Source organism: Bradyrhizobium sp. cf659 (genome assembly GCF_900113725.1).
Taxonomy (GTDB): Bacteria; Pseudomonadota; Alphaproteobacteria; order Rhizobiales; family Xanthobacteraceae; genus Bradyrhizobium.
Genome location: NZ_FOQJ01000005.1, coordinates 1 through 111663, shown reverse-complemented (window position 1 = coordinate 111663; position 111663 = coordinate 1). Strand labels below are relative to the sequence as shown.

The 111663-nt window shown below is 65.7% G+C and carries 108 protein-coding genes and 1 tRNA gene (1 of these 109 only partly in view); 63 read left to right on the top strand and 46 right to left on the bottom strand.

What is annotated here, in order from left to right; translation table 11 throughout:
* The 4 genes from BM118_RS22550 to BM118_RS22535 form a co-directional block, all read right to left on the bottom strand.
* Positions 1–1413: the 5' portion of a PEP/pyruvate-binding domain-containing protein gene (locus tag BM118_RS22550; RefSeq protein WP_092187692.1), read on the bottom strand. It extends 204 nt beyond the left edge of the window; the window shows 1413 of its 1617 coding nt (coding positions 1–1413); its start codon is at positions 1411–1413; its stop codon lies beyond the left edge, outside the window.
* A gap of 11 nt (positions 1414–1424) precedes the next feature.
* Entirely contained in the window at positions 1425–3353 is a 1929-nt protein-coding gene (locus tag BM118_RS22545) for a hypothetical protein (protein WP_092187691.1), read from the bottom strand.
* Positions 3354–3435: 82 nt separating this feature from the next.
* Positions 3436–4632: an acetate/propionate family kinase gene (locus BM118_RS22540; RefSeq protein ID WP_092187690.1), complete on the bottom strand. Its 1197-nt coding sequence runs from the start codon at positions 4630–4632 to the stop codon at positions 3436–3438.
* 4 nt (positions 4633–4636) lie between these two features.
* Positions 4637–7024 carry a phosphoketolase family protein gene (locus tag BM118_RS22535; RefSeq protein ID WP_177234577.1) on the bottom strand — a complete coding sequence of 796 codons (2388 nt, stop codon included), beginning with the start codon at positions 7022–7024 and terminating at the stop codon, positions 4637–4639.
* Between the two features lie 210 nt (positions 7025–7234).
* Here BM118_RS22535 and BM118_RS22530 point away from each other — a divergent pair, with 210 nt between their 5' ends.
* The 4 genes from BM118_RS22530 to BM118_RS22515 all read left to right on the top strand — a co-directional run bounded on the left by BM118_RS22530 (position 7235) and on the right by BM118_RS22515 (position 11601).
* Positions 7235–8398, top strand: coding sequence for a PA0069 family radical SAM protein (locus BM118_RS22530; protein WP_092187688.1), 1164 nt, complete (start codon positions 7235–7237; stop codon positions 8396–8398).
* A gap of 24 nt (positions 8399–8422) precedes the next feature.
* Positions 8423–8878, top strand: coding sequence for a VOC family protein (locus tag BM118_RS22525; RefSeq protein WP_092187687.1), 456 nt, complete (start codon positions 8423–8425; stop codon positions 8876–8878).
* Positions 8879–8960: 82 nt separating this feature from the next.
* Complete coding sequence (locus tag BM118_RS22520; RefSeq protein ID WP_092187975.1) at positions 8961–9821, top strand: ribonuclease HII; 861 nt, start codon at positions 8961–8963, stop codon at positions 9819–9821.
* Between the two features lie 271 nt (positions 9822–10092).
* Complete coding sequence (locus tag BM118_RS22515) at positions 10093–11601, top strand: glycosyltransferase family 39 protein (RefSeq protein WP_092187686.1); 1509 nt, start codon at positions 10093–10095, stop codon at positions 11599–11601.
* A gap of 117 nt (positions 11602–11718) precedes the next feature.
* Here BM118_RS22515 and BM118_RS22510 read toward each other — a convergent pair whose 3' ends face one another.
* A complete protein-coding gene (locus BM118_RS22510) occupies positions 11719–12534 on the bottom strand; it encodes a uracil-DNA glycosylase (protein ID WP_092187685.1) in 816 nt (271 codons plus the stop codon).
* Between the two features lie 136 nt (positions 12535–12670).
* Between BM118_RS22510 and BM118_RS22505 the strand changes: the two genes are divergently transcribed.
* From BM118_RS22505 to BM118_RS22495, 3 genes are all read left to right on the top strand, one after another.
* Positions 12671–14332, top strand: a complete 1662-nt coding sequence (locus BM118_RS22505; protein WP_092187684.1) for an electron transfer flavoprotein-ubiquinone oxidoreductase — start codon at positions 12671–12673, stop codon at positions 14330–14332.
* A gap of 297 nt (positions 14333–14629) precedes the next feature.
* Positions 14630–16426 carry a tetratricopeptide repeat protein gene (locus BM118_RS22500; RefSeq protein WP_092187683.1) on the top strand — a complete coding sequence of 599 codons (1797 nt, stop codon included), beginning with the start codon at positions 14630–14632 and terminating at the stop codon, positions 16424–16426.
* Between the two features lie 19 nt (positions 16427–16445).
* On the top strand, positions 16446–17339 hold the full coding sequence (locus tag BM118_RS22495; protein ID WP_092187682.1) for a 4-(cytidine 5'-diphospho)-2-C-methyl-D-erythritol kinase: 894 nt from the start codon (positions 16446–16448) through the stop codon (positions 17337–17339).
* A gap of 107 nt (positions 17340–17446) precedes the next feature.
* Here the strand turns inward: BM118_RS22495 and BM118_RS22490 are convergent, their stop codons facing one another.
* From BM118_RS22490 to BM118_RS22470, 5 genes are all read right to left on the bottom strand, one after another.
* Entirely contained in the window at positions 17447–18325 is an 879-nt protein-coding gene (locus BM118_RS22490; protein ID WP_092187681.1) for an alpha/beta fold hydrolase, read from the bottom strand.
* Positions 18318–18950 (bottom strand): LysE family translocator, encoded by a 633-nt coding sequence (locus BM118_RS22485; protein WP_092187680.1) that lies wholly within the window; start codon positions 18948–18950, stop codon positions 18318–18320. The genes BM118_RS22490 and BM118_RS22485 overlap by 8 nt, the downstream gene beginning before the upstream one ends.
* A gap of 44 nt (positions 18951–18994) precedes the next feature.
* Entirely contained in the window at positions 18995–20257 is a 1263-nt protein-coding gene (fabF, locus tag BM118_RS22480) for a beta-ketoacyl-ACP synthase II (protein WP_092187679.1), read from the bottom strand.
* A gap of 1 nt (position 20258) precedes the next feature.
* Positions 20259–20774, bottom strand: coding sequence for a winged helix-turn-helix transcriptional regulator (locus tag BM118_RS22475; protein WP_092187678.1), 516 nt, complete (start codon positions 20772–20774; stop codon positions 20259–20261).
* Positions 20775–21210: 436 nt separating this feature from the next.
* Positions 21211–22218, bottom strand: a complete 1008-nt coding sequence (locus BM118_RS22470) for a polyprenyl synthetase family protein (protein WP_028175606.1) — start codon at positions 22216–22218, stop codon at positions 21211–21213.
* A gap of 132 nt (positions 22219–22350) precedes the next feature.
* Here BM118_RS22470 and BM118_RS22465 point away from each other — a divergent pair, with 132 nt between their 5' ends.
* From BM118_RS22465 to glyS, 6 genes are all read left to right on the top strand, one after another.
* On the top strand, positions 22351–22578 hold the full coding sequence (locus BM118_RS22465) for a putative signal transducing protein (RefSeq protein WP_092187677.1): 228 nt from the start codon (positions 22351–22353) through the stop codon (positions 22576–22578).
* Positions 22571–23332, top strand: a complete 762-nt coding sequence (locus tag BM118_RS22460) for a tRNA1(Val) (adenine(37)-N6)-methyltransferase (RefSeq protein WP_092187676.1) — start codon at positions 22571–22573, stop codon at positions 23330–23332. Before BM118_RS22465 ends, BM118_RS22460 begins: the two co-directional genes overlap by 8 nt.
* Positions 23333–23547: 215 nt before the next feature.
* Positions 23548–24456, top strand: coding sequence for a S49 family peptidase (locus tag BM118_RS22455; protein ID WP_092187675.1), 909 nt, complete (start codon positions 23548–23550; stop codon positions 24454–24456).
* 105 nt (positions 24457–24561) lie between these two features.
* Positions 24562–24753, top strand: coding sequence for a hypothetical protein (locus tag BM118_RS22450; protein ID WP_027543611.1), 192 nt, complete (start codon positions 24562–24564; stop codon positions 24751–24753).
* Between the two features lie 188 nt (positions 24754–24941).
* Positions 24942–25877 carry a glycine--tRNA ligase subunit alpha gene (locus BM118_RS22445; RefSeq protein ID WP_092187674.1) on the top strand — a complete coding sequence of 312 codons (936 nt, stop codon included), beginning with the start codon at positions 24942–24944 and terminating at the stop codon, positions 25875–25877.
* Positions 25877–27976: a glycine--tRNA ligase subunit beta gene (glyS, locus tag BM118_RS22440; RefSeq protein WP_092187673.1), complete on the top strand. Its 2100-nt coding sequence runs from the start codon at positions 25877–25879 to the stop codon at positions 27974–27976. Before BM118_RS22445 ends, glyS begins: the two co-directional genes overlap by 1 nt.
* 324 nt (positions 27977–28300) lie before the next feature.
* Here glyS and BM118_RS22435 read toward each other — a convergent pair whose 3' ends face one another.
* Positions 28301–28654, bottom strand: coding sequence for a DUF1236 domain-containing protein (locus BM118_RS22435; protein ID WP_177234576.1), 354 nt, complete (start codon positions 28652–28654; stop codon positions 28301–28303).
* 224 nt (positions 28655–28878) lie between these two features.
* Here BM118_RS22435 and BM118_RS22430 point away from each other — a divergent pair, with 224 nt between their 5' ends.
* From BM118_RS22430 to BM118_RS22420, 3 genes are all read left to right on the top strand, one after another.
* A complete protein-coding gene (locus BM118_RS22430) occupies positions 28879–29034 on the top strand; it encodes a DUF3096 domain-containing protein (RefSeq protein ID WP_074077234.1) in 156 nt (51 codons plus the stop codon).
* A 96-nt stretch (positions 29035–29130) separates the two neighbouring features.
* Complete coding sequence (ppdK, locus tag BM118_RS22425; RefSeq protein WP_177234575.1) at positions 29131–32082, top strand: pyruvate, phosphate dikinase; 2952 nt, start codon at positions 29131–29133, stop codon at positions 32080–32082.
* 786 nt (positions 32083–32868) lie between these two features.
* Positions 32869–34323: a cell wall hydrolase gene (locus BM118_RS22420; protein WP_177234574.1), complete on the top strand. Its 1455-nt coding sequence runs from the start codon at positions 32869–32871 to the stop codon at positions 34321–34323.
* A 160-nt stretch (positions 34324–34483) separates the two neighbouring features.
* Here BM118_RS22420 and nadC read toward each other — a convergent pair whose 3' ends face one another.
* From nadC to nadA, 3 genes are all read right to left on the bottom strand, one after another.
* A complete protein-coding gene (nadC, locus tag BM118_RS22415; RefSeq protein WP_092187974.1) occupies positions 34484–35362 on the bottom strand; it encodes a carboxylating nicotinate-nucleotide diphosphorylase in 879 nt (292 codons plus the stop codon).
* A gap of 11 nt (positions 35363–35373) precedes the next feature.
* Entirely contained in the window at positions 35374–36981 is a 1608-nt protein-coding gene (locus BM118_RS22410; RefSeq protein ID WP_177234573.1) for an L-aspartate oxidase, read from the bottom strand.
* Positions 36982–37144: 163 nt separating this feature from the next.
* Positions 37145–38263, bottom strand: a complete 1119-nt coding sequence (gene nadA / locus BM118_RS22405) for a quinolinate synthase NadA (RefSeq protein WP_092187668.1) — start codon at positions 38261–38263, stop codon at positions 37145–37147.
* 342 nt (positions 38264–38605) lie between these two features.
* Between nadA and BM118_RS22400 the strand changes: the two genes are divergently transcribed.
* The 7 genes from BM118_RS22400 to BM118_RS22370 all read left to right on the top strand — a co-directional run bounded on the left by BM118_RS22400 (position 38606) and on the right by BM118_RS22370 (position 48264).
* Positions 38606–39856, top strand: coding sequence for an MFS transporter (locus tag BM118_RS22400; protein ID WP_177234572.1), 1251 nt, complete (start codon positions 38606–38608; stop codon positions 39854–39856).
* A gap of 207 nt (positions 39857–40063) precedes the next feature.
* The gene (gene acuI, locus BM118_RS22395; protein WP_092187666.1) at positions 40064–41050 is read left to right on the top strand and encodes an acrylyl-CoA reductase (NADPH); all 987 of its coding nucleotides are present in this window, start codon (positions 40064–40066) and stop codon (positions 41048–41050) included.
* A 112-nt stretch (positions 41051–41162) separates the two neighbouring features.
* Positions 41163–41762 (top strand): hypothetical protein, encoded by a 600-nt coding sequence (locus tag BM118_RS22390; RefSeq protein WP_092187973.1) that lies wholly within the window; start codon positions 41163–41165, stop codon positions 41760–41762.
* A 163-nt stretch (positions 41763–41925) separates the two neighbouring features.
* Positions 41926–42159: a DUF6894 family protein gene (locus BM118_RS22385; RefSeq protein ID WP_092187665.1), complete on the top strand. Its 234-nt coding sequence runs from the start codon at positions 41926–41928 to the stop codon at positions 42157–42159.
* A 233-nt stretch (positions 42160–42392) separates the two neighbouring features.
* Positions 42393–44135 (top strand): methyl-accepting chemotaxis protein, encoded by a 1743-nt coding sequence (locus BM118_RS22380; RefSeq protein ID WP_177234571.1) that lies wholly within the window; start codon positions 42393–42395, stop codon positions 44133–44135.
* Positions 44136–44332: 197 nt separating this feature from the next.
* Positions 44333–46303, top strand: coding sequence for a methyl-accepting chemotaxis protein (locus BM118_RS22375; protein ID WP_092187663.1), 1971 nt, complete (start codon positions 44333–44335; stop codon positions 46301–46303).
* Between the two features lie 272 nt (positions 46304–46575).
* Positions 46576–48264, top strand: a complete 1689-nt coding sequence (locus BM118_RS22370) for a methyl-accepting chemotaxis protein (protein ID WP_177234570.1) — start codon at positions 46576–46578, stop codon at positions 48262–48264.
* A gap of 66 nt (positions 48265–48330) precedes the next feature.
* On the opposite strand, the gene BM118_RS22365 is transcribed toward BM118_RS22370, so the two are convergent.
* From BM118_RS22365 to ygfZ, 6 genes are all read right to left on the bottom strand, one after another.
* Positions 48331–51027: a DUF2339 domain-containing protein gene (locus tag BM118_RS22365; RefSeq protein WP_092187661.1), complete on the bottom strand. Its 2697-nt coding sequence runs from the start codon at positions 51025–51027 to the stop codon at positions 48331–48333.
* 54 nt (positions 51028–51081) lie between these two features.
* Positions 51082–52050, bottom strand: coding sequence for an NUDIX hydrolase (locus BM118_RS22360; protein WP_177234569.1), 969 nt, complete (start codon positions 52048–52050; stop codon positions 51082–51084).
* Between the two features lie 148 nt (positions 52051–52198).
* Positions 52199–52705, bottom strand: a complete 507-nt coding sequence (locus BM118_RS22355) for a tyrosine phosphatase family protein (protein ID WP_092187659.1) — start codon at positions 52703–52705, stop codon at positions 52199–52201.
* Positions 52706–52849: 144 nt separating this feature from the next.
* Positions 52850–53464: a YfbR-like 5'-deoxynucleotidase gene (locus tag BM118_RS22350; protein WP_092187658.1), complete on the bottom strand. Its 615-nt coding sequence runs from the start codon at positions 53462–53464 to the stop codon at positions 52850–52852.
* Complete coding sequence (locus BM118_RS22345) at positions 53461–54087, bottom strand: DNA-3-methyladenine glycosylase I (RefSeq protein WP_092187657.1); 627 nt, start codon at positions 54085–54087, stop codon at positions 53461–53463. Before BM118_RS22345 ends, BM118_RS22350 begins: the two co-directional genes overlap by 4 nt.
* A complete protein-coding gene (gene ygfZ / locus BM118_RS22340) occupies positions 54084–54965 on the bottom strand; it encodes a CAF17-like 4Fe-4S cluster assembly/insertion protein YgfZ (protein WP_092187656.1) in 882 nt (293 codons plus the stop codon). Before ygfZ ends, BM118_RS22345 begins: the two co-directional genes overlap by 4 nt.
* Before the next feature lie 101 nt (positions 54966–55066).
* Between ygfZ and BM118_RS22335 the strand changes: the two genes are divergently transcribed.
* The 5 genes from BM118_RS22335 to BM118_RS22315 all read left to right on the top strand — a co-directional run bounded on the left by BM118_RS22335 (position 55067) and on the right by BM118_RS22315 (position 59190).
* The gene (locus tag BM118_RS22335; RefSeq protein ID WP_092187655.1) at positions 55067–56401 is read left to right on the top strand and encodes a dihydroorotase; all 1335 of its coding nucleotides are present in this window, start codon (positions 55067–55069) and stop codon (positions 56399–56401) included.
* A 166-nt stretch (positions 56402–56567) separates the two neighbouring features.
* Complete coding sequence (locus BM118_RS22330) at positions 56568–57437, top strand: sulfurtransferase (protein WP_092187654.1); 870 nt, start codon at positions 56568–56570, stop codon at positions 57435–57437.
* Positions 57438–57544: 107 nt separating this feature from the next.
* A complete protein-coding gene (locus tag BM118_RS22325) occupies positions 57545–58234 on the top strand; it encodes an RNA polymerase sigma factor (protein ID WP_092187653.1) in 690 nt (229 codons plus the stop codon).
* Positions 58235–58325: 91 nt separating this feature from the next.
* Positions 58326–58859 carry a DUF4142 domain-containing protein gene (locus BM118_RS22320; protein WP_092187652.1) on the top strand — a complete coding sequence of 178 codons (534 nt, stop codon included), beginning with the start codon at positions 58326–58328 and terminating at the stop codon, positions 58857–58859.
* A gap of 10 nt (positions 58860–58869) precedes the next feature.
* Positions 58870–59190 (top strand): cupredoxin domain-containing protein, encoded by a 321-nt coding sequence (locus BM118_RS22315; RefSeq protein WP_441299761.1) that lies wholly within the window; start codon positions 58870–58872, stop codon positions 59188–59190.
* A gap of 165 nt (positions 59191–59355) precedes the next feature.
* On the opposite strand, the gene BM118_RS22310 is transcribed toward BM118_RS22315, so the two are convergent.
* From BM118_RS22310 to BM118_RS22295, 4 genes are all read right to left on the bottom strand, one after another.
* Positions 59356–59622 carry a hypothetical protein gene (locus tag BM118_RS22310; protein WP_008135624.1) on the bottom strand — a complete coding sequence of 89 codons (267 nt, stop codon included), beginning with the start codon at positions 59620–59622 and terminating at the stop codon, positions 59356–59358.
* A gap of 250 nt (positions 59623–59872) precedes the next feature.
* Positions 59873–60250, bottom strand: coding sequence for a TIGR02301 family protein (locus tag BM118_RS22305; protein WP_092187651.1), 378 nt, complete (start codon positions 60248–60250; stop codon positions 59873–59875).
* Between the two features lie 46 nt (positions 60251–60296).
* On the bottom strand, positions 60297–60731 hold the full coding sequence (locus tag BM118_RS22300; RefSeq protein ID WP_092187650.1) for an NUDIX hydrolase: 435 nt from the start codon (positions 60729–60731) through the stop codon (positions 60297–60299).
* A gap of 18 nt (positions 60732–60749) precedes the next feature.
* Positions 60750–61250, bottom strand: coding sequence for a hypothetical protein (locus BM118_RS22295; protein WP_092187649.1), 501 nt, complete (start codon positions 61248–61250; stop codon positions 60750–60752).
* Positions 61251–61313: 63 nt separating this feature from the next.
* Here BM118_RS22295 and BM118_RS22290 point away from each other — a divergent pair, with 63 nt between their 5' ends.
* Positions 61314–62078, top strand: a complete 765-nt coding sequence (locus BM118_RS22290; RefSeq protein ID WP_092187648.1) for an SOS response-associated peptidase — start codon at positions 61314–61316, stop codon at positions 62076–62078.
* Between the two features lie 170 nt (positions 62079–62248).
* Here the strand turns inward: BM118_RS22290 and BM118_RS22285 are convergent, their stop codons facing one another.
* The 6 genes from BM118_RS22285 to BM118_RS22260 all read right to left on the bottom strand — a co-directional run bounded on the left by BM118_RS22285 (position 62249) and on the right by BM118_RS22260 (position 68454).
* Complete coding sequence (locus BM118_RS22285; protein WP_092187647.1) at positions 62249–63442, bottom strand: CaiB/BaiF CoA transferase family protein; 1194 nt, start codon at positions 63440–63442, stop codon at positions 62249–62251.
* A gap of 36 nt (positions 63443–63478) precedes the next feature.
* The gene (locus BM118_RS22280) at positions 63479–64408 is read right to left on the bottom strand and encodes a glycine/sarcosine/betaine reductase selenoprotein B family protein (RefSeq protein WP_092187646.1); all 930 of its coding nucleotides are present in this window, start codon (positions 64406–64408) and stop codon (positions 63479–63481) included.
* 317 nt (positions 64409–64725) lie between these two features.
* Complete coding sequence (locus BM118_RS22275) at positions 64726–65307, bottom strand: NUDIX hydrolase (protein ID WP_092187645.1); 582 nt, start codon at positions 65305–65307, stop codon at positions 64726–64728.
* Positions 65308–65521: 214 nt separating this feature from the next.
* On the bottom strand, positions 65522–65962 hold the full coding sequence (locus BM118_RS22270; protein WP_092187644.1) for a GNAT family acetyltransferase: 441 nt from the start codon (positions 65960–65962) through the stop codon (positions 65522–65524).
* A complete protein-coding gene (locus tag BM118_RS22265; protein WP_092187643.1) occupies positions 65959–67386 on the bottom strand; it encodes an FAD-binding oxidoreductase in 1428 nt (475 codons plus the stop codon). Before BM118_RS22265 ends, BM118_RS22270 begins: the two co-directional genes overlap by 4 nt.
* A gap of 78 nt (positions 67387–67464) precedes the next feature.
* A complete protein-coding gene (locus BM118_RS22260; protein WP_092187642.1) occupies positions 67465–68454 on the bottom strand; it encodes an L-threonylcarbamoyladenylate synthase in 990 nt (329 codons plus the stop codon).
* Positions 68455–68522: 68 nt separating this feature from the next.
* Here BM118_RS22260 and BM118_RS22255 point away from each other — a divergent pair.
* Both BM118_RS22255 and BM118_RS22250 read left to right on the top strand, forming a co-directional pair.
* Positions 68523–68599: transfer RNA gene (locus BM118_RS22255), tRNA-Pro, on the top strand.
* Between the two features lie 309 nt (positions 68600–68908).
* On the top strand, positions 68909–69154 hold the full coding sequence (locus tag BM118_RS22250) for a hypothetical protein (protein ID WP_092187641.1): 246 nt from the start codon (positions 68909–68911) through the stop codon (positions 69152–69154).
* A 9-nt stretch (positions 69155–69163) separates the two neighbouring features.
* Here BM118_RS22250 and BM118_RS22245 read toward each other — a convergent pair whose 3' ends face one another.
* Both BM118_RS22245 and BM118_RS22240 read right to left on the bottom strand, forming a co-directional pair.
* Entirely contained in the window at positions 69164–69490 is a 327-nt protein-coding gene (locus BM118_RS22245) for a hypothetical protein (RefSeq protein WP_092187640.1), read from the bottom strand.
* A gap of 203 nt (positions 69491–69693) precedes the next feature.
* Positions 69694–69918 carry a hypothetical protein gene (locus BM118_RS22240; RefSeq protein ID WP_011085360.1) on the bottom strand — a complete coding sequence of 75 codons (225 nt, stop codon included), beginning with the start codon at positions 69916–69918 and terminating at the stop codon, positions 69694–69696.
* A gap of 249 nt (positions 69919–70167) precedes the next feature.
* Between BM118_RS22240 and BM118_RS22235 the strand changes: the two genes are divergently transcribed.
* From BM118_RS22235 to BM118_RS22200, 5 genes are all read left to right on the top strand, one after another.
* Positions 70168–71127: an N-carbamoyl-D-amino-acid hydrolase gene (locus BM118_RS22235; RefSeq protein ID WP_092187971.1), complete on the top strand. Its 960-nt coding sequence runs from the start codon at positions 70168–70170 to the stop codon at positions 71125–71127.
* A gap of 1904 nt (positions 71128–73031) precedes the next feature.
* Positions 73032–73586 (top strand): TetR/AcrR family transcriptional regulator, encoded by a 555-nt coding sequence (locus tag BM118_RS22215; RefSeq protein WP_244550200.1) that lies wholly within the window; start codon positions 73032–73034, stop codon positions 73584–73586.
* Between the two features lie 51 nt (positions 73587–73637).
* Entirely contained in the window at positions 73638–74831 is a 1194-nt protein-coding gene (locus BM118_RS22210) for an MFS transporter (protein ID WP_092187970.1), read from the top strand.
* Positions 74832–74954: 123 nt separating this feature from the next.
* Positions 74955–75374 (top strand): DUF4118 domain-containing protein, encoded by a 420-nt coding sequence (locus BM118_RS22205; protein WP_092187637.1) that lies wholly within the window; start codon positions 74955–74957, stop codon positions 75372–75374.
* A 138-nt stretch (positions 75375–75512) separates the two neighbouring features.
* Entirely contained in the window at positions 75513–75722 is a 210-nt protein-coding gene (locus BM118_RS22200) for a hypothetical protein (protein ID WP_092187636.1), read from the top strand.
* Between the two features lie 257 nt (positions 75723–75979).
* On the opposite strand, the gene BM118_RS22195 is transcribed toward BM118_RS22200, so the two are convergent.
* The gene (locus BM118_RS22195) at positions 75980–76957 is read right to left on the bottom strand and encodes a LysR family transcriptional regulator (protein WP_092187635.1); all 978 of its coding nucleotides are present in this window, start codon (positions 76955–76957) and stop codon (positions 75980–75982) included.
* Between the two features lie 119 nt (positions 76958–77076).
* On the opposite strand from BM118_RS22195, the gene BM118_RS22190 reads away from it, so the two are divergent.
* The 10 genes from BM118_RS22190 to BM118_RS22145 all read left to right on the top strand — a co-directional run bounded on the left by BM118_RS22190 (position 77077) and on the right by BM118_RS22145 (position 88523).
* Positions 77077–78114 carry a class 1 fructose-bisphosphatase gene (locus tag BM118_RS22190; RefSeq protein WP_092187969.1) on the top strand — a complete coding sequence of 346 codons (1038 nt, stop codon included), beginning with the start codon at positions 77077–77079 and terminating at the stop codon, positions 78112–78114.
* 12 nt (positions 78115–78126) lie between these two features.
* The gene (locus tag BM118_RS22185; protein WP_092187634.1) at positions 78127–79002 is read left to right on the top strand and encodes a phosphoribulokinase; all 876 of its coding nucleotides are present in this window, start codon (positions 78127–78129) and stop codon (positions 79000–79002) included.
* 16 nt (positions 79003–79018) lie between these two features.
* Entirely contained in the window at positions 79019–81037 is a 2019-nt protein-coding gene (gene tkt, locus BM118_RS22180; RefSeq protein ID WP_092187633.1) for a transketolase, read from the top strand.
* Positions 81038–81049: 12 nt separating this feature from the next.
* Positions 81050–82135: a class II fructose-bisphosphate aldolase gene (fba, locus tag BM118_RS22175; protein ID WP_092187632.1), complete on the top strand. Its 1086-nt coding sequence runs from the start codon at positions 81050–81052 to the stop codon at positions 82133–82135.
* Between the two features lie 31 nt (positions 82136–82166).
* Positions 82167–83627, top strand: a complete 1461-nt coding sequence (locus BM118_RS22170) for a form I ribulose bisphosphate carboxylase large subunit (RefSeq protein ID WP_092187631.1) — start codon at positions 82167–82169, stop codon at positions 83625–83627.
* An 11-nt stretch (positions 83628–83638) separates the two neighbouring features.
* Positions 83639–84046: a ribulose bisphosphate carboxylase small subunit gene (locus BM118_RS22165; RefSeq protein WP_092187630.1), complete on the top strand. Its 408-nt coding sequence runs from the start codon at positions 83639–83641 to the stop codon at positions 84044–84046.
* A 98-nt stretch (positions 84047–84144) separates the two neighbouring features.
* On the top strand, positions 84145–85077 hold the full coding sequence (gene cbbX / locus BM118_RS22160) for a CbbX protein (protein ID WP_177234568.1): 933 nt from the start codon (positions 84145–84147) through the stop codon (positions 85075–85077).
* The gene (gene rpe, locus BM118_RS22155) at positions 85074–85811 is read left to right on the top strand and encodes a ribulose-phosphate 3-epimerase (protein ID WP_092187628.1); all 738 of its coding nucleotides are present in this window, start codon (positions 85074–85076) and stop codon (positions 85809–85811) included. Before cbbX ends, rpe begins: the two co-directional genes overlap by 4 nt.
* Positions 85812–86072: 261 nt before the next feature.
* Entirely contained in the window at positions 86073–87923 is a 1851-nt protein-coding gene (locus BM118_RS22150) for a putative bifunctional diguanylate cyclase/phosphodiesterase (protein ID WP_244550199.1), read from the top strand.
* Between the two features lie 387 nt (positions 87924–88310).
* Positions 88311–88523: a hypothetical protein gene (locus tag BM118_RS22145; RefSeq protein WP_092187626.1), complete on the top strand. Its 213-nt coding sequence runs from the start codon at positions 88311–88313 to the stop codon at positions 88521–88523.
* A gap of 19 nt (positions 88524–88542) precedes the next feature.
* Here the strand turns inward: BM118_RS22145 and BM118_RS22140 are convergent, their stop codons facing one another.
* Positions 88543–89379, bottom strand: coding sequence for a universal stress protein (locus BM118_RS22140; RefSeq protein ID WP_092187625.1), 837 nt, complete (start codon positions 89377–89379; stop codon positions 88543–88545).
* Positions 89380–89552: 173 nt separating this feature from the next.
* Here BM118_RS22140 and ftsH point away from each other — a divergent pair, with 173 nt between their 5' ends.
* The 3 genes from ftsH to BM118_RS22125 all read left to right on the top strand — a co-directional run bounded on the left by ftsH (position 89553) and on the right by BM118_RS22125 (position 93718).
* Positions 89553–91394, top strand: a complete 1842-nt coding sequence (gene ftsH, locus BM118_RS22135) for an ATP-dependent zinc metalloprotease FtsH (RefSeq protein ID WP_092187624.1) — start codon at positions 89553–89555, stop codon at positions 91392–91394.
* Between the two features lie 150 nt (positions 91395–91544).
* Positions 91545–93086: a Do family serine endopeptidase gene (locus BM118_RS22130; RefSeq protein ID WP_177234567.1), complete on the top strand. Its 1542-nt coding sequence runs from the start codon at positions 91545–91547 to the stop codon at positions 93084–93086.
* Between the two features lie 269 nt (positions 93087–93355).
* Positions 93356–93718: a hypothetical protein gene (locus tag BM118_RS22125; RefSeq protein WP_092187968.1), complete on the top strand. Its 363-nt coding sequence runs from the start codon at positions 93356–93358 to the stop codon at positions 93716–93718.
* A 12-nt stretch (positions 93719–93730) separates the two neighbouring features.
* Here the strand turns inward: BM118_RS22125 and BM118_RS22120 are convergent, their stop codons facing one another.
* Entirely contained in the window at positions 93731–94042 is a 312-nt protein-coding gene (locus BM118_RS22120) for a DUF6496 domain-containing protein (protein WP_092187622.1), read from the bottom strand.
* A 5-nt stretch (positions 94043–94047) separates the two neighbouring features.
* Positions 94048–94242: a DUF3072 domain-containing protein gene (locus BM118_RS22115; protein ID WP_092187621.1), complete on the bottom strand. Its 195-nt coding sequence runs from the start codon at positions 94240–94242 to the stop codon at positions 94048–94050.
* A 114-nt stretch (positions 94243–94356) separates the two neighbouring features.
* Between BM118_RS22115 and BM118_RS41580 the strand changes: the two genes are divergently transcribed.
* Entirely contained in the window at positions 94357–94578 is a 222-nt protein-coding gene (locus BM118_RS41580) for a hypothetical protein (RefSeq protein WP_177234566.1), read from the top strand.
* 18 nt (positions 94579–94596) lie between these two features.
* Positions 94597–94806 (top strand): hypothetical protein, encoded by a 210-nt coding sequence (locus BM118_RS41575; protein WP_177234565.1) that lies wholly within the window; start codon positions 94597–94599, stop codon positions 94804–94806.
* Positions 94807–94901: 95 nt separating this feature from the next.
* Here BM118_RS41575 and BM118_RS22105 read toward each other — a convergent pair whose 3' ends face one another.
* On the bottom strand, positions 94902–95141 hold the full coding sequence (locus tag BM118_RS22105; protein ID WP_092187619.1) for a hypothetical protein: 240 nt from the start codon (positions 95139–95141) through the stop codon (positions 94902–94904).
* A gap of 95 nt (positions 95142–95236) precedes the next feature.
* The gene (locus BM118_RS22100) at positions 95237–95506 is read right to left on the bottom strand and encodes a hypothetical protein (protein WP_092187967.1); all 270 of its coding nucleotides are present in this window, start codon (positions 95504–95506) and stop codon (positions 95237–95239) included.
* Here BM118_RS22100 and BM118_RS42375 point away from each other — a divergent pair.
* Positions 95439–95867 (top strand): hypothetical protein, encoded by a 429-nt coding sequence (locus BM118_RS42375; protein ID WP_244550196.1) that lies wholly within the window; start codon positions 95439–95441, stop codon positions 95865–95867. The genes BM118_RS22100 and BM118_RS42375 overlap by 68 nt on opposite strands.
* Here the strand turns inward: BM118_RS42375 and BM118_RS22090 are convergent.
* From BM118_RS22090 to BM118_RS22080, 3 genes are all read right to left on the bottom strand, one after another.
* On the bottom strand, positions 95864–97357 hold the full coding sequence (locus tag BM118_RS22090) for an HWE histidine kinase domain-containing protein (RefSeq protein WP_092187618.1): 1494 nt from the start codon (positions 97355–97357) through the stop codon (positions 95864–95866). The two genes, BM118_RS42375 and BM118_RS22090, sit on opposite strands and share 4 nt — an antisense overlap.
* A gap of 13 nt (positions 97358–97370) precedes the next feature.
* Entirely contained in the window at positions 97371–103658 is a 6288-nt protein-coding gene (locus BM118_RS22085; RefSeq protein ID WP_092187617.1) for a HAMP domain-containing protein, read from the bottom strand.
* 270 nt (positions 103659–103928) lie between these two features.
* Positions 103929–104438, bottom strand: a complete 510-nt coding sequence (locus BM118_RS22080; RefSeq protein ID WP_092187616.1) for a DUF4142 domain-containing protein — start codon at positions 104436–104438, stop codon at positions 103929–103931.
* A 95-nt stretch (positions 104439–104533) separates the two neighbouring features.
* On the opposite strand from BM118_RS22080, the gene BM118_RS22075 reads away from it, so the two are divergent.
* From BM118_RS22075 to BM118_RS22070, 3 genes are all read left to right on the top strand, one after another.
* On the top strand, positions 104534–104728 hold the full coding sequence (locus tag BM118_RS22075) for a hypothetical protein (protein WP_092187615.1): 195 nt from the start codon (positions 104534–104536) through the stop codon (positions 104726–104728).
* 118 nt (positions 104729–104846) lie between these two features.
* Complete coding sequence (locus BM118_RS42580; protein ID WP_283806375.1) at positions 104847–104978, top strand: hypothetical protein; 132 nt, start codon at positions 104847–104849, stop codon at positions 104976–104978.
* Between the two features lie 96 nt (positions 104979–105074).
* Entirely contained in the window at positions 105075–105281 is a 207-nt protein-coding gene (locus BM118_RS22070) for a hypothetical protein (RefSeq protein ID WP_092187614.1), read from the top strand.
* A gap of 143 nt (positions 105282–105424) precedes the next feature.
* Here the strand turns inward: BM118_RS22070 and BM118_RS22065 are convergent, their stop codons facing one another.
* Complete coding sequence (locus BM118_RS22065) at positions 105425–105685, bottom strand: hypothetical protein (RefSeq protein WP_177234564.1); 261 nt, start codon at positions 105683–105685, stop codon at positions 105425–105427.
* Between the two features lie 172 nt (positions 105686–105857).
* Here BM118_RS22065 and BM118_RS41565 point away from each other — a divergent pair, with 172 nt between their 5' ends.
* Both BM118_RS41565 and BM118_RS22055 read left to right on the top strand, forming a co-directional pair.
* Positions 105858–106016, top strand: a complete 159-nt coding sequence (locus tag BM118_RS41565) for a hypothetical protein (protein WP_177234563.1) — start codon at positions 105858–105860, stop codon at positions 106014–106016.
* Complete coding sequence (locus BM118_RS22055; protein WP_092187612.1) at positions 106000–106191, top strand: hypothetical protein; 192 nt, start codon at positions 106000–106002, stop codon at positions 106189–106191. The genes BM118_RS41565 and BM118_RS22055 overlap by 17 nt, the downstream gene beginning before the upstream one ends.
* A gap of 12 nt (positions 106192–106203) precedes the next feature.
* Here BM118_RS22055 and BM118_RS22050 read toward each other — a convergent pair whose 3' ends face one another.
* The 3 genes from BM118_RS22050 to BM118_RS22040 form a co-directional block, all read right to left on the bottom strand.
* Positions 106204–106647 carry a DUF3147 family protein gene (locus BM118_RS22050; RefSeq protein ID WP_092187611.1) on the bottom strand — a complete coding sequence of 148 codons (444 nt, stop codon included), beginning with the start codon at positions 106645–106647 and terminating at the stop codon, positions 106204–106206.
* Between the two features lie 131 nt (positions 106648–106778).
* Positions 106779–107006 (bottom strand): hypothetical protein, encoded by a 228-nt coding sequence (locus BM118_RS22045; protein WP_092187610.1) that lies wholly within the window; start codon positions 107004–107006, stop codon positions 106779–106781.
* Positions 107007–107014: 8 nt separating this feature from the next.
* The gene (locus BM118_RS22040; protein ID WP_092187609.1) at positions 107015–107413 is read right to left on the bottom strand and encodes a thiamine pyrophosphate-binding protein; all 399 of its coding nucleotides are present in this window, start codon (positions 107411–107413) and stop codon (positions 107015–107017) included.
* Between the two features lie 143 nt (positions 107414–107556).
* Here BM118_RS22040 and BM118_RS22035 point away from each other — a divergent pair, with 143 nt between their 5' ends.
* Both BM118_RS22035 and BM118_RS41560 read left to right on the top strand, forming a co-directional pair.
* Positions 107557–107931: a PRC-barrel domain-containing protein gene (locus BM118_RS22035; RefSeq protein WP_092187608.1), complete on the top strand. Its 375-nt coding sequence runs from the start codon at positions 107557–107559 to the stop codon at positions 107929–107931.
* A 22-nt stretch (positions 107932–107953) separates the two neighbouring features.
* Entirely contained in the window at positions 107954–108112 is a 159-nt protein-coding gene (locus BM118_RS41560; protein ID WP_177234562.1) for a hypothetical protein, read from the top strand.
* 122 nt (positions 108113–108234) lie between these two features.
* Here BM118_RS41560 and BM118_RS22030 read toward each other — a convergent pair whose 3' ends face one another.
* On the bottom strand, positions 108235–108699 hold the full coding sequence (locus BM118_RS22030; protein ID WP_092187607.1) for a winged helix-turn-helix transcriptional regulator: 465 nt from the start codon (positions 108697–108699) through the stop codon (positions 108235–108237).
* Positions 108700–108859: 160 nt separating this feature from the next.
* Between BM118_RS22030 and BM118_RS22025 the strand changes: the two genes are divergently transcribed.
* The 4 genes from BM118_RS22025 to BM118_RS22010 form a co-directional block, all read left to right on the top strand.
* Positions 108860–109597 carry an SDR family oxidoreductase gene (locus BM118_RS22025; RefSeq protein WP_092187606.1) on the top strand — a complete coding sequence of 246 codons (738 nt, stop codon included), beginning with the start codon at positions 108860–108862 and terminating at the stop codon, positions 109595–109597.
* A 62-nt stretch (positions 109598–109659) separates the two neighbouring features.
* Positions 109660–110661 (top strand): NAD(P)H-dependent flavin oxidoreductase, encoded by a 1002-nt coding sequence (locus BM118_RS22020; RefSeq protein ID WP_092187605.1) that lies wholly within the window; start codon positions 109660–109662, stop codon positions 110659–110661.
* Positions 110662–110770: 109 nt separating this feature from the next.
* Positions 110771–111190, top strand: a complete 420-nt coding sequence (locus tag BM118_RS22015) for a hypothetical protein (protein ID WP_092187604.1) — start codon at positions 110771–110773, stop codon at positions 111188–111190.
* A gap of 248 nt (positions 111191–111438) precedes the next feature.
* Positions 111439–111663: DUF4372 domain-containing protein (locus BM118_RS22010; protein WP_143099468.1), on the top strand; the 225-nt coding region annotated here is incomplete at its 3' end.

The following is a 111663-nucleotide window of genomic DNA, read 5'->3' as shown; positions in this document are numbered from 1 at the left end:
ATCGATCTTCAGCGCGTGACAGCCGACCACGCAGGGCTTGCCCATCTGCCGCGCCACCAGCGCCGCATGCGAGGTGCGCGCGCCGACCGCCGTGACGATGCCGGCCGCCACCGCGAAGCCCGCGACGTCTGCGGTGCTGGTATCGGGACGCAGCAGGATGACCGGATCGCCGCTGGCTGACAGGCGCTGGGCGCTTTCGGCGTCGAAGACCGCGCGGCCGACGCCGATGCCCCCGGACGCGCCGATGCCGATCGCCGCCGGCTCGTCCGCGCCGACCAGCGCGGTCGCGGCGAGCGAGGCGAGGTCGATCCCGGCGATCCGCTCCAGTGCCTCGCCCTGCGTGATCAGCCCCTCATGCACGAGGTCGATCGCGATCCTGACCGCCGCACGCGGCGTTCGCTTGGCCGTGCGCGTCTGGAGGATCCACAGCCTGCCATCCTCGACGGTGAACTCGACGTCCTGCACGTCGCAAAATTCACGCTCGAGCCGCTTCAGGATATCGCCAAGCTCGGCTTCGATCCGCGGCAGTGCGCGCACGATCGCATCCTCCGCGTCGGGGCTGCGGCGCCCGGACACGACGTCCTCGCCCTGCGCATCGAGCACGAGATCGATCATCGGGCGCGGTGCGCCGGTCGAAGGGTCGCGCGAGAAAGCGACGCCGGCACCCGATGCCAGCCCGCCATTGCCGAACACCATCGCCTGTACCGTGACGGCTGTGCCCTTGAGCCCTTCGAGTTGCTGGAGTTTCCGATAGGTCTTCGCCCGCTCGCTCGTCCAGGACCGGTAGACGGCTTGCGCCGCGGCCTCGAGCTGCGCGACCGCATCCTCGAGCCAGCCATCGGCGTGATCCTCGACCAGCGTCTGTTCGTCGCCGGCAAGCCGCTCCAGCGCTTCGCTGTCGAGCGCGCGATCGTTCTCGGCACCTTCGGCTTCGACCAGTTCGGAGATGCGGGCCGCGAATGCTGCGGCATCCAGCCCGAGCACCGTCTCGCCAAAACTCTCCAGGAAGCGCCGCCGGCAGTCCCAGGCGAGCCGCGGCCGGCCGGTCGCACGGATCAGGCCGTGCACGGCATCCGACGTGCAGCCGACATTGAGGACGGTGTCGAGCATGCCCGGCATCGATCGGGCGGCACCCGAGCGCACCGAGACCAGCAGCGGCAGCCGCCGGTCGCCGAAGCGCCTTCCGGTCGCGCTCTCCAGGAAGGCAATTCCTTCCTTGAGCCCGTCGCTCAGATGACGCTCCGCATGCGCGTGCCCTGCGATGATGTCGGCGCAGAGCTTGACCGGCAGCACGAAGGCCGGCGGCACCGGCAGGCCCAGCGCCGCCATCCGGGCGAGGTTGGCGGCCTTGGCGCCGATCTCCTCGGCGGGATGCAATTCGGTCGCCTCGGCGCCGATACGCACGATATGCATGGTGGTTTCCCCTAGGCTGCGAGATCGATCATGATGTGCCGCCGCAACAGATGTCCGAAGCCGGCAAAACGGTCGGTGGCGCGCTCGATGGCGCGGGCAAGCTCGAGCACCGAGAGCGAGGTCGCGACGTCGAAGCCGCCGCCGAAGACCAGCGCGGTCGTCGCGCGCTCGTGGCCGTCCGCGGCATGTTCGGCATCGATCAGACGGGTCACGGCGGACAGCGCATCCTCGGAATCCGCGCGCCGCCCTTCCGGCACGTCGGTGGCCGCCGCGACGCCGCTGGCCGCGACCTCGGTCGCGGTCATCGCCACCGCACAGAGTTCGGCGAGCGCGGCCAGCAGCGACGGATCGGTCCGCTCCGGCATCAGCGAGGCGATGAAGGCCGCCTGCTCCAGTTCGTCGACGGCCTCTTCGGCGCGATCGATCAATTGGGCGATCGTTGGCCGGGCGTTGAGCCGGTCGACCTCCTTGCGCGTCTCCAGCGCAATGCGATCGGCCTTCTGCTCGATCGCGCCGCAGCGTTCCGCCAGCAGCTTGCGGTCGGCCGGCTGGCCGGCCCGAAGCGCTGCGAGATGGCGAGAGATCGCCGCGACGAGATCATGAGCAAGCCCGATCTGGCGCAGCACCGCGGCGAGCAGGGTGCCGTCGACGCGCTCCAGATGCCGCACCAGGTCGGCTTCGATCTGGTCGCGGACCGTCCTGACGGAGCGACCTGCGAGCAGCGCCTCGGTGGAGGCGCGCAGCGCCGCCTTGAGGAAATCGATCGCGGCGGCGCGGCCGAGCGCCTGGTCGAGCCGCTCGCCGAAGCCGATGCGCGCGGGGGCCGCGTTGCGCACCGCCGACCCCAGGAGCTCGTTGCCGCCGAGTTCGAGAAAGCCGCGATGGCCGATCCGCGCTCGCGCCGCCCATTCGAGGATTCGCGTGGCGTCGTCCTTGGCAACCCAGGTCCGCAGCAGCTTGCGCGCCTTGTTCCAGTCGATCAGAAACACCAGCGCGGCGCCCACGGCTGCGAGGAATTCGTTGCGATCCACGGCGTGACCCGGCTGATACTGGCCGGTGACGAGATAGAATGAATTGTCTTCGCCAAGGCCTGCGGCGGTGTGACGGTCGAGCCCGCTCCAGCTCGCCTCGAACTTGTCGAACAGCGAGATGAAGAATTTTGCCCGCGCCAGGTGCACGTCGGTGTAGGTGACGGTGACCGCGTTCTTCTTGACCGCGATCACCACGACATGGGCGTCCGTGGTGCCGATGTCGTTCTGGATCAGCAGCCGGCCGCCCGAGCGGGTCGCCATGGTGTCGAGGCCGGGGTGGTTGAACTTCAGCCTGCGCGTCTGGTTCAGGCCCTTCATGAAGGCCTCCACCGCGCCGCGATCTTCGCCGTGCAGGCCGAACACATGGGCACCGTCGAGCGTTTCCTCCGAACAGTTCGCCGCAAGCTTGTTCAGCGCCTTGTGCAGATCCATCACCAGCCGATGCAGGCTGTCGCCGGCCGCCTCGGCAACGCCGGTCAGACGGGCAATGCGTGCGAGATCGATCTCGTTGGTGGCATCGAGCAGGCCCGCGCTCCGGACGGCCGTCAGCCGCGCGTTCGCCTTGTCGCCGTCTGACGCTGCGCCGGCGCTGACGGCGCGGATCATGGCCGCGGCGTCGTCCTGGATCTCCTTCATCAGCTTGGCGAGGTTCGGCGCCGCGAGCCGGGACGGTCCGACCAGATGGGCGCCGCCGATCAGCGTTGCGATCGCGGCCGGTGCAATGCCGGCGGCGTGACTCTCGACCGCAAGCTCGCTGGCGGGGCGATCGGGGTCCTGCGCATGCCGGGCCGCCGCCTGGAGCGCGCTCATCCGCACCTTGATGCGGTCATTGGCGGCAAGCCCTTCCGCCACCAGCGCGGGCAACAGGATGTCGCCCTGTCCGAGTTCTTCGATGATCTGGGTTTTCATGGTCTGTCCGCACAACGATTGATGCCGTCCTTATGCCGCGAAGTTGCGACGGCCTCATTGCGTCAGATCATTCATAAAACCGTCACGCAGCGTGTCGTTCGCGCAGCAGCGCGGCGCAATGGCGCGCGATCGTGATCTCTTCGTTGGTGGGAATGATGAAAATATCCACCGCACTGTCGGCGCTGCCGATCCGTTCGCGCGCCGCGGCGTTCGCCGCTGCATCGATGCGCACGCCGAGCCAGGCGAGGCGCTCGCCGATCGCGCTGCGGATCTCGCCGGCATGCTCGCCGATGCCGCCGGTGAAGACCAGGCAGTCCAGCCCGCCGAGCGTGGTCGCCATCATCGCGATCTCCTGCGCCGCACGGAAGACGAAGAGATCGACCGCCTCCCGCGCTGCAGCCTCGCGGCTTGCGAGCAGCGTGCGCATGTCTGCGGAGAGGCCGGAAACGCCGCGCAGGCCTGACTCGTGATAGAGCAGGTGCTGGACATCCTCGACGGACATCCTCTCGTGCTGTTGCAGATAGAGCAGCACGCCGGGGTCGATCGCGCCGCTTCGCGTGCCCATCACGAGGCCGTCGAGCGGCGTCAGTCCCATCGTGGTGTCGACGCTGCGGCCGTTGCGGAGTGCGCAGAGGCTTGCGCCATTGCCGAGATGCGCGATGACGGTGCGCCTCGCAACGAGCTGCGGCGCGATTCCCGCGAGACGGCCCGCGACATATTCGAACGACAGCCCGTGAAAGCCGTAGCGCCGGATGCCCCGCTGTTCATAGCGCCTCGGAATCGCGAAGCGGCTCGCAGGCGGTGCAAGTCCGTGATGGAAGGCGGTGTCGAAGCAAGCGATCTGGGTCAGCGCGGGACGGATCGCGGAGAGGGTGCGGATTGGCGCGAGGCAGCGCGGCTGGTGCAGCGGGGCCAGCGGCGTCAGCGCCTCCAGCTTCGCGTAGACATTATCGGTCAATTCGACCGGACCTGAATGATCCGGCCCGCCGTGAACGATGCGGTGGCCGGCCGCGCGCAAGCTGTCTTGTCCGAACCGGTCGTCGATGAAGGCGAGCACCTCGGCGAACAGATGACCGCCGTCGGCATCGGTCTCGTCCCGCCGCGTCTCGAACAGATCTTCGCCCGCAGGGCCCTTCACGACGAGCCGTGGCCTGGCCTCGTGCTCGTCGAGCAGGCCCTTGCAGAGCAGCTCAGGCTCGGCCGCCGAGATATCGAACAGGCCGAACTTGATGCTCGACGAGCCCGAGTTGAGGACGAGAACCGCCTCGAACGCCGGCATGGCGTCAGCCCGGCCTGCCCGGCCAGACCCAGTCGCGGATCTCAGGCATGTCCTCGCCGTGCTCGCGCACGTAACGTGAGTGTTCGATCAGCTTGTCGCGGAGTTGCTGCTTCGCCGGCGCGGCCCTGGTCGCAAGTCCCGGCACGCGTTCGATCGCCTCGATCGCGAGGTGGTAGCGGTCGAGCTCGTTGAGCACGACCATGTCGAACGGCGTCGTCGTGGTGCCTTCCTCGGCGAAGCCGCGCACATGCAGGCCGGCATGGTTGGTGCGGTTATAGGTCAGCCGGTGGATCAGATGGGGATAGCCGTGATAGGCGAAGATCACCGGCTTGTCGCGCGTGAACAGGCCGTCGAAGTCGCGGTCGGAAAGTCCGTGCGGGTGCTGGTCCTGCGGCTGCAGCGTCATCAGGTCGACGACGTTGACGACGCGGATCTTCAGATCCGGCAGCGCCTTGCGCAGGAGGTCGACGGCGGCAAGCGTCTCCAATGTCGGCACGTCGCCGGCACAGGCCATCACCAGATCGGGCTCCTCGCCCGCGTCTTCCGTGCCCGCCCAGGCCCAGATGCCGATGCCGGCATCGCAATGCGTGGCGGCGTCCTGCATCGACAGCCATTGCGGCGCCGGCTGCTTGCCGGCGACGATCACGTTGATGCGGTTGTACGTTCGCAGGCAGTGATCGGCGATCCACAGCAGCGTGTTGGCATCCGGCGGGAAGTAGATGCGGACGATGTCGGCCTTCTTGTTGGCGACGAGGTCGACGAAGCCGGGATCCTGGTGGCTGAAGCCGTTATGGTCCTGGCGCCAGACATGCGAGGTCAACAGATAATTGAGCGAGGCGATCGGACGCCGCCACGGCAGGTGCCGCGTCACCTTCAGCCATTTGGCGTGCTGGTTGAACATGGAATCCACGATGTGGATGAAGGCCTCGTAGCAGGAGAAGAAACCATGGCGACCGGTGAGCAGATAGCCTTCGAGCCAGCCCTGGCAGAGATGCTCGCTCAACACCTCCATCACGCGGCCGTCCTGGGCGAGATGGACATCGTAGGATTCGATCGGTTCCATCCAGACCCGTTCGGTCGCCTCGAACACTGCGTCGAGACGATTTGACGCCGTCTCGTCCGGACCCATGATGCGGAAATTGCGCTCTTGCGCATTGAGCCGGATGACGTCGCGCAAGAATTTGCCGAGCTCGCGCGTCGCTTCTCCCGTGACGGCGCCGGGTTGCGGCACGTCGACGGCGAAGCTGCGGAAGTCCGGCAGCTTCAGCTCCTTCTTCAGCACCCCGCCATTGGCATGCGGATTGGCGCCCATGCGGCGAGTGCCCTTGGGCGCCAGCGCCTGGAGCTCGGGGATGAGCGCGCCGCTCGCGTCGAACAGTTTTTCCGGCTCGTAGCTGCGCATCCAGTCTTCGAGCACCTTCAGATGCGCCGGGTTCTCGCGGCAGCTTGCGACCGGCACCTGATGCGCGCGCCAAAAACCTTCGACCTTCTTGCCGTCGACTTCCTTCGGGCCGGTCCAGCCCTTCGGGCTGCGCAGCACGATCATCGGCCAGCGCGGCCGCTCGACGCTCGTACGCCCGTCGCGGGCGTGCTGCTGGATCGAGCGGATGCTGGCGAATGCGACGTCGAGCGCGTCCGCCATGATCCGGTGCATCAATTTGGGATCGTCGCCCTCGACGAACAGCGGCTCATGGCCGAACCCGCGGAACAGATCGCGGATCTCGCTATCAGGCATCCGCCCGAGCACGGTCGGATTGGCAATCTTGTAGCCGTTGAGGTGCAGGATCGGCAGCACCGCGCCGTCATGGGCGGGGTTCAGGAACTTGTTGGAGTGCCAGGAGGCCGCGAGCGGGCCGGTCTCGGCCTCGCCGTCGCCGACGACGCAGGCGACGATCAGGTCGGGATTGTCCAGCGCCGCGCCATAGGCATGCACCAGCGCGTAGCCGAGCTCGCCGCCTTCATGGATCGAGCCCGGCGTCTCCGGCGCGGCGTGGCTCGGAATGCCGCCGGGGAAGGAGAACTGCCTGAACAGCTTGCGCAATCCGTCCTTATCGCGCGCGATGTCGGGATAGATCTCGCTGTAGCTGCCCTCGAGATAGGTGTTGGCGACCATGCCCGGCCCGCCATGACCGGGACCGCAGACATAGAGCACGTTGAGATCAAGCGCGCGGATGACGCGGTTGAGATGGGCGTAGATGAAGTTCAAGCCGGGCGTCGTGCCCCAATGGCCGAGCAAACGCGGCTTGATGTGCTCGGGCCGCAACGGCTCGCGCAGCAGGGGGTTGTCGAGCAGGTAGATCTGCCCGACGGAGAGGTAGTTGGCGGCGCGCCAGTAGCGATCGAGGAGATCGAGGTCACTGCTCGCGGCGGCCGATTGTTGTTGATTTGTCATGTTCCTGCCGACCTTCACCCGGGATCGTCACCAACTGAGTTCCAGCGCGATCGATCCTTGGCGGCATCAAACGAGATGGTGGTGACAGCGGTGTTGCGTGAGGTCAAAGGCGGGCGCCCGAAGTTTGGGCGGCTCTACTGTGCATGGGGTTGTTTTCACGTTTTTCGTTCTTGTTCTTGATTTGTTCTTTCGGCGTGCTATCTTGGCTTCATGAGTCCAGCATCCTCTCATGCTCTCAAGCACCCGCCGGTCACGGCGCCCTCCGAGCCGGCGGGTGCGCCTTCTGATTTCCCCGAGCTCGCTGTCGCCATCGACAAGCAGCGCAGGCGAGGGCGGGGCGCGCAGTCCAACGCCAGCGGCCGCTATGAAGCCGAGGCGCGCGTCGCCTTCGACGACGGCTGGCAGAGCCTGGAAGAGCTGCCGCCATTCAAGACCACGGTCGCGGTCGACACCTCGCGCAAGGTGATCACCCGCAACGATTCCCCCGATATCGGCTTCGACCGCTCGATCAATCCCTATCGCGGCTGCGAGCATGGCTGTGTCTACTGCTTCGCGCGGCCGACCCATGCCTATCTCGGCCTGTCGCCGGGGCTCGACTTCGAGTCAAAACTGTTCGTCAAGCCGGAGGCCCCGGCGCTGCTCGAGAAGGAGCTCGCGGCAACAGGCTATGAGCCACGGATGATCGCGATCGGCACCAACACCGATCCCTATCAGCCGATCGAGCGCGAGCGCAAAATCATGCGCGGCATCCTTGAGGTGCTGGAGCGCGCCGGTCATCCCGTTGGCATCGTCACCAAATCGGCGCTGGTGGCGCGTGACATCGACATTCTCTCGCGCATGGCCAAGCGCAACCTCGCCAAGGTCGCGATCTCGGTGACCTCGCTCGATCCGAAGCTGGCGCGCACCATGGAGCCGCGCGCCTCGACGCCGCCGAAGCGGCTGGAGGCGCTGAAGCAGCTCTCCGACGCCGGCATTCCCACCACCGTGATGGTCGCGCCCGTGATCCCCGCGCTGAACGATTCCGAGATCGAGCGTATTCTCGATGCGGCCGCCCATGCCGGCGTCAAGGAAGCCTCCTACGTGCTGCTGCGGCTGCCGCTGGAGGTGCGCGATCTCTTCCGCGAATGGCTGATGGCGAACTATCCGGACCGCTATCGCCACGTCTTCACCCTGATCCGCGACATGCGCGGCGGGCGCGATTACGACGCGAAATGGGGCGAGCGCATGAAGGGCACCGGCCCGATGGCCTGGACCATCGGCCGCCGCTTCGAGATCGCCTGCGACAGGCTCGGGCTCAACAAGCGTCGCGCAAGATTGACGATGGATCACTTTGCGCGGCCGAAGCGGAACGGCGATCAGCTCAGCCTGTTCTAGGAGCCGGGGCGAACGAGGTGTGTCATGCGTAAGGAACTGCCGCCCCCGGTGCCGCGGCTCACCGTCATCACGCTCGGCGTGAGCGACATCCGCGCCAGCATCGCGTTCTATGATTCCCTTGGCTTTTCGCGCCGGCTGAAGGCGACCGGCGAGGCCGTTGCCTTCTACGATACCGGCGGTCCGGTGCTTGCCCTGTTTCACTGGGATCAGCTCGCGGCCGACGCGGCCTTGCCGGACCAACCGAGGCCGACGACCTTCCGCGGCATCACGCTCGCCTGGAACTGCCGCGCGCGTGAGGAGGTCGATGCGGTGCTGGCTTTCGCCGTCAGCAAGGGAGCAAGCCTGCTGAAGGCTGCGTGCGAGACCGATTACGGCGGCTATTGCGGCTATTTTGCCGATCCCGACGGCCATGTCTGGGAGGCCGTGGTCGCGCCCGGCATCGAGGTCGGCGAGGACCGGCGGGTGCATCTGGCGGAGTAGGGCCGCCGGCCTGAATAACATAACGGGAATTGCGAGGGGTTCCCGGTTGCGCTGGGCAGGCCGCTTGCGCACGATCCCGGCCATGATTCGGGACAAGTCCGCCAAGACGTCGGCCAAAGCTGCGCCCAAGAAGGACGCTGCGAACAAGGCAGCACCTGCAAAGGCTGGAAAGGCCTCGGCAGCCAAGCCTTCGATCGGCAAGGGCACGGGCGCGAAAGGCGTCATCGCCGTCGCACCGCCGAGCTTCCGCCGCGAGCGCGCGCTGATCAAGCGCGGCATCTGGCCGGTCGCGGGCTGCGACGAGGCCGGCCGCGGGCCGCTCGCGGGTCCCGTGGTCGCGGCCGCAGTGATTCTCAACCCCGACCGCATTCCGCGCGGCATCGACGATTCCAAGCGCCTGACGGCGGAGCAGCGCGAGAAGCTGTTCGACAAGATCTGCGCCACAGCGCAGGTCTCGGTCGCGGTCGCCTCGCCCGCGCGGATCGATCGCGACAACATCCTGCGCGCCTCGCTGTGGGCGCTGAAGCGTGCCGTGGTGGCGCTGCCCGAGCAGCCCCGCCACGTCTTCGTCGACGGCCGCGACCGGCTCGATACGGCATGCGACTGCGAGGCCGTGATCGGTGGCGACGGCATCGTCCTGTCGATCGCGGCGGCCTCGATCGTCGCCAAGGTGACGCGCGACCGGCTGATGTGCGCGCTGGCGCAGGACTGCCCGGGCTACGGCTTCGAGCAGCACAAGGGCTACGCCGTCCCCGAGCATCTCGACGCGCTGAACCGCCTCGGCCCCACCGTCCACCACCGCAGCTTCTTCGCCCCGGTCGCCGCCGCCCGCGCCAAGCACATGCCCTGGACGGTGGCGCCGGTGCAGGACTTGTTCTCCGTCACCGAGGTCGAGGTGCAGGTGGAAGCGAGCGTCGAGGTCGACGCGTCGGCAGGCCTCTAGAACCCATCTTTCATCGCAGGCGCTTCGCCTCTCCCCGCGTGCGGGGAGAGGCCGGAATTCAAGCGCAGCTTGAATTCCGGGTGAGGGGGAGCCTCCGCGAGTCCATCTCTCACGATGATTGCGGAGGCAGCCCCTCACCCCGACCCTCTCCCCGTAAGAACGGGGAGAGGGAGACCAGACTCAGTTGCCACGACGCGCAGCGCGCTTTATCAAAACACTCGTGAGCGAATAGGGCCGGCTGGACGGGTTGGCTGCATCTTTCGGGCGTTGCATGCGGTTTACCTCCCTGGTCATCGAGCTCATTCGCGCCCGGCCGCGGCTGATCGTGTGGATCGTCGTGCTGCTCCAGGCGGCGATGTGGCTGTTCGTGGCGCTGGTGTTCTATCGCAGCCCGCCCGGCACCCTTGCGACCCTCTTGGCCTTCGGCAGGGAATACCAGGTCGGCACCGATCTCGGCCCGCCGCTGCCGGTCTGGCTCGCCGACATCGCCTATCGCGCCGCGGGCGGCCACATGTTCGGCGTCTATGTCCTCGCGCAGCTCTGCGAGATCGCGACCTTCGTCGCGCTCTATCACCTCTCCCGTGCCGTGGTCGGCTCGCAGCAGGCGGTGCTGGCCGTGCTGCTGACGATGACGGCGCTGGCCTTCTCCTCGCCCGCGCTCGATTTCGGCCCGCTGGTGCTGGCGCGGCCGCTGTGGGCGCTGCTGCTGCTGCATTCCTGGCAGATCATCGGCCAGCGCCGCGGCAACGCCTGGTTCGCCTGGTCGATCGAGGCCGGCCTCTTGCTGCTGACGACGCCCGCGGCGGTCTTCCTGCTCCTGCTGCTCGTCGTCTTCGCGGTCGCGACCGCCGGCGGCCGCCGCACGCTGCGCGCGCTCGATCCGCTGTTCGCGCTAATCGTCGTCGCCGCGCTGGCGCTGCCCTATGCGGTCTGGCTGATGCGCGCCGAGACGCTGGTCCTGCCGGCCTTGCCTGAGGTCGCCGAGCTGAGTGCCCGCGCGATTCATGCGGCCTGGCTGCTCGGCGGGCTCGTGCTCGGGGCCGCGGCGATCCCGGCGCTGACCTTCCTCAACAGCGGCCTGTTCGTCGCCAAGGGCGAGGAGGCGCCGATCATCTACCGTCCGCCGGTCGAGCCGCTCGCACGCAACTTCGTCTATTTCTTCGCGCTGGCGCCTGCACTCGGCGCGGTGCTGATCTCCGGCCTGTTCGGGCTCGAGTCCGTCGTCGGCGGTGCCGGCGTCGTGCTGGTGATGTCAGGGCTCGCCGTGGTCGTGGGGGCCGGCGACCTCATCGCGATGCGCCGCGCGCGGATGCTGCGGATGGTGTGGGCCGCCGCCGTCGTGGCGCCCGCCGCCGGCGTCGTGCTCGCCGTCCTGCTCCTGCCCTGGACCGGCGCCAATGAGATCGCGACCTCGATGCCGGCGCGCGCGATCTCGGATTTCTTCGACGACAGCTTTGCCCGCCGCACCAACCATCGCCTGCGCGCGGTGGCCGGCGAGACCCAGCTTGCGAGCCTGATCGCGCTGCATTCCGGCCGCCCGCATCTGTTCATCGATGCCGAGCCCGCGCGCACGCCGTGGATCAATCAGGCCAGGTTCAACGAGACCGGCGGCGTCGTGGTCTGGCGCGCCTCCGACACCGCGGGCACGCCGCCGCCGGACATCCTCAAACGCTTTCCCGGCATCGTGCCGGAAGTGCCGCGCGCCTTCGAATGGCTGGTGACCGGCCGCCAGCAGCTGCTGCGCATCGGCTGGGCCATCGTGCGGCCGAAGGGGACGTGATGTCATTCCGGGGCGCGGCAAGGCCGCGAGCCCGGAATCCATTCATCCACCAACTCTGCCGCTCGATGGATTCCGGGCTCTCGCTTCGCGAGCCCCGGAATGACGACGCGTATGCGGTTACAACGCGCCTTGCCCCAGCACCTTCGCGATCGCCCGCAGATCCTGCCAGGCCAGCCGCTTGTAGGACGGCGAGCGGAGCAGATAGGCCGGATGAAACGTCGGCAGCGCGCGGATGGTGCGCCCACCGGTCTCGTAATCGAACCAGCGCCCGCGGGTGCGCATGATGCCTTCGCGCGTTCCGAGCAGCGTCTGCGTCGAGGGATTGCCGAGCGTCACCAGCACGTCGGGGTTCACCAGCTCGATCTGGCGCTGGATGAAGGGCAGGCACACTTGCGTCTCCTGCGGCGTCGGCGTGCGGTTGCCGGGCGGCCGCCACGGAATCACGTTGGCGATGTAGGCGGTGGTGCGGTTGAGCCCGATCGCGCCGATCATGAGGTCGAGCAGCTTGCCGCTGCGGCCGACGAAGGGCAGTCCCTCGATGTCCTCGTCGCGGCCCGGCGCCTCGCCGACGAACATGATGCGCGCCTGCGGATTGCCGTCGGCGAACACCAGCCTTGTTGCGGTGTGCTTCAGTGCGCAGCCCTCGAAGCCCTGCATCAACTCACGCAAGGCTTCCAGCGTCGGTGCGGTGCGCGCAGCCTCGCGGGCCGAGGCGATCGCGACGTCGGGGGCGGGTGCGGCCTCGCCGCGGATCACCGCGGGCGCGGCGGCCGGCCGCGGCGCCTCGACCGGCGCTGCTGCGCGCGGGACCGGAGGCGGGGCGTCCATTTCCGCCAGGCGGTCTATCGGCTCCTCCGCGAGCGCGCAGTCGACGCCGGCCTCCAGATAGAAGGCGAGAAGCTCTCGGACGGTGGGGGTGGGTTCGGGGATCATGGGAAAGTCAGACTTTTTATATCAGTTTGGGGCGCCTTGCATCCCACCGGAACGCATTTCCGTGGTTGTCCTACCCGGAAAAATCGGAAACAAGAGGGCGCAAACGACCGAGGACCGTCTCAAGGGCTGAGATCAGATGAGCACCGAAGAACTTCCCCCGCGCGAATCCATGGAATTCGACGTCGTCATCGTCGGCGCCGGCCCCTCGGGCCTGTCGGCCGCGATCCGGCTGAAGCAGCTCAACGCCGATCTCAACGTCGTCGTGGTGGAGAAGGGCTCCGAGGTCGGTGCGCATATTCTCTCCGGCGCCGTGATCGACCCGGCCGGGCTCGACAAGCTCGTTCCCGACTGGCGCGAGGATTCCGACTGTCCGCTGAAGACGCAGGTCAAGGACGACCGCTTCTACTGGATGACGGGCGGCGGCGCGATCAAGCTGCCGAACTTCATGATGCCGCCGCTGATGGACAACCATCACTGCTACATCGGCTCGCTCGGCAATGTCTGCCGCTGGCTGGCGCGCAAGGCCGAGGCGCTCGGCGTCGAGATCTATCCGGGCTTCGCCGCGGCCGAGGTGCTCTATGACGAGGAGGGCAAGGTCAGGGGCATCGCCACGGGCGACATGGGCATCGGCCGCGACGGCAAGCCGAAGGACTCCTTTACGCGTGGCATGGAACTGCTCGGCAAGTACACGCTGTTCGCCGAAGGCGCCCGCGGCAGCCTGACCAAGCAGCTCATTGCGAAGTTCGCGCTCGACTCCAAGAGCGAGCCGACGAAGTTCGGTATCGGCCTCAAGGAAGTCTGGCAGATCGATCCCGCCAAGCACCAGAAGGGCATGATCCAGCATTCGTTCGGCTGGCCGCTCGACCTGAAGACCGGTGGTGGTTCGTTCCTCTATCACTACGACGACAATCTCGTCGCCGTCGGCTTCGTCGTGCATCTGAACTACGACGATCCCTATTTGTCGCCGTTCGACGAGTTCCAGCGCTTCAAGACCCATCCGTCGATCCGCGGCACCTTCGAAGGCGCCAAGCGGCTCGCCTATGGCGCGCGCGCCATCACCGAGGGCGGCTATCAGTCGGTGCCGAAACTGAGTTTCCCCGGCGGCGCGCTGATCGGCTGCGCGGCCGGCTTCGTCAACGTCCCGCGCATCAAGGGCGTGCACAATGCGATGGGCACCGGCATGCTCGCCGCCGAGCATGTCGCAGCGGCGCTTGCGGCCGATCGTGCCAATGACGAGATCGTCGAGTACGAGAACGCGTGGCGTTCCTCCTCCGTGGGCAAGGACCTCTTTCTGGTCCGCAACGTCAAGCCGCTGTGGTCGAAGTTCGGCACCGTGCTCGGCGTCGCGCTCGGTGGCTTCGACATGTGGTGCAACACGCTGTTCGGCGCCTCGCTGTTCGGTACCCAGTCGCATTCCAAGCCCGATCGCGCGACGCTCGATCCGGCCAAGATCCACGCGCCGAAGAACTACCCGAAGCCGGACGGCAAGATCTCGTTCGACAAGCTGTCGTCGGTATTCCTGTCCAACACCAATCATGAGGAAGACCAGCCGGTCCATCTCAGGGTTGCCGACATGAACCTCCAGAAGACCTCCGAGCACGACGTGTTCGCCGGTCCCTCGAATCGCTATTGCCCCGCCGGCGTCTACGAATGGGTCGAGGAGGGCGCGGGCCCGCGCTACCAGATCAACGCCCAGAACTGCGTCCACTGCAAAACCTGCGACGTGAAGGACCCCAACGGCAACATCACCTGGGTTCCCCCGGAGGGCGGTGGCGGCCCGAACTACGAGGCGATGTAAGAGCGGACCAATCGGCGCGATCAGGTCGCAAAGGGTGATCTGGCGCACGTTCGCGTGAGAACCGGGCCGCGGCCACCTGTCGCGGTCACGATAAGGCCATAGTGGCGGCGTCTTGGGGCGCTCTTGTCCGATTTGGGGCGTTCGGAGGCAATCGCCCGGTCCGAATCCTTGCGGTAAACCGCCAAAAGCGGCATTGTCCGACCCGACGGTTCCGGGTCCCGATGCCACCGGCCGCGTTTGCATGCGAGACGGCTTTCTGCTGCAAACCCAGGCACTACCAACTCAAGGCGAGCCCTGATGTTCTCAAATCGTTTCAACCGCTGGACTGTTGCCGCCATCGCCCTGATGGGCACAGCGATCGCGACGGTCCCCGGCAGGGTCCTGGCGCAGACGCCGGATCATCCGTCCGATACGGCGGCGCAGTTTCCGACCCGGAACGATCTGAAGTCGCTCACGACCTCCGGCAGCTATCTCGCCGCCCGCCACGCCAGCGTCGAGCGCGACGCGGCCTCGGCCGCCGCCTTCTACCGCTCGGCGCTCCGCACCGATCCGAAGAACAATGAGCTGCTTGACCGTGCCTTCATCTCCTCGGTCGCCGACGGCGACATCGACGAAGCGGTCAAGCTCGCCGAGCGCATCCTCACCATCGACAAGACCAACCGCGTCGCGCGCCTCGTCGTCGGCGTGCATGATCTGAAGCTGAAGAAGTACGCGACCGCGCAGACCAACATCAACCAGTCGATCCGCGGCCCCATCACCGATCTCGTCGCCACGCTGCTGTCGGGCTGGGCGGCCTATGGCGCCGGCGATTCCAAGGGTGCTGTCGCCACCATCGACAAGCTGGCCGGCCCGGAATGGTATCCGCTGTTCAAGGATCTCCACGCCGGCATGATCCTCGAGCTCGCCGGCAAGGAGAAGGACGCCGGCACGCGCTTCGAGCGCGCCTACAAGCTCGACGATTCCATGCTGCGCATCACCGAGGCCTATGCGCGCTGGCTGTCGCGCAACAAGGATTCCGCTGCCGCGACCACCGTCTACCAGGCCTTCGACAAGAAGCTCGCCCGCCATCCGCTGATCGTGGAAGGCCTGCGCGACACCAAGGCCGGCAAGAAGCTGCCGCCGCTGGTCGATTCCGCGCAGGCCGGCGCTGCCGAAGCGCTCTACGGCATCGGCGCGACGCTGACCCGCCGCGGCGGCGAGGATCTGGCGCTGGTCTATCTCCAGCTCTCGCTCTACCTCCAGCCGACTCATCCGCTGGCGCTGCTCTCGCTCGCCGATCTCTATGAATCGGTGAAGCGGCCGCAGATGGCGATCAAGGTCTATGAGCGCGTGCCGTCGACCTCGCCGCTGAAGCGCAACGCGCAGATCCAGCTCGCCATTGATCTGGATTCCGCCGACCGCACCGACGAGGCGATCAAGATCCTCAAGGGCGTCACCACTGAGGATTCCAAGGATCTCGAAGCCATCATGGCGCTCGGCAACATCGAGCGCGGCCGCAAGAAGTTCGGCGACTGCGGCGCGACCTATTCGCAGGGCGTCGACGTGCTGCCGGCCGGCAACGACAAGGCCAACAGCGTCTGGTACTATTATCGCGGCATCTGCGAGGAGCGCTCCAAGCAGTGGGGCAAGGCCGAAGCCGACATGAAGAAGGCGCTCGAGCTGCAGCCCGACCAGCCGCATGTCCTCAACTATCTCGGCTATTCCTGGATCGACCAGGGCGTGAATCTCGACGAAGGCATGAAGATGATCAAGCGCGCCGTCGAGCAGCGTCCCGACGACGGCTACATCGTCGATTCCCTTGGCTGGGCCTACTACCGCATCGGCAACTACGAAGAGGCGGTGAAGAACCTCGAGCGCGCGATCGATCTCAAGCCCGAGGATCCCACCATCAACGATCACCTTGGCGATGCCTATTGGCGCGTCGGCCGCACGCTGGAAGCCAAATTCCAGTGGTCGCACGCCCGCGATCTCAAGCCCGAGCCGGATGAGCTTCCGAAGATCGAGGCCAAGATCGCCAACGGCCTGACCGAGGACAATTCGAACTCTTCGGCCGCGCAGGCGGAGAAGAAGAAGGACGACGGCAAGGGCGGCTAAGCTGAGTGAAGTTGGGGGCATGTCGCCGATGCCGGCGTTGATTGAAGAGGGGCGCGCGAAGGTCAATCTGAGCCTTCGCGTGGTTGGCCGTCGTGCCGACGGTTATCATGATCTCGAAAGCGTGGTCGCCTTCGCCGACTGCGCCGACCAGCTCACGCTGGAGCCGGGTGGCGAGCTCAAGCTCGCCACCACCGGGCCGCTGGCCGCAGCGTGCGGCGATACCGCCGACAATCTCGTGTTCAAGGCGGCCAAGCTTCTGGCCGAGGCCGTGCCGAACCTGAAGCTGGGCGCCTTTGCGCTCGACAAGGTGCTGCCCGTCGCGGCCGGCATCGGCGGCGGCTCGGCGGATGCAGCGGCAGCGCTGCGGCTGCTGGCGCGGCTCAACAACCTGTCGCTCGATGATCCCCGCCTCCAGAAGGTCGCGCTCGCAACCGGCGCCGACGTGCCGGTGTGCCTGCTCTCGCGCGCCTGCGACATGACCGGCGTCGGCGAGCAGCTGCTGCCGCTCGCGCTGCCGAGCATGCCCTGCGTGATGGTCAATCCGCGCGTGCCGGTGGCGACCAAGGACGTGTTCCAGGCGCTGGGCCTGCGCAACGGCGAGCTGCTGGTCGGCGCCACCTCCGTCCTCGAAGCTCCGGCCTGGCCGGAGGAGGGCGCCTCGATCGCCGACTGGGTCGAGGTTCTCGAAACCGTCGCCAACGACCTCGAAGCCCCCGCGATGCGCATCGAGCCTGTTATCGGCGAGGTGCTGGAGGCGCTCCGTGACTCCGCCGGCGTCAAGCTCGCCCGCATGTCCGGCTCGGGGGCGACCTGCTTTGCGATCTATGGCGCGCCAGCCGAGGCCCATGCTGCCGCGGAAAAGATCCGGCGCGATCACCCCGGCTGGTGGGTGCATGCGGGCACGTTGAGCTAGGTATTTCCCCGAAGGTGGGGTCGTAGCCCGGATGAGCGAAGCGATATCCGGGACCCTCCTCGCCGCTTCCCGCATGTCGCTACGCTCATGCGGGCTACGAGGTTGGGCTAGCCGCTGCTTTCGTCCGCGAGCCCGAGAAACGTTCGGATCTCACCCAGCACCTCTTGCGGCTTGTCATGCTGCAGCCAGTGCCCCGCGCCGGCGATCGTCTCGATGCGCGCCTGCGGGAAGTAGCGCGCCAGGCCTGCCGCTCTGGATCCGCCGAGAAAGCTTTCGGCGGCATTCAGCAGCAATGTCGGGCAGGCGATGCGCGACCAGAGCTCGACGTGATCGTCCGGCCAGAGCCGGTGCGGCGCGGAGGCGCGCTGGTAGGGATCGAACTTCCAGCTATAGGTACCGTCCTCGTTCTGCCGCGCGCCGTGCGTTGCCAGATGCAGCGCGAGGTCGCGGGACAGCCGCTTGTTGTGAAGCACCATCTGCGCGGCGGCATCCGCGAGGGTCGAATAGCGGCGCGGCGTGCGGTCGTGCAGCTTGTCGAGCTGGCCGACCCATTTGCCGATGCGCTCATGCGCCGGCGGCTTTGGTGTATCCGGCAGCATGGTCACGCCGTCGAGCACGACCAGCTTCGTGACCTGCTCGGGGAATGACCCCGAAAAGATCAGGCTCACCATGCCGCCCATCGAATGGCCGATGAGAGCCACTTGAGGCGCTGCGACGCTGCGGACGAGCTGGGCGAGATCGTACACATATTCCGTCAGCGCGTAGCTGCCGCCCTTGGTCCAGTCGGAATCGCCGTGGCCGCGCAGGTCGGGCGCCAGCACGTGAAAATGCGGTTGCAGCGATCGGGCGATGACGTCCCAGCTGCGGCAATGATCGCGGCCGCCGTGGACCAGGATGAGGGGCGGCGCGCCCGCGTTGCCCCAATCGACATAATGCAGCCGCAGGCCGTGCGACTCGTAGAAGCGGCTTTGCGGGGCGCTAGCCATTTGCCGGCCGCCGCGCCAGCGCGAGCGAGAGACCGAGGCCCGCGATGAAGACGCCGGAGCCCTGGGTGAGACGCCGCATCAGATGCGGCCGCCCGATCAGTTGCGTGCGCGTCGCGGAGGCCATCAGCACCACGGCGACATCGGCGAGCGTGTTCAGCGTCACCGAGATCGCGCCGAGCATAATGAATTGCAGCGTGGGGTTCGATCCCATGGGATCGAGGAATTGCGGAATGAAGGCGAGGAAGAACGCGGCGGTCTTCGGGTTCAGCGCCTCGACCAGCACGCCGTCGCGGAACGCGCGCTTGTCGCCGACGGCTTCGCTGTCAAGCGACAGCGCGCGGCCGGCGCTACGAAAAGTCTTGATGCCGAGCCAGACCAGATAGAGCGCGCCGACGAATTTGACGGCGGCAAACAGCTCGGCGCTGGCGAGAATGATGGCGGAGATACCGAGACTGCCCGCCACGACATGAACCAGCCCGCCCAGCGCCGTGCCCGCGGTCGAGGCAAAGCCGCTGCCGCGCCCCTCGGACAAGGTCCGCGCCGCGACGTAGAAGATGCCGGGGCCGGGAATGGCGGCAATGAGACATGCCGCGGCAAGGAACAGCCAGAAATTGGTGTCAGTCATCCTGCTTTCGTAGCGATGCCCGGCGCGATTGCAAGGCTTGTCGTTTAGTCCACCCGGCGGAAGATCACGCTGGCATTCACCCCGCCGAAGCCAAATCCGTTGGAGATGGCGTGCCGTATCTGCATCGGCCGCGCCGCGCCCGAGACGATGTCGATGCCATCAGCGCTGGGATCGGGGTTCTCGAAATTGAGCGTCGGCGGCGCGACCTGGTCGCGCAAGGCGAGGACGGTGAAGATCGCCTCGAGCCCGCCGGCGGCGCCGAGCAGATGGCCGGTGGCCGATTTGGTCGCGCTCACCGCGATGCTGCGGCTGCGGCCGAACAGCGCGCCGATCGCGCCAAGCTCGCTTTCGTCACCGGCCGGCGTCGACGTCGCGTGCGCGTTCAAATGCTGCAATTCGCCGGGCGCAAGCCGCGCCTGCCGCAGCGCGATCTCCATGGCGCGGCGCGCGCCGTCGCCATCGGGCGGCCCCGACGTCATGTGGTAGGCGTCCGCCGTCGTGCCGTATCCGACGATCTCCGCGATCGGCGTGGCGCCGCGCGCCAGCGCATGCTCGAGCGCCTCGACCACCAGGATGCCGGCGCCTTCGCCCATGACGAAGCCGTCGCGGTCGCGATCGAACGGGCGCGAGGCGCGCCTCGGCTCCTCGTTGAAGGAGCTCGACAGTGCGCGCGCCGCCGCGAAGCCGCCGAGGCTGACGATATCGATGCAGGCCTCGGCGCCGCCGCAGATCGCAACATCGGCCTCGCCGGCGCGGATCATGCGCGCGGCATCGCCGATCGCCTGAACGCTGGCAGCACAGGCTGTGACCGGCGTTCCCAGCGGTCCCTTGTAGCCGTATTTGATCGAGACGTGGCCGGCGGCGAGATTGGCGAGAAACGAGGGGATCGTGAATGGCGAGAGACGGCGCACGCCGCGCTGCTCGGTGATGCGCACCGCCTCCGCCATCGCCGGAAAGCCGCCGACGCCGGAGCCGATGATGGTTGCGGTCCGTTCCAGCGCGGCCGCGTCCTGCGGCGTCCATTTGGCCTGCGCGACCGCTTCCGCGGTGGCGAGCAGTGCGAACAGGATGAAGCGGTCCATCTTGCGCTGGTCTTTTGGCGCGGCGGCCTGCGCCGGGTCGAAGCCGCCTTCGGCATCATCGGCCTTGTCGGGTACGAGGCCGGCAATGCGCGCGGGCAGCGCCTGCGACCATTCGGGCAGGGGACGCAACCCGCTTTGACCGGCGAGCAGCCGGCGCCAGGACAGTTCGACACCGCAGGCGAGCGGCGATACCGCGCCCATTCCCGTCACGACGATACGACGCATGTCAGTCTCCGGCCGGCGCAACGGCCGGGTTCATGGCCTTGAGCGACGCGAGCCGCGCGCGCATCCCGCGGCTGGCGCGCGGCCCCGCGATGACGACCGCATTGTCGAGCGTGATCGGCTGCATGTCGGCGGCATCGACCACGACCGGATCGAACGGACGACGATCGGCCCGGTTCGCCAGCAGAATGGCTTCGCCCTTCGGCGCGAGATGCCTGTTGCCCCAGGCGAGCAGCGCCGCGACCACGGGGAAGAAATCCCGCGCCTTGTCCGTCAGCACATATTCGTAACGCGGCGGCCGTTCATGATAGCGGCGGCGGACGAACATGCCTGACGCGGTGAGATGGGCCAGGCGCCGCGACAGGATGTTCGGTGCGATCCCGAGATTCTGCGAAAACTCGTCGAAGCGCGTCGCGCCCTGGAACGCGTCCCGCAGGATCAAAATGCTCCACCATTCGCCGACCGTCTCCACGGCGCGGCCGACCGGGCATTCCAGGATGGAGGCGGATTTGGGCTGCATGGCGGGAGGATAGGAGAGTGACTTGCAAAATGCAAGTAACCAGGAGAGCAGCTTCATCGCGCGAGCGGACGAGTTGCGGGACTGCGAAACCGTCTCTGTGATTTGAAATGCGAGTTGGCGAGCGGTGCCTGCGCACCTTGCTCCGTCATTGCGAGCGCAGCGAAGCAATCCAGGCTGCTTCCGCGGAGGGACTCTGGATTGCTTCGCTGCGCTCGCAATGACGATGTGGGAGCAGGGGTGACGCTACTTCATCGGCGTCGTCCCGGCCTAGTGCGCAATTGCGCACGGGGGGCCGGGACCCATAACCACGACCGATTCTTGTGGCGCACGATCGTGGCCATAGCGCGCCCGGACAACGCTGACCGGGGTAATGGGTCCCGGCCTTCGCCGGGACGACACTGAAGGGTGTGGCTGGCAGTGCGCCGAAACGCGAGACCTAATGCGATCGCGCCAGACAGAACGCCACGACCTGCTCCAGCGCGCTCTTCATCGGCGAGGACGGGAACAGTGCCAGCGCATCCACCGCCATGGCGCCGTAATGCTGGGCGCGGCTCAGCGTGTCCTCGAGCGCGCGGTGCTTGTTCATCAGGCCGATGGCGTGATCGAGATCGCTGTCGCCGATCTCGCCGCGCTCGAGCGCCTTGATCCAGAAGGCACGCTCGGTGTCGTTGCCGCGGCGGAAGGCGAGCACGACCGGCAGCGTGATTTTGCCTTCGCGGAAATCGTCGCCGGTGTTCTTGCCGAGCTTTGCGCTCTTGCCGCCATAATCGAGCACGTCGTCGACGAGCTGGAAGGCGATGCCGAGATTCATGCCGACCGAGCGGCAGGCGGTCTGCTCCGCCTTGGGGCGGTTCGCGATCACGGGGCCGACTTCGCAGGCGGCGGCGAACAGCTCGGCGGTCTTGCCGCGGATCACGGCGAGATATTCGTCCTCGGTGGTCGCGGTGTTCTTGGCAGCCGCAAGCTGCATCACCTCGCCTTCGGCGATGGTGGCGGCGGCCGCCGAAAGAATGTCCAGCGCGCGGAGCGAGCCGACCTCGACCATCATCCGGAACGCCTGGCCGAGCAGGAAGTCGCCGACCAGCACGCTCGCCTCGTTGCCCCAGAGCATGCGCGCCGACAGCTTGCCGCGGCGCATCTCGCTCTCGTCCACGACGTCGTCATGGAGCAGGGTGGCGGTGTGCATGAACTCGACGGAGGCCGCGAGCTTGATGTGGCCGTCGCCGGTGTAACCGGCAAGATTGGCCATGGCGAGCGTCAGCATTGGCCGCAGGCGCTTGCCCCCGGAGGAGATCAGATGGTTGGCGACCTCCGGGATCATGGTCACGTCGGAGCCGGTGCGCGACAGGATCGTGGCGTTGACGCGCTCCATGTCTCCGGCGACAAGGGCAACCAGCTCTTCGATCGACGCGCCGGGAGTTTCGAAAGGTACGATGACGGCCACGCCGGTCTCCAATATTTGCCCCGGAAGGGCTATTCTGATGGAATTACAATAGAAACTGGAGGCGGATGCGGCAAGTGCCGCGGAACCATTGACATTTGCCGCTTAACCCCTTTCAGGCAGGAGACCTGCGTTTTGCGTGAACTGGTTCGGACCAACGACATGGTGCTGGTGTCGGCGATCGGCGCGCTGCTCGACGGCGCCAATATCCATCATCTGGTGCTGGACCAGAACATGAGCATCATCGAGGGCTCGCTCGGCATTTTGCCGCGGCGGATCCTGGTCCATGAGGACGACGCCCAGGAGGCCCGGCAGCTCCTGACCGAGGCGGGGCTCAGCTACGAACTGCGCGGCGATGATTGAGGCCGACATCACCGAGGACGCCTTTCTCGGCGGGCAACTACGCCTGAAGCAGAAGCGGTCCGGCCATCGCGCCGGCCATGACGCCATCCTGCTCGCAGCGGCGACGGAGGCCCAGGCGGGCGACCGCGTGGTCGATCTCGGAGCCGGCATCGGCACGGCCGGGCTGGCGCTGGCGCAGCGCGTCGTGGGGATCAGGCTCAGCCTGGTCGAGATCGATCCGGAACTGGCGGAGCTGGCGCGTGCCAATGCGGCGGCGAACGCGATTACCGCCGACACGATCGTGCTCGACGTCACCGCCGATGCGCAGGCCTTCGTGGCACATGGGCTCGTGCCCGACAGCGTCGATCGTGTGCTGATGAACCCGCCCTTCAATGATCCGGTGCGCCATCGTGGCTCGCCGGATCAGGCGCGCCACACCGCGCATGTGGCGACGGAGGAGACGCTGCATGCGTGGGTGCATGCAGCACGGCGTATCCTCCGATCGAACGGTGTGCTGACATTGATCTGGCGCGCGGATGGAATCGCCGACGTCTTGGCAGCGCTGTCACGCGGCTTCGGCAGCCTGTCGATCCTGCCGGTTCATGGCGAAGCGGGGCGGCCCGCGATCCGCGTGCTGGTGCGCTCGGTTAAAGGCGGCAGGGCGCCGACGCGCCTGTTGCCGGGCCTCATGCTTAATGAAGAGTTAAGCGTGCCTAAAAAAGAGGTGAGGGATATTCTGGAAGGGAGGGCGGTGTTGCCGCTGGCGGAGCCGTGACGGCTTACTGCGGCAGCGATTCCGTCTGCTGTTCTTGCGGGGACGTAAAGCGAATCGCCGTGAAAAGCGCACCGATCAGCATCAACAGCAGATAGATCTTCATGGCGTTTCCTCCGCTGCCTATTGCAGCTTCCCAACGGGAAATCTGCAAAACACGTTCCAGGCACATTCAATGACAGTCGCGTGATAAGAAATGATTAATCAGAGGTAACGGCATGGCCGAACAATTGAACGATCGTGAGGGTTCCGGCCTGGCCGACAAGCTCATGCAATATCTGCCGGCGCGCTTTCGTCCGGGCACGGCCGTGGTGCCGGTGGTGCGGCTGTCAGGCGTGATCGGCGCCGTGACGCCGCTGCGCCCGGGCATGTCGCTCGCGGGCGTCGCGCGGGTGCTGGAGCGGGCCTTCTCGATGCGGAATGCCAAGGCGGTGGCGCTGGTGATCAATTCGCCCGGCGGCTCGCCGGTGCAGTCGCGCCAGATCTACCTGCGCATCAAGCAGCTCGCGGCCGAGAAGAAGCTGCCGGTGCTGGTGTTCGTCGAGGACGTCGCGGCCTCCGGCGGCTATATGATCGCCTGCGCCGGCGACGAGATCTTCTGCGATCCGTCCTCGATCCTCGGCTCGATCGGCGTGGTCGGTGGCAGTTTTGGTTTCCAGGACGCGATCAGGCGGCTCGGCATCGAGCGGCGGCTCTACACGGCCGGTGCGCACAAGGCGATGCTCGATCCGTTCCTGCCCGAAAACCCCGACGACGTCGCCAAGCTGAAGGCGATCCAGCGCGAGATCCACCAGATCTTCATTTCGCTGGTGAAGGAGAGCCGCGGCGCGCGGCTGAAGGACGACGACGACACCCTGTTCACCGGTGAATACTGGGCCGGCGAGAGTTCGGTCGGGTTGGGGCTCGCCGACGGCATCGGCGATCTCCGCTCAACTCTTCGTGCCCGCTATGGCGAGAAGGTTCTCACCCCCGTGATCGCGCAGCCGACCGGGCTGCTGTCCGGCCTTTTGGGGCGTAAATCGCCGGGCGCGGGCCAGCTTTCGGCCCTGGAATCAATGGCCGGGCTGCCGGACGAGCTGATCTCGGCGGTCGAAACGCGGGCGATTTGGGCGAAATTCGGGTTCTAGGCGCAGCCACTCCCGCGCCATTTGGTCCGGCCCGAGCCAATTGCGGCGCGGCCCGGTCTGCGCAAGAATGTGCGTGGGGGCTGAGCACTAGACAAGGATCGACAGATGCCGCCGTTCGTCGCTTTCGCGGGCGTCCTGGGCGGGCTTGCCGTGGTCCGCTGGGCCTACAAGACCGCTGTCCGGATCAACCAGGAGCTGGAGGAGATGCGCCTCTCACGCGTCGCCGAAGCCGCCCATATGGGGGAAATCCGGACGCTGAAACAGGATCCGGTGACCGGAGCTTATCGACCAGGTTAGTTGCACTTTCCACACGGCGTCATTCCGGGGCGGTCCGTGCGACCGAACCCGGAATCTCGAGCTTCCGGGTTCGCCCTTCGGGCGCCCCGGAATGACGGCCATTTCCGCCCCCTTCGCCTTGATTCCCATCCCCGCCGTCGATACGGTCCCGCGCGATTCAAAACCCCCCGCGAGAGCCTGATCTGACGATGGACGCCTCATTGCCCGCCCATATGCGCCCGGAACGCTCGTTCCAGGGCTTCATCCTCGCGCTCCAGCGGTTCTGGGCCGAGCAGGGCTGCGTGATCCTGCAGCCCTACGACATGGAGATGGGCGCGGGTACCTTCCATCCGGCGACGACGCTCCGCGCGCTCGGGCCAAAGCCCTGGAACGCCGCCTATGTGCAGCCCTCGCGCCGGCCCAAGGACGGCCGCTACGGCGAGAACCCGAACCGGATGCAGCACTACTACCAGTTCCAGGTGATCATGAAGCCGTCGCCGCCGAACCTTCAGGATCTGTACCTGAAGTCGCTCGCCGCGATCGGCATCGATTCCGCCGTGCACGACATCCGTTTCGTCGAGGATGACTGGGAGAGCCCGACGCTGGGCGCCTGGGGTTTGGGGTGGGAGTGCTGGTGCGACGGCATGGAAGTCTCCCAGTTCACCTACTTCCAGCAGGTCGCGGGCTTCGAATGCGCGCCGGTCGCGGGCGAGCTCACCTACGGCCTCGAGCGCCTCGCGATGTATGTGCAGGGCGTCGACCGCGTCTACGACCTCAACTTCAACGGCCGCGACGGCGACGCCAAGGTCACCTATGGCGACGTCTTCCTCCAGGCCGAGCGGGAATATTCGCGGCACAATTTCGAAGTCGCCGACACCGCGATGCTGTTCGAGCAGTTCAAGATGGCGGAAGCCGCCTGCCGGAAATATCTCGACGCCGGCTGGCGCGAGGGAAACCGGAAAGAGCATTTGATGGCGCTGCCGGCCTATGACCAGTGCATCAAGGCGAGCCATGTCTTCAACCTGCTCGATGCGCGCGGCGTGATCTCCGTGACGGAGCGACAGAGCTACATTCTTCGCGTGCGCGAGCTGGCCAAGGCCTGCGGCGAGGCCTGGATCCATACTGAAGCGGGCGGAGCGGCCTGATGCCCGATCTTTTGCTTGAACTGTTCTCGGAAGAAATCCCCGCGCGCATGCAGGCGAAGGCGGCCGACGATCTGCGCCGCATGGTCACCGACAAGCTCGTCGCCGAAGGCCTGGTCTATGAGGGCGCGAAAGCCTTCGCGACGCCGCGCCGCCTCGCGCTCACCGTGCACGGCATCCCTGCGCGTCAGCCTGACCTCAAGACCGAACGCCGCGGACCGAAAATGGGCGCGCCCGATGCGGCCGTGCAGGGTTTTCTGAAGGCGACAGGTCTGAAGTCGCTCGACGAGGCCAAGATCCAGCGCGATCCGAAGGGCGACTTCTACATCGCGCTGATCGAAAAACCCGGCCGCGACGCGATCGACGTGCTTGCGGAGATCCTGCCCGTCATCATCCGCACCTTCCCCTGGCCGAAATCGATGCGCTGGGGCGCGCGTTCCGGAAAACCCGGTTCGCTGAATTGGGTGCGTCCGCTGCATGCGATCACAGCGACGTTTGGGCTGGAGACCGAAGAGCCTGATGTCGTGCCGTTCTCGGTGGACGGCATCGAAGCCGGCCAGACCACCTACGGCCATCGCTTCCTCGCTCCCGCCGCGATCAATGTGCGCCGCTTCGAGGACTACGAGGCGAAGCTGCTGGACGCGAAGGTCGTGCTCGATCCGGAGCGCCGCAAGGACGCGATCCTCACCGACGCCAAGCAGCTGGCGTTCGCGCAGGGGTTCGATCTCGTCGAGGACCAGAACCTGCTCGACGAGGTCGCCGGCCTCGTCGAATGGCCGGTCGTGCTGATGGGCTCGTTCGAGCCGGAATTCCTGGCGACGCCCGCGGAAGTGATCCGCGCTACCATCCGCAACAACCAGAAGTGCTTCGTGGTGAGCGATCCCAAGACGGGCAAGCTCGCCAACAAGTTCATCCTGGTGGCCAACATCGAGGCGACCGATGGCGGCAAGACCATCATCGCCGGCAACGAGCGCGTCATCCGCGCGCGCCTGTCGGATGCAAAATTCTTCTACGAGACCGACTTGAAGACCAAGCTCGAGGACCGGCTGCCGAAGTTCGAGCAGATCGTGTTTCATGAGAAGCTCGGGACGCAGGCTGCGCGCATCAAGCGCATCGAACAGCTTGCCGCGGAGATCGCGCCGCTGGTCGGCGCCGATGTCGGCAAGGCGACGCGTGCTGCGCATCTTGCGAAGGCGGATTTGTTGACCGAAGTCGTCGGCGAATTCCCTGAGGTGCAGGGCCTGATGGGCAAGTACTACGGGCTGGCGCAGGGCGAGGATGCGTCCGTCGCCGCCGCCTGCGAGGAGCATTACAAGCCGCAGGGACCGACGGATCGCGTGCCGACCGATCCGGTCAGCGTAGCGGTGGCGCTCGCGGACAAGCTCGACACGCTCGTCGGCTTCTGGGCGATCGACGAGAAGCCGACGGGCAGCAAGGACCCTTATGCGCTGCGTCGCGCGGCGCTCGGTGTCATCAGGCTGATTGCCGAGAACGCGCTTCGCTTGTCGCTCCTGAAGGTGTCTGCCTCCGCTCTTGCGGGCCTGTCGGTGAAGCCGGCGGACGCGCTGAAGCTCCCGAGTGATCTCCTCGCCTTCTTCGCCGACCGCCTGAAGGTCCAGCTCCGCGAGCAGGGCGCGCGGCACGATCTCGTCGATGCCGTGTTCGCGCTTGGCGGCCAGGACGACCTGCTGATGATCGTCCGCCGCGTCGATGCGCTCGGCATATTCCTCGAGTCGGACGACGGCAAGAATCTGCTCGCCGGCACCAAGCGTGCCAGCAACATCCTCTCGATCGAGGAGAAGAAGGACAAGCGGACCTTCGAGGGTGCGCCCGATGCTGCGCTCTACAGCCTCGGTGAGGAGAAGGCGCTGGCCAAGGCGATCGGCGAGGTACAGGCGGAAGCAAGTGCCGCCGTCGCCAAGGAGGACTTTGCCGCCGCGATGAGCGCGATGGCGAAGCTGCGCCCGCCGGTGGATGCGTTCTTCGACAAGGTCCGCGTCAACGACGACGATCCGAAAGTGCGCGAGAATCGCCTGAAGCTGCTCAACGAGATCCGCAGCGCCACGCGCGCGGTCGCGGACTTCTCGAAGATCCAGGATTGATCGCGCCACAATTGAGGCTGTCATTCCGGGGCGCGCGACTTGTCCGCCGAAGCTCAAAGAGCGAAGGCGGAAGCGCGAACCCGGAATCCATCGTGCCGCGCGTGATGCAGAGAAATGGATTCCGGGCTCGCGCCAAATGGCGCGCCCCGGAATGACGAAGCGCAAAAAAGCCCCACCCGGCGGGGGAGACCGGGCGGGGCCTGATGTCCGATTTAACACTGCACGCGTCAGCCTGATTTGACGCGCCGGACATCGAGTTGTGCAGAGCGCTTTCGAGCGACGTGGATACCGGTTCGCGCAAGGAAAACGCGTCCAAACGAGAGTCTAGTCCAGCACCTCGACGATGCGCCGCGAGCGCGGCTCGACCAGCACAGTCTCTCCGTTCACGACGGTGTAGCGATAGGTGGTGGCGCCGAAACGTTGCGGCACGTCATAATAGGTCACGCCGCTCTCGGGTAAGGTGGCTCCGACCACCACGCGATCCGGAATGCGAAAGGCCGGCACCCGTTGTTCGACGACATAATCGCGGAAGGCTGGCCGCTGTTCGACCGCAATCGTCGGGCCGCCGTCGACCACGACGGGCGCGCGTCCAACCGTAATGCCTGTTTGCGCCTGTGCCGAGATCGGCGCACCGAGCGCGACGCCAAGCGCGGCGAGAGCGAGAATCCTGTTCCGCATGGGCAACTCCTTCGACATGATTTTAGCCGGCGCCAATGGCGCGACCGGTTGCCAATGCTGCGACGCGCGTGATGTTCCGGAAAATGCCTTGCCGCATTCGCGGCATTTTTGGGCAGTTTTCGCGAAGCCCGGAACTCGTGTGCCCCCTAGTGCGTCTCTACCCGCGGAACCGGGTCCGCTATGATCCGCCCGCGATTCGCCCCACCTCCACGGAAAGATAATTCATGCACATCACCGTCGCCCACATTTCGCCGATCCTGTCGTTGATTGCGGGCGTGCTCATCCTGATCATGCCGCGGCTTCTCAACCTCATCGTCGCGATCTTTCTCATCATAAATGGTGCGATTGGGCTCGGATTGTTGAAGTGGCTCCATCTCTAGGCCTTCATTTTCCGGAACTCTTCGACTTGCGCGGGCCTGCCCAAAGTGGTGTAAGGCGCGCGATTTCCCATTCCTCTCGCAGGTTGTGTGCAAGCTATGGCCAAAGCCGCCTCGAAGCCTAAGAAAATACCAGCGAAATCAAAGTCCTCCGCCAAGGCGAAAGCCGCGCCGGCGGCCCGCAAGGCGCTTCCCAAGAGCGCCTCGAAGCCGGTTGCCAAGCCCGTGGCCAAGCCGGCTGCGAAGTCCGCCGCCAAGGCCGTCTCAAAGGCTGCGACCAAGCCGGTTGCGCCGAAGGCCGCCGCCAAGGTCGCTCTGAAGCCGGCACCGAGCAAGGCTGCGCCTGCCAAGGCCGCGCCCGCCGCGGCCAAGGCCGGCAAATGGGTGTTCACGTTCGGTGACGGCAAGGCCGAGGGCCGCACGGAGATGCGCGACCTGCTCGGCGGCAAGGGCGCCAACCTCGCCGAGATGGCCAATCTTGGCCTGCCGGTGCCTCCCGGCTTCACCATCCCGACCTCGGTCTGCACCTACTTCTACGCACACGGCAAGACCTACCCGAAGGAGTTGCAGTCGCAGGTTGAGAAGGCGCTCGACCATGTCGGCAAGTTGACCGGCAAGGTGTTCGGCGACACCAAGAACCCGCTGCTCGTCTCCGTGCGCTCCGGCGCGCGTGCCTCGATGCCGGGCATGATGGACACCGTGCTCAATCTCGGCCTCAACGACGAGACCGTGGAAGCGCTCTCGGAACTGTCCGGCGACCGCCGCTTCGCCTATGACAGCTATCGCCGCTTCATCACCATGTATTCCGACGTGGTGCTCGGTTTCGAGCATCATCACTTCGAGGAAATCCTCGACACCTTCAAGGACAGCCAGGGCTACACGCTCGACACCGACCTGTCGGCGGAGGACTGGGTCGAGCTGGTCGGCAAATACAAGGACGCGGTTGCGCGCGAAACGGGGAAGGACTTCCCGCAGGATCCGCACGACCAGCTCTGGGGTGCGATCGGCGCCGTGTTTTCCTCCTGGATGAACGCGCGCGCGGTGACCTACCGCAAGCTGCACGACATTCCGGAATCCTGGGGCACCGCGGTCAACGTGCAGGCCATGGTGTTCGGCAACATGGGCGATACGTCCGCGACCGGCGTCGCCTTCACGCGCAACCCCTCGACCGGCGAGAGCAAGCTTTACGGCGAGTTCTTGATCAACGCGCAAGGCGAGGACGTGGTGGCGGGCATCCGCACGCCGCAGGACATCACCGAGGAGGCGCGGAAAGAGTCGGGCTCCGACAAGGCGTCGATGGAAGCGGCGATGCCGGAGGCCTTCAAGGAGCTGACGCGGATCTACACGCTGCTCGAGAAGCACTACCGCGACATGCAGGACATGGAGTTCACGGTCGAGCAGGGCAAGCTCTGGATGCTCCAGACCCGCGGCGGCAAGCGCACCGCCAAGGCGGCGCTGCGCATCGCGGTCGAGCTCGCCAATGAGGGCCTGATCACCAAGAAGGAAGCGGTGATGCGGATCGATCCGGCCTCGCTGGATCAGCTGCTGCATCCCACCATCGATCCCAACGCCAAGCGCGACGTGATCGCGACCGGCCTGCCGGCTTCGCCCGGTGCTGCCTCCGGCGAGATCGTGTTCTCCTCGGACGAAGCGGCCAAGCTTCAGGCCGACGGACGCAAGGTGATCCTGGTCCGCATCGAGACCAGCCCCGAGGACATCCACGGCATGCACGCCGCCGAAGGCATCCTCACCACCCGCGGCGGCATGACCTCGCACGCGGCGGTGGTCGCGCGCGGCATGGGCAAGCCCTGCGTCTCCGGCTGCGGCACCATCCGCGTCGATTACGGCCGCGGCACCATGAGCATCGGTTCGCGCACCTTCAAGACCGGCGACGTCATCACCATCGACGGCTCGCTCGGCCAGGTGCTCGCCGGTCGCATGCCGATGATCGAGCCGGAGCTGTCCGGCGAGTTCGGCACGCTGATGAAGTGGGCCGACCAGGTCCGCAAGATCGGCGTTCGCGTCAATGGCGATACGCCGGACGACGCGCGTACCGCGATCAAGTTCGGCGCGGAAGGCATCGGCCTGTGCCGCACCGAGCACATGTTCTTCGAGGAGACGCGCATCCGCACGGTGCGCGAGATGATCCTCTCCGAGGACGAGCAGTCGCGCCGCGCGGCGCTCGCAAAGCTGCTGCCGATGCAGCGTGCCGACTTCGTCGAGCTGTTCGAGATCATGAAGGGCCTGCCCGTCACGATCCGGCTTCTGGATCCTCCCCTCCATGAATTCCTGCCGCACACCCATGCCGAGGTCGAGGAAGTGGCGCGCGCCATGAACACCGACCCGCGGCGCCTGGCTGACCGCGCGCGCGAGCTCTCGGAGTTCAACCCGATGCTCGGCTTCCGCGGCTGCCGTATCGCGATCGCCTACCCCGAGATCGCCGAGATGCAGGCGCGCGCGATCTTCGAGGCAGCGGTCGAGGCCGAGAAGCGCACCGGCAAGGCCGTGGGCCTCGAGGTGATGGTGCCGCTGATCGCCACCAAGATGGAGCTCGACCTCGTCAAGGCACGGATCGACGCCACCGCACAGGCCGTGATGCGCGACACCAACACCAAGCTCGCCTATCAGGTCGGCACCATGATCGAGCTGCCGCGCGCCTGTCTGCTCGCGGCCGAGATCGCGGAGAGCGCCGAGTTCTTCTCGTTCGGCACCAACGATCTGACGCAGACCACCTACGGCATCAGCCGCGACGATGCCGCGAGCTTCCTCGGCACCTACGTGTCCAAGGGCATCCTTCCGATCGATCCCTTCGTCGCGCTCGATCAGGAAGGCGTCGGCGAGCTGGTCAAGATCGGCGTCGCGCGCGGCCGCAAGACACGCCCCTCGCTCAAGGTCGGCATTTGCGGCGAGCACGGCGGCGATCCCGCGTCCGTCACCTTCTGCCACAATATCGGCCTCGACTACGTCTCCTGCTCGCCCTACCGCGTGCCGATCGCGCGGCTTGCCGCCGCGCAAGCCGCACTCGGCAAGGCGGTTGCGAGCCAGGCGTAAGGCGGAAGACTGAATACGAGATGCGAAAGAGGCGGGGCCAAGCCCCGCCTCTTTTCGTTTTGCGCACCACTCTCGCCACATCGTCATTGCGAGCGCAGCGAAGCAATCCAGAACTCCTCCGCGGAGACAGTCTGGATTGCTTCGCTGCGCTCGCAATGACGAGATTGTTGCACGCGCATGCCGCCACACACTCACTGTCATCGCCCGCGAAGGCGGGCGATCCAGTACGCCGGGACGTCAGTGATTGAGCCGAGAAGCCGCGGCGTACTGGATGCCCCGCCTTCGCGGGGCATGACAGCGGTGGTGTGGGGGCGCGCTTCGCAATGATGCTATCGCTGCACACGCATGCTGCCACACACTCACCGTCATCGCCCGGCTTGACCGGGCGATCCAGTGCGCCGAGACGTCAGTGATTGAGCCGAGAAGCCGCGGCGTACTGGATGCCCCGCCCCCGTGCGCAATTGCGCACTAGGCTGGGCATGACAGTGAAGATGTAGAGACGCTTCTCCGCAACAGCGGGAACTCATCGCGCGTCCCTTAATGATACGCGTGCGCAAGAGTTCCTTTACCATTCGCGTTGACCGGATGTTTACCGCTTTACGTGGGGCGGCATTTACCAATGCGCATCATTGCCCCGTGAAAACACTTGCGATCGCTTGTGTGTGCCCAGCGCGCAACGCCGATTAACGCCCCGGCAACCTAAATTGGATACTTACGAGAAAGATCGAATTGCACGGATGTACTGCGGTTCGATTTTTCTGGCGTAAGCGTAGCGTGAGCGTATCGATGTCAGTGTTGCGTAACCATCCGAAGGGCGCGCGGTTCGCGTCCTTCGGCATCGGTCTCTGCATCTTCGCATTGATGCCGAGAGAGACCGGCTATCAGGACATTGCCTCGCTGCTGGCGCGTCAGCCCGGCGTCGCCGAGCGTTGGCAGAAGCAGGTGTATTCCGCGGCGTCCTCGATCCAGCTCGCCACCTACAGTTTTTCCCGCCCCATCGGCACCTCGGTTCCGCAGAGCGCGATGGTTCGCCTCGCAAGCCTCGATGGCCGCGACGTCACCGGCGCGATCAGCCGCAATCCGGCGCTTCAGGCGCCGCCGCGTTACCAGGCCGCCGACTTTCCCAAGGTCGATCGCTCCATGAAGGGCGATCGCCTCGCGATCGCGACACCGACGACGTCTCCCGACGCTGCCGCACCGGCCGCAGTGCCCGCACAGGAAGATCCCGCGACGTCGAACAGCTCGGTGTTCGGCGCCAAGACCGCTGCGTTGCAGCAGGCGATGTCGCCGGAGTCTGCAGCCGCGCTCGACCCCGAGCTCCAGGAAGCGCTTCGCGCGCCGCCGCTGCCGCAATATGCCAATCCGCCCAAGGCCAGCGACCTCGCGCGCTCGTTCGCGGTTCAGCCGCTGGAGGCGCTGAAGCGGGCCACCGCGCCGGTCGCGCCTGCGCGCGATCCCTTCAGCGTCAAGACCTCGAACCTGTTCTTCGGCAGCTCCTCGCTCGGCGGCAATCTCGAGAGCATCGAGAGCTGGCAGCCCGGCGCCGAGCCGTTGATCGTGATGCCCGACCCCGACATGAAGGTGACGGCTTCGCTGACGCCGCCGACGGAGGAGATCGCCAAGGACATCGAGAGCGGCGAGAGCGTCGCGCCGAAGGGCGAGGTCAACGCCGACAACCAGCGCGCCAGGTCGCCGGCGGAGCGGCTCGCGCTCGACGACAAGTCGCGCGCGAAGTCCGAGAAGTGCCTGGCCGAAGCCGTCTATTTCGAATCCCGCGGCGAGGCCGTGCGCGGCCAGATGGCGGTCGCGCAGGTGGTGATGAACCGCGTGTTCTCCGGCAAATACCCCGATACGGTGTGCGGGGCGGTCTATCAGAACAAGCACCGCCATCTCGCCTGCCAGTTCACCTTTGCCTGCGACAACAATGCCGACGTGATCCGCGAGCCCGAAATGTGGGAGCGCGCCAAGAAGATCGCGAAGGCGATGCTCGACGGCCAGATCTGGCTGCCCGAGGTCGGCAAGTCCACGCATTACCACGCCTACTGGGTGCGCCCGTCCTGGGTCGCCGAGATGAAGAAGATGTACAAGACCGGCGTGCACACCTTCTATCGCCCGCGCGCCTGGGGCGACGGCAGCGAGGAACCGAGCTGGGGCTCCCCGGCCCAGACCGCCGCGCTCTCCGCCGAACTCGCGCAGGAAGCCAAGAGCTCCGCCGAGATGGGTGTGAGCGAGCGAAGGTAGTCGTCCTTAACCTCGCCCCGCTTGCGGGGAGAGGTCGAATTCGAGCAGAGCTCGAATTCGGGTGAGGGGACTCTCCGCGAGTCTAACTGTCACCGTCCTTGCGGAGACTCCCCCTCACCCCGACCCTCTCCCCGCAGGCGGGGAGAGGGAGAAGACCTCCTTACGCCTCGATATCCAGGGCACAGTCGAAATTCGGCGCGGAATGCGTCAGTGCGCCGGAGGACGCGTAGTCGACGCCTGTCGCGGCGATCGCGGCGATCGACTCCAGCGTGACGCCGCCGGACGCCTCCAGCTTGAGCCGACCCTCGCTCATCCGCACCGCCTCGCGCAGCGTCGCAAGGTCCATGTTGTCGAGCAGCACGGCGTCAGCCATCCCCGTGTCCAGCACCTCGCGCAATTGCGCCAGCGTATCGACCTCGATCTCGATCTTGACGAGATGACCGGCATTCGCACGCGCGCGCTCCAGCACGGGGCGGATGCCGCCGGCGACCGCGATGTGGTTGTCCTTGATCAGGATGGCATCGTCGAGGCCGAAGCGGTGGTTGAAGCCGCCGCCGCAGCGCACCGCGTATTTCTCCAGTGCGCGCAAGCCCGGCGTGGTTTTTCGCGTGCAGCAGATCCGCATCCTGGTGCCTTCGGTGCGCGCGACATAGTCCGCCGTCAGCGTCGCAACGCCCGACAGCCGGCCGACGAAATTCAGCGCGGTCCGCTCCGCGGTGAGAATGGCGCGTGCGGGGCCCGAGATCGTCAGCACATGCTGCCCGCGGGCCACGCGCGCGGCGTCGCGGACATGCGCCCGCACCTCGATGTCGGGCGACAGCTTTTGCAGCGTCGCCAGCGCCAGCGGCAGGCCGGCGATCACGCCGGACTGGCGCGCGACCAGGATCGCCTGTGCCTTCGTTGCTTCCGGTATCGTTGCCAGCGAGGTGATGTCGCCGGCGCGGCCGAGGTCCTCGTCGAGCGCGCGGTGCACGGCCTCGTCGATCGCGAGCGGCGAGAGGAAGGCGTCGGGATAGAGCAGGGATGTCGGGGTGATCATAAGGGCCTCCATCAGGCGATTACGGGTTGCGCAATGCGCGGCGACGCGCGCTCGTTCAAGCTGTCGGCGACCTCGCGCACGGCGGCGAGCGTGGTCGTCGTTCTCCGGGCCAGCGCGGGGACATCGGCCGGATGGTCGATGCGGAAATGCGCGCCGCGGCTCTCGCGCCGCATCCAGGCCGCAGCGGCGACGAGCAGGGCTGATGTCGCCATGTTGCGGACAGCGATGCTCGTTGTGTCGCGTTCGAGCGCGGCGAAGCTGCGCACGGCCTCCGCAAGCCCGTCACCGTGACGGATGACGCCGACATGCGCGCTCATCATCGCGCGCAGCCGCTTCACGGCCGCAGCATCCGGCGTGCCGCCGCGCGACATCACCAACGCGTCGGGGAGGCGGGCAGGCGAGGGGATCGCGCAGCCGGCGATGTCGTCGGCGATGCGCGCGGCGTAGACCACGGCCTCCAGCAGCGAATTGGAGGCGAGGCGGTTGGCGCCATGCGCACCGGTGGAGGACACTTCGCCGCCGGCCCAGAGCCCGTCGATCGAGCTGCGGCCGCGCGCGTCCACCGCGATGCCGCCCATGTGGTAGTGCGCGGCCGGCGCGATCGGGATGGCCTGCGTGGCGGGATCGATGCCGGCGGCGATGCAGCTCGCATGCACGGTCGGGAATTTATCGGCGAAGCGTGCGCCCAGCGCCTGCCGCGCGTCGAGGAAGGCGCCGCGCCCGGCCGCGATCTCGGCGAACACGCCGCGGGCCACGATGTCGCGCGGCGCGAGTTCGGCCAGCGGATGACGCGCCAGCATGAAACGCTCGCCCTGGCCGTTGATCAGCGTTGCGCCTTCGCCGCGCAGCGCCTCCGTCGCAAGCGGTGCCGGATCGCGGCCGACCATGATGGCGGTGGGGTGGAATTGCACGAATTCAGGATCGGCGATCACGGCGCCGGCACGCGCGGCGATCGCAAGGCCCGATCCGCTCGCTTCAAACGGATTGGTGGTGACGGCATAGAGATGGCCGAGGCCGCCGGTCGCGAGCACCACCGCGCGCGAGGCGAGCATGACCGGCGGGGCGGCAGGATTGCCGGCCGCGCGCAATTGAAGGCCCGCAACAGTGCCGTCTTCCGTCAGCAGTGCTTCGGCGACGAAACCCTCGATCAGCCGGATCGACGGTGTCCGGCGTACGGCCTCGCCCAGCGCCGCGATGATCGCTGCGCCTGCGCCGTCGCCGCGCACATGCACGATGCGGCGCGCCGAATGCGCAGCTTCCCGCCCCACCGCGAGCCTGCCTTCGAGATCGCGGTCGAACGGCACGCCATAGGCGAGCAGGTCATGGATGCGCGGCGCAGCCTCGCGGGCGATCCCAAGCGCGACTGCCTTGTCGACGAGACCGCCGCCGACGGCGATCGTGTCCGCGGCATGGGCTTGCGGCGTATCGCCCTCGGCCACCGCCGCGGCGATGCCGCCTTGCGCCCATGCGGACGATGCACCCTGTCCGAGCGGTGCCGCCGAGATCAGCGTCACCGGCCGCGGCGCGAGCTTCAGCGCGCAAAACAGTCCGGCAAGGCCGCCGCCGACGATGACGACGTCGTCGGTCGCGCGGGTGAGGTTGGGGATGTTGTCTGTCATGATGTCTCCTCGCGTCGTCCCGGCGAAGGCCGGGACCCATACGCCGCGGCGGTAATTGTTGCGCGCAGCTGTTCAACGTCGTTCTTCGCAACCACGCCTTCCTGTGGTTATGGGTCCCGGCGTTCGCCGGGACGACACTGTGGGTGTTGCTGCTGCTTGATGCTCAATTCTTCAGATTGATCATCCGCTCGACCGATCGTCGCGCGCGCATCGCGAGCGCGGGATCGATCGTGACCTCCTCGCGCAGCGTCAGCAGGCTCTCCAGAATGTTGGCGAGCGTGATGCGCTTCATGTGCGGGCAGAGATTGCACGGACGCAGCATCTCCACGTCAGGCAGCTCGGCGCGCACATTGTCGGCCATCGAGCATTCCGTGATCATCACCAGCCGCCGCGGCCGCTTTGCGCGCACCCAGTTGATCATGTGCGCGGTCGAGCCGGTGAAGTCGGCCTCCGCCAGAACGTCCGGCGGGCATTCGGGATGGGCGATGATCTGAACGGAGGGATCGGCCTCGCGAAGCCCGCGCAGCTCCGCGCCGGTGAAGCGCTCATGCACCTCGCAGGCGCCCTTCCAGGCGATGATCTTCACGTCGGTCTTCGAGGCCACATAGGTCGCGAGATAGCGGTCGGGCAGGAAGATCACGCTCGGCGCATTCAGGCTCTCGACCACCTGCACCGCGTTCGACGAGGTGCAGCAGATGTCCACCTCGGCCTTCACCTCCGCCGACGTGTTGACATAGGCGACGACGGGAACGCCGGGAAATTTCTCGCGGAGCAGACGAACGTCGGCGCCCGTGATGCTGGCGGCAAGCGAGCAGCCGGCGCGGGAGTCCGGGATCAGCACCGTCTTGTCCGGGTTGAGCAGTTTCGAGGTCTCCGCCATGAAGTGCACGCCGCACTGGACGATGATCCCGGCCTTCACCTTGGTGGCTTCGACGGCGAGCTGGAGCGAATCGCCGCCGATGTCGGCAACGCAGTGGAAGATCTCCGGGGCCTGGTAGTTGTGCGCGAGGATCACCGCGCCCCGCGCCTGCTTCAGCTCGTTGATCGCCTTGATCGTCGGCGCCAGCACCGGCCACTCGATCTGCGGGATCACGTGCTTCACGCGCTCATAGAGAGGTGCGGTGGCGCGCTCGACCTCATCGGTCCATTGCAGCGAGGGCATCGGCAGTGTGGATCCCGGTCGCGCCGGCGCGGCGCGCGGGGAGGTCGTGACCTGGTTGGTGGCTTGGCCCTGCGGCCGGTTGGTCAAGTCGTCAGGGCCGTAAAGTCCAGTAATCGGCATCGAAGCCTCCCGTGCATGGTTATTATACTCAAATTGAGTATATATGGAGCCTGAGAAATCCGGCCGAGAGGCCGGGTCGCATGTCGTCAGCACTCAAATATGCTCAATCTGAGTAGATCTAAGATATCACGCTTGGCCGGGCGTTGCTAGGTCTCCTCGCACACATTCCCGTCAGGTCGCACTCCACCGCACCGGACCAGGTCTCGTTGAAACGCAATGCTCCCGCCGCAGCCCTTCGTAGAACGCAATCATTTTTGACTTGGGATGTTCATGCACTTGCATTAAACGGGCTGACCTGTGGCTGCCTATTCCGGATCCGCCAACGAGAACATGAGGAACACCATGTCGACACAAGCGGGCGAGCTCGGTCCGGTCTCGCGTTCCTCCACCTGGCGCACGCCGGCCATCATCATCCTCTGCGGCTGTGCCATCGGCATGCTCGGCTTCGGCCCGCGCTCGGCGCTCGGCTTCTTCGTGCAGCCGATGAGCCATGAGTTCGCCTGGGGCCGTGACGTGTTTGGCCTCGCCATCGCCGTGCAGAACCTGTTGTGGGGATTGGGCCAGCCCTTGGCCGGCGCGGTCGCCGATCGCTTCGGCCTGTTCCGGGTGATGTGCGTCGGCGCTCTGCTCTATGCCGGCGGCCTGCTCCTGATGCGCTACTCCTCGACGCCGCTGTCGCTGAACCTCGGCGCCGGCGTGATGGTCGGCTTTGGTCTGGCCGGCTGCTCGTTCAACCTGGTGCTGTCGGCGTTCAGCAAGCTGTTGCCGGCCGAGAAGCGCGGGCTTGCGCTCGGTGCCGGCACAGCGGCGGGCTCGTTCGGACAGTTCCTGTTCGCGCCGATCGGCGTCGCGCTGATCGACAATTTCGGCTGGCAGCAGGCGCTCACCGTGTTCGGCTTCCTGATGCTGCTGATCATTCCGCTGTCGCTGGCGCTCTCGACGCCGCCGGTCGCAAGCACGGCAAACGCGGCGCCAGCGGATGAGCAGACCTTCATGAAGGCGCTCGCGGAAGCCTTTGGCCATCGCTCCTATGTGCTGCTGGTGCTCGGCTTCTTCACCTGCGGCTTCCAGCTCGCTTTCATCACGGTGCATCTGCCGGCGTTCCTGGTCGATCGCGGCATCTCGACGCAAACCGGCGGATGGGTGATCGCGGCGATCGGTCTTTTCAACATCATCGGCTCGCTGAGCGTCGGTTATCTCCAGAACTCGCTGCCCAAGCGCTACATCCTCTCGACCATCTACTTCACCCGCGCGCTTGCGACGCTGGCCTTCATCTCGTTCCCGATCACGCCGTTCTCGGCGATCGCGTTCGGTGCGATCTCCGGCCTGACCTGGCTGTCGACGGTGCCGCCGACCTCGGCGCTGGTGGCGCTGATGTTCGGCACGCGCTGGCTTGCGACGCTCTATGGCTTCGCCTTCGTCAGCCATCAGGTCGGCGGCTTCCTCGGCGTCTGGCTCGGCGGCATCGTGTTCGAGCGGTTCGGTTCCTACACGCCGATCTGGTGGCTCTCGATTCTGTTCGGCGTGCTGTCCGCACTGATCAATCTTCCGATCGTGGAGAAACCCGTCGAGCGGCTAGTGCCGGCGATTTGAAGTTCCTGCAGAGCAAGCCGCGGATTCGTTCAGGAACTTCAAATCGATAACCGGCACTAGGATCATATATTTGCTGGCGCTCCTCTTAATTCCGAAGTTCGCACCGGTGGTGCCGATAAGGTTTGCGAACTTCGGAATTGGAGCGCCAGTTGCGCAGCCTGCCTGATCGGCTAAACATCCCCTGAAACAAAATCAGGGAGTTCAGCCGTGGCCACATTCAAGGCGATCCGGATCGACAAGGCGGACAAGGGCACCACCGCGCAGCTTACGCAGTTCGACGAAGCCGAGCTGATGGAGGGCGACGTCACCGTCCGCGTCGAATGGTCGACGCTGAACTACAAGGACGGCCTTGCGCTCACCGGCAAGGCGCCGGTGGTGCGTCGGTTCCCGATGATCGCCGGCATCGACTTTGCGGGCACGGTCGAGCAGTCCTCGCATCCGCAGTGGAAGGCGGGCGACAAGGTCGTCTGCACCGGCTGGGGCATGGGCGAGACCCATCTCGGCGCCTATGCCGAGAAGGCACGGGTGAAGGGTGACTGGCTGGTCGCCCTGCCGCAAGGCCTGTCGGCGCGCGACGCCATGGCGATCGGTACTGCCGGTTTCACCGCAATGCTCTCGGTGCTGGCGCTGGAGAAGCACGGCCTGTCGCCGAAGAGCGGCCCCGTGGTGGTGACCGGCGCGGCCGGCGGCGTCGGCTCGGTCGCGACCGCCGTGCTGTCCAAGCTCGGCTATCACGTCATCGCCTCGACCGGCCGCACCTCGGAGGCCGACTACCTCAAGCAGCTCGGCGCCGCCGAGATCATCGACCGCAACGAATTATCGGCGCAGGCCAAGCCCCTCGCCAAGGAGCGCTGGGCGGGCGGCGTCGACAGCGTCGGCTCGACCACGCTCGCCAACCTCCTGTCGATGACGAAGTACGGCGGCGCGATCGCGGCGTGCGGCCTTGCCGCCGGCATGGACCTGCCGTCCTCTGTCGCACCTTTCATTTTGCGCGGGGTGTGCCTTCTCGGCATCGATTCCGTGATGTGCCCGATCGAGCCCAGGAAGGCCGCCTGGCAGCGTCTGGCGTCCGATCTGGATCGGTCGAAACTATCTGAAATTACTCACGAAATTTCGCTCGCCGAGGTTTTCGAATGGGGCGCGAAAATCCTGTCCGGCCAGGTCCGCGGCCGGATCGTGGTAAAAATTGTCTAACGGCGTTCAGACTTTACCAACCAAGCTGCTTCAATGTCGCCATGGTTAGTATGGTAAGCAGCGGGTAAAGAGATAAGGCATCGCCCGCGCTGGGGTTGGTTCGGAGTTGAGCATGCTTGCGCGTATTGTGTTGGGGGCTGTCACGGCGGCAGCGACGTTTGCGCCGGCCATTGCTGGAAGCATGAATGCCGACGAGGCGCGCCGCTTCGTCGCCGGCAAGGTGTTCGCTTTCACCTGCTTCGACGGCACCCGCGGCGCAGGCCGCATCCTGGACGACCTCGGCGCCGCCGGGGCCGTGCAGTTCTCGGGTGCAGGCCCGGTCAAGCATCTCCGCCTGCCCGGCAACACGCTCCAGATCCGCGGCCAGAACGTCTGCGCCTCGATCAAGGGAATTCCGTTCGAGCCCTGCTTCAACCTGGAAAAGACCGACGATCGCAGCTTCCGCGGTTCGGTGTCGGGCATGGGCTTCGCCTATTGCGACTTCCACCATCAGGGCGGCAACCAGATGCTGATGGCGCGTGCTGTCGCGCGTCCGCGTTCGCTGCGCTCCTCCGAGCACACCGGGTCGGTCGCCACCTCGAACACCGAAGTCGCCGCGCGCGTCGAGACCCCGCGTGTCGAGAGCAACCGGCTCGAGCCGGTGAAGTCGGAAGCAAGGCCCGAGCCCGCCAAGAACGAGGCTCCGCTGGAGCTGCGCCGCTCGACCCAGTGAGCGGCTGCGCGGGGCCGTCCGCGCATTTTCTCGTTGAAGACGACCATCGAACACGAAGCCGCCGCGCCGTAGTCATACGGACGGCGGCTTTCATGCGTTGGTAGCTGTTCGCGCCCCAGTTTGCGTACGGCCGGGGGGTGCGGCCCTAACCAAGGGTTCAACGATGTCGCTGTACTTCTTCCGCATCAGTACCGGTCGCTATTCCGGCGCCGCCGATCAGCCCTACGAGTTCGAGGATCGCGCAGCCGCGTGGACCGAGATGACCGAGGTCTGCGCCAATCTGCTCGGCGGCATCTCGCGCAGCCTGAAGCCGAACGCCGAGTGGTGCATGGAGCTACTCGACGAGAACAAGAAGCCGGTCTTTCGCATCAGCCTCGTCGGGGAGGCGGTGAGCTGACACCATCCGCAAATGATGGCGTCGGCGTTAACGAACGCGAAGCATGCAAATCCGCGAAGCTTCATTTCGCTGCGCGTGAAACGTGTGGAAGTCCACAGATTTAAGCCGCGTTTTCCGTACTTCTACCTAAGACGCGAGGGCCCCGCTTAACGTTAATGACCAACCTGCCGGTTAGCCTTTCCGGGATGTTCACGCGCTTCGTCGCGGCAATACGTATCCCGGGGAATAGTTTGATGATGTTCATTCAGAACCTGCGAATTGGCACCAAGCTCGCCATCACCTCGGCACTGACCATCGGGCTCGTCGCGCTGATGATCTTCCTCCAGATGAGCGGCAGCACCGAAGCTCAGAAGCTTGGCACTGCGGCATCGCAACAGCAGACGATCGCGCAGAACGCAGCGGAGGCGAAGGCCTCGGTGCGCGGCATGCAGATCGGCATTCGCGACATCCTGACGTCCAGCTCGCCGGCCGAGGTGCAGAAGGCCGTCACCTATTTCAACGACCGGCAGACGGCGGCCCTGAAATTCTCGGGCGAAATGGCGCGGCTCTCGCATTCGCCCGAAAACCACAAGCGGATCGATCGGCTGACCACGCTGATCGGCAATTTCAGCAAGGGCGAGCAACAGATCGAAGGCATCCGCAAGCAGGAGCTTGCGCTCGACGGGAAGAAGGACGGCGAAGCGGCGGCGCAGCTGGCAAAGCTCGTGGCCGAGGTGGACCGCATCCGCAAGGGGACGCTGGCGCCGATCAACGAAGAGATTTCCGAGCTGACCAATCAGATCATCGACTTCGCCAAGCAGAAGAGCGTCGAGGCGCGCGCGGAGGCGGAAGCCGAGGCGGCGTCGGTTGCCCGGACGTCATTCGTCACCGGCGTCCTGGTCGCGCTGGTCCTGATCGGCGCTTGCATCTTCTCCGTCTTCAGCATCGCGCGGCCGATGCGCGCACTCACGGCAGCGATGGAGAAGCTCGCCGGCGGCGACTTTTCCGTGGTGCTGCCGGGCCTCGGCCGCAAGGACGAGGTTGGCGAGGTCGCCGGTGCCGTCGAGAAATTCAAGATCGTGTCCGAGCAGAAGGCGCGCGGGGAAGCGGAGGCCAAGATGCGGCAGGATCAGATCGCGGCCGAACAGCGCAAGGCCGAGATGCACAGGCTCGCCGACAGCTTCGAAGGTGCCGTCGGCGAGATCGTCGGCACGGTGTCGTCAGCCTCGACCGAGCTCGAGGCGTCCGCCACGACCCTGACCTCGACCGCCGAGCGCACGCAACAGCTCACGACCGTGGTTGCAGCAGCCTCGGAGGAAGCCTCAACCAACGTGCAGTCGGTGGCATCGGCGACGGAGGAACTGTCGTCTTCAATTACGGAGATCAGCCGGCAGGTGCAGGAATCCGCGCGTGTGGCAGGCGAGGCCGTCGGCCAGGCTCGCACCACGACCGAGCGCGTCAGCGAACTGTCCAGGGCCGCGACGCGCATCGGCGACGTGGTCGAACTGATCAACACCATCGCCGGGCAGACCAACCTTCTGGCGCTCAACGCCACGATCGAGGCGGCGCGCGCAGGTGAGGCCGGCCGCGGCTTCGCCGTGGTGGCCTCCGAGGTCAAGGCGCTCGCGGAGCAGACCGCGAAGGCGACGGGCGAGATCGGCCAGCAGATCGCCAGCATCCAGACCGCGACCGAGCATTCGGTCGGCGCGATCAGGGACATCAGCGACACCATCGAGAAGCTGTCGGAGATTTCCTCGACCATCGCGGCCGCCGTCGAGGAGCAGGGCGCCGCGACGCAGGAGATCTCCCGCAACGTGCAGCAGGCGGCGCAGGGCACCCATCAGGTGTCATCCAACATCACCGACGTGCAGCGCGGTGCAAGCGAGACCGGTTCGGCGTCCTCGCAAGTGCTGTCCGCTGCGCAGATGTTGTCCGGCGACAGCAATCGCCTGAAGCTCGAGGTCGGCAAGTTCCTCGACACCGTGCGCGCCGCCTGAGCGCGGCGCCCTTCAACAGATCCTGTTTGCAACCGCCGCGCGCGAATGCGCGGCGGTTGCGCGCGTTCGTACTTCGACGCGGTGACCGATATACGCAGGGTTAACCTTCCGGAAAAGCGACGCAGTCATGATGCCCGCAATATTCCGGGCGTTGAGTCGCCCTCCAAGTATTGCGTCTCAATCGTTGGAGCACATTCATGAGCGGCATTTCCATTCGCCTTACCCACAAGGTCATGGCGATCGGATTCTTCGGCCTCATCGGTCTGGTTGCCTTCGGCGCAATCTACGAGATCGGCAGCCTCTCCCAGGACGCATCCCGCGACATTGCCAACCGCGCACGTGCCATCGCCGATCTGAACAAGCAGCTCTCGATCGAGATGCTGGAGGCCCGCCGCAACGAGAAGAACTTCCAGCAGCGCCGGACCGAGAACTACGCCAAGGCCCATGCGGAGCAGATCGGGCCGATCAACCGCGATTTCGACGAGGTGGAGCGGCTGATGGCGGCCGGCGGCATGAGTGCGCTGTCCGACCGGATGAAGCAGGCCCAGGACGGCTTCAAGCGTTACGCGTCGGACTTCGCGACGCTGGTGGCTGCCGAGACCAGGCTCGGGCTGAACGAGACGCTCGGCCTGTCCGGCTCGCTTCGCAGTGCGGTGCACGACATCGAGGCCAAGCTGAAGGAGATCGACGATCCGCGGACGACGACCTGGATGCTGATGATGCGCCGGCACGAGAAGGATTTCATGCTGCGGCGCGACCCGAAATACATTGCCGAAGTGAAGAAGGCCGCGGTTGAATTCTCCAAGGCGATAGAGGTCGTCGCAATCCCTGCGGCTGTCATGACCGACATCACGGCCAAGCTCCAGAAGTACCAGTCCGAGTTCGCGGGCTGGGCCGAGACCGCGCAGCAGAGTGCGGCTCTGGATGCCAGCATGATGAAGACCTTCCGCGAGGTCGAGCCCGTCATGGTCGAGGTGCGGACCGCCGTCGATGCCATGTACAAGCGGGCCGAGGCCACAGAGGTCGCAACGCGTGATGGCGTGCGTCTGTGGATGGCCGTCGCCTTCGGCGTCACCGTCGTCGTGCTTGCCGCCGTCGGCTTTCTGCTGGGACGCTCGATCTCGAAGGCACTCGGTGCCATGATCGGTGCGATGACCCGGCTTGCGCGCGGCGAGCTGTCGATTTCCGTTCCCGGCGTCGGGCGCAGGGACGAAATCGGCGAGATGGCCGGTGCGGTCGAGGTGTTCAGGACCAACATGGCGGAGGCCGAGCGGCTGCGCGCCGAACAGACGGAAGCGGACGCGCGCGGGCGCGAACAGCGCAAGGCCGACATGCAGCGGCTCGCCGACAGGTTCGAAGGCGCGGTCGGCGAGATCATCGAGACCGTGTCGTCGGCGGCAACCGAGCTCGAGGCGTCCTCCAACACGCTGACGCAGGCCGCCGAGCGCGGCAACGGGCTTGCCAGCGCCGTGGCGGCGGCATCGGAGGAGGCGTCCGCCAACGTGCAGTCGGTGTCCTCCGCGAGCGAGGAGATGACCTCCTCGATCTCCGAGATCAGCCGTCAGGTGCAGGAATCGGCGCGCGTCGCCGACGTGGCGGTCGGGCAGGCCCAGCGCACCAATGCGCGCGTCGCCGAGTTGACGAAGGCGGCCTCCCGCATCGGCGATGTGGTCGAGCTGATCAACACCATCGCCGCCCAGACCAACCTGCTGGCGCTGAACGCGACGATCGAGGCGGCGCGGGCGGGCGAAGCCGGCAAGGGCTTCGCGGTGGTCGCAACCGAAGTGAAGGCGCTCGCCGAGCAGACCGCGAAAGCCACGGGCGAGATCGGCCAGCACATCGGTGCGATCCAGGCCGCGACGGAGGACTCCGTCGGCGCGATCAAGGAGATCGGCGACACCATCGCGCGGATGTCGGAGATCTCGTCGACCATCGCGGCCGCGGTGGAGGAGCAGGGCGCCGCGACGCAGGAGATCTCCCGCAACATCCAGCACGCGGCGCAGGGCACCTGCGAAGTCTCGGCGAATATCGGCGACGTCCAGCGCGGCGCCGGCGAGACCGGGGCCGCCTCGGCGCAGGTGCATTCGGCCGCGCAGTCGCTGTCGCAGGAGAGCAACCGGCTGAAGGGCGAGGTCGCGCGCTTCCTGGAGTCGGTGCGGGCGGCGTGACGGCCTCGCTCGGGTGTTGCGATGCATCAACGGCGTCGCAGCACGAGATATCGGTGCGGGCGCAACAGATGGTTGCAGGGAAAATAACGACGGCGCGGACGGTCCCGTAATTTTACGTAGGTTCCTGTTAACGCCTGTTTGCAATTATAGGCGCAATCTCACGGGATAAGAACCAGCCAGCATTGATGAATTGACTTCCGCCCTGTCGTCCGTCGCGACGATGGGGGCGCAGGTGATTTGCGCGTTGCTGGATATCATCGGGATTTGTCGTGATGTCGAAGTTGTCGATCGTCTTCAAGCTTCTGGCCGTGCTGTCGGTCCTCGTGCTGTCACTCGCCGGCGTCGGCGTGACCGCGATCGGCACCATGCAGAACATCAATGCGCATACGGTCGAGATCGCGGAGAGCTGGCTGCCGAGCGTGCGCGCGCTCGGCTCGCTTCGCGCCGACATCAATGAGCTGCGCGTCGCGCTCCGTCTGCACCTGATGCAGGAAACCGCCGAAGGCAAGGACGCAGCCGAGAAGCGCCTCGCCTCGCTGCGCGAGCGCATCGAGAAGACCCGCAAGGTCTACGAACCGCTGATCACCGCCGCCGAAGAGCGTTCGCTCTACGAGCAGTGGACCAAGGCATGGGCCGAGTATCTGAACGGCGTGCAGGACGTGATGGCGCTGTCGCGCAAGAGCGTCGGCCGTTTCCCCACCGAGGCCAATGAGCTGTTGCAGACCAAGGTCGCGAAGATGGCGCAAGCGGCCGACCCGCTGCTCCAGAAGGGCATCGAGCTCAACAACCGCGGCGCCGAGCTGGAAACCAAGCAGGCCGCCGACAGCTACGCCATGATCTTCCGCGTGCTGGTCGGCATCATCGTCCTTTCGGTCGTGATCGCGATCGGCGCCGCCTATTATCTGGTGCGCGACGTCTCGCGTGGCATTGCCTCGATCATCAAGCCGATGCAGTCGCTCGGCGAGGGCGACCTTTCGGCCGAGGTGCCGCATCGCGGCGAGAAGACCGAGATCGGCTCGATGGCGGATGCGCTCCAGATCTTCAAGGAAGCGCTGATCGCCAAGAGGGCCGCCGACGAGGCTGCTGCGGCCGACGCCGAAGCCAAGATCGAGCGCGGCCGCCGTGTCGATGCCATTACCCGCAAGTTCGAAGCCATGATCGGCGAAGTCGTCGGCACCGTCTCCTCGGCCTCGACCGAGCTCGAGGCGTCGGCATCGACGCTGACCAGCACCGCGCGGCGCGGGCAGGAGCTCGCGACCGTCGTCGCGGCAGCCTCCGAGGAAGCCTCCACCAACGTCCAGGCCGTGGCCTCCGCCTCGGAGGAGCTGTCGTCCTCCATCACCGAGATCAGCCGCCGCGTGCAGGATTCGGCGCGGATGGCCGCGGAAGCCGTCGAGCAGGCGGCACGGACCAACGAGCGCGTCAACGCGCTGTCGCAGGCCGCCTCCCGCATCGGCGACGTCGTCGAGCTCATCAACACCATCGCAGGCCAGACCAATTTGCTGGCGCTGAACGCGACCATCGAGGCGGCGCGTGCCGGCGAAGCCGGCCGCGGCTTCGCGGTCGTCGCTTCCGAGGTCAAGGCATTGGCCGAGCAGACCGCGAAGGCGACCGGCGAGATCGGGGCGCAGGTCTCGGGCATTCAGGCTGCAACGCAGGAATCCGTCAGCGCCATCCAGGAGATCGGCGGCACCATCGAGCGGCTGTCCGAAGTGTCTGCGGCGATTGCGGCCGCCGTCGAGGAGCAGGGCGCGGCCACGCAGGAGATCTCGCGCAACGTCCAGCAGGCCTCGGTCGGCACGCAGGAGGTCTCGGCGAACATCACCGACGTGCAGCGCGGTGCGATCGAGACCGGCGAGGCCTCGACCGAAGTGCTGTCGGCGGCGAAATCGCTGGCGACCGACAGCACGCGCCTCAAGGTCGAGGTCGCGCAGTTCCTGGATTCGGTCCGCGCGGCCTAGAAGCGGCGCGCCGCTTGTGGTTCACCTCTCCCCGCCGGGGAGAGGTGAAGCACCTCGCCCGACGCTTTACGTGCCTGTCTGTGGAGCCGGCGGCGGGGCCTGCCGCCGGAACAGGATGCGCTGGTAGAGCCATCCGATCGCGACCAGCACGACGCCGAGGCACATGAACGACAGCGCGCGGTAGACGCCTGTCAGCGTCGACATGTCGATGACAAAGGCCTTCAGGATCGTCAGCGCGATGACGGCGGCGGACGCAAGTCGCGCGCGCTCCGAGTTGACGAGGATGCCGACGCCGAGCAGCACCACGCCGAAGGCGAGCCAGCCGATCGAATAGCTATATTGCTCGGCCCCCGTCGTCTCGCCGCTGGACAGGATCGGGCCGTGATAGAAGCGGCGGATCTCCAGCGTGACATAGGCGAGCGCGAACACGAGTGCGCCGCCCGCGATGGTGTTGGCGTAGGCCTTGCCGCGCTCGCCGACCACCGCATAGGACAGCAACAGCATCAGCACGGCCGGCAGCGCATAGCCGAGCAGCAGCAGGTTGAATACGGCGCCGCCGACGTCGATGCGCCACAGCAGCGGGTTCTCCAGGATCAGCAGGCCGAACACGCTGATAAGCCCGCCGATCGCCGTCAGCACGACCGCGCCGACATTGTGCACGATGCTGCGGCTGCGCAGCCGCAGGCGTTCCAGCCCGATCGCCATGGCGAACGCGATGCAGGCTTGCAGCGCGCATTCGAGCAGCGACGGCGCAGACGTCATCTGGCCGCCTGTCGCAAAGTGCCGGATCTCCATGAAGGCGAGCAGCGCAGTGAACAGGATCGCGGCGGCTTCCACCATGCGCAGCGGCGCATCGTCGCCGCGGCGGCGCAGGAAGATGCTCGCCGCCCAGAACGACGCCGCAGGCAGGCCGTAGCCCCACAACAGCCAATTGAAGATGGGCGTCGTGCCGACGGCATCGCCGACGATGCGCGGATCGTAGACGATGCGCGCGGTGACGATCGCGGCGAAAATGGCCGCGAGCCGGCGCAGGACCGGGATCGGGCGCTGCAGCGAGATCCAGGCGGTGCCGAGCGACATCAGCGCCAGTGCGATGGTGAGCCAGCCCTTCTCCAGCGCGAAGGTCAGCGCCAGCGCCAGCGCGCCGAGCGTGCCGGTCGCGAACAGCGCGACGGAGGTCGCAGCGCCCGGCCGATCTTCGCGGCGCGCCAGCGCTTCGGTGGCGGCGCCAAAGGCCGCGGCAAGCAGCACCGCGAGGATCGCGAACGGGATCGAGCGATCGAGATGGGCAATGCGCGCATAGAGCGCAACGAGGATCGCAATTGGCGTGGCGACACCCGTCGCCGACCACACCACCGGAATGATCGCCGAACTGGAACGGCCTTGGGCGAGGAAGCCGGCGACGCCGAAGCCGGCGGCAAAGATCGCGGCCATCACCAGATGCAGCGTCACGGAGCTGTCGGTCGCGGCCGGTCCGATGCCGGAGATCGGGCCGCCCGGCAGCACCAGCATGTCCGGATTGGCGCGCACCGCCCACTCGGCGAACACGATGAAGACGGTTGCAGCAGCCGCGCCGAGCGCGCCGGTCGCCGCCGGCGCGCGCCAGGCGACGAACAGCGTCGCGCCGACCAGAAGCGTGAACGCGATCAGCGCCAGATCCGCATGCGCGCTCGACAGCACGATCAGCATCGCACCGAACAGATAGGCGCCGAGCGCGCTCGACGACACCGGCTCGATCTCGCCGTCCTCGATCGTCGGGCCGAACATGAAGCCGCAGACGACGAGCAGCGCGGCCAGCACGAATCCCGCGATTGCATGGAAGGCGTGCGGCGCGACCTGCACGTCGTTGGTGTCCAGACCCGGGAAGATCCAGAGCACAGCGAAGGCGATGGTGGTCACCGCAAGCCAGCGCCACAGCCGGATGCGGGCAAGGCCGAAGCTCGCGGCGGTGACGATCGCAAGATAGATGTAGAGCGCCCAATAGTCCGGCTTGCCGCTGGAGACGAGGAGCGGGGTCACGAACGCACCGACAACACCGAGACCTGCAAGCGCGGGCCCGTGCAGCAGTGCGGCGGCAAGCGTACCGAGCGCGACGAGGCCGAGCAGCACGAAGGCGGTTGCGGGTACGAGGAAGCCGTAGAGCGCGTAGGCGGCATAGATGGTCGCGAACGCCACGGCCGTGCCGGCCGCGGTGAGGATCGCGGGAATGTTGGCGATCGGCAGCGCCGCGATGTTGGAGATGCTCTCCTTGCGCCGCGACCATTCGCCGGCGCCCAGCAGCGCCAGCGCGAACAGGCCGCCGAGGAACACGCGCACGCCCGGACCGACGAGGCCGGCCTCGATCGAATAGCGCACCATGAAGAAGCCGCCGAGCGCGAGCGCAAGGCCGCCGATCCACACCACCCAGCGGGTGCCGAGCCGTTCCTCGAAGCCGGGCGCCGGCGCAGGCAGCGGTGGCGGTGCATCGGCCCCGGTGTCCGCTTCGAGCGGTGGCGGCGAAGCCGCTTCGGTGACGAGCGGCGGCGGCGCCTCGGTTTCGGGCGCAAGCGGCGGTGGCTCGGCCGGAGTTGTTGCGGGCGCTTCAGCCTGCACCGGTGCGGGCATCAGCGGCGGCGGCTGCACCCGCCGTTGCGCGTAAAACATCTCTTCGAGCGAGCTCAGCCGGCGGCGCAGCTCGGCCGCCTGGCTGGAGGCCTTGATCGCGATCAGGAAGGCGATGATCGCAATGATCAGCGCAAAGACGTCAAACGGGCCGTCGAACATGAAGCCTCCAGGCAACCGGCGGGCAGGGGCCGATCGCGCAAATGTCGTATCTAGCTAGCGCCGGGAGCGCATGCGCAAGCCCGGCGCGGGCCGCTCCTGGAGCACGTCGCGGCGGAAGCGGTAGAGCGCCGCCGGCCTTCCGCCGGTCTGTGTCGACATCACGCCGGTCGGTTCGACCAGGGCTTCCGTTTCGACCAGCCGGCGGAAATTCTGCTTGTGCAGGTGCCGGCCGGAGATTGCCTCCACCGTATGCTGCAATTCGGTGAGTGTGAACTCGGCGGGCAAAAGTTCAAACACCACAGGACGATACTTCAGTTTTGCGCGCAGCCGCGCGATCGCGGTGGCGAGGATCCGGCGATGATCGAACCGCATGGATGTACCGAGTGCGGGAAGCGCCTTGCGCGCTAATGCCGCAGGGCGGCCATCGCGCCGCGCCTCCTCGATCAGCCCGGCCTCGTAGAGCAGCTCGTAGCGGTCGAGCACGCGCTCCTCGTCCCAGGGCGCGCCGTCGAGGCCGAAATAGAACCGCACGCGGTCCCTGCGCGGCAATGCGCACGTCGTCTCCGGCGTCTCCTGTTCCGCCCACGTCGTCAGCGCCGGGATGATGTCGCGGGCGATGATCGCGGGCGGCTCCTCGCGCCAGTCCTCCCAGGGGAGGAAGCGATACCACGGCTCGAAGCTCGCTCCGGTCGCTGCGAGTTCGCCGTCAACGGCGCGGGTGAGTGCGAGATAGCCGATCGACACCATGTGCGCGCCGGTGTCGCCTGCCTCCGCATGACGGCCGCGGTCGCCGAACGTGTAGAGCTGCTCGACATAGCCGAGCCGCAGGCCCGCCTGTTCCTCGACCCAGGCACGCAGGCCGATCTCGAAGGTCCGATGGCTCAGCGCATCGAACGGGCCGAACGGCAGGCCGGCCAGCCCGTCGCTGCCGCGCGCGGTGAGGATCAGCGGCTCATGGTCCTCGATCGCGACGATCGCAGCGGTCAGGCCGATCTCGATCGGCGTCAGCAGCGTCTCGCTCATGCGGCTGATGTCGCAAGTGTTGCCACAAACTCGTCATGCCCGGGCTTGTCCCGGGCATCCACGTTCTTCGTGCCGCGAGACAGCTCGTGGATGGCCGGGACAAGCCCGGCCATGACGATGCGGAAGCATCTGCGATGTGGCGGAGCTGTCATTCGAGCTCGATCACGAAGGGGCGGCCCTCGACCATCATCGCGCCCGGGCCCATCTCGTCGAGCGCGCGCAGCATGCGGCCCTCGCGTCCCAGCGCGCGGTCGGCGAGGCCGACGATGCGCCGGTTCGGCGATGCGATCGGCGAGGCCGCGCGGATCTTCCTCGCGATCTCGATCTCGTCGCGATGCGGATTGAGGGCGCAGACGGCGGCGAAGGCGCTCGCGGTGGAGCGGCTGATTCCGGCGTAGCAATGCACCACCAGCGGCGCGCTGCGGTCCCAGCCGCGCACGAAGTTCAGCACCTGGTCGATATGCGTCTCCGATGGGGCGACAAAGCCGTCCATCTCCTCGGTGATGTCGTCCATCGACACCTTGAGATGGTTGGCCGGCAGCACCGACACCGGCCGCGCCACCTGCTCGACGTTGGCCATCACGGTCAGCACGTGGCTGGCCTTGGTGAGGCGGACGGTTTCGGGAAGCGCGGCAAGGGAACAGACGTGGATCATGGCGGACCTTTTTGCCGCGATTATAGCGAGCGCTCGTAGGGTGGGCAAAGGCGCATCGCGCCGTGCCCACCATTTCGCAACTGCGCTCATCTCGCCTTGTTTGGTGGGCACGCTTCGCTTTGCCCACCCTACGAAGGGATGATGCTACGCGAACACCGCGGCAAACCGCTCCAGGAACTGCTTCTCGGCCCGCGCCGCCGTCCAGGGCGTGAGATAGTCGCGCCGGACGCTGTCGGGCAGGCCGGGGTCGCGGCCGAACAGGCGCCTCGCCTCGGCGTCGCTGAAGCCGGCAAGCTCGGTTGCCTCGAGGTAAGCTGCGCCGCGATCGGCCGCCTTGATGGCTTGCGTGATCTCGTCCGCCAGCACCGGCGGCAGGCCGAAGCGGATGTGGATGGCGCCGAGCAGGCGCTTCTCGACCGCCTTGTAGTGGCCGTCGAGCACGGCCTTGAACGGTGAGATCATGTCGCCGATCACGTATTCGGGCGCGTCGTGCAGCAGCGCTGCGAGCCGCACGCGCTGGTCGACGCGCGGCGTTTCGTGCCGCATCACGGTCTCCACCAGCAGCGTATGCTGTGCGACCGAGAAGATGTGCGCGCCAATGGTCTGCCCGTTCCAGCGCGCCACGCGCGCCAGCCCATGGGCGATGTCGGCGATCTCGACGTCGAGCGGCGAGGGATCGAGCAGATCGAGCCGCCGGCCCGACAGCATGCGCTGCCAGGCGCGGGACTCCGCGCCGCGTGCCGACTTCTTCGCCGTCATTTGACCTTGAGGCGCGGCTTGCGCTGCGTCTTGCCGCAGCTTGCGTGACAATGGCAGTCGACGAGATGGTCGTTGACCATGCCGGTCGCCTGCATGAAGGCATAGACGATCGTCGGGCCGACGAACTTGAAGCTGCGCGAGGACAGCTCCTTGGAGATCTGTACCGACAGCGGCGTCGAGGCCGGCACGCTCGCCGTGGTCTTGAAGTTGTTGACCTTGGGCCTTCCGTCCATGAAGTCCCACAGCAGCTTCGAGAAGCCCGGCCCCTTCTCCATGATATCCAGATAGGACTTCGCGCTCAGGATCGCGCCGTCGATCTTGGCGCGGTTGCGCACGATGCCGGCATCGTTCATCAGCGCGTGCACCTTCTTGGCATTGTAGCGCGCGATCTTCTCGGGCTGGAAATCGTCGAAGGCTTTGCGGAAATTGTCGCGCTTGCGCAGGATCGTGATCCAGGACAGGCCGGCCTGAAAGCCATCGAGGATCAGCTTCTCGTAGAGTGCGCGGTCGTCATACTCAGGCACGCCCCATTCGGTGTCGTGGTAGGCGACATAGAGCGGATCTTCGCCCGGCCAGGGGCAGCGGGTCAGGCCGTCGGGATGCAGGCGAGGGGCGCGGCTCATGCGGTGGGCTGCTTGGCTGGAATGCGCACGACTTCAGGCTCGGCGAGCGTTAAGGCAAGGCCGCCGGCCGTGAGCGGCTGGCCGGCATCGAGCGCGTCGGCGACGCGGTCGATGCGCACCAGCGCGATGCCTTTGCCTTCGGCGGAGGAGCCAATGGTGCCGACCGGCTTGTCGCCGGCGAGAATGGCAACGCCAATCTCGGGCGAGGGTCCGTCGAGCAGCACCTTGACGCTGCGAGTGCGCGCGGTGCCGCGATGCTGCATGCGCGAGACGACCTCCTGGCCGACATAGCAACCCTTGTCGAAGTCGACGCCGGCGAGGCGGTCCATATTGGTCTCGTGCGGGAACGCATCGCTGTACATGAAATCGAGCCCGCCACGCGGCACGCCGAGCGCGATGCGATGGGCCTCATAGGCGGCCGCATCGACCAGCTCGGCGCCGATGAGGTCGGACAGCTTCTGCTTGAGATCCTCGGGGATCAGAATGCGGTAGCCGAGCTCGCCATGGCGCGGATCGGCGAAGGCAAGGTCGGGCTGGGCCGCGAGCGCGCCGCCCCAGGCCGCGAGCACGCCGAGATCGTCGGAGAGGTTCTCCACGCTGACCTTGGCGCGCAGCTTGTAGAATTTCAGCTTGGTGGCGAGGCCCTCGGCCAGCGCTCTGGGGCAATCGATCAGGAACCCGCCGCCATGGCCGGCCGGGACCTCCGTGATCAGGAAATCGACGATGATCTTGCCCTGCGGCGTCAGCAGCGCCCCGAATCGCCCCAGGCCCGGCTTGAGCCTGTCGAGGTCGGTCGTGACGAGGCCGTTGAGGAAGTTGCGCGCATCCTCGCCCGCGACCTTGACCACGCCCCGGTCGGGAAGAAATGCTGATTTCATGCGAAAATCTCTTGCGACATGTTGCTCCGGAACGTAAGCCCGCAGCGCATAAACGACAAGACCTCGAGCCCTGCGCTTGGGGATGAGAGGGGCCTTCAGCCATGACCCAGCGTTTCGATGTGATCCTCAGGGGCGGCACCGTCGTCAACCAGGACGGCGAGGGCCTGCGCGACATCGGCATTGCCGGCGGCCGCATCGCCGAGATCGGTGCGCTGTCGCAAGCCTCCGCCGCCGAAATGATCGACTGCAAGGGCCTGCACATCCTGCCCGGCGTGATCGACACGCAGGTGCATTTTCGCGACCCGGGGCTGGAGCAGAAGGAAGACCTCGAGACCGGCTCGCGCAGCGCCGTGATGGGCGGCGTCACCGCGGTGTTCGAGATGCCGAACACATCGCCGCTCACCGTGACGGAGGCAGCCTTCACCGACAAGGTGAAGCGCGCCCATCACCGCATGCATTGCGACTTCGCCTTCTTCATCGGCGGCACCCGCGAGAACGTGCAGGACCTGCCGGTGCTGGAGCGCGCGCCGGGTTGTGCCGGCGTGAAAGTGTTCATCGGCTCCTCGACCGGCGCGCTGCTGGTGGAGGACGACGAGAGCCTGCGCCGCATCTTCCAGGTGATCCGCCGCCGTGCCGCGTTCCACGCCGAGGACGAATACCGCCTCAACGAGCGCAAGCCGCTGCGCATCGAGGGCGATCCGCGCTCGCATCCGGTCTGGCGCGACGAGACTGCGGCGCTGATGGCGACGCAGCGCCTGGTCAAGCTCGCGCATGAGACGGGCAAGCGCATCCACGTGCTGCACATCTCGACCAAGGAAGAGATCGAGTTCCTGCGCGACCACAAGGACGTCGCATCGTGCGAGGCGACGCCGCATCACCTCACGCTGGTCGCGCCCGAATGCTACGAGCGGCTCGGCACGCTGGCGCAGATGAACCCGCCGGTGCGCGGCGCCGATCACCGCGCCGGCATCTGGCGCGGCATCGAGCAGGGCATCATCGACGTGCTCGGCTCCGATCATGCCCCGCATACGCTGGAAGAAAAGCAGAAGACCTATCCGGCCTCGCCCTCCGGCATGACCGGCGTGCAGACGCTGGTGCCGCTGATGCTCGACCACGTCAATGCCGGCCGCCTGTCGCTCGCCCGCTTCGTCGACCTCACCAGCGCCGGCCCCGCGCGTCTCTACAACATGGCCTGCAAGGGCCGCATTGCCGCAGGCTACGACGCCGACTTCACGGTCGTCGACCTCAAGCGCAGCGAAACCATCACCAACAAATGGGTCGCGTCCAAGGCCGGCTGGACCCCTTACGACGGCGTCCGCGTCACCGGCTGGCCCGTCGGCACCTTCATCCGCGGCCGCCGCGTGATGTGGCAGGGCGAACTGGTGACGCCATCGCAAGGCGAGCCGGTGCGGTTTCTGGAGACGCTGAAGGCGTAGCCAATATTGCGCCGTTCACTCCGCTGTCATGCCCCGCGAAGGCGGGGCATCCAGTACGCCGCGGCCCCTCGATTCAAATTTTGCTGCCTCTGGAATACTGGATTGCCCACCTTCGCGGGCAATGACAGTGTCGTGGGACGGACAACTTGAACGTGGGGAAGCAACGATGACCACGCCAACATCCCTCATCTCCACCGAGCAACTCGCCGCCATGCTCGGCGATCCCGCCTTACGCCTCTACGACTGCACGACCTACAACGAACCTGTGCCGCCAGGCAGCGACGTGCCGTATCGCGCGGTGCCCGGCGACAAGACCTTTGCGGCCGGCCACATTCCCGGCGCCGATTTCCTCGATCTGCAAGGCGAGTTCTCGGATACGTCCGCGCAGCAGTTCTTCATGATGCCCGGTGTGGCCCAGCTCGAAGCCGCCTTCGGCCGGCACGGCCTCGATGCGAGCAAGACCATCGTGCTCTACAGCATCGGCACGATGATGTGGTCGACGCGGTTCTGGTGGATGCTGCGCGCGCTCGGCGTCGACGCACTGGTGCTCGACGGCGGTTTTGACAAATGGAAGGACGAGGGGCGGCCGGTCGAGACGGGTGCGCCGAAGGGCTATCCCGCCACCACCTTCAAGGCCGCGCCGCGCGCTGGCTTCTTCGTCGACAAGACCACCGTGAAGGCGCGGATCGGCGATCCCTCGACCGTGATCGTCAACGCGCTCGGGCCGCAATTTCATCAAGGCCTCGAGCCGAGCCGCTACGGCCGGCCGGGCCGCGTTCCCGGCAGCGTCAACGTGCCGGCGGCCACGCTCGCCAACGCCGACAAGACGCTGACGACACTTGCCGACGCCGAAGCGAAATTCGCCGCCCAGGGCATCACGCGCGACAAGAATGTGATCTGCTATTGCGGCGGCGGCATTTCGGCGACGATCGACCTGTTCCTGCTGACGCAGCTCGGCTACGACAAGCTGACGCTGTACGATGCCTCCATGGGCGAATGGGCGAGGGATCCGGCACTGCCGATCGAGACGGACTAGCTCTTACCCTCCCCTGGAGGGACCCCGGCGGGGAAGGTAAGAAAATCGGGAACCTTTTCCCCGCGCCTGCATCCAATGTCCGGAACGAATGGAAACAGGTGACCACCATGCAGCGGACCGCAGCCGGCCTGTCCGCCGGCGCCAGAGCATCGGAAGCCGAGCTGGTCGACCGCGCGCGGGGCCGTGACGAGGCCGCGCTGCGCGAGATCATGCAGGCCAACAACCGCAGGCTCTACCGCCTCGCGCGCGGCATCTTGCGCAGCGACAGCGAGGCCGAAGATGTGGTGCAGGAAACCTATGTCCGGGCCTTCACCCATCTCGATGGCTTCAGGGGCGAATCCGGGCTGTCGACTTGGCTGTCGCGCATTGCCATCAACGAGGCGCTTGGCCGGGCGCGAAGCCGCAGGCCGCATGTCGAGCTCGGCGCGCTGCCGGATGAGGCGCTCGACGCGCAGATCATAAGATTTCCCGTTTCTCCCGCAGGCGATCCGGAAAGGACCATGGCCCAACGTGAAATCCAGCGCGTCGTCGAACGCGCAATCGACGAACTGCCGGATGTCTTCCGCATGGTCTTCGTCGCGCGCGTCATGGAGGGGATGAACATCGAGGAGACCGCCGATCTGCTCGGCGTCAAGCCCGAGACCGTGAAGACGCGGCTGCACCGTGCGCGCACCATGCTGCGCGAGAACGTCGAGAAGGAGATCGGTCCGGTGGTGATGGATGCGTTCCCGTTCGCCGGGTGGCGCTGCGAGCGCCTGACCGTGTCAGTGCTGAAGCGGCTAGGCGTCGGCGGCTAAAGTTTTTCGGGAACGTTTGCGCAAAAGTCCCATCCAATCCCTGTGAAGCAACGCGCCGGCAGAACGTCCGGCACCACAGGAGTGTCAAACCATGGTCATCCGATGGACCGCGGCGATTGCCGCAGCCGCTTTGTTGTCGAGCCCTGTGCTGCTGCAAGGCGCCAGCGCAGCCGACAAGCCCACCGATCCGCAGATCGCCCACATCGCCTACACCGCAGGCGTGATCGACATCAACGCGGCCAAGCAAGCGCAGAAAAAGGCCAAGAGCAAGGACGTCAAGGCATTCGCCGAGGACATGCTGCGCGACCACGAGGCGGTCAACCAGCAGGCGCTCGCGCTGGTCAAGAAGCTGAACGTCACGCCCGAGGACAACGACACCAGCCGCACGCTGTCGAAGCAGGCGAGCGACAAGCTTGCCGAGCTCGACAAGCTGAACGGCGCAGCCTTCGACAAGGCCTATGTCGCCAATGAGATCGCCTATCACAAGGCGGTCAACGGCGCGCTGGAAAGCCAGCTCATTCCCTCTGCCAGCAATGCGGAGCTGAAGAGCCTGTTGCAGACCGGTTTGAAGATATTCCAGGGCCATCAGCAGCACGCCGAGCATGTCGCGGCCGAGCTGAAATAGGGGAGCGGATATGATGCCGGGACGTGTATGTTCGACCGCAATAGCGGTCGTCTTCGCAACGATGGTCGTCCCGGCATGCGCCGCGACAATAGAGATCACGATGGAGAATCTCGAAATATCGCCGAATGATGCGTCTGCGAGGGTCGGCGACACTGTCGAGTGGATTAACAAGGACGTATTCGCGCACACCGCAACCGCTGGAAGCGGCGACTTCGACGTGAACCTGCCGGCGAAGAAATCAGGCACGACGGTGGTGAAGAAGGCGGGAACGGTGGAGTATTACTGCCGCTTTCATCCCAACATGAAGGCGAGGCTCAAGGTCGTGCCGTAGCATTCCCGATTGCATCGGGAATATCTCCCGCCCGCAGCGAGACTAATGCTTGGCCGCAGGGAGCGGCTTCCGTGCGATAAACGCCGCAGACTTCGCGATGTGTCGCAAAGTCATTCATCCGTAGACTGGCCCCGCCCGCGTGGCGGGGTCATTTTCGAAAAGGCGTTACTGCCGGGAGATGTCGACGGAGAATTCGCCGTTGCGGATCCGGCCGGGGAAGCCTTCGACGAACTTCGCTACCGCGTCCTCGCCATAGGTGCCGACGAGTTCGGCAAAGGCCGCAAACAGGCTTGCCTGCGCCAGGCAGTCGCCGTCGACGCCGTCGTGGCGCGCTTCGGCCCAGGCCTCGTTGAGATAGCTCAGTGCGGCCTGTTTCTGCTCGTGGTCGGGCAGCGGCGCGCGGGCGGGGGCGTAGGAAATCGGCTGGCTCATGAAACTCGATCAGGCTGGGCGCGATCCACGGCGATGCGCTGTGCGAGTGGTGTAGCACGCGAATTAACGCCCGCTAGGCTACATCTTTAAGAACGGTTAATGGCTGTGAACAAAGACGATGACAGGGTTCCGATCGCCGTCATTCCGGGGCGCGACGAAGTCGCGAGCCCGGAATCCATCGTGCCACCAACTCTGCGGCCTGATGGATTCCGGGCTCGCGCTGCGCGCGCCCCGGAATGACGGAGAGAGTTCAGTTCGCGTAGCGTGCCGTCAGGTCGCGCGAGATCTTCGCGCCTTCCTCGATGTAGCGGCGGATCGCGACGGTGGCGGCCGGCGTGCAGCTCCGGTAGGTTTGCTGAAAACCGTTATAGCCGCGGTTGAATCCGGCGATCATGCGGGTGCGGCGCTCGCCGGAGGGGGTTTCGGCATCGATCAGCGCCTGCATCTCGCTGCGCCATTTGTTGCCCTCGTTGGACCCGCAGATACCGCGCAGGTAGTGCAGGCCGCCGAGGATCTCCGCCAGCCGCTGCAAATCGGCGTCAAACGGCGCCGCCACGTCCTGGGCCCGGGCGGGCGCGGAGGCGCAGGCGAGAATCAGGGCGAAAATGGCCAGAAATCGCGTGGACATCGGCGGGGTGTATGCCCCCTCGGGGCGGCGGGCGCAAGGCGGGCCGTCAGGGGCCGATCAGCCGGTGGGCGGACTGGATGACCTCCTCCAGCCCCCCGGTCAGCTTGAGGTCGCCGAGGCTCGCCAGGGCATCCGGGGCGATCCAGCGGTAGTCGTCGAGCTCGTCGTTCAAAACCGGCTCCCGGGCCGCCCAGCGGGCGGCAAAGGACATGATCAGGTAATGGCCGGCGCCGGCCGTGGCCGGCAGCACCTCGCGCCAGCCGGCAAGGCCCATGATCTCGATCTCGAGCCCGGTTTCCTCGTCCACCTCGCGCTTGAGCGCCTGGTGCAGCGATTCGCCGAACTCGACCCGGCCGCCGGGCAGCGAATAGAACCCCTTGGCGGGCGAGCGGGCGCGGCGGGTCAGAAGTACCTTGCCATCACGAAAAATCGCCGCGCTGACCGCGATCTGGGGACGCTGGGGCTGGACGACTGCGGACATTTTCTTAAAGGACCTGGCTCAGTTCGCCATGATGGTGTCGACGTCGGCTTCGGCGCCGCCATTGATGATGCCGCCGCAGGCGGCGATCAGCGGCTTGACCCAGAGGGTGGCCTGCTCGGCCAGGCGGACGCGGGTCGTGTCCTTCTCGACCTCGCGCATGGCCGAGCCGACCGCTGATAGAATCGAGGTCATGGTGTCGGTGATGTGGTCGAACTGCGCGCGCACGCCGGGATCGGCCTTCTCATAGGCTTCGATGGCGAGGTCGCGCGCCTTGAAGTTCGACGCCGTGAAATGCTCGGCATAGGACAGCGGCGACCAGGTCAGAAAGTCATCGGCGCATTCCGGCATGTCCGGGACCATTTCGAGCAGCATCACGGCTTCATTGAAATGGTTGAGATAGTCGGTGGCAAGCCCGGTCCGCGGGTTGATGTTGGCCACGCGCAGCCGTTCGGCCCAGGCCGCAGCCTCGGGGCCCGTCTGTACATGCGCCCGCGCGGGTTGGGAGGCCATTGAGCTCATCCGCCGCAGTGTTAACGTTCGGGGTTAAAAGGACCTGAACGGACCCTATAGAGACGCCCAAGGATGTGTGGACGCTTCGTCATAACTTCGGCCCCCGCGGCTTTGCGGCAACTGTTCGGCTATGTCGAGCAGCCGAATTTCCCGCCCCGGTACAATGTCGCCCCGACGCAACCGATTCCGGTCGTGCTGGTCGAGAACGGCGCGCGCCATTTCCGCCTGATGCGCTGGGGTCTGCTGCCGGGCTGGGTCAAGGATCCCAAAGGCTTTACGCTCCTGATCAACGCCCGCTCGGAGACGGTGCTGGAGAAGCCCGCCTTCAAACGCGCGATTCGCCGCCGCCGCGGCCTGATCCCGGCCGACGGGTACTACGAATGGAAGGCGGTGGATGGCCGCAAGCAGCCGTTCTTCATCCATCGGGCGGACGGCGCACCGCTCGGCTTTGCCGCGGTGTTCGAGACCTGGGTCGGGCCGAACGGCGAAGAGCTCGACACGGTCGCGATCGTCACGGCGGCGGCGGGCGAGGACCTTGCCGCGCTGCATGACCGCGTGCCCGTCACCATCAGCCCGCGTGATTTCGAGCGCTGGCTCGACATCAGCGGCGACGAGGTCGACGCGATCCTGCCGCTGATGACCGCGCCGCGCATCGGCGAATTCGCCTGGCACCCGGTTTCCACCCGCGTCAACCGCGTCGCCAATGACGACGATCAGCTGCTCTTGCCGATCAGCGCGGAGGAGATCGAGGCGGAGGTGGAGGCGTCGAAGCCGAAACGCGCGGTGCGGAAGGCGGCGGCGGGATCGGCGGATGACGGGCAGGGATCGCTGTTTTAGCTGCGGCTGGAGCTACAAAACGTACTGTCGTCCCGGCGAAGGCCGGGACCCATACCCCCAGGGAGCAGTTGTGGCACGAGATGGTGGTGGGCAATCTTCGCCAAATTGAATTCGGTGGTTATGGGTCCCGGCCTTCGCCGGGACGACAGGAGAGTTTGTAGCTCCAGCTGTCACACAATCTCCCTTGCCCTCAACGCCGCGATCTCCGTCGCGTCGAACCCCAGCTCCCCCAGCACCGCATCCGTATCCGCGCCCAGCTCCGGTGCCATCCGGTCCAGCTTGCCGCCGCCATGCGCGAGCTTGAATCCGCTGCCGGCAAAACGCAGGCGGCCATAGGGCGTATCCAGCTCCTGGATCGCACCGCGCGCCTTGATCTGCGGATGATCGATCACTTCCTCGACCTTCCAGATGCTGGCGCAGGGCGCTCCGGCGTCTTCGAGAATCGTCTCCCACTCGCGCGCCGGCTTCTTCGCGAGCGCCGCCTCGATGATGGCGCGCAGCGCCGGCTCGTTCTCGTTGCGCGCGAACCAGTCGGCAAAGCGCGGATCGGCGAGCGTATCCTCGCGGCCGAGCGCGCTCATCAGCGCGCGGTACTGCTTCTCGTTGTTGACGGCGAGCAGGATGTGGCCGTCGCCGCATTTGAACAAATTCGCCGTGGTCCGGCGGCTCACGGCTTGATTGCCCGACAGCTGCTGGCGATGGCCGGCGACCGACCAGTCCGCGATCTGTCCTGACAGAAACGCCATCGTCGCCTCCAGCATCGAGACATCAATGAGCTGCCCCGTGCCGGTGCGGTCGCGCTGGTACAGCGCGCTCGACACGCCGAACGCAGCCGTGGCGCCCGAGAGCACGTCGCAGACCGCAAAGCCCGCGCGCGTCGGTCCCGTCTGGGGGTGGCCCGTGATCGCCATGATGCCGGACAGCGCCTGCATCTTGCCGTCATAGCCGGGCCGCAAACGGTCCGGGCCGGTCTGGCCGAAGCCTGATACGGCACAATAGATCAGCTTTGGATTGATCGTGGACAGCGCCTCATAGCCGATGCCGAGCTTGTCCATCACGCCCGGGCGGAAGTTTTCCATGACGACGTCGACCTGGGCGGCAAGCTTCTTCACGATGGCGATCGCTTCGGGCTTCTGCAAATCGAGCGTCAGGCTGCGCTTGTTGCCGTTGATGGCCTGGAACGCCGGCGCCAGCCCGCGCTCGGCCCATTCACGGCTGAGCGGCGTGCGGCGCATGTCCTCGCCCTCGCGCCGCTCGACCTTGATGATTTCGGCACCCAGCAGCGCGAGCTGGTAGCTCGCATAGGGGCCGGCCAGCACTTGCGTGAAATCCAGGATCTTCACGCCCTCGAACGGTCGCGTCACGTCGCTCTCCCTTTTTGTTTTGGTTGTCGGAGGACGTCAGGCGGCGCGGTTGCCGCGCGCGATCTCCTTCTGCTTGTCGAATTCGGCGCGGCGGCGCGCCAGCTCTTCCGGCGAGAGCTGCGCGACATTGTTGTAGTCGAGCTTCCAGGAGGCGTCCTCGCTCCAGCGCAGCGGCGACTGCATCGTCGTCTGCGGGCCGCTCGCGGTCTCGAGCAGCCGAAACGCCAGCTCGAGCGTCTGCGCCTGCGAGGTGACGTCGTGCGGCTTGCCGGCGGAATTGCCGAGCGGGAAGTCGGAGAACAGGAAGCGCGGCACGGCGGCGTGCTCGATAATGTCCTTGGCGCAGCCCATGATCACGGTCGGAATGCCGTTCCGCTCCAGATGCCGCGCCACCAGCGCGGTGGTCTGGTGGCAGACCGGGCAGTTCGGCACCAGCACCGCGGCATCGACCTTGTCGGCAAGGCAGCGCGCCAGAATCTCCGGCGCGTCGGTGTCGAGGGTGACGCGATGGCTGCGATTGGTCGGCGCGCCGAAGAAGCGCGGAGCCACTTCGCCGATCCGGCCCGCGGCGGATGCCTTCAGGAGCTGCGGCAGCGGAAACCAGGTGCCGCTGTCGGTCGCCGAGGTGTGCTTGCGGTCGTAGCCGATATGCGAGATGCGCAAATCGTGCTGCTCGGCGGTGTCGCCGTCGTAGACCTGGTAGAATTTCGCGCTGCCATTGTACGCCGCGCCCGGCCCCTGGTCGCCCTTGGTCGGATCGAACGGCGCAGCCGTGGTGATGATGGTGACGCGCGATTGCGAAAGCTGTTTCTTCAGCGGCTGGAACGGCGCCTCGACATGATGCGCCCAGCGGTACGCCGTGGTGTAGCCGATCGCGGCGTAATAGTCCCGGGTGCGCTGCATGTAGGGGACGGGAGAGTCATAGTCGGGCGCAAAGCCGAATTCGTCGTCGCGCGAAGCGGACATGGGGCGCGTCTCCTGGTTCTTGGTTGGGGCCAGACTAGAGATAGTCGGCGATTAGCTCAACGGGGGGAGAGGCGGCGCAGGCCAGAATTGCATTGCGCAATGGCTGCCGCGCGGCAGGTGCGCTCCCTCGCCCCGCTTGCGGGGAGAGGGTTGGGGTGAGGGGGAGCCTCCGCGAGGGTGGTGAGAGTTGGATTCGCGGAGGCTCCCCCTCACCCGATCGCTTCGCGCATAGCCGAAGCTCTGCTTCGGCGTTTCTAAGAACGGCCGCCTAGGCGGCCTATGCTCTCCCCGCAAGCGGGGCGAGGTGAAGAAATCACCTACCGAAAAATATGCAGCGCCGCGTATTGCAGCAGCATGATCGCCTTGGCGTCGATGATCCGTCCGTCCGCGATCATCGCCAGCGCCTCCTCGATGGAAAGCTCGAGCACTTCGATGTCCTCGCCCTCATGCTCGAGGCCCCCGCCGTCGCTGACGCGCATCTCCGGCTCGTATTCGGCGACGAAGAAATGCAGCTTCTCGGTCACCGCGCCCGGGCTCATGAACGCCTCGAACACCTTGTGGACGTGGTGCAGGCGATAGCCGGTTTCCTCCTCGGCCTCGGCGCGGATGCGCACCTCGGGGGAGGCGTCGTCGAGCACGCCGGCGGCCGCCTCGATCAGGAGATCGTCGTAGCCGCGGATGAACGCCGGCAGGCGGAACTGGCGCACCAGGATCACGGTGCGCCGTGCGCGATTATAGGGCAGCACGGCGGCGGCGTTGTCGCGCTCATAGGTTTCCCGGTGCTGCGTCTGCCACTCGCCATTGGCGCGCTGGTATTCGAACGTGGTGTTCTTCAGGGTGGTCCAGTTGTCCGAGAGCACGCGGACGTCCTTGATGCGGACGCGGTCGGAAATGGTCATGATTCACTCTCTGTTGTCTTCACCTCTCCCCGCTTGCGGGGAGAGGTCGGATCGCCTCGGCGATGCGAAGCATCGTCCGGTGCGATCCGGGTGAGGGGGTACAGGTCCCTCGACAGGTCTCGCGCGCGGAGAGATGCCCCTCACCCCAACCCTCTCCCCGTAAGAACGGGGCGAGGGAGCGCAGCTGCGTTCGCGGCCGCATCCAGGTTGAGCCTTACGGCGTCGGCCCGCGGCCGTCGAGCCACTTCTGGAACATCACCGAGGTGGATTCCTCGAAGCCCAGCGACTGGTAGAACGCATTGGCCTGCGCGTTCTCGCGGCGGACCAGGAGCTGGAGCTTTGCGATGCCCGCCTGGCGCAGCCAGTCCTCGGCCGCCGCCATGATCACCCGGCCAAGACCGCGCTTGCGGCTGTCGGGATCGACGGCGACGTAATAGACCCAGCCGCGATGGCCGTCATGGCCGACCATGACGGTGGCGACGATCGCGCTGCCATCGCGGCCGACCAGCACGGTCGAGTTCTCGCGCCGCCGCGCCAGCGCGATGTCGGCATGCGGGTCGTTCCAGGGCCGCGTCAGGCCGCAGCGCTGCCACAGCACGACGACCGGCTCGACGTCGGCGTCGGTGATCGCTTCGATCGTAAGTGAGACGCTCACAGCACCTTCCCCGGATTCATGATGCCGAGCGGGTCGAGCATCGCCTTGATGGCGCGCATCAGCTCGATCGCGGTCTTGTCCTTTACCTCGGGAAGCTCGTCGCGCTTGAGCACGCCGATGCCGTGCTCGGCGGAGATCGAGCCGCCCATGCGCAGCACGATCTCGAACACCACCGCGTTCATCTCGTGCCAGCGCGCCAGATAGTCCGCGGTGTTGGCGCCGACCGGCTGGCTGACATTGTAGTGCAGGTTGCCGTCGCCGAGATGGCCGAACGGCACCGGCCGCGCGCCGGGGATCAGCTTGACCGCAGCGGCATTGGCCTCGTCGATGAAGGCGGGCACGGCGGCGACGGGCACGGAGATGTCGTGCTTGATCGAGCCGCCCTCCGGCTTCTGCGCCGCCGACATCTCGTCGCGCAGTTTCCAGAAGCCGGCGCGCTGGGTGAGGTTGGCCGCGATCACGGCGTCGTCGACGATCTCGTCCTCCATGGCGCGGGTCAGGATCGCCTCCAGCGGCGTGCGGGCATCCTCGCCGGGGGAGGACAATTCCATCAGCACGTACCAGGGATGCTTCGCTTCCAGCGGATCGCGCACGTCGATGCCGTGGCGGATCGAGAAGTCGACCGCCATCTCCGAGAGCAGCTCGAAGCTCGTCAGCGCGTTCGCGGCTTCGCCTTGCGCGATCGTCAGCAGCTTGAGCGCCGCCGCCGGCGACTTCAGCCCGACGAAGGCGGTCTCGACCGCCCGCGGCTTCGGGAACAGCTTGAGCGTCGCCGCCGTGATGATGCCGAGCGTGCCTTCGGCGCCGATGAAGAGGTTGTGCAGATTGTAGCCGGTATTGTCCTTCTTCAGCTTCGACAGCACGTTGAGCACGCGCCCGTCGGCGAGCACGACCTCGAGCCCCAGCGCCATCTCGCGCGCGACGCCATAGGCGAGCGCGGCGGTGCCGCCGGCATTGGTCGAGAGATTGCCGCCGATGGTGCAGCTCCCTTCGGCGCCGAGCGAGAGCGGAAACAGCCGGTCCACCTCGGCCGCCTTCTGCTGCGCGATTTGCAGCACCACGCCGGCCTCACAGGTCATGGTGTTGGAGGCGGTATCGATCTCGCGGATCTTGTCCAGCCGCCGCAGCGACACCACCACCTCGCCATTGTGCGGGGTCTGGCCGCCGACGAGCCCGGTGTTGCCGCCCTGCGGCACCAGCGCGATTCTGTGCGCGGAAGCGAGCTTGCAGATCGCGGCGACCTCCGCGGTTGAGCCCGGCCGCAGCACCAGCGGCGAGCGGCCGTGGAACAGGTTGCGCTCTTCGGTGACGTAAGCCTCGATGTCGGCCGCATCCGTGATCGCGTGGCGGTCGCCGACGATCTTGCGGAATTGTTCGATCAGCTCGGGCGCAAGCGGAGGAGTGGCAGATTTATTGATGTTCATTGTCTCGTCTCTACTTCGCTTTTATCTCTTGCACATGATCTTATCGGAAAACCGCTACACACTTTTCCGGATCATGCGCTATCTCGCCACCGCAGCTCGCCGCAGCCGGTCGTTGATCGCCTCGCCCAAACCGTCTTCGGGGATCGCCATCACCGCGATCGTGCGCGGGCCCTTCGCATCGAGGGTGCGAAGATAGCCGAACAGATTGGCGGCGGCCTCGTCGAGATCACCGGCGGGCGACAAATTCATGACGGCCGCTGCGGCGTCAAGGCCGGGGAGGCGTGAGGGCCCGAACGCCAGCAGCGTTTCGCCCGGCGCTACCTCGCACGCATTGAGCCGCACATTGGCGCGCGGCGCGTAATGCGAGGCCAGCATGCCCGGCGCCAGCGGCTGGCTGTCGTCGCTCTCCGCCTCCGCCGGCGGCCGCGCCAGGGCTGCGCCGAGCACGGCCTCGATCCGCTCGCGCGACAGTCCGCCGGGCCGGAGCAGCATCGGCGCGTCGAGGCAGCCGACAATGGTGGATTCGACGCCGACCGCGACCGGCCCGCCGTCGACGATCAGGTCGATCCGCCCCGCAAGATCGCTCTCGACATGGGCGGCCAGCGTCGGCGAGACGTGGCCGGAGATGTTCGCCGACGGTGCCACCACAGCCCCGCCAAAGGCACGCAGGATCGCCTGCGCCACCGGGTGGGCGGGAATGCGGATCGCGACGGTGTCGAGGCCCGCGGTGGCGAGATCGGCCACCGGGCAGCCGTCCGTCTTCGGCACCACCAGCGTCAGCGGCCCCGGCCAGAACGCCTGCGCCAGCTTCAGGGCGCGCGCGTCAAACCGCCCGATGGCCTGCGCGGCGGCAATGTCCGCGACATGGGCGATCAGCGGATTGAAGGCCGGGCGCCCCTTGGCGGCATAGAGATGAGCGATGGCGGTGGCATTGGCGGCGTCCGCGCCGAGCCCGTAGACCGTCTCGGTCGGAAACGCGACCAGCCCTCCGGCCGCCAGCGTCCGGGCGGCGGCCCCGGCGGCGGCATCGCCAGCCGGTAAAATCAGCGTTTCAAGACCCGTTTTCACAGGGATAAAATTCCTCAACTCGGCCGCTTGCGGTGCGCCAAACCCAACGCTATAAGCCGGCCTCTTGTCGGAGTGTGGCTCAGCCCGGTAGAGCACTGCGTTCGGGACGCAGGGGTCGCAGGTTCGAATCCTGCCACTCCGACCATTCTTCCAAAAGCCGACGTTTTCCAGAGGCTTGGCGGACCGGCCGCCGGCGCCTCGGGAGCGCCTTTTTGCAACGATTTTCAGGGCGGGTCCACGGCCGATTTGGCCCAAGCAGGGGCGTCTGCCGCGGCGGCATGGCTCGCGCGACCGATGCGCCTTGCCGGCCATGCCGATTGCGATCGCCCCTGTGCAGGCCGCGCGATCGTGCAGGTTGGCGCATCTGACCCGCCTGCAGCCCTGGCACTCCGTTTGCTCAGTCAGGACCAAAGTCAGCCCCTAGCGGAGGGACTGTTTCAGGTTGAGGCAAACAATGACAGAAGTGTCCCGTTTCGGCTCCACTGGAGAGCTTCGGCTTAGCGCGCTGATTGCGGATCTGTGGTGGCGCGTTCAGCTCATGAATTCCGACATCCTCGAAGAAGAGGCCAAGGCCGGGGTGTTCGACAGGCAGCACCCGTCCTATCCGTTGCTGGCGGCAACCCTTCGGGTACGACGTGACAATCTCGTGTCGACGATAAATGCCCTGGAGGACCGCGCGAAATCGGCCCGCGCCGCTTGAGACTCGGCACTACCGCCGCGCCACCAGCACGCCCACCAGAAACGCCACCATCAGCGCCGGCAGCGGCGCCTCGCGCACCATGCTGCGGACAATGTCCGACCAGTGCGGCTCCGGGACCAGCCTTGGCGACCTGACTTCAGCCATCGGCGTCATGCCCCAATCCGACGCGAGGTCGGCGATCTCGCGCGCGGCCAAACGTGAGCCGTCGCGGACGCGGAAGACGGCGGCCTGTGATCGCGCGCGCGGCGCGAGCGCCATGAGCGTCGCGATCGCCGTGCGCAACGTCATCTCGCCAAAACCTTGCAGCCTCACCGACTCCTCGGGGTCGGATGTCATGCGAAATCCCTCACAGCGCGAAGTGGTGCGCGATGGTGAATGCCGCCGTCGCGCACAGGACCAGCGTGGAAACCGCGCCGGCCACGCCGCGTGCGAGATGGGCTCGCGTCAGGTGCCTGGTCATGATTTTGCTCCATGCTCTGATGGAAATGGCGGCGACGGATGTTGGTTCCCGACGCAACGGCGAATCGCCGCCGTCCCGCCTACTTCCGCAGCAGCTCGCTCAGCGCCGCCGTCGCCTCGGCGCAGCGGATGTCGTCGATCTCGCGCGACAGGCTGAGTGCGCTTGATCTGAGCTCTTCGACCTTCCAGCTCTCAGGATGCTGGCTTTCGAGCTGGCTGAGACGCTTGTTCAGATCGTCCAGTCTCGATTGAAGCTGCCCGATGCTGGCGGCCCCGTTCACTTTCCAAACGCGTTGTGCGCGCATCGTAGTTCCCCTGTAGTCTCACGGCGTTGTGAGAGCGGTTCGTGGCCGCAATGGGAGTTTCTCTTGTCCGGCTTCAGACCGTGGGGAACCGTTGCAAAAGGGCAACGATGGTTCCCCGACTGGATGTGCAGGGCCGCTTGCCCTTGCGCGATGCGCGTTACAGGCGCGGAATCTGCATGTGGGCGATCGCGACAGCGCGCCGCGCGATAGCGCATGGCGACGCAAGTCGAGGAAGCGAAGGAAAAACGCGTGGCGAGATTTGTGAATGTTGCGGCCGGCCAGCTTGGCCCGATTGCGAGAGCTGAGACGAGGACCGAGGTTGTGGCGCGCCTGATGGCGTTGATGCGCCAGGCGAAGGCTTGCGGCTGCGACCTGATCGTCTATCCCGAGCTCGCGCTGACCACGTTCTTTCCGCGCTGGTATTTCGAGGACCAGGCGGAGATCGACAGCTTCTTCGAGCGCGAGATGCCGGGGGCGCAGACGCGCGCGTTGTTCGACCTCGCGCGCGAGATCGGCATCGGATTTTACCTCGGCTATGCCGAGCTGACGGTCGAGGCCGGCGTCACCAGGCGCTACAATTCCTCCATCCTGGTGGACAAGAGCGGTGCGATCGTCGCGAAATACCGCAAGGTCCATTTGCCCGGCCATGCCGAGCATGAGCCGTGGCGCGAATTTCAGCATCTGGAAAAGCGTTACTTCGAGCCCGGCAGCGGTTTTGGCGTGACCAACGCGTTCGGCGGCGTCATGGGAATGGCGATCTGCAACGACCGCCGCTGGAGCGAGACCTACCGGGTGATGGGCCTCCAGGGCGTCGAGATGGTGATGATCGGCTACAACACGCCGGTGCACAATCCGCCTGCGCCCGAGCACGACGATCTCTCGCTGTTCCACAATCACCTTGTGATGCAGGCCGGCGCCTACCAGAACGGCACCTTCGTGGTCGGCGTTGCCAAGGCCGGCCTCGAGGAGGGCGTCGACCACATCGGCGGCAGCTGCATCATCGCACCTTCGGGTGAGATCGTCGCGGCGTGCACGACCAAGGGCGACGAGATCGCGCCGGCGCGCTGCGACCTCGATCTCTGCAACTCCTACAAGCGCACCACCTTCAATTTCGACGTCCACCGCCAGCCCCGCGCCTACGAGATGATCGTCGAACGCAAGGGCGTGACCACCATGGCCGACGGCACGCCGGTGCGGCCGAAGGGGTGATGCTGCTGTAGCCCGGGTGAGCGCAGCGATACCCGGGACCGCCGTAGCCCGTGGCAAGACCCCGGATGTCGCTTCGCTCATCCGGGCTACAGGCTTTGCGACCCGACGGGCAAAACACCTGCGAAGCTGTCAATCCGTCCTCGCAAAAATATTCCACTTTACCGAAATTCGGATTTGTCGTATGTGTCGCCCATCCCGGCTCATCCTTGAGGGGCGATCTTGTGGTCGTCATTTTCGCGAGCCGGGCTTGCGGTGGACGCGGCAGCGTCGGGCGCGAGAGGCCAAGGGCAGGGCGGATTGCTCTCCGTGAGCCCCAAGGCTTCGCGCTGGACGAGCGGCGCTGTCAGGTTCGTCTCGCCAGCAGGTTTCCGGCTCGGTCGACAGGGCTGGAAAAACCGCGGCGAAATGGCGGGCCGTGCGTACGGCAAAACCGTGTGGTCCTGGCCGTCGTTGCTACGGTCAAGCTCTTGCGGAGGCGGCAGTCGCGTCAACCGGCGCGGTGCCGGTGAATTCCGCGAAGGCGAGGGAGGCCAGAACGAACTCGGCTCCCGGGAGAGCACGGCATAAGCCGTCCAACCACTGCGCAGGGAAGGCCGAGTGATTGGCTACACCTGTATGCTGCTGTGCGGTTTTCTGCGTGTGCCTTTTGCGCAGCAGACCGCGGGTGCTAGGTCAGCACCCGGCCTTCCCTGCGCCCTCTTGGACAAGAGGGTGGAGCGACGAAGCAAAGCTCGGGCGAAATGCGCCGCGAGAATGGGAAGGCGTGTCTGCAACCATACACTCGCTGTCATCGCCCGGCTCGACCGGGCGATCCAGTACTCCGAGACAATTGTGGTTCAGCCGAGGAGCCGCGGCGTACTGGATTCCCCGCCTTCGCGGGGAATGACAGTGGTACTTGGAGGACGAAGTCGATGCCTCATACGCCGTCATTGCGAGCGCAGCGAAGCAATCCAGAATCCCTCCGCGGAAAGACTCTGGATTGCTTCCGCCTTCGCTAAAGCTTCGGCGGACAAGTCGCTGCGCTCGCAATGACGGTGTGGTGACAGTGCGCCCCACACTCGGCGTCATCGCCCGGCTTGACCGGGCGATCCAGTACTCCGAGACAATTGTGGTTCGGCCGAGGAGTCGCGGCGTACTGGATTCCCCGCCTTCGCGGGGAATGACAGTGGTACTTGGAGGACGAAGTCGATGCCTCATACGCCGCCATTGCGAGCGCAGCGAAGCAATCTAGAATCCCTCAGCGGTGACAGTCTGGATTGCTTCGCTGCGCTCGCAATGACCGTGTGGTGACAGTGCGCCCCACACTCGCTGTCATCGCCCGGCTTGACCGGGCGATCCAGTACTCCGAGACAGTTGTGGTTCGGCCGAGGAGCCGCGGCGTACTGGATTCCCCGCCTTCGCGGGGAATGACAGTGGTACTTGGAGGACGAAGCCGATGCCTCATACGCCGCCATTGCGAGCGCAGCGAAGCAATCCAGAATCCCTCCGCGGTGACAGTCTGGATTGCTTCGCTGCGCTCGCAATGACGGTGTGGTGACAGTGCGCCCCACACTCGGCGTCATCGCCCGGCTTGACCGGGCGATCCAGTACTCCGAGACAATTGTGGTTCGGCCGAGGAGTCGCGGCGTACTGGATTCCCCGCCTTCGCGGGGAATGACAGTGGTACTTGGAGGACGAAGTCGCTGCGCTCGCAATGACGATGTGGGAAGAGTGCGCGCAACACTCCCAATGTCGTCCTGGCCTTCCCCAGGACGACACCGTGGCTGTGGCCGCCAGTCTCTCCCCCAATCACAACCAGGTGTCTTGATTAGGAAACAATCATTCCCTATCATCCCGCAATGCAAAAATCCGCCCGCCGATCGCAAGCCGTTGCCCATCCACCCGGCCGTCCCCGGGAGTTTGACATGGACACTGCCCTGGACGGGGCGGTGCGGGTGTTTTGCGAGCGCGGCTATCATGCCACGTCGATCGGAGACCTCACCGCCGCGATGCGGCTTGCCACCGGCAGCGTCTACAAGGCGTTTCGCGACAAGCATGCCGTGTTCCTCGCCGCCTTCGAGCGCTACGCCACAGTGCGCCGGGAGCAGACCCGCGGCGCGGCCGAGCGCGGGGCGAACGGCCGCGAGCGGCTGCGCCATGTGCTGCTGTCCTATGTCGAGCACTCCCAGGGCAGCGAGGGGCGCCGCGGCTGCATCGTGGTCGGCAGCGCGGTCGAGCTCTCCGCGGTCGATCCGGTGGTCCGCGCCCGCGTCAATGCGCAGCTCGCGACCAACGAGAACTTCATCGCCGGCCTCATTCGCGAGGGGCAGGCGGACGGCTCGATTCCCCGCCATGTCGCGGCCGACGACACCGCGCGGCTGATGATCTGCATCACGCAGGGAATGCGCGTCGTCGGCAAGGCGCGCCTGCCGCTCGACGGCGAGCGCCTGGTCGGCGTCGCGATGAAACTGCTCGCCTGAATTCTTGCCTTATTAGGGAATGATCGTTCCCAATCTATGGAGACCGTGTCAATGACGATGAATGCCACCATCGAGACCGCACCCGAGCCGGATGCGGTGTCGCAGCGCCTGACCTTCGTGCTTGCCGCGGCCTGTGGCATGGTCGCCGCCAATATCTACTATGCCCAGCCGCTGATCGCCCCGATCAGCGCTGCGCTCGGCCTGTCGCACGCCGCCGCCGGGCTGATCGTCACCATGACGCAGATCGGCTACGGCACCGGGCTGCTCTTCATCGTGCCGCTCGGCGACCTCGTCGAGAACCGTACCCTGATCTGCTCCGTCATCACGCTCGGCGCCGCGGCGCTGCTCGCCGCCGCGTTCGCGACGCATGCGCTGCCGTTCCTGATCGCCGCGTTGTTCATCGGGCTTGGCTCGGTCGCGGTGCAGATCATCATTCCCTATGCGGCGCATCTGGCGCCCGAGGCCATCCGCGGCCGCGTCGTCGGCAACGTCTCGACCGGGCTGATGCTCGGCATCATGCTGGCGCGGCCGGTGTCGAGCTTCGTCACCGCTGCGTCGTCGTGGCATGCGGTGTTCTTCGCCTCAGCCGCGCTGATGATCGTGCTCGCAGCCGTGCTCTGGATGGTGCTGCCGACGCGCAAGCCCGTCGCGCGCATGCATTACGGCACGCTGCTGCTGTCGATGCCGCATCTGGTGCGCACCATGCCGCTGCTCCGGCGCCGCGCGCTCTACCAGGCGAGCCTGTTCGGTTGCTTCACCCTGTTCTGGACGGTCGCGCCACTCCAGCTCGCCGGCGCGTTCGGCTTCTCCCAGCGCGGCATCGCGCTGTTTGCCCTGGCCGGTGTCGCCGGCGTGTTCGCCGCGCCAATCGCGGGACGGCTCGCCGATCACGGCCATAGCCGCATCGCGACGCTGGTCGCGATGTTGCTCGCGGCCGTGGGTTTCCTCGTGACCTATATCGGCGCGGCCGGCTCGATGCTGAACCTCGCCTGCCTGGTGGTGGCCGCGATCGCCATCGATATCGGCGTCCAGGGCAACGTCGTGCTCGGCTTCCGCGCCATCTTCGCGCTCGGGCACGAACATCGCAGCCGCCTCAACGGCCTCTACATGGCGACGTTCTTCGCAGCCGGCGCTGCCGGCTCCGCGATCGGCGCCTGGGCCTTTGCGCAAGGCGGCTGGGCCCTCGCATCGGGAATCGGCCTCGCTCTGCCCGTCGCGGGCCTGCTCTATGCGGTCACGGAGTAGCGGTGAAATTGTGCGATGCGGCGTTTACCAAACGCTCGGGCATGCGTTTTCCGCCTCGCGATTTCCCTGCCGCTGTAGTACTTTGGTCGCAAGGCCCGGTTAACGGGCGGCAGGGGGAGGCTGATGAGACGTGCGGGACTGTTTGCCGTACCGCGGGTACGGCCATGGTCGTGGCAGGCGTTTCTGCTGGGACTAGTCGTCGTCGGACTATCGGCGGTGCTTCAGGGCATCTGCGTCGCGCTCGGCGCAAAACTCTATTTCGCGGCGTTCCTGCCCGGCCTGTTCGTGCTCGGATTGGTCGCGGGCGCGCCGGCGGCGGCGTTCGCCGCGCTGCTCACCATTCCACTGGTGTGGTGGGCGTTCATGCCGCCCTTCTTCGAGTTCAATGCGCTGACCAGCGCAAACACCGATTCCATCAACCTGTTCTGCCTCCTCGCCGTGCTCCTGATCGGCCTGGCCGATCTCTGCCGCGAAACGATGACGATCATCAGCCGCGGCGGGCTGAAGCGTTCGGGCGAGAGCGCGGCAACGAATTCGCAATAGACCGGCGATGCGGGCGTGCGCACGTTGCGCCCGCGCAACAGTCCGGCAACCATTCGCCAGCTTGCCGCGCGCCGCTAACTTTTCGAAAAAGATTTGGCCGCAATTTCTCCCCCAGGAATGACGAGGGAGTTTTCGGACATGAACGGCCAAGTAAACGGGAACGCCATCTTGGAGAACGTGCGCCGCTATCGCGGCATCGCATCGCTCTATCGCCAGACCGCCGCATTCCGCCCGGGCCAGAGCTGGTCGCTGCTGGAGCAGGCGAGGGATTGGGAAGCGCGGGCGCTGTCGGAGCTGGAAGCCTATTTCGCCACGCACATGGATTACGCCGCTCCGCGCGCAGCCTGATCGTTAACCATCGCCGCAAGGAGATCGGCGGCGAACGCCGGCGATCGCCGGCTCTGGTCGGGAGCAGAACCCGTGGCGACTACGGAGTTACCCCGGCGCCTGCGCATGATAGCAAGTCGCCCGGATCTCCTTCACGTCGGCCGGGGGCGAGCGATGACCACCTTCAACCGCATCTTCACGACAGAGCGCCTGCTTCAGATCATCGTCATTCTCGCAGCGACGATTGCGATGAAGCTGATGGGGTAAGCATCGGCGAGCTAGCGCTCGCCGAGCTCGGGCACGTCGGGCAGATAGTTCGAGCCTTCCGAGCCCAGAAAATCGAACATCGCCTGCGCCGGCGGCAGCAGCACCTTGTCGCTGCGCCGGATCACGTACCATTGCCGGACGATCGGAAGGCCGGCGACGTCGAGCACGATCAGGCGGCCCTCGGTAAGCTCGTGCGCCACGGTGTGAGCCGAGATGAAGGCGATGCCGAGCCCGGCGATGACCGCCTGCTTGATGGTCTCGTTGCTGCTCATCTCCATGCCGATGACCGGCTCGAGGTCCGACTTCTGGAACATGCCCTCCATGAGCGTGCGCGTGCCCGATCCCGGCTCGCGGGTGAGAAAGGTCTCGTGCACGAGGTCGGTCAGGCTGAGGCCGGAATCCCTCTCCAGCCAGTGTCCCTTGCGGGCGACGATGACGTGCGGATTGCGCCCGAGCTGACGGACGTCGACGCTGACGTCGGCCGGTGGCCGACCCATCACCGCGAAATCGAGGTCGTAGCCGTGCATGGCCTCGCGGATCTCCTCGCGGTTGCCGATGGTCAGCCTGATCTCGATCTTCGGGTACCGCTTGGTGAATGCCGCAATCGCATGCGGGACGAAATACTTCGCGGTCGAGACCGCGCCGAGATGCACGGTGCCGCCGGTCCGCCCGGCGAGCAGGTCGAGCGCGCCCTGGCAGTCCATGATCGCGGCTTCGACCCGCTCGGCGAGCGCCAGAACCTCCTTGCCCGCCTCCGTCAGCAGCATGCCGTCACCGGTCCGCTGCACCAAAGGCAGGCCGGCGAGGTCCTGAAGCTGGCGCAACTGCTGGGTCACGGCCGGCTGTGTCAGCCCGAGATGGCCGGAGGCCGCGGTCACGCTGCCCTTGGCCGAAAGCGCCGCGAGCGAGCGAAGCTGCCGGATCGTCAGATGCCGGAGCTGGGCCGCCGCATGGCCGGGGGCATTATAAGAAAATTCTTTGGCGCTCATTATGAATAGAAATTTTCCTTATTAAGCCACCCCTGTCAATCTTCTCGTGCCGGGACCGACCGCACCGACCTCCACCGGGGAGGGACATGGATGCGGCGCCGGCCAGGGGATGGACGCAGATGACCGGGCAACTCAGGCTGGACGACCACCTTCAACGGTACTCGGAGACCGCGCCCCACGCGCTGGCGGTGGCGACCGCGGTCGATGCCATCGCGGCGGCGGCGATCGAGATCACCGACCTCATCGGCACCGGCGATCTCGCGGACGCTTCGGGCCTGACCACGGGCCGCAACAGCGACGGCGACGTCCAGCGGGATCTCGACGTCCAGGCGGATGCGATCCTGCGCCGCTGTCTCGCCAAGCTGCCGATCGCAGCGCTGGCGTCGGAGGAGATGCGCGAGCCGCAGATCGTCGACCGCGCGGCCAGGATCTGCGTTGCGATCGATCCGCTCGACGGCTCCTCCAACATCGACATCAACATGACCGTCGGCACGATCTTCTCGATTCTGCCCGCGCCCGACGATCTCGCGCTCGCCTTCCATCAGCGCGGCTCGGCGCAGCTTGCGGCGGGCTTCGTCACCTACGGTCCGCAGACCTCGCTGGTGCTGACGCTCGGCGACGGCGTCGACATCTTCACTTACGACCGCAAATCCGGCTGCTTCCGTCTCGCGCGCAGCGCCGTGCAGATCTCCGAAGCGGGTGAGGAGTTCGCGATCAACGCGTCGAACCGCCGGCATTGGGATCCGCCGGTGCGCGCCTTCGTCGACGAATGCCTCGCCGGCGTCGAAGGTCCCGCCAATCACGATTTCAACATGCGCTGGATCGGCTCGCTGGTCGCGGAGGCCTATCGCATCCTCACCCGCGGCGGCGTGTTCCTCTATCCCTCGGACGCGCGGCCCGGCTATGGCGACGGCCGCCTGCGCCTCACCTACGAGGCGCATCCGATGGCTTACATCATCGAGCAGGCCGGCGGCTCGGCCTCGACCGGACGCGAGCGCGTCCTCGACCTGTCGGCGCAAAGCCTGCACCAGCGCGTGCCGCTGATCATGGGCTCGAGCAACGAGGTGCGGCGCGTCGAAGAGCTGCATTGCGATCCGCTGCTGGTTGCCAGCGTCTCGGCGCCGCTGTTCGCGCGGCGCGGCTTCTTCAGGCTGTGAGGAGGAGGACACATGTCCAGGAAGCATCCGATCATCTCCATCACCGGCTCCTCCGGCGCTGGCACGACCTCGGTCAAGAAGACGTTCGAGCAGATATTCTTCCGCGAGAAGGTCAACGCCGTCTACATCGAGGGCGACGCCTTCCATCGTTATGACCGCACCGAGATGCGCACGCAGATGGCGAAGGAGGCCGAGCGCGGCAACAGGCACTTCAGCCATTTCAGCCCCGAGACCAATCTGTTCGAGGAGCTGGAGCGTGCCTTCCGCGACTACGGCGAGACCGGCTCGGCGGTGACGCGACACTATGTGCACGATGCCGAGGAATCCGCGCTGCACGGCGTGCCTCCCGGCACCTTCACGGAATGGGAGCGGCTGCCGGAGAATTCCGACCTGCTGTTCTACGAAGGCCTGCACGGCGCCGTCGTCACCGACAAGGTCAACGTCGCGCGTTATGCCGACCTGAAGATCGGCGTCGTGCCCGTCATCAATCTCGAATGGATCCAGAAGCTGCATCGCGACCGCAGCGCGCGGGGCTATTCGACCGAGGCCGTCACCGACACCATCCTGCGGCGGATGCCGGATTACATCCACTACATCTGTCCGCAATTCACCGAGACCGACATCAATTTCCAGCGCGTGCCCACGGTGGACACCTCCAATCCGTTCATCGCGCGCTGGATCCCGACGCCGGACGAATCGATGGTCGTGATCCGCTTCAAGAACCCGCGCGGCATCGACTTCCCGTATCTGCTCTCGATGCTGCCCCACAGCTGGATGTCGCGCGCGAATTCGATCGTGTGCCCCGGCGCCAAGCTGGACCTCGCAATGCAGCTGATCCTGACGCCGTTGATCATGCAGCTCATCGAGCGCAAGCGAAACCTGAAGTGAACAAGGGGAGAATTCCATGAACATCTCCGTCCATGCCGAAGCCGACCTCACGGCTATCGCGCATAACGATCTCGCCAACGCCGTCCGCTTCCTCGCGGTCGATGCCATCGAGACATCGCAGTCCGGCCATCCCGGCCTGCCCATGGGCATGGCCGATGTCGCGACCGTGCTGTTCTCGCGCTTCCTGAAGTTCGACTCCGCGCACCCGAACTGGCCGGATCGCGATCGCTTCGTGCTCTCCGCGGGCCACGGCTCGATGCTGCTCTATGCACTGCTCCATCTCACCGGCGGCGCCGTCAGCCTCGATGACATCAAGGCCTTCCGGCAATGGGGCTCGAAGACACCGGGCCATCCCGAATACGGCCACACGCCAGGGGTCGAGACCACGACCGGGCCGCTGGGGCAGGGGATTGCCACGGCCGTCGGCATGGCGCTCGCCGAGCGCATGGCCAATGCGCGGCATGGCGATGGGCTCGTCGACCACTTCACGTATGTCATCGCGGGCGACGGCTGCCTGATGGAAGGCCTCAGCCAGGAGGCGATCTCGCTCGCCGGCCATCTCCAGCTCGGCCGCCTGATCGTGTTGTTCGACGACAACGGCATCTCCATCGACGGACCGACGTCGCTTGCGACATCGGACGACCAGCTCGCGCGCTTCGCCGCCTCCGGCTGGTCGGTGCGCGGCGTCGATGGGCACGATCCCGAAGCGGTTGCGCAGGCGATCGCCGAAGAGCGCGAGACCACAAAGCCGTCGCTGATCGCCTGCCGCACCGTCATCGGTTATGGCGCGCCGGACCGGCAGGGCACGGAGAAGGCGCATGGCGCGCCGCTCGGCACCGAGCAGACCGCTGCGGCGCGCCGAACGCTCGGCTGGGACTATCAGCCGTTCGTGGTGCCGATTCCGATCCTCAAGGCGTGGCGCATGATCGGACAGCGCGGGCAGGTCGAGCGTCTCGCCTGGCTCGATCGCTATGAAAGTGCGACGCCCGAGCAGCGCGATCTGTTCGTCGAAGGCAAGGTCGTCGCCCTGCCGGCCGCCTATGCGCTGGCTGCGGCGAAATTGCGCGAACGCTTTGCGAGCGAGCGGCCGAAGCTCGCGACGCGGCAGGCCTCGCAACAGGTGCTCGACGGCATCGCCGGGACAATTCCCGGCCTGGTCGGCGGCTCCGCGGACCTGACGCATTCGAACCTGACCCATGCCAAGGCGCAAACTCCTGTCAAGAGTGGCGCGTTCGCCGGCGACTACATCCACTACGGCATTCGCGAGCACGGCATGGCCGCCGCAATGAACGGCCTCGCGCTGCACGGCGGCTTCATTCCCTATGGCGGCACGTTCCTCGCGTTCTCCGACTACAGCCGGCCGGCGATCCGCCTTGCGGCCTTGATGCGGCTGCGCGTCATCCACGTGATGACGCACGACTCCATCGGTCTCGGAGAGGACGGCCCGACGCACCAGCCGGTCGAGCATCTCGCCGCGCTGCGCGTGATCCCGAACCTTCTGGTGTTCCGCCCCGCCGATGCGGTGGAGACGCTGGAGGCCTGGGACTGCGCCTTTGCGGCGGAGCATCGTCCCTCCGTGCTTTGCCTGTCGCGGCAAGCCTTGCCGACGTTCCGCAGTGATGTGCGCGGCAGAAACCGTGTCGCGCGCGGTGCCTATCTCGTGGTCTCGCCGGATGGCGGCCGCGATGTGACGCTGATGGCGACCGGCTCGGAAGTCTCGATCGCGCTGGAAGCCGCCCGCCTGCTCGCGACCGAGCACATCCGCGCGGCCGTCGTCTCCGCGCCCTGCTTCGCGCTGTTCGAGGAGCAGCCGGAGGATTACCGCGCCGCCGTGCTCGGCACCGCGCCGCGTGTCGGGATCGAGGCGGCCGTGCTCGGCGATTGGCCGCGCTGGATCGGCGCCGACGGTGAATTCGTCGGCATGCGCGGCTTCGGCGCCTCGGCGCCGGCGCCGGTGCTGTATCGCGAATTCGGCATCACGCCGCAAGACATTGCGGAAGCCGCCCGCCGGGCGATCGCCCGCAAGAGCCAATAAGGAGGACGACCCTTGGCCCGTATCACCCTTCGCCAACTGCTCGATCACGCCGCCAGCCACGGCTACGCGGTGCCGGCGTTCAACATCAACAACATGGAGCAGGGGATCGCGATCATGCAGGCGGCCGCCGAGGTCGATGCGCCCGTGATCATCCAGGCCTCGCGCGGCGCGCGCAGCTATGCCGGCGACCTCATGCTCTCCCACATGATCGACGCGCTGGAGCGGACTTATCCCGACATCCCGCTCTGCATGCACCAGGACCACGGCAATGACGAGGCGACCTGCGCGTCCGCCATCGCGCACGGCTTCACCTCGGTGATGATGGACGGCTCGCTGAAGGCCGACGCCAAGACCGCGGCCGACTACGACTACAACGTCGCGATCACCCGCCGCGTCGTCGATCTCGCCCATTGGGTCGGCGCCTCGGTCGAAGGCGAGCTCGGCGTGCTCGGCTCGCTCGAACATGGCGGCGGCGAGCAGGAGGACGGTCATGGCGTCGAGGGCAAGGTCAGCCACGACCAGCTGCTGACCGATCCAGACCAGGCCGTCGATTTCGTCCGCGCGACGAAAGTCGATGCACTGGCCATTGCGATGGGCACCTCGCACGGCGCCTACAAGTTCAGCCGCAAGCCCGATGGCGATATCCTGGCGATGCGGGTGGTCGAGGAGATTCACCGCCGGCTGCCGAACACGCATCTCGTCATGCACGGCTCGTCCTCGGTGCCGCAGCCGCTCCAGGACATGTTCAACCAGTTCGGCGGCGAGATGCCGCAGACCTGGGGCGTGCCGGTGGAAGAGATCGTGCGCGGCATCAAGAGCGGTGTGCGCAAGGTCAATATCGACACCGACTGCCGATTGGCGATGACCGCGGTGTTCCGCAAGGTCGCGGCGCAAAGTCGCAATGAGTTCGATCCGCGCAAATTCCTCAAGCCGGCGATGGATGCGATGCGCGACCTCTGCCGCGAGCGCTTCGAACAGTTCGGCACCGCGGGCCACGCCAGCAGGATCAAGGTCGTTCCCTTGAGCGAGATGGCGCGGCGTTATCGCGCCGGCGAGCTCGATCCGCGCGTCGACGCCCGAGAGTCAGTCGCCGCCTAGCCATTCAGAGAGAGAAGAACAGGAGAGAGTCATGAACGCACATACCGGCACGGTTCGCGGCAAGGAGCGTTATCGCTCGGGCGTCATGGAATACAAGCGCATGGGCTATTGGGAGCCCGATTACACGCCAAAGGACACCGACGTCATCGCGCTGTTCCGCGTCACGCCGCAGGAAGGCGTCGATCCGATCGAGGCGTCCGCGGCGGTTGCCGGCGAGTCCTCGACCGCGACCTGGACGGTGGTGTGGACTGACCGGCTGACGGCCGCCGAAAAATATCGCGCGAAATGCTATCGCGTCGATCCGGTGCCGGGCACGCCGGGCTCGTATTTCGCCTACATCGCCTACGATCTCGACCTGTTCGAGCCGGGCTCGATCGCCAACCTCTCGGCCTCGATCATCGGCAACGTGTTCGGCTTCAAGCCGCTGAAGGCGCTGCGGCTCGAGGACATGCGTTTCCCCGTCGCCTATGTGAAGACGTTCCAGGGGCCGGCGACCGGCATCGTGGTCGAGCGCGAGCGGCTCGACAAGTTCGGCCGGCCGCTGCTGGGCGCAACCGTGAAGCCGAAGCTCGGGCTTTCGGGGCGCAATTACGGCCGCGTGGTCTACGAAGCGCTGAAGGGCGGGCTCGACTTCACCAAGGACGACGAGAACATCAACTCGCAGCCCTTCATGCATTGGCGCGATCGCTTCCTCTATTGCATGGAGGCGGTGAACCGTGCGCAGGCCGCTTCCGGCGAGGCGAAGGGCACGTACCTGAACATCACCGCGGGAACGATGGAGGACATGTACGAGCGCGCGGAGTTCGCGAAAGAGCTCGGATCCTGCATCGTCATGATCGACCTCGTGATCGGCTACACCGCGATCCAGTCGATGGCGAAATGGGCCCGCTGCAACGACATGATCCTGCATCTGCATCGCGCCGGTCACTCGACCTATACGCGGCAGAAGAGCCACGGCGTGTCGTTCCGTGTCATCGCCAAATGGATGCGGCTTGCCGGCGTCGATCACATCCATGCCGGCACGGTGGTCGGCAAGCTCGAAGGCGATCCCAACACCACGCGCGGCTATTACGATGTCTGCCGCGAGGATTTCAACCCGACCAAGCTCGAGCATGGCTTGTTCTTCGACCAGTCCTGGGCGAGCCTCAACAAAATGATGCCGGTAGCCTCCGGCGGCATCCACGCCGGCCAGATGCACCAGCTGCTCGACCTGCTCGGCGAGGACGTCGTGTTGCAATTCGGCGGCGGCACCATCGGCCATCCCATGGGCATTGCGGCGGGCGCGATCGCCAACCGCGTGGCGCTGGAGGCGATGATCCTCGCCCGCAACGAGGGCCGCGACTACGTCCATGAAGGGCCGGAGATCCTGGCCAGGGCGGCCGAGACCTGCACGCCGCTGAAGGCGGCGCTCGAAGTCTGGAAGGACGTCACCTTCAACTATCAATCCACCGACACGCCGGACTTCGTGCCGACCGCGCTCGAAACCGTTTGAGGAGACGCAACATGAAACTCACCCAGGGCTGCTTCTCGTTCCTGCCCGATCTCACCGACGACCAGATTACCAAGCAGGTGCAGTATTGCCTTGCGAAGGGGTGGGCGGTGAACATCGAGTTCACCGACGATCCGCATCCCCGCAACACCTATTGGGAGATGTGGGGCCTGCCGATGTTCGATCTCCAGGACGCCGCCGGCGTGATGATGGAGCTCGCCGAATGCCGCAGGGTGTACGGCGACCGGTACATCCGTATCAGCGGCTTCGATTCCAGCCATGGCTGGGAATCGGTGCGAATCTCCTTCCTGGTCAACCGGCCGCCGCAGGAAGCGGAATTCGAGCTGGTGCGACAGGAGGTTGGCGGGCGCGCAATCCGATACAGCACGGTGCGCAAGGCGGCTGCCCACGCCTCGCAATAGCCGTTCCTCTCCGCGCGGAGCTCTCCCTGCTCCGTATCCTTGGCGGACCACTGCTTCGCCGCTTCCCCCGCGGCGAAGCTCTTTTCTTCGAGGTGCCGATGCTTGACGTGCCCCATGCGACGACCGCCGAAGGCGGCGAGACCAATTTCGATCTCCGCAAGGAAGCCGAAGCGGCCGGGATCACGGATACGCTGCAGCAGCTCGAGCAGGAGCTGGTTGGCCTCCGGCCGGTCAAGAACCGCGTACGCCAGATCGCCTCGCTCCTGCTGATCGAGCGCATCCGGCAGCGTGCGGGCCTCGCCTCCGCGCCGCCGACGCTGCACATGTCGTTCACGGGCAATCCCGGCACCGGCAAGACCACCGTGGCGCTGCGCATGGCGAAGATCCTGCACGGGCTCGGTTTCGTGCGGCGCGGCCAGGTGATCTCCGTGACGCGTGACGACCTCGTCGGCCAGTATATCGGCCACACCGCGCCGAAGACGAAGGAGATCTTGAAGAAGGCGATGGGCGGCGTGCTGTTCATCGACGAGGCCTATTATCTGCACCGGCCGGACAATGAGCGCGACTACGGCCAGGAGGCGATCGAGATCCTGCTTCAGGTGATGGAGAACCAGCGCGAGGATCTCGTCGTGATCCTTGCCGGCTACGGCGAGCGAATGACCAGCTTCTTCGCCTCCAATCCCGGCTTCCGTTCGCGCATCGCCCACCACATCGACTTTCCGGACTATGCGGAAGCCGAGCTGCTCGTCATTGCCGAGCTGATGCTGAAGGAGCGCGGCTATCGCTTCTCGGCGGCCGCGCACGAGGCGTTCGAGAAGTACATCGCGCTGCGCCGGACCCAGCCGTTCTTCTCCAACGCGCGCTCGATCCGCAATGCCGTCGACCGCATCCGCTTGCGGCAGGCCGATCGCCTCGTGTCCGATCTCGACCGGATGCTCGAAATTTCCGACCTCGAAACCATCGATCCCGTGGACGTGCTGGCAAGCCGCGTCTTCAGCGGCGGGGCCGACGTGCGGAGTGCAAAGCCATGACCGGCGAGATCCTCATCGCGCCCTCGATCCTGGCCGCAGACTTCGCCCGTCTCGGGGAGGAGATCGCAGCCATTGACGCCGCCGGCGCCGACTGGATCCATTGCGACGTCATGGACGGACATTTCGTCCCGAACATCAGCTTCGGCGCCGATGTCATCAAGGCGATCCGGCCGGTGACGAAGAAGATCTTCGACGTGCATCTCATGATCGCGCCGGTCGACCCTTATCTCGAGGCGTTCGCGAAGGCCGGGGCGGACGTCATCACCGTTCATGCCGAAGCGGGACCGCATCTCGACCGCACGCTGCAGGCGATCCGCGCGCTCGGGAAGAAGGCCGGCGTCAGCCTGTGCCCGGCGACATCGGAAGGCGCGCTCGAATATTTGCTGGATCGCATCGATCTGGTGCTGGTGATGACGGTCAATCCGGGCTTTGGCGGCCAGTCCTTCCTCGAATCCCAGCTCGACAAGATCAGGCGCATTCGAACCATGATCGGCGACCGGCCGATCCGGCTCGAGGTCGATGGCGGCATCACGCGCGACAACGCTGCTGCCGTGGCCGCCGCGGGTGCCGATGCGCTCGTGGCGGGTTCCGCTGTGTTCCGCGGCAAGAGCAGCGCCGACTATGCCGGCAATATCGCGGCCATTCGCGTCGCCGCGGAAGCGGGCCGGGTTCCAAAATCGCAGGATAATTCCGCGCAGCCGCTGCGTGTCGGCGAAAGCGCGCGCCTCCGGTAGACTACGGGAGCCCTGCACCCGGGTGTCGGTTGTGCCAACGCGTGCCACTTTCCTCCGGGGTTCCACGGAACTTGCCGCACAAGGCGATCGGATTCCTTCAGGCGGGGGTAACCACCGCGTCCGAGGCGAACGTTCGATTAACGCCCGCGCAATGCTAAGTGTCTCAATCTGCGGTTCAGGAACGCGAGAGAGCGCGGGGATGCGGATCGAGGATATCTGCGGGCATGAGGCCTGCATTCGGCCAGTTGGGGTGGCATGAGCATGCATCGCTTGTTCGCTGAGCAGCTTCGCTGTGCCACCGAAGCGACCGGACAGGTCGATCTCGCCAAGTTGGGCGAACTCGTCAGCGCGGCCTACGAGGCAAGCGACCGCGATCGCCAGCGGACGGCCGACGCGCGTGCCCAGACGCACGATCAGGTCGAAGAGGATTTGCTCCGGACCCGCGAGTTCCTCGATACGATCGTCGAGAATATCCCGATTGCCGTGTTCGCAAAGTGCGCGAAGGATTCCCGCTACATTCTGCTCAACCGCGCCGGCGAGGACTATTACGGCCTGCCCCGCGAACAGATGCTGGGCAGGACGCCCGAGGAGATTTTTCCGGCGGACGTTGCCCGCGTGGTCAACAAGCAGGACCGCAGGGTCGTCGCCAGTGGAATGCCGATGTTCCTCGAGGAGCACCTGCTCGAAGTCGGCGTCAAGGGCCACGACCGCGTCGTCAATTCGCGCAAGATGCTGATCTCGGACGGCGCCGGCGACCCGCAATATCTGGTCGGCGTGATCGAGGACGTCACCGAGCGCGTCACGAACCATGAGCGCATCAGTCATCTTGCTCATCATGATGCCTTGACCGACCTGCCGAACCGCAGCGCCTTCAACGCGGAACTGGACGAACGGCTGGAGCGCGCGCAGGAGGCGTCGACCAGTTTTGCGTTGCTCAGCCTCGATCTCGACCGCTTCAAGGAGGTCAACGACGTGTTCGGTCACCCCGTCGGCGACGTGCTGATGCGGGCGGCGGCGGATCGTCTTGCCGCCGAAGCCGACGGCGCCTTCGTCGCCCGCATCGGCGGCGACGAGTTCATGATCCTGATGCCCGACAACGCCCGCCGCGAGGACGTGCTGACGCTCGCCGAGCGCCTGGTCGAGGTGATCGGCAAGGAGCTCGAGATCGACGACTATCTCTCCCAAGTGGGCGTCAGCGTCGGCATCGCGGTCTACCCCGATGACGGCGTGGATCCCGCGACGCTGCTCGCCAACGCCGATTCCGCGCTCTATCGCGCCAAGCGCGAGGGCAGGGCCCGGGTCTGCTTCTTCGAATCCGAGACGGACCAGGAGCTGCGCGATCGCAGGCTGTTGCAGCACGATCTGCGGCAGGCGCTGGAGCAGAATCAGTTCCTCGTCTACTTCCAGCCGCAGGCGCGGATGGACGGCGAGATCATCGGCTTCGAGGCGCTGCTGCGCTGGAATCACCCGACGCGGGGCTTCGTGCCGCCGGACCAGTTCATTCCACTCGCCGAGGAGAATGGGCTGATCATCCAGATCGGCGAATGGGTCTTGCGCGAGGCATGCCGCGAGGCGGCATCCTGGCCGCGGCCGTTGCAGGTCGCGGTCAATTTGTCGCCGATCCAGTTCCAGGCCGGCGACCTCGAACGCTCGATCCACCAGATTCTGCTGGAGACGGGGCTTACGCCGACGCGGCTCGAGGTCGAGATCACCGAGGGCGTGCTGATCGGCGATTTTACCCGCGCGCTCAATCTGCTGCGGCGGTTGAAGGCGCTCGGCATCCGCATTGCGATGGACGATTTCGGCACCGGCTACTCCTCGCTGTCCTACCTCCAGTCGTTTCCGTTCGACAAGATCAAGATCGATCGCAGCTTCATCTCAAATCTCGAGGCGACGCCGCAATCGGCCGAGATCGTCCGCGCGGTGCTGAGTCTTGCGCACGCGCTGAATATCCCGGTCGTCGCTGAAGGGGTGGAAACCGAAGCGCAGCGTGCCTTCCTGGCGCACGAGGCCTGCGAGGAGATGCAGGGCTATCTCGTCGGCCGTCCCGACCTGATCGAGCGCTATCTCGACCTGGTCGGCGTGACGGTGGAGCGCCGCCTCTACGCCTAGCCGTCGCCGCCAGAAACGAAATGAGCCGCCGGTTCCATGCCCGCACGGCTCCAAAGTCGCAGGCAGCGCTGATAGCGTGGCCCTGGTGTACCGCCGTTACCTTGTTTGCGGCCATACGCAGAAATTTATACGCGCGGCACAGGGGGCCGGCTGTGCTTTGCCTCACACATGCCGCAACTTTGTGGCTCGGTCGGCATTGAGCTGTACGCCGCCGAGAACAATCGCCAAACATTTGTAAAGTTTGCGCCAAAGCAAAGTGGCCGCGTTGCAGCATACGTTAACGTTCCCGAGACCGATCGGCTTTGCGCAGAAAATGTTTCGCACAAGTGCAATGACCCTGACGCAAACCGGAGAAATAAGCCGGATGTGACTGAGAGGGAGATTCTCATGGAGAACGTACGTCGCTACCGGGCGCTGGCGTCCCTCTGTCGCCAGCAGGCGGCCTACCGGCCGCTCCAGAACTGGGAACTTCTCGGCCAGGCCGAACATTTCGAATATCTTGCCGAACTCGCGCTGAAGGCGCATTTCGACGCGTGCAACGCCCAACGCGACGAGGACACCACCGCAACCGCGACATGGGAGGCCCCCGTCGCGGCGTGAGAGCGTCGGGCCGGCTTCGCTAATGCGACATCAGCGTCGGGACCGTCATGGCTTCCAGCATGGCGCGGGTGACGCCGCCGAGAACGCGCTCCTGCAATCGCGAATGGCCGTAGCCGCCCATCACGAGGAGATCGAGGCTCTCGTCCGCCGCCAGCGACAGGATGGTCGGCTGAATCTCGGAGCGGGTGGCTGACAGGCCGACCGTGCGGGTCGAGAGCCCGCGCCGGCCGAGATGTGTTGCCAGATTGCCTGCCGACGCTTCGCCGGGCACCGCATCGGCTTCGTTGATCGTGATGATCACGATCTCTTCGGCGCGCGCCAGGAACGGTGCCGCGTCGCGCAACGCACGGGCGGCGAGCCGGCTGCCGTCCCAGCAGATGCCGATCCGCCTTGCCTTGAAGGCTCCTCGGAAAGTGTACGGCAGGAACAGCACCGGGCCGCCCGCCTGGAATAGGATCTCGCGGGGCACGTCGTTGTCGAACGAGCCTTGCTCCGGATCCGGCTGAAGCACGATGCAGAGGTCGTAGAGCCGCGCCATCGCACCGATCGCGCCTGCGGCGTCCGCCGGGATCGCGCCCATCGGATGGCAGCCATGGGAAACGCCGGCGTTCTTCGCCTCGGTCGCGAACACGGTGAGCGCCGTCTCGGCCCGCTCCAACGCGCGCTCGCGCTCCATTTCGAATACGGCCGCGACTGCGGCCCCACCTTCCATCACATACGCCGCGCTGGTTGCGACATACCCGACGGACACCGCATCGAGATGGGCGTTGAGGCCAGCCGCCAGCGAAATGGAGCCGTCGATCGCCGCGCGCATCGGCCGCTCGGTCGGAATGTGGACGAGAATGTCTTTGATCATGGGGACATCTCCTGGATGACCATATCTTGCCCGCCAATCTTCCATCGTTCCGGACGCCCATGTTGAGCTGCGTCAAGCCGGTGTCTTGATTCTCCGCAAAACGGCCAGCCTCCCGTCGCCTAAAGATAATGGGCGAGGCAGTCTCATTTCTTGCGGGTTTGGCGGAGAGAACAATGGAAAAGGATTCGCGGCAGCAGTCCATCGCGATCGGCTACATCTTCGCAGCCGGTATCCTGCTCGTGCTGTTGCAATGGGCATTTGCCGCCTACAACTCCGTCGAGAGCATTCCCTACAGCCAGTTCGAGCAGCTCATCGCGCAGGGCAAGGTCGCGGAGGTGTCGGTCGGGCAGGACGTGATCCAGGGCAAGCTCAGGGAGAGCGAGAAGCTTGCCGGCGGCAAGACCGCCTTCGTCACCGCACGCGTGGATCTGGCGCTGGCGGAGAAGCTGCAGGACAAAGGGATCACGGTCACCGGCGTGCCGTCAGGCGGCTTGTTCCAGATCATCCTGTCCTGGATCATTCCGGCGCTGATGTTCTATCTGGTCTGGATGTTTCTCGGCCGGCGCCTGGCCGAGCGGCAGGGTTTTGGCGGATTGATGTCGATCGGCAAGTCGCGCGCCAAGATCTTTGTCGAGACCGACACCAAGGTGACCTTCGCCGATGTTGCCGGCGTCGAGGAGGCAAAGTTCGAGTTGCAGGAGGTTGTCTCTTTCCTGAAGGATCCCAAGAGCTACGGTCGATTGGGCGCCCACGTGCCGAAGGGCATCCTGCTGGTCGGCCCGCCCGGCACCGGCAAGACCTTGCTGGCGCGCGCGGTGGCGGGGGAGGCCGGCGTCCCCTTCTTTTCAATTTCAGGCTCCGAGTTCGTCGAGATGTTTGTCGGCGTCGGGGCGGCACGGGTGCGCGACCTGTTCGAGCAGGCGCGAAAGGCCGCACCCTGCATCATCTTCATCGACGAACTGGATGCGCTCGGGCGCAGCCGTGCGCCGAGCGCCTTCGGCGGCTATGACGAGAAGGAGCAGACGCTGAACCAGCTTCTCGCCGAGCTCGACGGATTTGATCCCTCGACTGGTGTCATCCTGCTTGCTGCGACCAACCGCCCCGAGGTGCTCGATCCTGCGCTGCTGCGTGCCGGCCGGTTCGATCGCCAGGTGCTGGTCGATCGTCCCGACAAGGGCGGCCGCGTGGCAATCCTCAACGTTCACGTGAAGAAGATCCGCGTGGCGAAGGACGTGGACATCGACAAGGTGGCGGGCCTCACGGCCGGCTTCACCGGCGCCGATATAGCCAACCTGATCAACGAGGCCGCGATTGCCGCGACCCGTCGCAACGCGGAGGAGGTTTCGTTCGAGGATTTCACCGCCGCGATCGAGCGGATTGTGGCCGGCGTCGAGAAGAAGAGCCGGGTGCTGAGCACGGAGGAGCGCAAGCGGGTCGCCTATCACGAGATGGGCCACGCGCTGGTTGCCGCCAATCTGTCCGGGGTCGATCCCGTGCAGAAGGTCTCGATCATCCCGCGCGGCATCGGCGCCCTCGGCTACACCATGCAGCGTCCGACCGAGGACCGCTTCCTGCTGACGGTCGCTGAACTGAAGAGCCGCATTGCCGTGCTGATGGGCGGGCGCGCCGCGGAACGACTGATATTTGACGGCGACGTATCGACCGGCGCTGCCGACGATCTCCAGCGCGCCACCGAGATCGCGGTCGAGATGGTGACGAAATACGGCATGGACGCGACGGTTGGTCAGCGGACCTATGCACCAAAGCCGTCGATGTTCCTTCAGGCGGCCCAGGACGCGGGCGTCAGCGCGGCGGCTGACACGGGACGCGAGATCGACCTTGCCGTGCGCAATCTGGTCGAGGCCGGCGATGCGACGGCACGCAAGATCCTCGCCGAGCGCCGCTCCGACCTCGAGGCCGGCGTCGAGCTCCTGATTGCGAACGAAAGCCTGACCGCCGAGCAATTCGCGCCGTTGCGTCCGCACGGCCTGACGCGCGGCCAAGCCGCCGCGTGATGCGGGCGCAGGATGCGGGTGCTGCGCCGCCCCAGCGGCCGCAGATCGCATCTTCTTTGCCAAGATTTAATCGCGTGGACGGGACACCGTAAGGTGCGAGCGGCCATGTTGCGTGCAAGGCGACACCTGACCCAACATGGACATTTCGACATGAATGACCGCGTCAATTCCGACATCACCACGTCCCGCACGATCTTGAAGCCGCGCCGGCTTGCGCTGCTGGGCACAGTGGCCGCGCTTGGCGTCGCCGTGCTAGCGGCTTCTCCCGGCGCTTCACCGCTCGGCGTAACCTCCTTCATCGCGCCGGCCCAGGCCGCGGAAAGCACTGCGACTCCGCCGGGCTTCGGCGACCTCGTCGCCAGGGTCAAACCTGCCGTCATCTCGGTGCGGGTCAGGATCGACCAGGACAACGACAAGAGCGCGATGCTGCAACAGAACCGGATGGATTCCGACGAGGACGCGCCGTTCGACCAGTTCTCGCGTCAGTTCGGCTTCCGCTTTCCGGGTGGCACGAACGGCATGCCGCGCCAGCGTCACCAGATGGTCACGGGCGAAGGCTCCGGCTTCTTCATCTCAGCCGACGGCTATGCCGTAACCAACAACCACGTCGTCGACCACGCCGAGTCCGTGCAGGTCACCATGGATGACGGGGCGAGCTACACCGCAAAGGTGGTCGGCACCGATCCGAAAACCGACCTCGCGCTGATCAAGGTCGACGGCAAGAAGGACTTTCCCTTCGTCAAGTTCTCCGACCAGAAGCCGCGGATCGGCGACTGGGTTGTCGCGGTCGGCAATCCCTTCGGCCTCGGCGGCACCGTGACCGCCGGCATCGTCTCGGCCAGCGGCCGCGACATCGGCAATGGGCCCTATGACGACTTCATCCAGATCGACGCGCCGATCAACAAGGGCAATTCCGGCGGCCCGGCCTTCGACATGAACGGCAACGTGATCGGCGTGAACACCGCGATCTTCTCGCCGTCGGGCGGCTCGGTCGGCATCGGCTTCGACATTCCGGCCACGACCGCAAAGCTCGTCGTCGCGCAGTTGAAGGACAAGGGTGCGGTCACCCGCGGCTGGCTCGGCGTGCAGGTGCAGCCGGTGACGTCGGAGATCGCCGACAGCCTCGGCCTGAAGGAGGCGCGCGGCGCGATCGTCGACAATCCGCAGGACAATAGCCCGGCGGCAAAGGCCGGCATCGAGGCGGGCGACGTCATCACCGCCGTCAACGGCACCGCGATCAAGGACTCCCGCGATCTCGCCCGCACCATCGCCACGCTGGCGCCCGGCACGTCCGTGAAGCTCGACGTCTTCCACAAGGGCGCGAGCAAGACGGTGACCCTCGCGCTCGGCGAACTGCCGAACGAGCGGCAGGCCCAAGGAAAGGCCGACGAAGGCAAGGCGCAGCCGGACAACGGCTCGCCGCGCCTCGGGCTCAGCCTGGCGCCGGCCGGCGACGTGCAGGGCGCCGGCCAGAAGGGCGTCGTCGTCACCGAGGTCGATCCGCGAGGGCCGGCGGCGCAGCGCGGCATCCAGACCGGCGACGTCATCCTCAATGTTGGCGGCAAGCCCGTCGCCAATGTCGACGACGTCCGCTCCGAGCTGGCGCAGGCCAAATCGTCCGGCAAGACCAGCGTGCTGTTGCAGGTCAGAAGTGCGGACGCGACCCGGTTTGTCGCGGTGCCACTCGCGTAAGTCGAGCTCGTCCAGCGCAAATCCAAAAAGGCGGCCTTCGGGCCGCCTTTTCTCGTTTGCATCCGAGATACCCACAGGCCGCCGATAACATTCTCGTCAACGGCAGCATTGGTGACGGGTTCGTCCGAAAAAGCCGCGTTCGCTCGTCAAAGTTCGAAATCGTGTGTGGCCTTGGCGGCAATGAAGGCGCCCAGGCAAGTTGCAAGAGTGGAACTTCGGACGTCCGGCCGTCTTGTGGAACCGGCGGTTCGTATTTGATCGGTGCCGACATGGATCGATTGAAGCTCTCGCTGAGGTGTGCGCTGCTCGTGGCGCCGTTCGTGCTGTCGGCTGGAAGTGCCCTGGGGCGTGATGACGGCCGCTACGCCGATTCGCCGCTCAAGCCCTGGTTCGACAGCCTGCGCAGCCATCTCGGCCCGTGCTGCTCGGACGCCGACGGATTTGCCGTCTCCGATCCCGATTGGGAGTCGCATGACGGGCACTATCGCGTACGCCTCGATGGCCAGTGGGTCGATGTGCCCGATGAAGCCGTCATCACCGAGCCGAACCGCGCCGGCCGCACCATGGTGTGGCCGGTGAAGACCGCGTTTGGCATCTCGATCCGCTGCTTCATGCCGGGCAGCATGATCTAGCGCCGATTGCCACTACCGCTTGGCGGATTTGCGCCTGGACGTTTTCTTGCTCGTCTTTTTCTTGGATGCCTTCTTCTTGGATGCCTTCCGCTTCGAGGCTTTCTCCGGGACCTTCTTGCCTTTCTTGCGCGCCTTCGACAGGCCGATTGCGATCGCCTGCTTGCGGCTCTTCACACGTCCGCCGCGGCCGCTCTTTGCCGTGCCCTTCTTGTAGCGCCGCATTTCGCTTTCGACGTCGCTGCCGGAGCTGCGCGAGTAGCGGCGTTTCTTTGCCTTGCGTGGTTCCGAAAGCGCGCCCGCTACGTTCCGGAATGCGCGATGCAGCCTGGCTAGAAGGAATTTGCCAGTTCGATCTCCGCCTCGAGCACCTGGATGCGGCGCGCAGCTTCAGTGAAGGACAGATCCCGATCATATTGCGCGGGCTGATAGGCCTCCTCGCTGAGCCGCTTCAACCTCAGGCCTTGCGCCCTCGTCATCTGCTCCGCGAGGAAAGCCCTGGCGTCGTATTTACCTTGAACCTGCATCTGGCCGCTCCGTTCTGAATCGTGACTTGACTATATGTTCTTATTTTGTTCTAACAAGCCATGGACAACAGAATTAATGAAATTCGACGTAAGATCAGTGCCTTGAGGTTGGAAATGGCCGATGTCGAGGCGTCCGTGCGCGACCTCGTCGAACGCGATCGCGACTGCACAGAAAAGGCCCTGGCGCAGATGGATCTGCGCCGGAAAATCAATCTGCTGATCGGCGAATGGAAGGCGGCTGGCGGTGGTGATGTCCTGCCGGATGTTCGCCATCGTGTACGTCTTCGTTCCCTCAAGAAAGCCGCAGATCCCGTGCGCGTAATCGCGCGCCGCTGAGACATTTGGGAGCGCGCCGTGGAGGAAGACCCGGACACGTACCGGATCTTGAGACTGCGCGCCGAGATCCTCGAACTGGGGTCCGCGATCCGGCAATTGCAGCGCGAGGGTCTCGACGATGCTGCGGCCCAGCTTCTGATCGCACGCAAGCGGGCGCAGCTCGATCATCTCGTGAAGACGAACTCCGCGGGCGGTGGCCTGAACATCGCTGACCTCCGGCGCAGCTAAAGCATGCGCCGATGATGCGGCCTGAGAAGGATTGCATCGAATAGCAAAGCAAGAAGGCCCCGCGATCGCGAGGCCTTCGATGAACGGCGGCGAGCCTACTTGGCGTTGGTCGTGCCCTTGTTGTTCGTCATGCTGCCGCCCTGGTCGGAGCCGGGACCGGAGCCGCCCTGACCGGAGGGATCGGCGCTCTTGGATTTCGTGTTGGCGCCCGTCGTCTGCGAGGACGACGTCGAGGATTCATGTTTCGCCTTGTGCGACTTCGCCTGCGCGGCGAGCGGTGCGGCGGCGAGGCCGGTTGCCAACATCATGGCGAGGGCGAGCTTGGTCGTCTTCATGCGCGGGAACTCCCTGAGTTAAAATGACGCAGGCAGCCAACTGCCATCCGCCGCAGGAGTTCCCGGCAAAGCAGCCCCTGGGTTTCACGCGCGGTTCAAGATTCCTTGTCCTCGGCGATGATGAACACGATACCCGTGAGCATCGCGCCGATCGCGAACGTCGTCACCAGCGTAAGGACAAAGACGGCCGCGGCCGAATCTCCGCCGTGTTTCAGCAAATTTGCGACCGCAGGGTTGGATAGAATGAGCGCGAGACCGAAGGCAAGGCCGAGCGCCACGCCCATCATCGCATGCGTCATGATCGTGATGATGCCGGTAGGAGAGATCAGACTTGGCGACTTCTTCGGCGACTTTCTCGCACGCATGGAACCGACCTCGATCATCCGTGCAACGCAGCCGGCGATTACGGGTTCCATCGGCATGAACGATTTGTCACGTCGGGCTTCATCCGACGTTCATGCCGACCTTGCGACCATGGAGGCCGTCAACACGGGAACATTCGATATGGGTAAGGTTGTCTTTCTCTATCGCTCACTGGCCTATCGAAACGCGGCGGCCGATATGCTGCGCAAGGCGCGCAAGCTGCCGCGCGGTGCCGAGCGAAGCGCGGCCCGCCGCTATGCGATGGCGTTACGCGATCTCGCACAAACGGAAGCCTGGCTCGAAGGGCGCGTCGCCCATGAACCGCGGTCGGTGCAGCGCATGAAAGTCGCCGCGTCGGGCTAACCCGACGCGCGCTGGAGGGCGAGGGAGGTGGCGGCGTCGAACTTGCCCTGCTGCGCTGCCGCGGTCGGGGTCTTCCGGGTCAACGGCACTTCCAGGCGGCACAACAGGCCCTCGGCGCGCCAATCGAATTGCGCCTGTCCGCCGAGCTGGGACTCGACGCTCGCAAGCAGGCTCCGCGTGCCGAAGCCGCGAGACTTCGGCGTCCTCACAAGTGGGCCGCCGGATTCCTCCCAGATCAGTGTGAGGTGGTCCTCCTCGACCCGCCAGCTGATCATGAGCCGGCCCGACCGCGTCGAGAGGGCGCCATACTTGGCCGAGTTGGTGAAAAGCTCGTGCAGCGCCAGCGCCAGCGTCTGGGCGGTTGCGGGCAGCAACTGAACCTCGGGCCCCGCCAGCTTGATCTGGCCGCCGAGCGAATAGGGCGCGAGTTCCTCGTCGATCAGCTTCGAGAGTTCGGCACCCTGCCAGCTCGACAGCGACAGGATCGTATGCACGCGCGCCAGCGCGTTGATACGCCCCTCGACGGCGTTGACATAGGCCTTGACCTCGTCGGCACGGGTGAGACGCACGATCGATTGCGCCAGCGCCAGCGCATTCTTGGCACGATGATCGACTTCCCGCGCCAGCAGATTTTGCCGCTCCTCGGCCCGCTTGCGCTCGGTGATGTCCACGGTGACACCGCTCACGCGCACCACGCGGCCGGCCTGGTCCACCGTCGCGGCCGCCGTGCCGACGCACCAGCGCACCTCGCCGTCGGGTCTGCTGACGCGAAACTCGCCTTCATAGGCGCGTGCCCCGGTGTTGAACGCGGCGATCGCCTGGCCGAACCGGTCGACGTCGTCAGGGTGCAGCAGCGCCTGGATGTTGGCCGAGGTGACGTTGAAGCTCTCCGGCGTCACGCCGAAAATGCGATACTGGCCTTCGTCCCACATCCAGTCGCCGTTGACCCAGTCCCAGTCCCAGGATCCCATCTTGCCGGCGGCGATCGCCATGCTGCGGCGCTCTTCGCTCTCGCGCAGTTTTGCGGTTGAGTTCTCCAGCTCGGCCGTGCGCGCGCGAACGCGATCCTCGAGTTCCTGGTTCAGCCGTTCGAGCTCGCGGGTCTTGCGATAGAGCTCGGCGAACACCTTGATCTTGGCGCGCAGCACCTCCGGCACGACAGGCACCGGAACATAGTCGACCGCACCCATCTCATAGCCGCGCAACCGGTCGATGTCGCTCACTTGAATGGCCGAGATGAAGATCATCGCCGTCTTCTGGAAGCGCGGATGCTCCCGGATCATCGCCGCGAGCTCGAAGCCGTCGAGCTCGGGCATGCAGACGTCGACCAGGATCACCGCGATCTCGTTCTTGAGCAGCACCTCCAGCGCCTCGCGACCGGACGAGGCGATCACGAGGTTCTCGCCCAGTTCCTTCAAGATCACCTCATAGGCGAGCAGCTTGGCCGGCTGGTCGTCGACGAGGAGGATGTTGACCTTTTCGTGGTCCATTCGCGCGTCCAGCTCAGCGGTGCAGCCACATGCGGATCGCAAGCAGCAATTGATCGGTGTTGACGGGCTTGGCGAGGTAGTCGGACGCGCCGGCTTCCAGGCATTTCTCGCGGTCGCCCTTCATTGCCTTGGCGGTCAACGCGATGATCGGCAGGCGCGCGAAGGCTGGGTTCTCGCGGATCACGCCGATGGTCTGATATCCATCCATCTGAGGCATCATGATGTCCATCAGGACGATGGCGATTTCCGGATTGGACTCGACCAGCGTCACCGCCTCGCGGCCGGTCGTCGCCGTCAGCACCTTCATCCCGCGCCGTTCCAGCACGCTCGACAGCGCGAAGATGTTGCGGGCGTCGTCGTCGACGAGCAGCGCGGTCTTTCCGATCAGGTCCTCGTCGGAACTGTTCAGCTTCTCCAGCATGCGCTGCTTCTCGACCGGCAGTTCCGTGATCACGCGGTGCAGGAACAACGCGGTCTCGTCGAGCAGGCGCTCGGGCGATTCCACGCCCTTGACCACGATACTGCGCGCCATGGTGTGGAGCTCGGCATCTTCCTCCGCCGAGAGCTCGCGGCCGGTGAACACCACGACCGGAATGTTCGAAAGTGCTTCGTCGTGGCGGATCTGGTCCAGCACCTCGAAGCCGCTCATGTCGGGCAGGCGCAGGTCCAGCACCACGCAATCGCAGGGCGCTTCGCGCAGCGTCGAGAGTGCGCCGGCGCCGGTGTCGGTCGTCACGATCTCGATGTCGTCGTGATGCAGGAGCTCGCGGATCGAGAGCCGCTCGGCCTCGTTGTCCTCGACGATCAGGAGCCGCTTGCGCCGCGGCCGCGCATATTCCTTGATCTGCGTCAGCGCGGCCGAAACCCCTTCGGTCGTCGTCGGCTTGTTGACGAAGGAGAACGCGCCGCGCGCCAGCGCATGCTGGCGGTCCTCGTCGAGCGTGATGATCTGCACGGGGATGTGGCGCGTCAGCGGATTGTGCTTGAGCTGGCTCAGCACCGTCCAGCCGAGCATGTCCGGCAGGAACACGTCGAGCGAGACCGCTCTCGGCTGGTATTGCTTGGCAAGTTCCAGCGCCTCGGCACCGCGGGCCGCGACCAGCACCTTGAAACCCTTGTCGCGCGCGAGATCGACCAGCACGCGTGCGTAATGCGGGTCGTCCTCGACGATCAGGAGGATGCTGTCGCCGGGTTCGAGGTTGAGACGGTCGTCGGGAAGCTGCTCGATGACGCGCGGCTCGGGCGCCGTCGGTTGCAGCGCCGGTGGCTGGCTGTATTGCTGTGGCGTGGCGCGCGGCGCAAGTGTCGGGCCGGAATATTTCAACGGCAGATAAAGGGTGAAGGACGAGCCCTTGCCCGGTGCGCTGCGCAGATGGATTTCGCCGCCGAGCAGGCTGGCGAGCTCGCGGCTGATGGCGAGGCCAAGGCCGGTGCCGCCATATTTGCGGCTGGTGCCGGCGTCTGCCTGCTGGAACGCCTCGAAGATCAGCTTCTGCTTCTCCAGGGGAATGCCGATGCCGGTATCGGACACCTCGAACGCGATCACGGCCGGCGCGGAGTTCAGCACCGGGTGATCCGTTCCCCAGCCGCCGAGCGCGCCGCCGACCTTCAGGCGCACTTCGCCTTCGGCGGTGAACTTGAAGGCGTTGGACAGCAGGTTCTTCAGGACCTGTTGCAGGCGCTTGGAGTCGGTGACGATGCTGCGCGCGAGGTTCGGGTCGACGTCGATCTTGAACGACAGGTTGCGGTTCTCCGCCTCGTGCCGGAACGGCCGTCCGACGGTTTCGAGCAGGTTCGAGGTCAGGATTTCCTCGGCGTCCACCGTCACCGTGCCGGACTCGATCTTGGAGAGATCGAGAATGTCGCTGATGAGGTTGAGCAGGTCGGTGCCGGCGCCGTGGATGGTGCGGGCGAATTCGACCTGCTTGGCCGAGAGGTTGCCGTCCGGATTGTCGGTGAGCTGCTGTCCCAGGATCAGGATCGAGTTCAGCGGCGTGCGCAGCTCGTGGCTCATATTGGCGAGGAATTCGGACTTGTACTTCGAGGTGAGCGCGAGCTCGGTCGCCTTCTCCTCGAGCGCGCGGCGGGCCTGCTCGATTTCCTGGTTCTTGCGCTCGACCTCGACGTTGCGCTCGGCGAGCTGCTGCGCCTTCTGCTCGAGCTGGTCGTTGGTCTGCTGCAATTCGCGCTGCTGGGTCTGAAGCTCGCCGGCCAGCTGCTGCGACTGCTTGAGCAGGCCTTCGGTCTGCATCGTCGCCTCGATCGAGTTGAGCACGATGCCGATGGAGTCGGTGAGCTGCTCCAGGAAGGTCATCTGCGAGGTCGTGAACGAGGTCAGCGAGGCGAGCTCGATCACGGCCTTGACCTGGCCCTCGAACAGCACCGGCAGCACCACGAGGTTCTTCGGGGCGACGCGGAACAGCGCCGAGTTGATCGGCACCACGTCGGAGGGAATATCCGCGACCACGCGCGGCCGCCGGTCGAGCGCGCATTGGCCGATCAGGCCGTCGCCGAACGGCAGTACGCGCTGGTAGGGGTAGACGCCGTCGCCGGCGTAGGATGCGAGCAGCAGGAGCTGTGGATTGTCCTCGTTCTCGACCTGGTAGATCACGCCGGTATGCGCGTTCACCAGCGGCGACAGTTCGGTCAGCAGCAGCCGGCCGACGGTGGCGAGGTCGCGCTGGCCCTGAAGCATGTTGGTGAATTTCGCGAGGTTGGTCTTCAGCCAGTCCTGCTCGGTGTTCACGTCCGTCGTGAGACGGAGGTTCGTGATCATCGTGTTGATGTTGTCCTTCAACTCCGCGACTTCGCCGCGGGCGTCGACCTGGATCGACCGTGTCAGGTCACCCTTGGTCACGGCGGTCGCCACTTCCGCAATCGCGCGCACCTGCGAGGTGAGGTTGGCCGCCAGGAGGTTGACGTTGCCGGTGAGGTCCTTCCAGGTGCCGGCGGCACCAGGCACGTTGGCCTGGCCGCCGAGGCGGCCCTCGACGCCGACCTCGCGCGCCACCGACGTCACCTGGTCGGCGAAGGTCGCGAGCGTCTCGGTCATGTTGTTGATGGTGTCGGCGAGCGCCGCCACCTCGCCCCGCGATTTCATCGTCAGATTCTGCTTGAGGTCGCCGTTGGCGACCGCGGTCACCACCTTGACGATACCGCGCACCTGCTCGGTCAGGTTCGCGGCCATGAGATTGACGGTGTCGGTGAGGTCCTTCCAGGTGCCGGCAACGCCGGGCACCGCGGCCTGACCGCCGAGCTTGCCTTCGGTACCGACCTCGCGCGCGACGCGGGTGACTTCGCCGGCGAAGGCGTTGAGCTGGTCCACCATGGTGTTGATGGTGTTCTTCAGCTCGAGGATTTCCCCCTTCACGTCGACGGTGATCTTGCGCGACAAGTCGCCTCGGGCCACAGCGGTGGTCACTTCGGCGATGTTGCGGACCTGCGTGGTGAGGTTCGCGGCCAGCAGGTTGACGTTGTCGGTGAGGTCCTTCCAGGTGCCGCCGACGCCGGGCACGACGGCCTGACCGCCGAGCCGGCCCTCGGTGCCGACCTCGCGCGCCACGCGGGTCACTTCGGCGGCGAAGGAGCGGAGCTGCTCGACCATGGTGTTCAGGGTGTCCTTGAGCAGCAGGATCTCGCCGCGCACGTCCACCGTGATCTTCTTCGACAGGTCGCCGCCGGCGATCGCGGTTGCGACCTCGGCGATGTTGCGGACCTGGGCCGTCAGGTTCGACGCCATGAAGTTGACGTTGTCGGTGAGATCCTTCCAGGTGCCGGCGACGCCGGGCACTTCGGCCTGGCCGCCGAGCTTGCCTTCGGTGCCGACCTCGCGCGCGACGCGCGTCACTTCGCCGGCAAAGCCGTTGAGCTGGTCCACCATGGTGTTGATGGTGTTTTTCAGCTCGAGGATTTCGCCGCGCACGTCCACGGTGATCTTGCGCGAGAGGTCGCCGCGCGCCACGGCGGTGGTGACCTCGGCGATGTTGCGGACCTGGGCGGTGAGGTTGCCCGCCATCGAGTTCACGCTGTCGGTGAGATCCTTCCAGGTGCCGGCGACGCCGGGCACGTTGGCCTGACCGCCGAGACGACCCTCGGTGCCGACCTCGCGCGCCACGCGCGTCACCTCACCCGCGAAGCGGTTGAGCTGGTCGACCATCGTATTCAGCGTGTCCTTGAGCTGAAGGATCTCGCCGCGCACGTCCACCGTGATCTTGCGCGACAGGTCGCCGCCGGCGATCGCGGTCGCGACCTCGGCGATGTTGCGGACCTGGGCGGTGAGGTTACCGGCCATCGAGTTGACGCTGTCGGTGAGGTCCTTCCAGGTGCCGGCGACGCCGGGCACCTCGGCCTGGCCGCCGAGCTTGCCTTCGGTGCCGACCTCGCGGGCGACGCGCGTGACTTCGCCGGCGAAGGCGTTGAGCTGGTCCACCATGGTGTTGAGCGTTTCCTTCAGCTGAAGGATTTCGCCCGACACGTTCACGGTGATCTTCTTCGACAGGTCGCCCTTGGCCACGGCGGTGGCGACTTCGGCGATGTTGCGGACCTGACCCGTCAGGTTCGAGGCCATCGAGTTGACGCTGTCCGTCAAGTCTTTCCAGGTGCCGGCGACGCCGCGCACCTGGGCCTGGCCGCCGAGCTTGCCTTCGGTGCCGACCTCGCGGGCGACGCGCGTGACTTCGCCGGCGAAGGCGTTGAGCTGGTCCACCATGGTGTTGATGGTGTCTTTCAGCTCGAGGATTTCGCCGCGCACGTCCACGGTGATCTTCTTCGACAAGTCGCCGCCTGCGACCGCGGTCGTCACCTCGGCGATGTTGCGGACCTGTGCGGTCAGGTTCGAGGCCATCGAGTTGACGCTCTCGGTAAGGTCCTTCCAGGTGCCGGCGACGCCGAGCACGTTGGCCTGACCGCCGAGACGTCCCTCGGTGCCGACCTCGCGGGCGACGCGCGTGACTTCGCCGGCGAAGGCGTTGAGCTGGTCCACCATGGTGTTGAGCGTTTCCTTCAGCTGAAGGATCTCGCCGGACACGTTCACGGTGATCTTCTTGGAGAGGTCGCCGCCGGCGATGGCGGTGGCGACGTCGGCGATGTTGCGGACCTGCGCGGTCAGGTTCGACGCCATGAAGTTGACGTTGTCGGTGAGGTCCTTCCAGGTGCCGGCCACACCGGGCACCTGGGCCTGGCCGCCGAGCTTGCCTTCGGTGCCGACCTCGCGTGCGACGCGCGTCACTTCGGAGGCAAAGGAGTTGAGCTGGTCCACCATGGTGTTGATGGTGTCCTTCAGCTCCAGGATTTCGCCGCGCACGTCCACCGTGATCTTGCGGGACAAGTCGCCGCGCGCCACGGCGGTGGTGACGTTGGCGATGTTGCGGACCTGCGCGGTCAGGTTGCCGCACATCGCGTTCACGGAGTCGGTGAGATCCTTCCAGGTGCCGGCGACGCCGGGCACGATCGCCTGGCCGCCGAGCTTGCCGTCGGTGCCGACCTCGCGCGCCACGCGCGTCACTTCGGAGGCGAAGGAGCGGAGCTGGTCCACCATCGTGTTGATGGCTTCCTTGAGCTGAAGGATCTCGCCGCGGACGTCGACGGTGATCTTCTTGGACAAGTCGCCGTTGGCGACCGCGATCGTGACCTCGGCGATGTTGCGAACCTGGTTGGTCAGGTTGTTCGCCATCGAGTTGACGCTCTCGGTCAGATCCTTCCAGACGCCGGTCACCTCGGGCACCTGGGCCTGGCCGCCGAGCTTGCCTTCGGTGCCGACCTCGCGCGCCACGCGCGTCACCTCGGAGGTGAACACGCCCAGCTGCTTGATCATGGTGTTGACGATGTTCGCCGACTGCAGGAATTCACCGCGGAGCGGACGGCCGTCGACGTCGAGCTTGACGGTCTGGAGCAGGTCGCCTTGCGCCACCGCCGCGACCGCGCGGGTCACCTCGCGCGTCGGCCACAACAAATCGTCGATCAGCGTGTTGACGGAGCCTTCCATGTCGGCCCAGGAGCCGGAGGCGAGGCCGAACTTCACACGCTGCCGGGTCTTGCCCTCGCGTCCCACCACCTGGCCGACCAGCTCGAGCTGCTGCGCCATGCGCTGGTTGGCGGCGATGATTTCGTTAAAAGTGTCGGCAATCTTGCCGTCGATACCGAGATAGTCGCCGCTCATACGCACCGAGAAATCGCCGCTACGCATGGCCTGCAAGGCGAGTAGCAATTCCGGCCGGGAGTCCGGCTCTGACATACCGTTAGTTCTTGGCTTTGGGACGCGACGACCGGAGCGTGATGCAGATCCGGGATCGAGGTCGCTCATACTGATTCCCCCGCAGGCGTCGGCCGAATCTAAGGCGTGACGCAATTAGTCAAACTAGAGCGTCAGCCAAATTCGAAATCAAGCGCCAAGGTTGCGGCGCCTGGAAATGGAACCTGCTTTGCTCAGCCCGACGGCAATAACGACGACAAAAGCGATTAGTTCCAACCGGTTCCTAGGAATCTAGGACTGATTCGCCGCCTTTGCGATCACTTCCATGCCAGGCGGGCGGGCACCGCGGGTGGGGCGGCCGCCCGGCGGACGAACGGGGGACTATTTGTCTGCCATCGTCCGCTCCGCATCCTTCACCTGCGAACGCAGCACCGGCAGTTGGTCGCGGGCAAAGGCGGCAAGGGCGGCATTGTCGGGAGCTTTCAGATAGTGCTCGAGCAGGGCGATGGTGGATTCATATTCGGGGATCTGCGCGGCGTAGAAGGTTCGCACATAGGCTGGTCCCTCCGAATTGCCAGGTTCGCCGAGGCTTGCACTCGCCGTTGTCTTGCCGACGCGCGGCTCGGCGCCGAGCGCCTGTTGAATGTCCTTCAAGACCTTGTCGCGTTTCGCCGCTTCCTCGGCGCGCAGGACGGCGAGGTTTTTCACCTCCGCATTGCCCTTCAGGTCGGTGCTTTCGAGGAGACCCTGCTGGAAGCGGCTGAACGCGTACAGGCCGTTGATGACGTCGGTCGCCGTCGGCGTGCGGTCGCCCGGCCTTCGCTCGCCGGTGCTGTCGGCAAGCGCTGCGGTGCTGATGAACATCAGGATGATCGCGACAAGAACTCGCATCGATATCAATGACGGATGGCGTGCGAAGTTCCCCGAACGTTACGATCCGGTAAGGGGCGGTTGCGACGCGACAGTTCCGTCCCCACGTCTGATTCATGAAACAGTCCGACATCTTCAGAGACAACGCCGAGAACTGCCTGCAGCTCGCCGAGCGAGCGGAAGGGAAACCTGCCCATAAGCGCTATTCGCGCATGGCGGACGCCTGGACCGCGCTCGCGACAGAACAGGACTGGCTCGATGGCGAAATTCCGCCCGTAACGGTCCGTACCTCCCAAAGGCAGGACGCATAGGCGCTCTCGGTTTCGTGAATCGGGGTGTGAGACTGCGCACGGAATGCAAGCGACCAATCGAGGATCATTCGGAAACAGTCAATCGCGTTGATTTTCGATTTTAGAAGGAGATTTTGCAATGGCTCCACGTCTTGCACTTCTTTCGCTGATTCTCGCTTTTGGCGTCTCGGTGGCGTTCGCAACCGTGACGACGGTACGGCAGGTGCATCTGGAAAATGCATCGGCCCCGGTCCATGCGGCGCATAGCTAGCGCAGCGGCCTCTCGTCTGAACCGGAACATTCGACGCGCCGGTGCGTAAGCGCTTCGGGACATCTGGCAGGACAACTGGAGAGGCGAGAGGACATCATGGCGCATTCCGACCACGGTATCGTCAGGGATAAGCGCGCGGAGGGTCAACCGCGCGACAAGCAGCGCGCACAGACCGCGCACAAGACGCACTCGAAGGGCTCGCCGTCGCGTGAGGCGACCCGCGACTCCAAGCTCAACGACAACAACAAGACGCCGCGATCCGGCGTGATGCCGGACGATTCCGGCGGCGCCCCGACGGGCTAGTTCTCGCAAGGAACGATTCCGGGCGCGAAGAGTCGACGGATTGCTTCCGGTTGTCATGCCCCCGGTGCGCCGGAAGCAATCTCCAAGGACGGCCCTGGCACCCCTCTGTGCCGGGGTCGTTTTGTTTTGCGGGGCCGATCAGATCAATCCTCGGCGTCGTTCTCGGATTTTCCCGGCGTGTGTCCGTCCGGCCCGCGGCCAAATACACCAAACTCGCTTGATTTGATGCCCGTTGACGGGTCGATGCTCGTCTCGATGCCCGCGGCTGCGAGTCCAAACTTGAGCAGCTCGCGGACTGCCGCGGCACGCGTTGGCATGCGGTGCTTGAACCGGAAATCATCCACTGCGGCCAGCTCTTCCGGCGAAAGCATGACTTGGAGCCGCTCGGCGCGAAGGTCGTTCATGGTCAATCACGCAAATTGAGCAAGATGAGTAATTTGCTAAACCGGCCAATTTGCCGAGAGTTCCACAGGAGTCCCAAAAAGCGTCAGTTGAGCAATATAGTCTAAATAAATCAATAAGTTACTTGAAACGATTCTCGTGGAGATGCATTTCCAGAGGGAAGGGAGACGCACCATGACGGACGAGGTCAGGTTACCCCGCAAGCTTTCCGAGGAACGCGAAGCGCCAAAGCCGGTGCGTCCAAGCCATCAGAAGGTCATTGAGCAGGTCGAGCGCTGGGCCAACAGCCCGGGCCTGCAACCCCCGAGGACGGACGATGCGAAGACGGTCTGAGCCCCACACATTCGAGCAACGCCTCGACGCGCAGAGGCTGCGGCTCGAGCATGAGCTTGCGAGCTTGCCGGCCGGCGTTCAGCGCGATTCCGTTGCCGCGCGCATCGAGCAGCTTCAGACCGCGGCCGAGATGTTTGAATTCCTGATGCCCCGGGAAGCTCTGGCGCCTCGCTGACCGCGGCCAGCGTCAGGACGATGAGCGTCGTGAGACGATGCGAAGCTTTCGCCTCAGCCACCAGATCGACACGGAGACCGCGGCCCAGATTGCGACGGCAGCGACGAATGCGCCGACGGTGCTCGCCGGAACGGTGATGTAGAAGACGGCGGCGAACGCAGCAAGTCCGATGCTTCCCAGGCTGGCGCCGGCGGCGTCGAGCGCGGCGGCCTCTCGCCCGCGCCGGCGGCCGTCGAGGCCAGCCTTCTCCTTGGCGCGCCGCTCATGGCTCTCGATCAGCGTGGCGCTGGCGCAGAAGACGGCAGGAAGCGCGAGGAAAAGTCCACCGACGGTCTCGCCGAAATGTGCCCCGACAAGTCCCGCCAAAACCGTTGCCAGGCCGCCAAGCACGAAGCGAACGCCGTACTCGTACCAATGCGTCTGCTTCAGCGAAGATGACGACAGCTTGACCGGCATCAGGCTGCACCCCCGAGACCTGCGAGCAGAGCGAAAGCGGCCACGAGCCAGACTGCAAAGGCGAGGACGGTGGCAGGCAGCGCGGCGAACTGGAACCTCATCACGGTGCCGGGGCCGACGTTCCTGAGCGGCTAGTCGGCCGGATTGCGGCCGGTGCGTGGATTGATGGGGTCGGTCGGCTTGCGCCGCAATCGCTCCGGCAGGAACGGTTCTTCGGGCGAGGCCGACGGCGCCGACCGTACGTCGGCATGGTGCTGCGCGCGCTCATGCGGTGTCTGCGTGGAGTTGAACTGACGCTTCACGTCGACGCCGTCGACGGGATCGTTGACACCATGCTGGATATCGCGGAAATCGCTCATGGTTTACCTCATTCCTTTCCGGGCAGGATCTTCACCAGCACCTGCCGTGCCGCCCCCTTGATCATGCCGCTCTCGTTGGGATCGCCCTTCATCAGCGCGAGCGAGAAGTTCTTGGCCTGCTGCAAGGTGATGAGCGGCGGCAGCGGCGGCACCTCGGGGGCTGTCTTCACCTCCAGCGCGACGGGCATCTCGCTTGCGATGCAGACGCCGAGCTGGCCCGAGAACTTCGCGTAGGCGGTTGCCATGAACGCCGCCATTTCCTCGTGCCGCGCCTGCACGAAGCCGATCTTGCGGCCCGGTTCATCGCGCCGAACACGCCGTTGATGCCATCGCCAGTATACCCAAAAAACGTGCTGCACACACTGATACAGATGCTGGACGATGAAGTCGGCGACGGTCTGGGACATTGCGGGCGGATGTCGATTATCCGAAATAAAGACTCGGAGAACCACTCGTTTCCAGCGCTGTTCCTGGCGAGTCGCCGAACCCGCTCTGGAACGATCACCATCGGAACAGGTTGGTCCACACACTGGCTGAGTGGAGAATTGAGATGCTGAATCAAGGCGAACTGGACCGCAGCGAAATGGGCCGCCTGATCGGCAGCGACAAGGTCGAGGGAACGTCGGTCTATGGCGCGGATCGCAACAAGATCGGTTCGATCGAGCGGGTGATGATCGACAAGATCAGCGGCAGGGTGTCCTACGCCGTGCTCGGCTTCGGCGGATTTCTGGGAGTCGGAAATGACCACTATCCCTTGCCTTGGCAGTCCCTGAAGTACGACACCGAGCTCGGTGGCTACGTGACGGGGATTACAACCAAGGAGCTGCAAGGCGCGCCGAAATATGGTGAGCAGAGCGATTGGAACTGGGGTGACGATGCGGCGGTGCGCGGCATTAACTCCTACTATGGCGTTCCCTTCGCGTAGGCTCCGCACCTGAGGAGATCCAATGAGCAAGGAAAAGCCCACCGACGATCCCCGACATCAGAACGATTGGGGATCGCACGCCCAGACGGACAAGCCCTGGAAAGGCAATCCGGAGAAGGAGCAGCGATCGGGCGAGGCGAAGCCCGATCTGGAAAAGTGGCACGAGACCAAGACGCACTGATGAAGGTGCGCCGAGGCTGAAAGTATCACGATCGAAGAGTGCGGCATCGGCACCGCGCTATCATTCGCGATCGTCAGCTGTGCCGATGATCCCACGGCGGCGGTGCTGCGCGTCAGTGCCACTCACCCCACCGCTTCCCGTCGCCCTGGCCCCGCATGCACATGCACCTGCTTCGCATGCAGCACCTCGCCGCATTCCGAGCACACCATCACCGGGTCGAACAGCTTGCCGCAAGTCTTGTGCTCATGCAGCAGCGGGCGGCCGCGCTCGTCGCCCATGTGGATGTCGCCCCAATGCACCATCGCCATGATGATCGGGTAGAGGTCGAGGCCCTTCTGCGTCAGGATGTATTCGTAGCGCTTGGGCGCCTCGGAATAGGGGACGCGGCGCAGGATGCCGAAGCGGACCAGCTTCTTCAGCCGTTCCGACAGAAGATGCCTGGTGATCTGGAGCGAGGACTGAAATCCCTCGAACCGTCGCACGCGCAAGAAGCATTCGCGCAGGATCAGAAGCGTCCAGCGATCTCCGACAACGGCGACGGTACGGGAGAGCGAGCAGGGCTCTTCGTCCAGCGTGTCCCACTTCATGATCCGGTCTCCGGCGCGGCTCAGTAAGTCAGAAAAAGGAACTGACTTGAATGATCAGTGCAATTTGCCCATGAACCTAGCAGTCTGCCCCGCAATTTGACAGTTCTATTTTAGAACTATAGCCTTCGCTTCAAACACATGCGCACCTGAGGAGGCGACCTTGCCCAAGCGAAACGCGACAGCCGCCGTGATCGGGGCCGGCGATTTCATCGGCTCCGAGATTGCCAAGAAATTCGCTGCCGAAGGTTTTTCGGTCTTCGCCGGACGCCGCAACGGCGACAAACTGGCGCCTCTGGTGAAGGATATCGAGGCCGCCGGCGGCGAGATCCACGCGCGCTCGCTCGATGCGCGGAAAGAGGAAGAGGTCATCTCCTTCCTCGACGATGCCGACAAGCACGCGCCGCTGGAAGTTTGCATCTTCAACGTCGGCGCCAACGTCAATTTCCCGATCCTCGACACCACCGAGCGCGTGTTCCGGAAGGTGTGGGAGATGGCCTGCTATTCCGGCTTCCTCGCAGGCCGGGAAGCTGCGCGGCTGATGCTTCCGCGCGGCGGCGGCAACATCTTCTTCACCGGCGCCACGGCCTCCTTGCGTGGCGGCAGCGGCTTTGCCGCGTTCGCCAGCGCCAAATTCGGTCTGCGCGCGGTGGCGCAGGCGATCGCGCGCGAGCTTGGGCCGAAGAACATCCACGTCGCCCATCTCATCATCGATTCCGGCGTCGATACCGAATGGGTGCGGCAGCGCCGTCTCGAGGCGCTCGGTCCGAACGCGCTCGACAATCCCGACCTGCTGATGCCGCCGTCGGCCGTGGCCGATTCCTATTGGCAGCTCTATCAGCAGCCGAAGAGCGCCTGGACCTTCGAAATGGAGATCCGGCCCTTCGGAGAGAAATGGTGACCGCGACACGAGACTGCGACTAGACTGCCCCCATACAAACCGAAATCCGGGAGGAAGCCTACGTGAAGACCGCGATCACCGAATTGTTCGGCATCGAGCACCCCATCATCCAGGGCGGCATGCATTTCGTCGGCTTTGCCGGGCTGGCCGCCGCCGTCTCGAATGCCGGCGGGCTCGGCATCATTACCGGCCTCACGCAGAAGACGCCGGAGCTGCTGGCAAAAGAGATCGCGCGCTGCCGCGACATGACCGACAAGCCGTTCGGCGTGAACCTCACCTTTCTGCCGACCTTTTCGGCACCGCCCTATCCCGAATACATCGCGGCCATTGTCGAAGGTGGCGTCAAGTCGGTGGAGACTGCAGGCCGTAGCCCGGAACAGTATATGCCGGCGCTGAAGGCGGCCGGCATCAAGGTGATCCACAAATGCACCTCGGTGCGCCATTCCCTGAAGGCCGAGCGGATCGGCTGCGACGCCGTCAGCGTCGACGGCTTTGAGTGCGGCGGCCATCCCGGTGAGGACGACATTCCGAACATGATCCTGCTGCCGCGCGCGGCGGAGGAATTGAAGATCCCGTTCGTCGCCTCCGGCGGCATGGCCGATGGCCGGAGCCTCGTCGCCGCCTTGTCGCTGGGCGCAGCCGGCATGAACATGGGCACGCGCTTCATCGCGACCAAGGAAGCGCCGGTGCATCAGAACGTGAAGAATGCGCTGGTCGCCGCGACCGAGCTCGACACCCGTCTGATCATGCGGAGCTTGCGCAACACCGAACGCGTCCTGAAGAACGCCAATGTCGATCGTCTGCTCGAGATCGAGCGCGCGAAGGGCGACAAGCTCACCATCGACGACATCCACGACCAGGTCGCGGGCGTCTATCCCAAGATCATGCTGGAAGGGGAGATGGACGCGGGCGCCTGGAGCTGCGGCATGGTCGCGGGCCTCATTCACGACATCCCCTCCTGCAAGGAACTCGTCGATCGCATCATGGTTGAGGCGGAAACCATCATCCGCAGCCGCCTGATGGGGTTCCTGGATGGGACGGGGGCGACGCGAAAAGTCGCCTGACACTGCCAAACTTCTTAACCACGGCGCCACTTGACCGCTGGAATTGCGCGCGACGCTTCCTAAATAGGGGTAAATTACCCCTTTAATAAATCAATTTCAGGAGGCGTCCGTGGTCCTGAAGAGCGCTCATTTTGCTGTTGCCGTTGCCCTCGTGTTCGCATGGGGCGGCGTCGCGCGCGCTGATGACTACAAGCCTGATGAATATCTCGGTCTCGATCTGTCGAAGGCGGTGTTGTCGCCGAAGCGGCTCGGGCCGGAGACGCGGTTCGCACCGGTCGCACTCGAGGCCCGCGGCGGCAGCGAGGCGCAGGCCCGCGCCGAGCCGGTGGACGTGCCGAAGAAGGTTGCCGCCGAACGCGTGCATGTGTCGGAGCCGAAGGTCGCGCACGTCAAGCCCGCGCAGCCGCGTGGTGCGGCCCGGGCCAAACTCGCGCATCGCCACGGCAATCCGCTGGATGCGCAGGCGAGGGACACCCGCATCCAGACCTGGCCGTGCCGCTCCGGCGGCATCTGCAACTGGCAGCGCTGAGGCGCGACGACGCGCCTTCTTCACCTCGCCCCGCTTGCGGGGAGAGGTCGGATTGCGAAGCAATCCGGGTGAGGGGGTACAGGTCTATCGACGATCTCACGTGTGGAGAGAGGCCCCTCACCCCAACCCTCTCCCCGTAAGAACGCAGGGCTGTCCGGGGAATGATTCACTGTGTCGCGGAGCATGCCCGGTTTAACCGGCGTGAAGCAGGTACTTTCTGGTTGTCGAGACTCAGAAGGTGACCGGGCATGCGGTTTAGCGATAGCATTTTTGGAAGGCTCCTTGAACCGATCAATCGGCGGCAATTTCAGGCTGCTGTGGATCGTGTGGACGGGGATGCCTACGACAAGTCGTTCAAGAGCTGGGATCATTTGGTCGCGCTGATCTATGCGCAACTGAGCGGTCACGCCAGTTTGCGTGCCGTGGTGACGGGCTTCAACGCCAACCCTCAGCACCACTATCATCTGGGAACG

What these genes read in the sequence shown, in the direction of transcription:
- BM118_RS22485 (WP_092187680.1), bottom strand. Translation starts at nt 18,950, where the DNA reads ATGACTGACACCAATTTCTGGCTGTTCCTTGCCGCGGCATGTCTCATT.
- BM118_RS22165 (WP_092187630.1), top strand. Translation starts at nt 83,639, where the DNA reads ATGAAACTCACCCAGGGCTGCTTCTCGTTCCTGCCCGATCTCACCGAC.
- BM118_RS22130 (WP_177234567.1), top strand. Translation starts at nt 91,545, where the DNA reads ATGAATGACCGCGTCAATTCCGACATCACCACGTCCCGCACGATCTTG.
- BM118_RS22390 (WP_092187973.1), top strand. Translation starts at nt 41,163, where the DNA reads ATGCTTGCGCGTATTGTGTTGGGGGCTGTCACGGCGGCAGCGACGTTT.
- BM118_RS22275 (WP_092187645.1), bottom strand. Translation starts at nt 65,307, where the DNA reads ATGACCATTTCCGACCGCGTCCGCATCAAGGACGTCCGCGTGCTCTCG.
- BM118_RS22075 (WP_092187615.1), top strand. Translation starts at nt 104,534, where the DNA reads ATGAAACAGTCCGACATCTTCAGAGACAACGCCGAGAACTGCCTGCAG.
- BM118_RS22145 (WP_092187626.1), top strand. Translation starts at nt 88,311, where the DNA reads ATGGAGAACGTACGTCGCTACCGGGCGCTGGCGTCCCTCTGTCGCCAG.
- rpe (WP_092187628.1), top strand. Translation starts at nt 85,074, where the DNA reads ATGACCGGCGAGATCCTCATCGCGCCCTCGATCCTGGCCGCAGACTTC.
- BM118_RS22200 (WP_092187636.1), top strand. Translation starts at nt 75,513, where the DNA reads ATGAACGGCCAAGTAAACGGGAACGCCATCTTGGAGAACGTGCGCCGC.
- BM118_RS22380 (WP_177234571.1), top strand. Translation starts at nt 42,393, where the DNA reads ATGATGTTCATTCAGAACCTGCGAATTGGCACCAAGCTCGCCATCACC.
- BM118_RS22150 (WP_244550199.1), top strand. Translation starts at nt 86,073, where the DNA reads ATGCATCGCTTGTTCGCTGAGCAGCTTCGCTGTGCCACCGAAGCGACC.
- BM118_RS22065 (WP_177234564.1), bottom strand. Translation starts at nt 105,685, where the DNA reads ATGAACGACCTTCGCGCCGAGCGGCTCCAAGTCATGCTTTCGCCGGAA.
- BM118_RS22450 (WP_027543611.1), top strand. Translation starts at nt 24,562, where the DNA reads ATGCCGCCGTTCGTCGCTTTCGCGGGCGTCCTGGGCGGGCTTGCCGTG.
- BM118_RS22530 (WP_092187688.1), top strand. Translation starts at nt 7,235, where the DNA reads ATGAGTCCAGCATCCTCTCATGCTCTCAAGCACCCGCCGGTCACGGCG.
- BM118_RS22495 (WP_092187682.1), top strand. Translation starts at nt 16,446, where the DNA reads ATGTCGCCGATGCCGGCGTTGATTGAAGAGGGGCGCGCGAAGGTCAAT.
- BM118_RS22325 (WP_092187653.1), top strand. Translation starts at nt 57,545, where the DNA reads ATGCAGCGGACCGCAGCCGGCCTGTCCGCCGGCGCCAGAGCATCGGAA.
- BM118_RS22410 (WP_177234573.1), bottom strand. Translation starts at nt 36,981, where the DNA reads ATGACAGACAACATCCCCAACCTCACCCGCGCGACCGACGACGTCGTC.
- BM118_RS22195 (WP_092187635.1), bottom strand. Translation starts at nt 76,957, where the DNA reads ATGAGCGCCAAAGAATTTTCTTATAATGCCCCCGGCCATGCGGCGGCC.
- nadC (WP_092187974.1), bottom strand. Translation starts at nt 35,362, where the DNA reads ATGATCACCCCGACATCCCTGCTCTATCCCGACGCCTTCCTCTCGCCG.
- BM118_RS22545 (WP_092187691.1), bottom strand. Translation starts at nt 3,353, where the DNA reads ATGAAAACCCAGATCATCGAAGAACTCGGACAGGGCGACATCCTGTTG.
- BM118_RS22520 (WP_092187975.1), top strand. Translation starts at nt 8,961, where the DNA reads ATGATTCGGGACAAGTCCGCCAAGACGTCGGCCAAAGCTGCGCCCAAG.
- BM118_RS22240 (WP_011085360.1), bottom strand. Translation starts at nt 69,918, where the DNA reads ATGCGCGCACAACGCGTTTGGAAAGTGAACGGGGCCGCCAGCATCGGG.
- BM118_RS22185 (WP_092187634.1), top strand. Translation starts at nt 78,127, where the DNA reads ATGTCCAGGAAGCATCCGATCATCTCCATCACCGGCTCCTCCGGCGCT.
- BM118_RS22445 (WP_092187674.1), top strand. Translation starts at nt 24,942, where the DNA reads ATGGACGCCTCATTGCCCGCCCATATGCGCCCGGAACGCTCGTTCCAG.
- BM118_RS22315 (WP_441299761.1), top strand. Translation starts at nt 58,870, where the DNA reads ATGATGCCGGGACGTGTATGTTCGACCGCAATAGCGGTCGTCTTCGCA.
- ftsH (WP_092187624.1), top strand. Translation starts at nt 89,553, where the DNA reads ATGGAAAAGGATTCGCGGCAGCAGTCCATCGCGATCGGCTACATCTTC.
- BM118_RS22030 (WP_092187607.1), bottom strand. Translation starts at nt 108,699, where the DNA reads ATGAAGTGGGACACGCTGGACGAAGAGCCCTGCTCGCTCTCCCGTACC.
- ygfZ (WP_092187656.1), bottom strand. Translation starts at nt 54,965, where the DNA reads ATGAAATCAGCATTTCTTCCCGACCGGGGCGTGGTCAAGGTCGCGGGC.
- BM118_RS22290 (WP_092187648.1), top strand. Translation starts at nt 61,314, where the DNA reads ATGTGTGGACGCTTCGTCATAACTTCGGCCCCCGCGGCTTTGCGGCAA.
- BM118_RS22055 (WP_092187612.1), top strand. Translation starts at nt 106,000, where the DNA reads ATGCGAAGACGGTCTGAGCCCCACACATTCGAGCAACGCCTCGACGCG.
- fabF (WP_092187679.1), bottom strand. Translation starts at nt 20,257, where the DNA reads ATGCGTCGTATCGTCGTGACGGGAATGGGCGCGGTATCGCCGCTCGCC.
- BM118_RS22435 (WP_177234576.1), bottom strand. Translation starts at nt 28,654, where the DNA reads ATGCGGAACAGGATTCTCGCTCTCGCCGCGCTTGGCGTCGCGCTCGGT.
- glyS (WP_092187673.1), top strand. Translation starts at nt 25,877, where the DNA reads ATGCCCGATCTTTTGCTTGAACTGTTCTCGGAAGAAATCCCCGCGCGC.
- BM118_RS22370 (WP_177234570.1), top strand. Translation starts at nt 46,576, where the DNA reads ATGTCGAAGTTGTCGATCGTCTTCAAGCTTCTGGCCGTGCTGTCGGTC.
- BM118_RS22035 (WP_092187608.1), top strand. Translation starts at nt 107,557, where the DNA reads ATGCTGAATCAAGGCGAACTGGACCGCAGCGAAATGGGCCGCCTGATC.
- BM118_RS22525 (WP_092187687.1), top strand. Translation starts at nt 8,423, where the DNA reads ATGCGTAAGGAACTGCCGCCCCCGGTGCCGCGGCTCACCGTCATCACG.
- BM118_RS22125 (WP_092187968.1), top strand. Translation starts at nt 93,356, where the DNA reads ATGGATCGATTGAAGCTCTCGCTGAGGTGTGCGCTGCTCGTGGCGCCG.
- BM118_RS22355 (WP_092187659.1), bottom strand. Translation starts at nt 52,705, where the DNA reads ATGATCCACGTCTGTTCCCTTGCCGCGCTTCCCGAAACCGTCCGCCTC.
- BM118_RS22280 (WP_092187646.1), bottom strand. Translation starts at nt 64,408, where the DNA reads ATGTCCGCTTCGCGCGACGACGAATTCGGCTTTGCGCCCGACTATGAC.
- BM118_RS22090 (WP_092187618.1), bottom strand. Translation starts at nt 97,357, where the DNA reads ATGGACCACGAAAAGGTCAACATCCTCCTCGTCGACGACCAGCCGGCC.
- BM118_RS42375 (WP_244550196.1), top strand. Translation starts at nt 95,439, where the DNA reads ATGATCGTGATGATGCCGGTAGGAGAGATCAGACTTGGCGACTTCTTC.
- BM118_RS22310 (WP_008135624.1), bottom strand. Translation starts at nt 59,622, where the DNA reads ATGAGCCAGCCGATTTCCTACGCCCCCGCCCGCGCGCCGCTGCCCGAC.
- BM118_RS22040 (WP_092187609.1), bottom strand. Translation starts at nt 107,413, where the DNA reads ATGTCCCAGACCGTCGCCGACTTCATCGTCCAGCATCTGTATCAGTGT.
- BM118_RS22320 (WP_092187652.1), top strand. Translation starts at nt 58,326, where the DNA reads ATGGTCATCCGATGGACCGCGGCGATTGCCGCAGCCGCTTTGTTGTCG.
- BM118_RS22205 (WP_092187637.1), top strand. Translation starts at nt 74,955, where the DNA reads ATGAGACGTGCGGGACTGTTTGCCGTACCGCGGGTACGGCCATGGTCG.
- BM118_RS22515 (WP_092187686.1), top strand. Translation starts at nt 10,093, where the DNA reads ATGCGGTTTACCTCCCTGGTCATCGAGCTCATTCGCGCCCGGCCGCGG.
- BM118_RS22535 (WP_177234577.1), bottom strand. Translation starts at nt 7,024, where the DNA reads ATGACAAATCAACAACAATCGGCCGCCGCGAGCAGTGACCTCGATCTC.
- BM118_RS22190 (WP_092187969.1), top strand. Translation starts at nt 77,077, where the DNA reads ATGACCGGGCAACTCAGGCTGGACGACCACCTTCAACGGTACTCGGAG.
- BM118_RS41565 (WP_177234563.1), top strand. Translation starts at nt 105,858, where the DNA reads ATGACGGACGAGGTCAGGTTACCCCGCAAGCTTTCCGAGGAACGCGAA.
- BM118_RS22345 (WP_092187657.1), bottom strand. Translation starts at nt 54,087, where the DNA reads ATGAGCCGCGCCCCTCGCCTGCATCCCGACGGCCTGACCCGCTGCCCC.
- nadA (WP_092187668.1), bottom strand. Translation starts at nt 38,263, where the DNA reads ATGCCGATTACTGGACTTTACGGCCCTGACGACTTGACCAACCGGCCG.
- BM118_RS22305 (WP_092187651.1), bottom strand. Translation starts at nt 60,250, where the DNA reads ATGTCCACGCGATTTCTGGCCATTTTCGCCCTGATTCTCGCCTGCGCC.
- BM118_RS22430 (WP_074077234.1), top strand. Translation starts at nt 28,879, where the DNA reads ATGCACATCACCGTCGCCCACATTTCGCCGATCCTGTCGTTGATTGCG.
- BM118_RS22365 (WP_092187661.1), bottom strand. Translation starts at nt 51,027, where the DNA reads ATGTTCGACGGCCCGTTTGACGTCTTTGCGCTGATCATTGCGATCATC.
- BM118_RS22080 (WP_092187616.1), bottom strand. Translation starts at nt 104,438, where the DNA reads ATGCGAGTTCTTGTCGCGATCATCCTGATGTTCATCAGCACCGCAGCG.
- BM118_RS22350 (WP_092187658.1), bottom strand. Translation starts at nt 53,464, where the DNA reads ATGACGGCGAAGAAGTCGGCACGCGGCGCGGAGTCCCGCGCCTGGCAG.
- BM118_RS22385 (WP_092187665.1), top strand. Translation starts at nt 41,926, where the DNA reads ATGTCGCTGTACTTCTTCCGCATCAGTACCGGTCGCTATTCCGGCGCC.
- BM118_RS22505 (WP_092187684.1), top strand. Translation starts at nt 12,671, where the DNA reads ATGAGCACCGAAGAACTTCCCCCGCGCGAATCCATGGAATTCGACGTC.
- BM118_RS22375 (WP_092187663.1), top strand. Translation starts at nt 44,333, where the DNA reads ATGAGCGGCATTTCCATTCGCCTTACCCACAAGGTCATGGCGATCGGA.
- BM118_RS22510 (WP_092187685.1), bottom strand. Translation starts at nt 12,534, where the DNA reads ATGATCCCCGAACCCACCCCCACCGTCCGAGAGCTTCTCGCCTTCTAT.
- BM118_RS41580 (WP_177234566.1), top strand. Translation starts at nt 94,357, where the DNA reads ATGGCCGATGTCGAGGCGTCCGTGCGCGACCTCGTCGAACGCGATCGC.
- BM118_RS22210 (WP_092187970.1), top strand. Translation starts at nt 73,638, where the DNA reads ATGACGATGAATGCCACCATCGAGACCGCACCCGAGCCGGATGCGGTG.
- ppdK (WP_177234575.1), top strand. Translation starts at nt 29,131, where the DNA reads ATGGCCAAAGCCGCCTCGAAGCCTAAGAAAATACCAGCGAAATCAAAG.
- BM118_RS22045 (WP_092187610.1), bottom strand. Translation starts at nt 107,006, where the DNA reads ATGAGCGATTTCCGCGATATCCAGCATGGTGTCAACGATCCCGTCGAC.
- BM118_RS22455 (WP_092187675.1), top strand. Translation starts at nt 23,548, where the DNA reads ATGGCCGAACAATTGAACGATCGTGAGGGTTCCGGCCTGGCCGACAAG.
- BM118_RS22475 (WP_092187678.1), bottom strand. Translation starts at nt 20,774, where the DNA reads ATGCAGCCCAAATCCGCCTCCATCCTGGAATGCCCGGTCGGCCGCGCC.
- BM118_RS22295 (WP_092187649.1), bottom strand. Translation starts at nt 61,250, where the DNA reads ATGAGCTCAATGGCCTCCCAACCCGCGCGGGCGCATGTACAGACGGGC.
- BM118_RS22170 (WP_092187631.1), top strand. Translation starts at nt 82,167, where the DNA reads ATGAACGCACATACCGGCACGGTTCGCGGCAAGGAGCGTTATCGCTCG.
- BM118_RS22245 (WP_092187640.1), bottom strand. Translation starts at nt 69,490, where the DNA reads ATGACATCCGACCCCGAGGAGTCGGTGAGGCTGCAAGGTTTTGGCGAG.
- BM118_RS22490 (WP_092187681.1), bottom strand. Translation starts at nt 18,325, where the DNA reads ATGGCTAGCGCCCCGCAAAGCCGCTTCTACGAGTCGCACGGCCTGCGG.
- BM118_RS22300 (WP_092187650.1), bottom strand. Translation starts at nt 60,731, where the DNA reads ATGTCCGCAGTCGTCCAGCCCCAGCGTCCCCAGATCGCGGTCAGCGCG.
- BM118_RS22250 (WP_092187641.1), top strand. Translation starts at nt 68,909, where the DNA reads ATGACAGAAGTGTCCCGTTTCGGCTCCACTGGAGAGCTTCGGCTTAGC.
- BM118_RS22115 (WP_092187621.1), bottom strand. Translation starts at nt 94,242, where the DNA reads ATGCAGGTTCAAGGTAAATACGACGCCAGGGCTTTCCTCGCGGAGCAG.
- BM118_RS22070 (WP_092187614.1), top strand. Translation starts at nt 105,075, where the DNA reads ATGGCGCATTCCGACCACGGTATCGTCAGGGATAAGCGCGCGGAGGGT.
- BM118_RS22400 (WP_177234572.1), top strand. Translation starts at nt 38,606, where the DNA reads ATGTCGACACAAGCGGGCGAGCTCGGTCCGGTCTCGCGTTCCTCCACC.
- BM118_RS22540 (WP_092187690.1), bottom strand. Translation starts at nt 4,632, where the DNA reads ATGCCGGCGTTCGAGGCGGTTCTCGTCCTCAACTCGGGCTCGTCGAGC.
- BM118_RS22215 (WP_244550200.1), top strand. Translation starts at nt 73,032, where the DNA reads ATGGACACTGCCCTGGACGGGGCGGTGCGGGTGTTTTGCGAGCGCGGC.
- BM118_RS22420 (WP_177234574.1), top strand. Translation starts at nt 32,869, where the DNA reads ATGTCAGTGTTGCGTAACCATCCGAAGGGCGCGCGGTTCGCGTCCTTC.
- BM118_RS42580 (WP_283806375.1), top strand. Translation starts at nt 104,847, where the DNA reads ATGGCTCCACGTCTTGCACTTCTTTCGCTGATTCTCGCTTTTGGCGTC.
- BM118_RS22360 (WP_177234569.1), bottom strand. Translation starts at nt 52,050, where the DNA reads ATGAGCGAGACGCTGCTGACGCCGATCGAGATCGGCCTGACCGCTGCG.
- BM118_RS22335 (WP_092187655.1), top strand. Translation starts at nt 55,067, where the DNA reads ATGACCCAGCGTTTCGATGTGATCCTCAGGGGCGGCACCGTCGTCAAC.
- BM118_RS22330 (WP_092187654.1), top strand. Translation starts at nt 56,568, where the DNA reads ATGACCACGCCAACATCCCTCATCTCCACCGAGCAACTCGCCGCCATG.
- BM118_RS22050 (WP_092187611.1), bottom strand. Translation starts at nt 106,647, where the DNA reads ATGCCGGTCAAGCTGTCGTCATCTTCGCTGAAGCAGACGCATTGGTAC.
- BM118_RS41560 (WP_177234562.1), top strand. Translation starts at nt 107,954, where the DNA reads ATGAGCAAGGAAAAGCCCACCGACGATCCCCGACATCAGAACGATTGG.
- BM118_RS22265 (WP_092187643.1), bottom strand. Translation starts at nt 67,386, where the DNA reads ATGAACATCAATAAATCTGCCACTCCTCCGCTTGCGCCCGAGCTGATC.
- BM118_RS22085 (WP_092187617.1), bottom strand. Translation starts at nt 103,658, where the DNA reads ATGAGCGACCTCGATCCCGGATCTGCATCACGCTCCGGTCGTCGCGTC.
- BM118_RS22105 (WP_092187619.1), bottom strand. Translation starts at nt 95,141, where the DNA reads ATGAAGACGACCAAGCTCGCCCTCGCCATGATGTTGGCAACCGGCCTC.
- cbbX (WP_177234568.1), top strand. Translation starts at nt 84,145, where the DNA reads ATGCTTGACGTGCCCCATGCGACGACCGCCGAAGGCGGCGAGACCAAT.
- tkt (WP_092187633.1), top strand. Translation starts at nt 79,019, where the DNA reads ATGAACATCTCCGTCCATGCCGAAGCCGACCTCACGGCTATCGCGCAT.
- BM118_RS22100 (WP_092187967.1), bottom strand. Translation starts at nt 95,506, where the DNA reads ATGCGTGCGAGAAAGTCGCCGAAGAAGTCGCCAAGTCTGATCTCTCCT.
- BM118_RS22460 (WP_092187676.1), top strand. Translation starts at nt 22,571, where the DNA reads ATGATTGAGGCCGACATCACCGAGGACGCCTTTCTCGGCGGGCAACTA.
- BM118_RS22500 (WP_092187683.1), top strand. Translation starts at nt 14,630, where the DNA reads ATGTTCTCAAATCGTTTCAACCGCTGGACTGTTGCCGCCATCGCCCTG.
- BM118_RS22140 (WP_092187625.1), bottom strand. Translation starts at nt 89,379, where the DNA reads ATGATCAAAGACATTCTCGTCCACATTCCGACCGAGCGGCCGATGCGC.